At 61.4% G+C, this 113,769-nt stretch carries 104 protein-coding genes and 2 pseudogenes (1 of these 106 running past the window's edge); 57 read left to right on the top strand and 49 right to left on the bottom strand.

Annotated features, from left to right (window positions below):
- The 6 genes from DV532_RS24880 to DV532_RS24855 form a co-directional block, all read left to right on the top strand.
- Positions 1-2,145: the 3' portion of an ABC transporter permease subunit gene (locus DV532_RS24880; protein ID WP_056793941.1), read on the top strand. It extends 144 nt beyond the left edge of the window; 2,145 of the gene's 2,289 nt are visible here — the last part of the coding sequence; its start codon lies off the left edge, out of view; the stop codon is at positions 2,143-2,145.
- A 71-nt stretch (positions 2,146-2,216) separates the two neighbouring features.
- The gene (gene pstA / locus DV532_RS24875) at positions 2,217-3,833 is read left to right on the top strand and encodes a phosphate ABC transporter permease PstA (RefSeq protein ID WP_177339519.1); all 1,617 of its coding nucleotides are present in this window, start codon (positions 2,217-2,219) and stop codon (positions 3,831-3,833) included.
- 102 nt (positions 3,834-3,935) lie between these two features.
- Positions 3,936-4,769, top strand: a complete 834-nt coding sequence (gene pstB, locus DV532_RS24870; protein WP_056793944.1) for a phosphate ABC transporter ATP-binding protein PstB — start codon at positions 3,936-3,938, stop codon at positions 4,767-4,769.
- A gap of 130 nt (positions 4,770-4,899) precedes the next feature.
- Positions 4,900-5,670: a phosphate signaling complex protein PhoU gene (gene phoU, locus DV532_RS24865; RefSeq protein WP_056793946.1), complete on the top strand. Its 771-nt coding sequence runs from the start codon at positions 4,900-4,902 to the stop codon at positions 5,668-5,670.
- 164 nt (positions 5,671-5,834) lie between these two features.
- On the top strand, positions 5,835-6,731 hold the full coding sequence (locus DV532_RS24860) for a response regulator (protein WP_056793948.1): 897 nt from the start codon (positions 5,835-5,837) through the stop codon (positions 6,729-6,731).
- A gap of 195 nt (positions 6,732-6,926) precedes the next feature.
- Positions 6,927-7,823: a peptidoglycan DD-metalloendopeptidase family protein gene (locus DV532_RS24855; RefSeq protein ID WP_056793950.1), complete on the top strand. Its 897-nt coding sequence runs from the start codon at positions 6,927-6,929 to the stop codon at positions 7,821-7,823.
- A 31-nt stretch (positions 7,824-7,854) separates the two neighbouring features.
- On the opposite strand, the gene DV532_RS24850 is transcribed toward DV532_RS24855, so the two are convergent.
- The 3 genes from DV532_RS24850 to phoB all read right to left on the bottom strand — a co-directional run bounded on the left by DV532_RS24850 (position 7,855) and on the right by phoB (position 11,387).
- The gene (locus DV532_RS24850; protein ID WP_056793952.1) at positions 7,855-9,195 is read right to left on the bottom strand and encodes a hemolysin family protein; all 1,341 of its coding nucleotides are present in this window, start codon (positions 9,193-9,195) and stop codon (positions 7,855-7,857) included.
- A gap of 146 nt (positions 9,196-9,341) precedes the next feature.
- Positions 9,342-10,649, bottom strand: a complete 1,308-nt coding sequence (gene phoR, locus DV532_RS24845; RefSeq protein ID WP_056793953.1) for a phosphate regulon sensor histidine kinase PhoR — start codon at positions 10,647-10,649, stop codon at positions 9,342-9,344.
- 48 nt (positions 10,650-10,697) lie between these two features.
- Positions 10,698-11,387, bottom strand: a complete 690-nt coding sequence (phoB, locus tag DV532_RS24840) for a phosphate regulon transcriptional regulator PhoB (protein ID WP_003253341.1) — start codon at positions 11,385-11,387, stop codon at positions 10,698-10,700.
- Between the two features lie 173 nt (positions 11,388-11,560).
- On the opposite strand from phoB, the gene DV532_RS24835 reads away from it, so the two are divergent.
- Positions 11,561-11,932, top strand: coding sequence for a hypothetical protein (locus DV532_RS24835; protein WP_056793955.1), 372 nt, complete (start codon positions 11,561-11,563; stop codon positions 11,930-11,932).
- 97 nt (positions 11,933-12,029) lie between these two features.
- Here the strand turns inward: DV532_RS24835 and ubiA are convergent, their stop codons facing one another.
- Positions 12,030-12,920: a 4-hydroxybenzoate octaprenyltransferase gene (gene ubiA, locus DV532_RS24830; protein WP_056793957.1), complete on the bottom strand. Its 891-nt coding sequence runs from the start codon at positions 12,918-12,920 to the stop codon at positions 12,030-12,032.
- Entirely contained in the window at positions 12,920-13,477 is a 558-nt protein-coding gene (locus DV532_RS24825) for a chorismate lyase (protein ID WP_056793959.1), read from the bottom strand. The genes ubiA and DV532_RS24825 overlap by 1 nt, the downstream gene beginning before the upstream one ends.
- Positions 13,478-13,719: 242 nt before the next feature.
- Between DV532_RS24825 and DV532_RS24820 the strand changes: the two genes are divergently transcribed.
- From DV532_RS24820 to DV532_RS24805, 4 genes are all read left to right on the top strand, one after another.
- Positions 13,720-13,887, top strand: a complete 168-nt coding sequence (locus DV532_RS24820; protein WP_056793960.1) for a rubredoxin — start codon at positions 13,720-13,722, stop codon at positions 13,885-13,887.
- 16 nt (positions 13,888-13,903) lie between these two features.
- A complete protein-coding gene (locus tag DV532_RS24815) occupies positions 13,904-15,052 on the top strand; it encodes an NAD(P)/FAD-dependent oxidoreductase (RefSeq protein WP_056793962.1) in 1,149 nt (382 codons plus the stop codon).
- A gap of 187 nt (positions 15,053-15,239) precedes the next feature.
- Positions 15,240-15,539, top strand: coding sequence for an HU family DNA-binding protein (locus tag DV532_RS24810; protein WP_056793963.1), 300 nt, complete (start codon positions 15,240-15,242; stop codon positions 15,537-15,539).
- A 147-nt stretch (positions 15,540-15,686) separates the two neighbouring features.
- Positions 15,687-16,061, top strand: coding sequence for a hypothetical protein (locus tag DV532_RS24805; protein WP_056793965.1), 375 nt, complete (start codon positions 15,687-15,689; stop codon positions 16,059-16,061).
- A gap of 128 nt (positions 16,062-16,189) precedes the next feature.
- Here DV532_RS24805 and DV532_RS24800 read toward each other — a convergent pair whose 3' ends face one another.
- The 6 genes from DV532_RS24800 to exbB form a co-directional block, all read right to left on the bottom strand.
- Positions 16,190-17,593: an aminoacyl-tRNA deacylase and HDOD domain-containing protein gene (locus DV532_RS24800; protein ID WP_056793966.1), complete on the bottom strand. Its 1,404-nt coding sequence runs from the start codon at positions 17,591-17,593 to the stop codon at positions 16,190-16,192.
- A gap of 78 nt (positions 17,594-17,671) precedes the next feature.
- Positions 17,672-19,750 (bottom strand): ATP-dependent DNA helicase RecG, encoded by a 2,079-nt coding sequence (gene recG, locus DV532_RS24795; protein ID WP_056793968.1) that lies wholly within the window; start codon positions 19,748-19,750, stop codon positions 17,672-17,674.
- Positions 19,751-19,753: 3 nt separating this feature from the next.
- Positions 19,754-20,680: a hydrogen peroxide-inducible genes activator gene (locus DV532_RS24790; RefSeq protein WP_056793970.1), complete on the bottom strand. Its 927-nt coding sequence runs from the start codon at positions 20,678-20,680 to the stop codon at positions 19,754-19,756.
- 94 nt (positions 20,681-20,774) lie between these two features.
- Positions 20,775-21,506 (bottom strand): energy transducer TonB, encoded by a 732-nt coding sequence (locus DV532_RS24785; RefSeq protein ID WP_056793972.1) that lies wholly within the window; start codon positions 21,504-21,506, stop codon positions 20,775-20,777.
- Positions 21,503-21,931, bottom strand: coding sequence for a TonB system transport protein ExbD (gene exbD / locus DV532_RS24780; protein ID WP_027592145.1), 429 nt, complete (start codon positions 21,929-21,931; stop codon positions 21,503-21,505). Before exbD ends, DV532_RS24785 begins: the two co-directional genes overlap by 4 nt.
- A 3-nt stretch (positions 21,932-21,934) precedes the next feature.
- Positions 21,935-22,870: a tonB-system energizer ExbB gene (gene exbB, locus DV532_RS24775; RefSeq protein ID WP_056793974.1), complete on the bottom strand. Its 936-nt coding sequence runs from the start codon at positions 22,868-22,870 to the stop codon at positions 21,935-21,937.
- A 188-nt stretch (positions 22,871-23,058) separates the two neighbouring features.
- Here exbB and DV532_RS24770 point away from each other — a divergent pair, with 188 nt between their 5' ends.
- A complete protein-coding gene (locus tag DV532_RS24770; protein WP_056793976.1) occupies positions 23,059-23,916 on the top strand; it encodes an SDR family oxidoreductase in 858 nt (285 codons plus the stop codon).
- Positions 23,917-24,036: 120 nt separating this feature from the next.
- Here DV532_RS24770 and DV532_RS24765 read toward each other — a convergent pair whose 3' ends face one another.
- The 5 genes from DV532_RS24765 to DV532_RS24745 all read right to left on the bottom strand — a co-directional run bounded on the left by DV532_RS24765 (position 24,037) and on the right by DV532_RS24745 (position 28,738).
- Positions 24,037-24,768, bottom strand: a complete 732-nt coding sequence (locus DV532_RS24765; protein ID WP_056793978.1) for a hypothetical protein — start codon at positions 24,766-24,768, stop codon at positions 24,037-24,039.
- A 58-nt stretch (positions 24,769-24,826) separates the two neighbouring features.
- Positions 24,827-25,207, bottom strand: a complete 381-nt coding sequence (locus DV532_RS24760; RefSeq protein ID WP_003253379.1) for a RidA family protein — start codon at positions 25,205-25,207, stop codon at positions 24,827-24,829.
- 23 nt (positions 25,208-25,230) lie between these two features.
- Positions 25,231-27,339: a bifunctional GTP diphosphokinase/guanosine-3',5'-bis pyrophosphate 3'-pyrophosphohydrolase gene (gene spoT, locus DV532_RS24755; RefSeq protein ID WP_056793980.1), complete on the bottom strand. Its 2,109-nt coding sequence runs from the start codon at positions 27,337-27,339 to the stop codon at positions 25,231-25,233.
- Between the two features lie 59 nt (positions 27,340-27,398).
- On the bottom strand, positions 27,399-27,662 hold the full coding sequence (gene rpoZ / locus DV532_RS24750) for a DNA-directed RNA polymerase subunit omega (protein WP_003253383.1): 264 nt from the start codon (positions 27,660-27,662) through the stop codon (positions 27,399-27,401).
- Positions 27,663-27,865: 203 nt separating this feature from the next.
- A complete protein-coding gene (locus DV532_RS24745) occupies positions 27,866-28,738 on the bottom strand; it encodes a LysR family transcriptional regulator (protein ID WP_056793981.1) in 873 nt (290 codons plus the stop codon).
- 206 nt (positions 28,739-28,944) lie between these two features.
- Here DV532_RS24745 and DV532_RS24740 point away from each other — a divergent pair, with 206 nt between their 5' ends.
- The 3 genes from DV532_RS24740 to DV532_RS24730 all read left to right on the top strand — a co-directional run bounded on the left by DV532_RS24740 (position 28,945) and on the right by DV532_RS24730 (position 32,759).
- Positions 28,945-30,327 carry a glutamine synthetase family protein gene (locus tag DV532_RS24740; protein ID WP_056793983.1) on the top strand — a complete coding sequence of 461 codons (1,383 nt, stop codon included), beginning with the start codon at positions 28,945-28,947 and terminating at the stop codon, positions 30,325-30,327.
- 4 nt (positions 30,328-30,331) lie between these two features.
- Entirely contained in the window at positions 30,332-31,105 is a 774-nt protein-coding gene (locus DV532_RS24735) for a gamma-glutamyl-gamma-aminobutyrate hydrolase family protein (RefSeq protein ID WP_056793985.1), read from the top strand.
- A gap of 112 nt (positions 31,106-31,217) precedes the next feature.
- Positions 31,218-32,759: an APC family permease gene (locus DV532_RS24730; RefSeq protein WP_056793989.1), complete on the top strand. Its 1,542-nt coding sequence runs from the start codon at positions 31,218-31,220 to the stop codon at positions 32,757-32,759.
- Between the two features lie 133 nt (positions 32,760-32,892).
- Here DV532_RS24730 and gmk read toward each other — a convergent pair whose 3' ends face one another.
- Entirely contained in the window at positions 32,893-33,513 is a 621-nt protein-coding gene (gene gmk / locus DV532_RS24725; protein WP_056793990.1) for a guanylate kinase, read from the bottom strand.
- Between the two features lie 13 nt (positions 33,514-33,526).
- Positions 33,527-34,390 (bottom strand): YicC/YloC family endoribonuclease, encoded by an 864-nt coding sequence (locus DV532_RS24720; RefSeq protein WP_056793992.1) that lies wholly within the window; start codon positions 34,388-34,390, stop codon positions 33,527-33,529.
- Between the two features lie 228 nt (positions 34,391-34,618).
- Here DV532_RS24720 and rph point away from each other — a divergent pair, with 228 nt between their 5' ends.
- A complete protein-coding gene (gene rph / locus DV532_RS24715; RefSeq protein WP_056793995.1) occupies positions 34,619-35,341 on the top strand; it encodes a ribonuclease PH in 723 nt (240 codons plus the stop codon).
- Between the two features lie 23 nt (positions 35,342-35,364).
- Positions 35,365-35,733 carry a DUF4870 domain-containing protein gene (locus DV532_RS24710; protein WP_056793997.1) on the top strand — a complete coding sequence of 123 codons (369 nt, stop codon included), beginning with the start codon at positions 35,365-35,367 and terminating at the stop codon, positions 35,731-35,733.
- A 30-nt stretch (positions 35,734-35,763) separates the two neighbouring features.
- Here DV532_RS24710 and DV532_RS24705 read toward each other — a convergent pair whose 3' ends face one another.
- Positions 35,764-36,543: an exodeoxyribonuclease III gene (locus DV532_RS24705; RefSeq protein WP_056793999.1), complete on the bottom strand. Its 780-nt coding sequence runs from the start codon at positions 36,541-36,543 to the stop codon at positions 35,764-35,766.
- Positions 36,544-36,623: 80 nt separating this feature from the next.
- Between DV532_RS24705 and pyrE the strand changes: the two genes are divergently transcribed.
- Entirely contained in the window at positions 36,624-37,265 is a 642-nt protein-coding gene (gene pyrE / locus DV532_RS24700; RefSeq protein WP_003253405.1) for an orotate phosphoribosyltransferase, read from the top strand.
- Between the two features lie 178 nt (positions 37,266-37,443).
- On the opposite strand, the gene argB is transcribed toward pyrE, so the two are convergent.
- The 4 genes and pseudogenes from argB to coaBC all read right to left on the bottom strand — a co-directional run bounded on the left by argB (position 37,444) and on the right by coaBC (position 41,564).
- Positions 37,444-38,349 (bottom strand): acetylglutamate kinase, encoded by a 906-nt coding sequence (gene argB / locus DV532_RS24695; protein WP_056794002.1) that lies wholly within the window; start codon positions 38,347-38,349, stop codon positions 37,444-37,446.
- A 30-nt stretch (positions 38,350-38,379) separates the two neighbouring features.
- Positions 38,380-39,747, bottom strand: a pseudogene (locus tag DV532_RS24690) (phosphomannomutase/phosphoglucomutase); the annotation flags it as partial.
- A 144-nt stretch (positions 39,748-39,891) separates the two neighbouring features.
- Complete coding sequence (gene dut, locus DV532_RS24685; RefSeq protein WP_043199816.1) at positions 39,892-40,347, bottom strand: dUTP diphosphatase; 456 nt, start codon at positions 40,345-40,347, stop codon at positions 39,892-39,894.
- A gap of 5 nt (positions 40,348-40,352) precedes the next feature.
- Positions 40,353-41,564 carry a bifunctional phosphopantothenoylcysteine decarboxylase/phosphopantothenate--cysteine ligase CoaBC gene (gene coaBC, locus DV532_RS24680; RefSeq protein WP_003253409.1) on the bottom strand — a complete coding sequence of 404 codons (1,212 nt, stop codon included), beginning with the start codon at positions 41,562-41,564 and terminating at the stop codon, positions 40,353-40,355.
- Positions 41,565-41,692: 128 nt separating this feature from the next.
- Here coaBC and radC point away from each other — a divergent pair, with 128 nt between their 5' ends.
- Positions 41,693-42,373, top strand: a complete 681-nt coding sequence (gene radC, locus DV532_RS24675; protein WP_056794006.1) for a DNA repair protein RadC — start codon at positions 41,693-41,695, stop codon at positions 42,371-42,373.
- A 60-nt stretch (positions 42,374-42,433) separates the two neighbouring features.
- Here the strand turns inward: radC and DV532_RS24670 are convergent, their stop codons facing one another.
- Positions 42,434-44,023 (bottom strand): ABC transporter substrate-binding protein, encoded by a 1,590-nt coding sequence (locus DV532_RS24670; RefSeq protein WP_056794008.1) that lies wholly within the window; start codon positions 44,021-44,023, stop codon positions 42,434-42,436.
- Between the two features lie 361 nt (positions 44,024-44,384).
- Between DV532_RS24670 and rpmB the strand changes: the two genes are divergently transcribed.
- Entirely contained in the window at positions 44,385-44,621 is a 237-nt protein-coding gene (rpmB, locus tag DV532_RS24665) for a 50S ribosomal protein L28 (protein ID WP_003253504.1), read from the top strand.
- A 10-nt stretch (positions 44,622-44,631) separates the two neighbouring features.
- Positions 44,632-44,787, top strand: a complete 156-nt coding sequence (gene rpmG / locus DV532_RS24660) for a 50S ribosomal protein L33 (RefSeq protein WP_003253507.1) — start codon at positions 44,632-44,634, stop codon at positions 44,785-44,787.
- A 103-nt stretch (positions 44,788-44,890) separates the two neighbouring features.
- On the opposite strand, the gene DV532_RS24655 is transcribed toward rpmG, so the two are convergent.
- Positions 44,891-45,250, bottom strand: coding sequence for a cupin domain-containing protein (locus DV532_RS24655; RefSeq protein WP_051096395.1), 360 nt, complete (start codon positions 45,248-45,250; stop codon positions 44,891-44,893).
- Between the two features lie 195 nt (positions 45,251-45,445).
- Between DV532_RS24655 and DV532_RS24650 the strand changes: the two genes are divergently transcribed.
- On the top strand, positions 45,446-46,939 hold the full coding sequence (locus tag DV532_RS24650) for an aldehyde dehydrogenase (protein WP_056794012.1): 1,494 nt from the start codon (positions 45,446-45,448) through the stop codon (positions 46,937-46,939).
- A gap of 163 nt (positions 46,940-47,102) precedes the next feature.
- The gene (locus tag DV532_RS24645; protein WP_056794013.1) at positions 47,103-48,242 is read left to right on the top strand and encodes an MFS transporter; all 1,140 of its coding nucleotides are present in this window, start codon (positions 47,103-47,105) and stop codon (positions 48,240-48,242) included.
- 31 nt (positions 48,243-48,273) lie between these two features.
- On the opposite strand, the gene DV532_RS24640 is transcribed toward DV532_RS24645, so the two are convergent.
- Both DV532_RS24640 and DV532_RS24635 read right to left on the bottom strand, forming a co-directional pair.
- Positions 48,274-49,827: a phospholipase D family protein gene (locus DV532_RS24640; protein WP_056794015.1), complete on the bottom strand. Its 1,554-nt coding sequence runs from the start codon at positions 49,825-49,827 to the stop codon at positions 48,274-48,276.
- 60 nt (positions 49,828-49,887) lie between these two features.
- A complete protein-coding gene (locus DV532_RS24635; RefSeq protein ID WP_162241103.1) occupies positions 49,888-51,318 on the bottom strand; it encodes a PLP-dependent aminotransferase family protein in 1,431 nt (476 codons plus the stop codon).
- 178 nt (positions 51,319-51,496) lie between these two features.
- On the opposite strand from DV532_RS24635, the gene DV532_RS24630 reads away from it, so the two are divergent.
- Positions 51,497-51,727, top strand: coding sequence for a DUF1127 domain-containing protein (locus tag DV532_RS24630; RefSeq protein WP_056794019.1), 231 nt, complete (start codon positions 51,497-51,499; stop codon positions 51,725-51,727).
- Between the two features lie 16 nt (positions 51,728-51,743).
- Here the strand turns inward: DV532_RS24630 and DV532_RS24625 are convergent, their stop codons facing one another.
- Positions 51,744-53,036 (bottom strand): FAD-binding oxidoreductase, encoded by a 1,293-nt coding sequence (locus DV532_RS24625; RefSeq protein WP_056794021.1) that lies wholly within the window; start codon positions 53,034-53,036, stop codon positions 51,744-51,746.
- Positions 53,037-53,181: 145 nt separating this feature from the next.
- Here DV532_RS24625 and DV532_RS24620 point away from each other — a divergent pair, with 145 nt between their 5' ends.
- On the top strand, positions 53,182-53,535 hold the full coding sequence (locus DV532_RS24620; protein ID WP_056794023.1) for a YkgJ family cysteine cluster protein: 354 nt from the start codon (positions 53,182-53,184) through the stop codon (positions 53,533-53,535).
- Between the two features lie 2 nt (positions 53,536-53,537).
- Here DV532_RS24620 and dadR read toward each other — a convergent pair whose 3' ends face one another.
- Entirely contained in the window at positions 53,538-54,026 is a 489-nt protein-coding gene (dadR, locus tag DV532_RS24615) for a transcriptional regulator DadR (RefSeq protein ID WP_003258963.1), read from the bottom strand.
- A 156-nt stretch (positions 54,027-54,182) separates the two neighbouring features.
- Here dadR and dadA point away from each other — a divergent pair, with 156 nt between their 5' ends.
- The 5 genes from dadA to DV532_RS24590 all read left to right on the top strand — a co-directional run bounded on the left by dadA (position 54,183) and on the right by DV532_RS24590 (position 59,971).
- Positions 54,183-55,487: a D-amino acid dehydrogenase gene (gene dadA, locus DV532_RS24610; protein ID WP_056794025.1), complete on the top strand. Its 1,305-nt coding sequence runs from the start codon at positions 54,183-54,185 to the stop codon at positions 55,485-55,487.
- A gap of 148 nt (positions 55,488-55,635) precedes the next feature.
- Positions 55,636-56,709, top strand: coding sequence for an alanine racemase (gene alr, locus DV532_RS24605; RefSeq protein WP_056794026.1), 1,074 nt, complete (start codon positions 55,636-55,638; stop codon positions 56,707-56,709).
- 109 nt (positions 56,710-56,818) lie between these two features.
- Positions 56,819-57,367, top strand: coding sequence for a cupin domain-containing protein (locus DV532_RS24600; RefSeq protein ID WP_056794028.1), 549 nt, complete (start codon positions 56,819-56,821; stop codon positions 57,365-57,367).
- A 154-nt stretch (positions 57,368-57,521) separates the two neighbouring features.
- The gene (locus DV532_RS24595) at positions 57,522-57,926 is read left to right on the top strand and encodes a cytochrome c5 family protein (RefSeq protein ID WP_056796590.1); all 405 of its coding nucleotides are present in this window, start codon (positions 57,522-57,524) and stop codon (positions 57,924-57,926) included.
- A gap of 185 nt (positions 57,927-58,111) precedes the next feature.
- On the top strand, positions 58,112-59,971 hold the full coding sequence (locus DV532_RS24590; RefSeq protein WP_056794031.1) for an acetyl-CoA hydrolase/transferase C-terminal domain-containing protein: 1,860 nt from the start codon (positions 58,112-58,114) through the stop codon (positions 59,969-59,971).
- A 111-nt stretch (positions 59,972-60,082) separates the two neighbouring features.
- On the opposite strand, the gene DV532_RS24585 is transcribed toward DV532_RS24590, so the two are convergent.
- Together DV532_RS24585 and rep are read right to left on the bottom strand one after the other, a co-directional pair.
- Positions 60,083-60,655, bottom strand: coding sequence for a xanthine phosphoribosyltransferase (locus DV532_RS24585; RefSeq protein ID WP_056794032.1), 573 nt, complete (start codon positions 60,653-60,655; stop codon positions 60,083-60,085).
- Between the two features lie 65 nt (positions 60,656-60,720).
- Positions 60,721-62,730, bottom strand: a complete 2,010-nt coding sequence (gene rep, locus DV532_RS24580; RefSeq protein WP_056794034.1) for a DNA helicase Rep — start codon at positions 62,728-62,730, stop codon at positions 60,721-60,723.
- 295 nt (positions 62,731-63,025) lie between these two features.
- Here rep and DV532_RS24575 point away from each other — a divergent pair, with 295 nt between their 5' ends.
- The gene (locus DV532_RS24575; protein WP_056794036.1) at positions 63,026-64,693 is read left to right on the top strand and encodes a bifunctional diguanylate cyclase/phosphodiesterase; all 1,668 of its coding nucleotides are present in this window, start codon (positions 63,026-63,028) and stop codon (positions 64,691-64,693) included.
- A gap of 84 nt (positions 64,694-64,777) precedes the next feature.
- Here DV532_RS24575 and DV532_RS24570 read toward each other — a convergent pair whose 3' ends face one another.
- On the bottom strand, positions 64,778-66,166 hold the full coding sequence (locus DV532_RS24570; protein ID WP_056794037.1) for a NorM family multidrug efflux MATE transporter: 1,389 nt from the start codon (positions 66,164-66,166) through the stop codon (positions 64,778-64,780).
- Positions 66,167-66,319: 153 nt separating this feature from the next.
- Between DV532_RS24570 and DV532_RS24565 the strand changes: the two genes are divergently transcribed.
- Entirely contained in the window at positions 66,320-67,246 is a 927-nt protein-coding gene (locus DV532_RS24565) for a LysR substrate-binding domain-containing protein (protein WP_056794039.1), read from the top strand.
- A 63-nt stretch (positions 67,247-67,309) separates the two neighbouring features.
- Here DV532_RS24565 and DV532_RS24560 read toward each other — a convergent pair whose 3' ends face one another.
- Both DV532_RS24560 and DV532_RS24555 read right to left on the bottom strand, forming a co-directional pair.
- Positions 67,310-68,704, bottom strand: a complete 1,395-nt coding sequence (locus tag DV532_RS24560; protein WP_056794041.1) for a VOC family protein — start codon at positions 68,702-68,704, stop codon at positions 67,310-67,312.
- A 196-nt stretch (positions 68,705-68,900) separates the two neighbouring features.
- Complete coding sequence (locus tag DV532_RS24555; RefSeq protein WP_056794042.1) at positions 68,901-69,791, bottom strand: LysR family transcriptional regulator; 891 nt, start codon at positions 69,789-69,791, stop codon at positions 68,901-68,903.
- A 135-nt stretch (positions 69,792-69,926) separates the two neighbouring features.
- Between DV532_RS24555 and DV532_RS24550 the strand changes: the two genes are divergently transcribed.
- Together DV532_RS24550 and DV532_RS24545 are read left to right on the top strand one after the other, a co-directional pair.
- Positions 69,927-71,417 carry an aldehyde dehydrogenase family protein gene (locus DV532_RS24550; RefSeq protein ID WP_056794044.1) on the top strand — a complete coding sequence of 497 codons (1,491 nt, stop codon included), beginning with the start codon at positions 69,927-69,929 and terminating at the stop codon, positions 71,415-71,417.
- A gap of 166 nt (positions 71,418-71,583) precedes the next feature.
- On the top strand, positions 71,584-72,870 hold the full coding sequence (locus tag DV532_RS24545) for an FAD-binding oxidoreductase (RefSeq protein ID WP_056794046.1): 1,287 nt from the start codon (positions 71,584-71,586) through the stop codon (positions 72,868-72,870).
- An 89-nt stretch (positions 72,871-72,959) separates the two neighbouring features.
- Here DV532_RS24545 and DV532_RS24540 read toward each other — a convergent pair whose 3' ends face one another.
- The gene (locus tag DV532_RS24540) at positions 72,960-74,387 is read right to left on the bottom strand and encodes a mechanosensitive ion channel family protein (RefSeq protein ID WP_056794047.1); all 1,428 of its coding nucleotides are present in this window, start codon (positions 74,385-74,387) and stop codon (positions 72,960-72,962) included.
- Between the two features lie 260 nt (positions 74,388-74,647).
- On the opposite strand from DV532_RS24540, the gene ycaC (DV532_RS24535) reads away from it, so the two are divergent.
- The 4 genes from ycaC (DV532_RS24535) to DV532_RS24520 all read left to right on the top strand — a co-directional run bounded on the left by ycaC (DV532_RS24535) (position 74,648) and on the right by DV532_RS24520 (position 79,027).
- Positions 74,648-75,277, top strand: a complete 630-nt coding sequence (gene ycaC, locus DV532_RS24535) for an isochorismate family cysteine hydrolase YcaC (protein WP_056794049.1) — start codon at positions 74,648-74,650, stop codon at positions 75,275-75,277.
- A gap of 115 nt (positions 75,278-75,392) precedes the next feature.
- Entirely contained in the window at positions 75,393-75,959 is a 567-nt protein-coding gene (locus DV532_RS24530; RefSeq protein WP_120715379.1) for an antibiotic biosynthesis monooxygenase, read from the top strand.
- 39 nt (positions 75,960-75,998) lie between these two features.
- Complete coding sequence (locus DV532_RS24525) at positions 75,999-76,817, top strand: alpha/beta fold hydrolase (protein ID WP_056794053.1); 819 nt, start codon at positions 75,999-76,001, stop codon at positions 76,815-76,817.
- Between the two features lie 236 nt (positions 76,818-77,053).
- Entirely contained in the window at positions 77,054-79,027 is a 1,974-nt protein-coding gene (locus DV532_RS24520; RefSeq protein WP_056794056.1) for an amidohydrolase, read from the top strand.
- A gap of 103 nt (positions 79,028-79,130) precedes the next feature.
- On the opposite strand, the gene DV532_RS24515 is transcribed toward DV532_RS24520, so the two are convergent.
- From DV532_RS24515 to DV532_RS24500, 4 genes are all read right to left on the bottom strand, one after another.
- Positions 79,131-80,393: an OprD family porin gene (locus DV532_RS24515; RefSeq protein WP_056794057.1), complete on the bottom strand. Its 1,263-nt coding sequence runs from the start codon at positions 80,391-80,393 to the stop codon at positions 79,131-79,133.
- Between the two features lie 92 nt (positions 80,394-80,485).
- Positions 80,486-81,397 (bottom strand): LysR substrate-binding domain-containing protein, encoded by a 912-nt coding sequence (locus DV532_RS24510; RefSeq protein WP_056794058.1) that lies wholly within the window; start codon positions 81,395-81,397, stop codon positions 80,486-80,488.
- A gap of 140 nt (positions 81,398-81,537) precedes the next feature.
- A complete protein-coding gene (locus tag DV532_RS24505) occupies positions 81,538-83,325 on the bottom strand; it encodes a monovalent cation:proton antiporter-2 (CPA2) family protein (protein WP_056794059.1) in 1,788 nt (595 codons plus the stop codon).
- A 175-nt stretch (positions 83,326-83,500) separates the two neighbouring features.
- Complete coding sequence (locus DV532_RS24500; protein ID WP_056794060.1) at positions 83,501-84,478, bottom strand: GlxA family transcriptional regulator; 978 nt, start codon at positions 84,476-84,478, stop codon at positions 83,501-83,503.
- 180 nt (positions 84,479-84,658) lie between these two features.
- Here DV532_RS24500 and DV532_RS24495 point away from each other — a divergent pair, with 180 nt between their 5' ends.
- A complete protein-coding gene (locus DV532_RS24495) occupies positions 84,659-85,021 on the top strand; it encodes a helix-turn-helix domain-containing protein (RefSeq protein ID WP_056794061.1) in 363 nt (120 codons plus the stop codon).
- A 71-nt stretch (positions 85,022-85,092) separates the two neighbouring features.
- The gene (gene ycaC, locus DV532_RS24490; RefSeq protein ID WP_004375560.1) at positions 85,093-85,719 is read left to right on the top strand and encodes an isochorismate family cysteine hydrolase YcaC; all 627 of its coding nucleotides are present in this window, start codon (positions 85,093-85,095) and stop codon (positions 85,717-85,719) included.
- A gap of 81 nt (positions 85,720-85,800) precedes the next feature.
- Here ycaC (DV532_RS24490) and DV532_RS24485 read toward each other — a convergent pair whose 3' ends face one another.
- Positions 85,801-90,846, bottom strand: coding sequence for an ATP-binding sensor histidine kinase (locus DV532_RS24485; protein WP_056794062.1), 5,046 nt, complete (start codon positions 90,844-90,846; stop codon positions 85,801-85,803).
- Between the two features lie 239 nt (positions 90,847-91,085).
- On the opposite strand from DV532_RS24485, the gene DV532_RS24480 reads away from it, so the two are divergent.
- Positions 91,086-92,078, top strand: coding sequence for a response regulator (locus DV532_RS24480; RefSeq protein WP_056794064.1), 993 nt, complete (start codon positions 91,086-91,088; stop codon positions 92,076-92,078).
- Complete coding sequence (locus DV532_RS24475) at positions 92,075-92,443, top strand: response regulator transcription factor (protein ID WP_177339515.1); 369 nt, start codon at positions 92,075-92,077, stop codon at positions 92,441-92,443. The genes DV532_RS24480 and DV532_RS24475 overlap by 4 nt, the downstream gene beginning before the upstream one ends.
- Before the next feature lie 25 nt (positions 92,444-92,468).
- Here the strand turns inward: DV532_RS24475 and DV532_RS24470 are convergent.
- Positions 92,469-93,113: pseudogene (locus tag DV532_RS24470) on the bottom strand (ATP-binding protein); the annotation flags it as partial.
- A gap of 257 nt (positions 93,114-93,370) precedes the next feature.
- Here DV532_RS24470 and DV532_RS24465 point away from each other — a divergent pair.
- From DV532_RS24465 to DV532_RS24445, 5 genes are all read left to right on the top strand, one after another.
- On the top strand, positions 93,371-93,919 hold the full coding sequence (locus DV532_RS24465) for a heteromeric transposase endonuclease subunit TnsA (RefSeq protein ID WP_056796593.1): 549 nt from the start codon (positions 93,371-93,373) through the stop codon (positions 93,917-93,919).
- Positions 93,916-95,838: a Mu transposase C-terminal domain-containing protein gene (locus DV532_RS24460; protein WP_056794069.1), complete on the top strand. Its 1,923-nt coding sequence runs from the start codon at positions 93,916-93,918 to the stop codon at positions 95,836-95,838. Before DV532_RS24465 ends, DV532_RS24460 begins: the two co-directional genes overlap by 4 nt.
- Complete coding sequence (locus DV532_RS24455) at positions 95,835-96,725, top strand: TniB family NTP-binding protein (RefSeq protein ID WP_056794071.1); 891 nt, start codon at positions 95,835-95,837, stop codon at positions 96,723-96,725. The genes DV532_RS24460 and DV532_RS24455 overlap by 4 nt, the downstream gene beginning before the upstream one ends.
- Positions 96,683-97,810, top strand: a complete 1,128-nt coding sequence (locus DV532_RS31300) for a TniQ family protein (protein WP_082476723.1) — start codon at positions 96,683-96,685, stop codon at positions 97,808-97,810. Before DV532_RS24455 ends, DV532_RS31300 begins: the two co-directional genes overlap by 43 nt.
- Before the next feature lie 517 nt (positions 97,811-98,327).
- On the top strand, positions 98,328-99,257 hold the full coding sequence (locus DV532_RS24445) for a hypothetical protein (protein ID WP_056794075.1): 930 nt from the start codon (positions 98,328-98,330) through the stop codon (positions 99,255-99,257).
- On the opposite strand, the gene DV532_RS24440 is transcribed toward DV532_RS24445, so the two are convergent.
- The gene (locus tag DV532_RS24440) at positions 99,254-101,014 is read right to left on the bottom strand and encodes a hypothetical protein (RefSeq protein ID WP_236707468.1); all 1,761 of its coding nucleotides are present in this window, start codon (positions 101,012-101,014) and stop codon (positions 99,254-99,256) included. The two genes, DV532_RS24445 and DV532_RS24440, sit on opposite strands and share 4 nt — an antisense overlap.
- A 314-nt stretch (positions 101,015-101,328) precedes the next feature.
- Here DV532_RS24440 and DV532_RS24435 point away from each other — a divergent pair, with 314 nt between their 5' ends.
- The 5 genes from DV532_RS24435 to DV532_RS24415 all read left to right on the top strand — a co-directional run bounded on the left by DV532_RS24435 (position 101,329) and on the right by DV532_RS24415 (position 104,398).
- Entirely contained in the window at positions 101,329-101,610 is a 282-nt protein-coding gene (locus DV532_RS24435; protein WP_056794077.1) for a hypothetical protein, read from the top strand.
- Positions 101,603-101,959, top strand: a complete 357-nt coding sequence (locus tag DV532_RS24430) for a helix-turn-helix domain-containing protein (RefSeq protein WP_056794079.1) — start codon at positions 101,603-101,605, stop codon at positions 101,957-101,959. Before DV532_RS24435 ends, DV532_RS24430 begins: the two co-directional genes overlap by 8 nt.
- Before the next feature lie 3 nt (positions 101,960-101,962).
- Positions 101,963-102,979 carry an ImmA/IrrE family metallo-endopeptidase gene (locus DV532_RS24425; protein ID WP_056794081.1) on the top strand — a complete coding sequence of 339 codons (1,017 nt, stop codon included), beginning with the start codon at positions 101,963-101,965 and terminating at the stop codon, positions 102,977-102,979.
- A 182-nt stretch (positions 102,980-103,161) separates the two neighbouring features.
- On the top strand, positions 103,162-103,626 hold the full coding sequence (locus tag DV532_RS24420; RefSeq protein ID WP_156675855.1) for a C1 family peptidase: 465 nt from the start codon (positions 103,162-103,164) through the stop codon (positions 103,624-103,626).
- On the top strand, positions 103,604-104,398 hold the full coding sequence (locus DV532_RS24415; RefSeq protein ID WP_056794083.1) for a hypothetical protein: 795 nt from the start codon (positions 103,604-103,606) through the stop codon (positions 104,396-104,398). Before DV532_RS24420 ends, DV532_RS24415 begins: the two co-directional genes overlap by 23 nt.
- Before the next feature lie 4 nt (positions 104,399-104,402).
- Here the strand turns inward: DV532_RS24415 and DV532_RS24410 are convergent, their stop codons facing one another.
- The 3 genes from DV532_RS24410 to DV532_RS24400 are packed head-to-tail and all read right to left on the bottom strand — an operon-like array spanning position 104,403 to position 106,610.
- Positions 104,403-105,083: a uracil-DNA glycosylase gene (locus tag DV532_RS24410; RefSeq protein ID WP_056794086.1), complete on the bottom strand. Its 681-nt coding sequence runs from the start codon at positions 105,081-105,083 to the stop codon at positions 104,403-104,405.
- On the bottom strand, positions 105,080-106,294 hold the full coding sequence (locus tag DV532_RS24405) for a nucleoside triphosphate pyrophosphohydrolase family protein (RefSeq protein ID WP_056794087.1): 1,215 nt from the start codon (positions 106,292-106,294) through the stop codon (positions 105,080-105,082). Before DV532_RS24405 ends, DV532_RS24410 begins: the two co-directional genes overlap by 4 nt.
- 25 nt (positions 106,295-106,319) lie before the next feature.
- Positions 106,320-106,610 carry a DUF4031 domain-containing protein gene (locus DV532_RS24400; RefSeq protein WP_056794089.1) on the bottom strand — a complete coding sequence of 97 codons (291 nt, stop codon included), beginning with the start codon at positions 106,608-106,610 and terminating at the stop codon, positions 106,320-106,322.
- A gap of 69 nt (positions 106,611-106,679) precedes the next feature.
- Here DV532_RS24400 and DV532_RS24395 point away from each other — a divergent pair, with 69 nt between their 5' ends.
- From DV532_RS24395 to DV532_RS24375, 5 genes are all read left to right on the top strand, one after another.
- Positions 106,680-107,021, top strand: a complete 342-nt coding sequence (locus tag DV532_RS24395) for a helix-turn-helix domain-containing protein (protein ID WP_056794091.1) — start codon at positions 106,680-106,682, stop codon at positions 107,019-107,021.
- A gap of 325 nt (positions 107,022-107,346) precedes the next feature.
- A complete protein-coding gene (locus tag DV532_RS24390) occupies positions 107,347-108,201 on the top strand; it encodes a hypothetical protein (protein ID WP_056794094.1) in 855 nt (284 codons plus the stop codon).
- Entirely contained in the window at positions 108,198-108,950 is a 753-nt protein-coding gene (locus tag DV532_RS24385; protein WP_056794096.1) for a hypothetical protein, read from the top strand. Before DV532_RS24390 ends, DV532_RS24385 begins: the two co-directional genes overlap by 4 nt.
- A gap of 196 nt (positions 108,951-109,146) precedes the next feature.
- On the top strand, positions 109,147-109,536 hold the full coding sequence (locus DV532_RS24380; protein ID WP_056794097.1) for a hypothetical protein: 390 nt from the start codon (positions 109,147-109,149) through the stop codon (positions 109,534-109,536).
- 216 nt (positions 109,537-109,752) lie between these two features.
- A complete protein-coding gene (locus DV532_RS24375; RefSeq protein WP_056794099.1) occupies positions 109,753-110,154 on the top strand; it encodes an antitoxin Xre-like helix-turn-helix domain-containing protein in 402 nt (133 codons plus the stop codon).
- Between the two features lie 220 nt (positions 110,155-110,374).
- On the opposite strand, the gene DV532_RS24370 is transcribed toward DV532_RS24375, so the two are convergent.
- The 4 genes from DV532_RS24370 to DV532_RS24355 form a co-directional block, all read right to left on the bottom strand.
- A complete protein-coding gene (locus DV532_RS24370; RefSeq protein ID WP_082476724.1) occupies positions 110,375-111,253 on the bottom strand; it encodes a DUF6602 domain-containing protein in 879 nt (292 codons plus the stop codon).
- Positions 111,254-111,385: 132 nt separating this feature from the next.
- Positions 111,386-112,246, bottom strand: a complete 861-nt coding sequence (locus tag DV532_RS24365) for a hypothetical protein (protein WP_056794102.1) — start codon at positions 112,244-112,246, stop codon at positions 111,386-111,388.
- 89 nt (positions 112,247-112,335) lie between these two features.
- Entirely contained in the window at positions 112,336-112,962 is a 627-nt protein-coding gene (locus DV532_RS24360) for a hypothetical protein (RefSeq protein WP_056796598.1), read from the bottom strand.
- 204 nt (positions 112,963-113,166) lie between these two features.
- The gene (locus DV532_RS24355) at positions 113,167-113,457 is read right to left on the bottom strand and encodes a hypothetical protein (protein ID WP_056794105.1); all 291 of its coding nucleotides are present in this window, start codon (positions 113,455-113,457) and stop codon (positions 113,167-113,169) included.
- Between the last annotated feature and the right edge of the window lie 312 nt (positions 113,458-113,769).

The following is a 113,769-nucleotide window of genomic DNA, read 5'->3' as shown; positions in this document are numbered from 1 at the left end:
GCCGTATTGGCGGCAATTACCCTGATCTTCTTCTACCTGGCCTACGTGGTGCTGCCACTGTTCCAAGGCGCCGAGCTGACCAGCAAGAAAGCCCTGGAACCTACCTGGCTGCAGCAGGATGCCGGCAAGCCGCTGATGATCGCGCTTGAAGAGCAGAACCTGGTGGGGATGCGTGTTTCGGACAAAGGCCAGGCACTGTTCTTCGATACCAAGACCGGTAACGAGCTCAGTCGTGTCGACCTGCCGGTGCCGCCAGACACCCAGGTCACTTCGATCAGTGCCGACCAGCCGGGTAGCTCGCTGGTGGTGCTGGGCTTGTCCAATGGTCAGGCACTGGCGTTCCACCACACCTACAAGGTCACCTACCCGGACAACAACAAGACCATTACCGCGGGTATCGACTACCCCTACGGCGAGCAGCCGTTCGTCCTCGACGAACAGGGCCGTGCGCTGGAGCATGTCAGCATCAACGTCAATGGTGACACTTTGGTGCTGGCGGGTTCCACCGGCGCGCACCTGCAGGTGGTCGAGCTGACGCGTACCGAAAACATGATGACTGAAGAGGTCACTACCGAGCAGAAGCGCATCGAACTGCCGCAGATGACCGAGACGGTGAAAAACATCTTCATCGACCCGCGCCAGCAGTGGCTGTATGTGATCAACGGGCGCGCCACCGCCGACGTGTTCAGCCTGCGCGACAAGAGCCTCAACGGTCGCTACAAGCTGTCGGAAAGCGCCGACACCGAAATTACTGCCACCGCCCAGTTGGTCGGCGGTATCTCGCTGATCATCGGTAACTCCAAGGGTGGCCTGGCCCAGTGGTTCATGGCCCGTGACCCGGATGGCGAATCGCGCTTCAAGCAGATTCGCACCTTCCAGATGGGTACGGCGCCAATCGTGCAAATCGATGCCGAAGAGCGCCGCAAGGGCTTCGTCGCCCTGGACGCCGAGGGCAAGCTGGGGGTGTTCCACAGCACCGCCCACCGCACCTTGCTGGTCGAGCCGGCTGCCGAAGGCCCGGGCATCTTGGCCCTGTCGCCACGCGCCAACCGAATCATGATCGAAGCGGGCGGCAAGCTGCTGCCGCTGAGCCTGCGCAACCCGCACCCGGAAGTGTCCTTCAGCGCGCTGTGGGGCAAGGTGTGGTACGAGAACTACGACGAGCCGAAATACGTTTGGCAATCGACCGCTTCGAACACTGACTTCGAGCCCAAGCTGAGCCTGTCGCCGCTGACCTTCGGTACCCTGAAGGCGGCGTTCTACGCGATGATCCTTGCGGCCCCGCTGGCCATTGCCGCAGCCATCTACACCGCCTACTTCATGGCCCCCGGCATGCGTCGCAAGGTCAAGCCGGTGATCGAACTGATGGAAGCGATGCCTACAGTGATCCTCGGTTTCTTCGCTGGCCTGTTCCTGGCCCCTTACCTGGAAGGCCACCTGCCAGGTGTGTTCAGCCTGTTCCTGCTGATGCCGATCGGCATTTTGCTGGCCGGCTTTACCTGGAGCCGCCTGCCAGAGTCGATCCGCCTGCGCGTGCCGGATGGCTGGGAGGCGGCGATCCTGATCCCGGTCATCCTGTTCACCGGCTGGTTCGCCCTGACCATGAGCCCGCATTTGGAAAGCTGGTTCTTCGGTGGCGATATGCGCTTGTGGATCACCAACGACCTAGGCATCACCTACGACCAGCGCAACGCCCTGGTAGTGGGCATCGCCATGGGCTTCGCAGTCATCCCGAACATCTACTCCATCGCCGAAGACGCCGTGTTCAGCGTGCCGCGCAGCCTGACCCTGGGCTCGCTGGCCCTGGGTGCAACGCCGTGGCAAACCCTGACCCGCGTGGTCATCCTCACCGCCAGCCCGGGTATCTTCTCGGCGCTGATGATCGGTATGGGCCGGGCGGTGGGTGAGACCATGATCGTGCTGATGGCCACCGGCAACACCCCGGTGATGGAGCTGAACCTGTTCGAAGGCATGCGCACCCTGGCCGCCAACGTGGCCGTGGAAATGCCTGAATCGGAAGTCGGCGGCAGCCACTACCGCGTGCTGTTCCTGGCCGCGCTGGTGTTGCTGATGTTCACCTTCATCATGAACACCTTGGCCGAGCTGATTCGCCAGCGTCTGCGCAAGAAATACTCGTCGCTTTGATAGAAAGGTAGCGATCCGTGAAAAAGGATTCCCTCAAAGGCTGGTTCAAGAGCGGCGCCCCAGGCGTCTGGATGAGCGGCGGCGCAGTGGCCATGGCAGTGATCATGACTGTCGGCCTGCTGGCGGTAATCGCCGTGCGCGGCCTGGGCCACTTCTGGCCGGCCGATCTAGTCCAGGCCACCTACAAGGTGCCAGGCCAGGCTGATCTTGTCGTCATCGGCGAAGTGGTGCAAAAAGAAGAGGTACCTCGTGCCCGCCTGAAGGGCGCCGGCCTGCCGGTGCCTGACCAAGGCCCGGAGTTCATGACCCGCGAGCTGGTCAAGGTGGGTAACCGTGACCTCAATGGCAGCGACTTCACCTGGGTGGTTGGCGACTGGCTGGTCGACGAACAGCGCCCGGCCGACCTGATTGCCCTGGAGCGCCGCGAGTGGGGCAACTTCTATGGCTACCTGGTCAGCGTCAAGGAGCAAGGCCGCGTGGTCGCCGAGGGCCCTGCTGCCTGGAACGAGTTGCAGGCCCGCCTCAAGCGTGCCAACCAACTCAACAACGAACTGCAAAGCCTCGAAAAGACAGACATCGGTGCCATCAACCATGGCCTCGAGCGCCTGCGCCTGCATGCCCGCAAGCTGGAGCTGGACGGCAAACTGGACGCCGCCGCGCAAGCCGACATGGACGCCGACCGCGCGGAGCTGAACAACCGCTACAAGGCCATCGAAGCGCGCCTGAGCGGGTTGCACCAGGCCTTCGCCCGCGACAGCCTGGTGGCCCGAGATGGCAATGGCCGTGAAGTGGAAATCAACCTGAGCAAGGTGGTGCACGCCATCCAGCCGAACGCCATGTCGGGTTTCACCAAGCTGGGCACCTACTTCACCAAGGTTTGGGAATTCCTCAGCGACGACCCACGTGAAGCGAACACCGAAGGCGGTATCTTCCCGGCCATCTTCGGTACCGTGATGATGACCCTGATCATGGCCGTGATCGTCACCCCATTCGGGGTGCTGGCTGCCGTCTACCTGCGCGAGTACGCCAAGCAGGGCCCCGTGACCCGGTTGATCCGCATCGCCGTGAACAACCTTGCCGGTGTACCGGCTATCGTCTACGGCGTGTTCGGCCTGGGCTTCTTCGTCTACGTGCTGGGTGGCTCGATCGACCGCTTGTTCTTCCCCGAAGCCCTGCCGGCGCCAACCTTGGGCACTCCGGGCCTGTTGTGGGCATCGTTGACCCTGGCGTTGCTGGCAGTACCGGTGGTGATCGTGGCCACCGAAGAGGGGCTGGCGCGTATACCGCGTACCGTGCGCGAAGGCTCGCTGGCCCTGGGCGCGACCAAGGCCGAGACGTTGTGGAAGATCGTCTTGCCCATGGCCAGCCCAGCCATGATGACCGGCATGATCCTCGCCGTGGCCCGCGCTGCCGGTGAAGTGGCGCCGTTGATGCTGGTGGGTGTGGTGAAGCTGGCGCCGTCGCTGCCGGTGGACGGCAACTACCCGTACCTGCACCTGGACCAGAAGATCATGCACCTGGGCTTCCACATCTATGACGTCGGTTTCCAAAGCCCGAACGTCGAAGCCGCGCGGCCGCTGGTATATGCCACGGCGCTGCTGCTGGTATTGGTGATCGCGTCCCTCAACCTCTCGGCGGTGTGGATCCGTAACCACCTACGCGAGAAGTACAAGGCCCTCGACAGCTGATTGAAGCTTTATGTCACAAGCGGCAAGCGCCAAGCAGATTGCCGCTTTGCCCTAACTTGCAGCTTGCAGCTTGCAGCTCGCAGCTACAAACGGAGTGAGACCATGCAGCAAGACTCCCATACCCACGGCATCGACATGTCTGCCCTGGGCCGCAACAAGCAAAGCCTGCGCCTGGCCGAAGAAACGGTGGCCATCGAAGTACCTGGCCTGAGCCTGTTCTACGGCGACAAGCAAGCTTTGTTCGACGTCAATATGAACATCCCCAAGCAGCGCGTGACCGCCTTCATCGGCCCGTCCGGCTGCGGCAAGTCGACCCTGCTGCGCACCTTCAACCGCATGAACGACCTGGTTGACGGCTGCCGCGTGGAAGGCGCCATCAACCTGTACGGCAACAACATCTACCGTAAGGGTGAGGACGTGGCCGAGCTGCGCCGCCGGGTAGGCATGGTGTTCCAGAAGCCCAACCCGTTTCCCAAGACCATCTACGAGAACGTGGTCTACGGCCTGCGAATCCAGGGCATCAACAAAAAGCGCGTGCTCGACGAAGCGGTCGAGTGGGCCCTTAAGGGCGCAGCCCTATGGGACGAGGTCAAGGACCGCCTGCACGAATCGGCCTTGGGCCTGTCCGGTGGCCAGCAGCAGCGCCTGGTCATTGCCCGCACCATCGCCGTGGAACCTGAGGTGCTGCTGCTCGATGAACCGTGCTCGGCACTGGACCCGATCTCGACCCTGAAGGTCGAAGAGCTGATCTACGAATTGAAATCCAAGTACACCATCGTCATCGTGACCCACAACATGCAGCAGGCGGCCCGTGTTTCGGACTACACCGCCTTCATGTACATGGGCAAACTGATCGAATACGGTGACACCGACACCCTGTTTACCAACCCGGCGAAGAAGCAGACCGAAGACTACATCACCGGTCGTTATGGCTAAGAGCGCCTTTGGCGCAGCTGCAAGCCTCGAGCTGCAAGCTGCAAGACAAAGCGGTTAGCGCGGAGCCAGGGAACGACACGAACCACTTGAAGCTTGCAGCTAGCAGCTAGCAACTTCGCGGAGCGACAGCATGATCAACAAAGAAAGCCTTACGCACCACATTTCCCAGCAGTTCAACGCCGAGCTGGAAGAAGTGCGCAGCCACCTGCTGGCCATGGGTGGGCTGGTAGAAAAGCAGGTCAACGACGCCGTTACCGCACTGATCGAGGCCGACTCGGGCCTGGCCCAGCAGGTGCGTGAAGTCGACGAGCAGATCAACCAGATGGAGCGCAACATCGACGAGGAGTGCCTGCGCATCCTCGCCCGTCGCCAGCCGGCGGCGTCCGACCTGCGCCTGATCATCAGCATCTCCAAATCGGTGATCGACCTGGAGCGCATCGGTGACGAGTCGACCAAAATCGCCCGGCGCGCCATCCAGCTGTGCGAAGAAGGTGAGTCGCCACGTGGCTACGTCGAGGTGCGCCACATCGGCGACCAGGTGCGCAACATGGTCCGTGACGCGCTGGACGCCTTTGCCCGCTTCGACGCCGACCTGGCATTGTCGGTGGCCCAGTACGACAAAACTATCGACCGCGAATACAAAACCGCGCTGCGTGAGCTGGTGACCTACATGATGGAAGACCCGCGCTCAATCTCGCGGGTACTGAGTGTAATTTGGGTCCTGCGTTCGCTGGAGCGTATCGGCGACCATGCGCGCAACATCTCCGAACTGGTGATCTACCTGGTGCGCGGTACCGACGTGCGCCACATGGGCCTCAAGCGCATGACGGCAGAAGTGCAGGGCACTGCGCTCGCCGACGGCGAAAAGGCTAATGTTCCGGGCGAATCTGACGATAAGTAAGGTTGCTCCCGAGCATCGACGCCCGGCCTTGGCCGGGCGTTTTCGTTTGCGGTCGAGGAGCCGGCAGGCACCCGCGAACGATGTGAAGAGGTCCCGGCGTGACCAGGTTGTAGCAAATAGCCATTATTTGGCAGTAGGCGAGTCGGGATTCAGAAGGAGTATCGATGAGTAAAGTGAATGTGCTGGTCGTGGATGACGCCCCGTTTATCCGTGACCTGGTCCGTAAGTGCCTGCGCAATGCCTTCCCGGGCATGGCCATCGACGACGCGGTCAACGGGCGCAAGGCCATGGCCATGTTGGGCAAGGAAGCGTTCGACCTGGTCCTGTGCGACTGGGAAATGCCGGAAATGTCCGGCCTGGAACTGCTCACCTGGTGCCGGCAGCAGCCTGCGCTGAAGAACCTGCAGTTCATCATGGTGACTAGCCGTGGTGACAAGGAAAACGTTATCCAGGCGATCCAGGCGGGCGTTTCCGACTTTGTTGGCAAGCCGTTCACCAATGAGCAGTTGCTCACCAAAGTGAAAAAGGCCCTGACCAAAATCGGCAAGCTCGACAGCCTGATGGCCGGCGGCCCGGCCCGGATCAATTCGGCGTTCGCCAATGACTCGCTGAATGCCCTGACTGCCGGCAAGCCCGAAGTGGCCAAGGTGACGCCCCCCGCAGCGGCACCGGCGCCGTCCAAGCCAGTGGTTACTGCACCCGCGTCAGCCGCCCCCGCGCCGGCTGGCCGTGGCCAAGGCCAGTTGCGCCTTGCCAGCGGCATGCAGCCGTGCGTGATCAAGGCGCTGAGCCTGAAAGAGGCGTTGCTGGTGGTACGCCGCGGCGAAGCGCTGCCACAGGTGCTGGAAGGCGCCGTGCTGGACCTGGAGCAGGGCGAGAGCGCCGAAGTCGCGCGCCTGAACGGCTACCTGCATGCTGTTGCGGCACTGGAGCCTAAGCCCGACAGTGATTGGCTGCAGCTAACGTTCAAGTTCGTCGACCAGGATGCCCAGAAGCTCGACTATCTGTCGCGGCTGATTGCCCGTGGGACCGCGCAAAAGCACTTTACCCCTGGCGGCTGAGTAACGGCCACTGGACTTATCGCCGCCAAGCCACCCACAGGTACAGCGACAACCGCTGGCCTTGTGCACTTCCTGTGGGAGCTGGCTTGCCGGCGATAGGGCCGGCCCTGCTGATGCCATCCGACCAACTGCAATACCCGCCGCAAAACCCGCTGCTAGGCTTCGACAGATCTCAACTGTCAAAAAGCCACTATCATGCCCGCCCGCCTGCTGCTGTTCTGCGCATTGCTCATGGCCTCGGCGTCGAGCCTGGGTGTGACCCTCTACAAGATCACCGACGATTCCGGTGTTATCTCCTATTCTGACCGGCCTGGCCCCGGCGCCAAACCTTTGGTGCTGCGTGAACCCATGGTCGAAATGCTCGAAGGCCAGGTGCTGTTGAACGCGAAAACCTTCGATGGCGGGGTCAGCTTCTCAGCACGTAATGAACTGCATGTGCCGGTGGAGGTGGAATTGCGCCTGGACAACCTGGTGAACGCGCAAGGCGGCGATTCGCCGCGCATGGTGCGCCGGGTACTGCCGCCGCGCACCACGCAAATGCTCAGCGTGCTCAGGGGGCGCCCCGGGCTGCTGTTGAACTACCGCTCGACCCTGCTGCAGGCCATGGGTGACCCCAGCAAGCGGCCACTGGGCTTTCGCTATGCGTTCCCTTGGCTCGGCGGGCCGTTCCGTGTCACCCAGGGCCCCAATGGCCGTATCAGCCATTTTGGGCCCAAAGGCCGTTATGCCATGGATATCGCCATGCCTGAAGGCACCACCATCATTGCCGCGCGAGAAGGCGTGGTGGTGAAGACGGAAAACAGCCAAAGCGGCCGCGCGCCCAACCCGTCCGGCAACTTTGTGAGGGTTCTGCACGCGGACGGCACCATGGGCGTGTACCTGCACCTGATGCGCGGTTCGGTGGTGGTGGCGGAAGGGCAACGAGTACGTCAGGGGCAGGTGCTGGCCAAGTCGGGTAATACCGGCAACAGCACCGGGCCGCACCTGCATTTTGTGGTGCAGCGCAATGTGGGGTTGGCGCTGGAATCGATACCTTACCGGTTCGATCGGCCGATCAGCGGGATGCCTGACTTCACGGCGGGTAACCCTTGAAATTACCGGGCCGCAAAGCGGCCCCAGAATCTCAATCCAGCTTCAGCACCTTGGCCAGCACGATCTTCGGCCCTTTCATCTTCTTGATGATGATGCGCAGCCCTTCGACCTCCAGCACTTCCTCTTCTTCAGGCACGCGCTTGAGCGTCTCGTAGATCAGCCCGGCCAGGGTTTCCGCCTCGATGTGGTCGAGGTCGATGCCCAGCAGGCGCTCGACCTTGAACAGCGGCGTGTCGCCCCGTACCAGCAGCTTGCCCGGTTGGTAGGCGAGGATGCCGCGCTCGGTCTTGCGGTGCTCGTCCTGAATGTCGCCCACCAGCACTTCCAGCACGTCTTCCATGGTCAGGTAGCCGATTACCTTGCCATCGGCTTCCTCCACCAGCACGAAGTGCGCGCCGCCCTTGCGGAACTGCTCCAGCAGTTGCGACAGCGGCATGTGCCGCGATACGCGCTCCAGCGGCCGGGCGAGATCGTCCAGGTCGATGGTTTCTGGCAAGTGCTCGAGTTCGGCCAGCTCCAGCAACAGGTCCTTGATATGCAACAGGCCGGTGAACTCCTCACGTTCGGCGTCGTATACCGGGTAGCGGCTGAACTTGTGCCGGCGCACCAGGGCCAGGATCTGCTTCAACGGCGCATGCGCATCGATGCTGACCATGTCCTCGCGGGAGTTGGCCCAGTCGACCACCTCTAGCTCGCCCATTTCCACGGCCGAGGCCAGCACGCGCATGCCTTGGTCGCTTGGGTCCTGGCCACGGCTGGAGTGCAGGATCAGCTTGAGCTCTTCTCGGCTGTAATGGTGTTCGTGGTGCGGGCCGGGCTCGCCTTGGCCGGCAATGCGCAGGATGGTGTTGGCGCTGGCATTGAGCAGGTAGATGGCCGGGTACATCGCCCAGTAGAACAGGTACAGCGGCACCGCGGTCCACAGCGACAACAGCTCGGGCTTGCGGATGGCCCAGGACTTGGGGGCCAGCTCACCAACCACAATGTGCAGGTAGGAAATGACAAAGAAGGCGACGAAGAACGAAATCGCTTTGATCAGCTCGGGTGTGTTGACACCGAAGTACGCCAGCAGCGGCTCGAGCAGGTGGGCGAAGGCCGGTTCACCAACCCACCCCAGGCCCAGGGAGGCGAGGGTGATACCCAACTGGCAGGCCGACAGGTAGGCGTCGAGCTGGTTGTGTACCTTGCGCAGAATGTTGCCGCGCCAGCCATGTTGTTCGGCGATGGACTCTACGCGGGTGGAGCGCAGCTTGACCATGGCGAATTCGGCCGCAACGAAGAAGCCGTTGAGCAGCACCAGCAGCAGGGCAAAGATGATCATGCCGAAATCGGCGAATAACGAGGTGAGGCTGATACCAGGGGAAGGGTCCATGATGGAGTTTTTACGGGGTCCGTCTTTGAGATAGAGAGAAAAAAAGTGCCAGCTCTTGCTGGCACAGGGGATCCAATGTAGCGGCTAGGACGGTAAAAGCAAAGGGCAGCGGATTCATTGGGGCTGCAAAGCAGCCCCCGAAGCACTCAACCCTTGCCGTTAGCCAATTGTGCAGGCGCAAAGTGACAGGTAAAGGTACTGCCATGCCCCGGCACGCTGCTGATCTCCAGCTTGCCACGGTGGCGCATCAGCACATGCTTGACGATTGCCAGTCCCAGCCCGGTGCCGCCGGTATTCGAAGCACGGCTGGAGTCCACCCGGTAGAAGCGTTCGGTCAGGCGTGGCAAATGCTTGGCATCGATACCCACCCCCGAGTCCTGTACCGACAGGTGCGCGCCCTGGGCATCGGCCCACCAGCGGATGCGGATACTGCCTTCGTCCTGGGTATATTTGACTGCGTTGAATACCAAGTTGGAAAAGGCACTGCGTAACTCCGACTCGCTGCCCTTCAGGCATACACCGGGCGCGGCTTCGAGGGTAATGCGCTGGTTGCGCGGCCCGGATAGGGCCTGGGCGTCGTTCTTGATCGCCGCGAGCAAGGCATCGACCGCCACCGGCTGGTTGTCCGAGGGGTAGTCGGTGGCTTCCAACTTGGCCAACAGCAGCAGGTCATTAAGCAAGGTCTGCATGCGCGAACCTTGCTGGCTCATCTGCTGCAGGGCGCGGCCCCAGCGGGGGTTCACGTCTTCGACGTTGTCCAGCAGGGTTTCCAGATAGCCGGTGATCACCGTCAGCGGCGTGCGCAGCTCGTGGGACACGTTGGCGATGAAGTCCTTGCGCATCTGTTCCAGCTGGTGGATGCGGGTGACATCGCGCACCAGCATCAGGTGCTCGTTGTTGCCGTAGCGGGTGATGTGCAGCTGCACGCGCATGCGGTCGTTGATCGGCGAGGGGATTTCTAGTGGTTCGAGGTAGTTTTCCGCCTCGAAATATTCCTTGAAACGCGGGTGGCGCACCAGGTTGGTCACTTGCTGGCCGCCGTCCTGTGGGGTCTTGAAGCCCAGCAAGGTCTCGGCGGCGCGGTTCCACCATTCCAGGTTGCCGTCGCTGTCGAGCATGATGACCGCGTCACGCAGTGCGGCGGTGGACTCCTGCACCCGGTCGATCACTGCCTGCAGGCGGCCGCGCACGCGCTGGTCGCGGCGTTGCAGGTGGTAGATGCTGTCGAACACCTCGCCCCATAGGCCGTAGCCATCGGGCGGTGCTTCATCGGGTTGGTGGTTGCGCAACCAGTCATGCAGGCGTAGCAGTTGCTTGAGGGTCCAGCTTAGGTAAAGTGCCAGGCCGATGGCCAGGCTCCAGCCATAGTAGCCGCTGACCAGCCCACCGATCAGGCAGACGGTAATCAGCAGCAGCAGGTGGCGAATCAGGGTCGCGTGCCAGTTCTGGTTCAATTGACGGTCCTTGTACAACGACGTGCAGCTTGGCGCTTTTGAGCTTGATCAGCTCTTGGTCGAGAAGCGGTAGCCAGTGCCCCGGACGGTTTGTACCAGATTTTCATAGGCTTCACCCAACGCCTTGCGCAGGCGACGGATGTGCACGTCAACGGTGCGTTCTTCGACATAGACATTGCCACCCCACACCTGGTCGAGCAGCTGGCCACGGGTGTAGGCGCGTTCCTGGTGGGTCATGAAGAACTGCAGCAAGCGGTATTCGGTGGGGCCCATCTCGGCGGGTTTGCCGTCGATGGTCACGCGGTGGCTGATCGGGTCGAGCAGCAGGCCCCCGACTTCGATCGGGGCCTCGCTGTCGCTTGGGCCGGTGCGGCGCAGCACGGCTTTCAGGCGGGCGACCAGTTCACGCGGCGAGAACGGCTTGGTGATGTAGTCGTCCGCACCTACTTCCAGGCCTTGGATTTTGTTGTCCTCTTCACCCTTGGCGGTCAGCATGATGATCGGGATATCGCCGGTCAACTCGTCGCGCTTGAGGCGGCGGGCCAACTCGATACCGGATGTGCCTGGCAGCATCCAGTCGAGCAAGATCAGGTCCGGTTTGCGGTCGACGATGATCGCATGGGCCTGTTGGGAGTTTTCCGCTTCCAGGCAGTCATAGCCGGCCATTTCCAGAGCAACGGCGATCATCTCGCGAATAGGCGCTTCGTCGTCGACGATCAGAATGTTTCTGCCAACCATGCTCAAAACCTCTCCTGGATTCGGTGTCTTGGCCCGCATTAGATAACGGAATTATTGCAGCTGTGTGACAGGGTGTTGGCCGTTCTGGCGACATTCCGTGACTGGACTAGGCTTGAATGGGCCGCAATCGCGGCAATCCGAACTCATCTCCCCCCGAAACAATGGTGAATCCAATGACACGACAAACGCTGAGCTGGATGGCCCTTTTCACTGCGCTGGCGCTCCCGGGGGTGGCCTCGGCCGACCATGCGATGAAGAAGGGTGACATGTTGGTCGACCATGCCGGCATGACCTTGTACACCTTTGACAAGGATGCCGGCGGCAAGTCGATGTGTAATGGCGAATGCGCTACCAACTGGCCGCCGTTGATGGTCAAGGCCAATGACGAACCGGCCAAGGACAAATGGACAGTGGTGATGCGCGATGACGGCACCAAGCAGTGGGCCTATGACGGCAAGCCGTTGTACACCTTCATCAAGGACAAGAAAGCCGGGGACAAGACCGGTGATGGCGTGAAGGACGTCTGGCACGTTGCCAAACCCTGAACAGCGCCACCGAACGATGGAGCGGGTTCAGCCGCGAATGCTGTGGTGCAGCAGGCATCGCATTCGCGGGTAAACCCGCTCCAAGGTTGGTGGAGCTTCAGCGCAGTGCGTAATCCAGCACCACACCCATGAACACCAGCAACCCCGCCCAGTGGTTGTGCAGAAACGCCTTGAAGCACGATTCCCGGTCCAGCTTGCGCGTCGACCAGTACTCCCAGGCAAAGCACGCCGCCGCACCGAGCAGCCCCAGGTGGAACCAGCCCCCCAGGTCGAAGCGGCTACCCGCTAGCAACAGGCAGCCCAAAGACAACAACTGCAAGGTCAGAATGATGCTGCGGTCGGCGTCACCGAACAGGATTGCCGTCGATTTCACGCCAATCTTCAGGTCATCATCCCGGTCAACCATGGCGTAGTAGGTGTCGTAACCTACCGTCCACAGCAGGTTGGCGATATACAACAGCCAGGCGCTAGCCGGCAGTTCCCCACCGGCGGCAGTGAAGGCCATCGGAATGCCCCAGGAATACGCCGCCCCCAGCACCACCTGAGGGTAATAGGTGTAACGCTTCATGAATGGGTAGCAGAACGCCAGGGCTACCGCGCCAAACGAGAGCCACACGGTCTGGCTGTTGGTGCACAGTACCAGCAGGAAACTCACCCCGACCAAGACCGCGAACAGTGTCAGCGCCTCGCGTGGTCGCACGCGGCCGCTGGCCAACGGGCGGTCGGCAGTGCGTTTGACGTGGCCGTCCACCTTGCGGTCGGCAAAGTCGTTGATGCAGCAGCCGGCGGCACGCATCAGCACCACGCCAAGGGCGAAGATCAGCACGTTGGCCAGGGTAGGCGAACCGTTGCCGGCAATCCACACTGCCGACAAGGTTGGCCACAGCAGCAGGTAGATCCCGATCGGCCGGTCCATGCGGCTGAGCTGGACGAAGTCCCAGGCCCGCGGGTGCACGCGGTTGAGCGACTTGAGCAGTTGCAGGTACATCAGCGGTTTTCCTCCTTGGCCGCTTGCCACAATGCTGGCAGAAACACTTCTGCCACCAACAGCTCCAGGCCGCCACGCTCGAAGCGCGAACGGCGCCCCCACAGAGCTGTGTGGGCAGCTTCGCTAGGCAGCCACGGCTGTGGATAACTGCACACCTCGATGGGGTGGCGGATGAACGCCTGGTCGCAGAACAGCAACTCGCCCAGCGAACGGCTACCGAGGGTTTCCAGGTCCAGCCCGCCGCGCTCCAAGGCGCTGCGGCTAGCGACGCTGCGGGCGAACACCCAAGGCTGACCATGGCCACGTAGGTACACCTCGCGGACCCAGCCTTCGGCACCGGCAGCGATGCCCAGTGCTTGGCTTTCGTCATCGCGCAGCGGCTGCCAGCCCTCGAACAGCGGGGTGACGGAAAAGTGATCAAGGGACAGGCGGGTCAGGCGGCGAGTCAGCGAGCCCTCGTCGAACAGCCAGTCTAGGGTTGGCTGGTCGATGTCGGTCGCCAGCTGCGAATACGGCAGCCACGCGACAGCGGCTGCTTGCGGGGATTCGTACGACACGTCGGTCTGCTTGTTACCACCAGAGAGGCGGCGAGCTTAGCATGATTGCCCCGACTGCTTGCATACTGCCGGTAGGGCCGCTACAAAGCCCACCACGAATTGCGCGCTGGCTTCTTCGCGGCTAAAGCCGCTCCCACACGGACCGCACAACCGCTGACGCTGCACGGTCCCTGTAGGAGCGGCTTTAGCCGCGAAAGGGCCATCAGCAGCCACACGAAATCCAGCCTGAACCGAGGAACCCTATGAAAAAGTGGCAATGTATTGTCTGCGGCCTGATCTACGACGAAGCTGAAGGTTGGCCCGACGACGGCATCGCCCCCGGCACCCGTTGGGAAGACGTGCCGCAAGACTGGTTGTGCCCCGACTGCGGTGTCGGCAAGAGCGACTTTGAAATGATCTCCATCGGCTAATCGAGGCAAGCACGACATGACGTCCCCTGTGGTAATCGTCGGTACCGGCCTGGCGGGCTACAACTTGGCCCGTGAATTTCGCAAGCTCGATGCGCAGACGCCGCTGCTGCTGATCACTGCCGATGACGGTCGCTCGTACTCCAAACCCATGTTGTCCATGGGCTTTGCCAAGCAGAAAGACGCCGATGGCCTGTGCATGGCCGAGGCGGGCGCCATGGCCGAGCAACTGAACGCCGAGATTCGCACCCATACCCGCATCAGTGGCATCGACCCCGGCCACCAGCGCTTGTGGATCGGTGAAGAAGCGGTGGAGTACCGTGACCTGGTACTAGCCTGGGGCGCGCAGACCGTGCAGGTGCAAATTGAAGGCGATGGCGGCGACGGGTTGTTCCCAATCAACGACCTGGAAGACTACGCCCGCTTCCGCGCCGCCGCTGACGGCAAGCAACGTGTGCTGATCCTCGGTGCTGGGCTGATCGGCTGTGAATTCGCTAACGACATGAGCCAGGGTGGCTTCCAGGTAGACGTGGTCGCGCCGTGCGAGCAAATCATGCCGACACTGTTGCACCCGGCTGCCGCCGCCGCCGTGCAAGCGGGCCTGGAAGGTTTGGGCGTGCGCTTTCACCTGGGCCCGGTTCTGACCCGCCTGCAGCAGGTGACCCAGGGCTTGGAGGCGCACCTGTCCGATGGCCGCGTAATCGCCTGCGACCTGGTGGTTTCGGCCATTGGCCTGCGCCCGCGCATCGACTTGGCTGCTGCCGCCGGCCTGCAGACCAACCGCGGCGTCTGCGTAGACCGCGAGTTGCGTACGTGCCACGCCAATATCTTTGCCCTTGGCGACTGTGCCGAGGTCGAGGGCATCAACCTGCTCTATGTCATGCCACTGATGAGCTGTGCCCGGGCGCTGGCGCAAACCTTGGCCGGCAAGCCCACGGCAGTGGCCTATGGGCCGATGCCGATTACGGTGAAAACCCCAGCTTGCCCGCTGGTAGTTTCACCACCGCCCAGGGGCCAGGAAGGCACCTGGCAGGTGGAGGGGCAGGGCAATGACCTCAAAGTGCTCTGCGTCGATACCGATGGCAAGCTGTTGGGCTACGCCCTCACGGGGGCGGCGGTCATGGACAAGCTGGCGCTTAATCGCCAGTTACCCCCGGTAATGGCATAAATAGCGGGCGTTCTGTCGGATTTATCCTGTTGTTGCCTGCACAATGGCCGCGCAGATACTGGCGCGGCCCCGATGCTCGTGCCATCCTCACTCCCGTCTGCCGCAGATTAGAGCCTGCGGTGCCTTGAGCGCTGCTCCCAAAGGCAGCACGGCATAACAACAAGAATTCCGTCAAAGAGGCTTCACTATGCGCAAACCAGAACTCGCCGCCGTCATTGCCGAAAAGGCCGATCTGACTAAGGAAAAGGCCAATCAGGTTTTGAACGCGATTCTCGACAGCATCACCGGTGCCTTGGACAAGGACACAGTGACCCTGGTCGGTTTCGGCACCTTTGAAAAACGTCATCGCGGCGCGCGTACCGGGAAAAACCCGCAAACCGGTGAGCCGGTCAAGATCAAGGCCAGCAATACCGTGGCCTTCAAGCCAGGCAAGAACCTGCGCGACAGTGTCAACGCCCCCGCCAAGCCGGCCAAGAAAGGCAAGTGATCGCTCCCTGACAACCCCGTGTCAGCCAAGCGGGCGCCCCAGGGCGCCCGCTGTGCTTTCTGCAGGCAAAATGTTGCGAACTTGCAAAAATAGTTCTGGAAAAGGATAGACTGCGCGCCTTAGTCACTTTTTATTCGAGGCGCGCTGATGAAGTTCCGCTTTCTTCTCTGGGCCATGGGGCTATTGATGGCCAGGGCCAGCCGTAACAATCCGGCTTTCCAGCAGCAGCTAAAGGGCAAGGACCTGGTGTTCCAGATGCAGACCCTGGACGGCAAGGTCGCCCGGCACTTCATCGTCAACAACGAGCGCATCAACAGCAAAGGCGGTGCCCACCCGCAGCCGGCCTTTGCTATTGCCTTCAAGGACGCGGCCTATGGCTTTGCCACGATGCAGGCAGGCAACAAGCAGTTGGCGTTCATGCAGGGGGTTCAGGACAAGAACATCCAGATCAAGGGCAATCCGGCGTTGGTGATGTGGTTTCAGGGGTTGATGAAGTACCTGAAGCCGAAGAAGAAGGGCTGAAACCCAATAGACCCTGCTGACTCATACTGTGGGAGCGGGCGTGCCCGCGAACACCGGCGCAGCCGGTGCCATGCACTGCGTCGCTTGATTCGCGGGCCCGCCCGCTCCCACAGGTTATCCGCTAATGCTTAATGCGGTGCGTGGAACTGCGAAGCCAACTCGCGCAACAGGCTCTCGGCCTCCAGCACCTTATTCACCGCATCATCGGCCTTGTCCCGGGTAATCCCCAAGCGCTCCAGCAATTGGTCAGGAATCTCCTCCTGCGGCCCCGAGCCAATCCCCCGCGCGCGCAGCAGGCGAGTCGCCAGGCACACCAGGTTGGGGAATGCCGAATACTCGCCGTCATAGGCGGGGTCGTGCTGGAAGCGCAGCGCAGTCGACAGTTCTTCCGGCATGTCCCACAGCTTCATCAGCCAAGCGCCGATCTGTTCGCGGCTGATGCCCAGCAGGTGCTGTTCCACATAGGTGTGGTTCAGGTGCGGGTTGACCTCCAAGTGGCGGCAGATCAGCGAGAAGTGCGGCGGGAACACGTGCGCCAGCAGCAGGTAGCCAAAGTTGTGTAGCAGCCCAGCCAGGTAGGTAAGGCCGGCTTCGGGGCGTTCCGCCCGGGGCATGGCGCGGGTCAGGCCTTCGATGATTGCGGCGGTGTAGATCGACTGCTGCCAGTACGGCGTGGCCTGCTGCGGCTGATCTTTCGGCAGGCTCAGGGTTTTGCCCAGTGCCAGGCCCAGGGCCAGGTTGATCACCAGGTCGAAGCCCAGCACGCGGACGATGGCGTCCTCCACCGAGCGGATCTTGCCCGGCGAGGCATAGTAAGGCGATGCCGCCCAACTCACCACCTGCGCCGCCAACGCCGGGTCGGTTTCGACCACGCCGGTGATGTCATCGATGCTGGCATTAGGGTCTACCCGCAGCTTGATGATTTTTTGCGCGGTGTCGGCCAGCGGTGGAATCTCGATGGTTTCTTCCAGGCGCTTCTGGATGCGCCGGGCAGTGAACGCCTGGACGGCCTGGCTGATTTCCCGAGTGTCGTCATCGGGGCGGTCGAGGTTGGGGTTGATGGCCTCGACGTCCTGGCCGAAGCTGCTGGCGCTAGCCTTGGCCAGCATGCGCTTGAAGTGGGCGTGCTCGATTTCCAGCAGCAGGCCGGCTTCACCGGATTGGATGTACACAGTGTCGACGCCAAGCAGGCTTTTCTCGTACTGGCACGGCGAACTGGTCAGCCCGGGGATGCCTGGCAGGGCCTTGAGCTGGTGTTTGTCGAGCATCTGCTTCAGGCGCGGTACCGACACTGCAGTGAGCTTGCGCCCGGTCAGTTCCGCCAGGCGGTCCAGGTCCAGTAGCTGGCTCTGCGGGAACAGCACCATCATGGCGCCGACCTCGTCATCGACCAGCACGGCCTGTACCCGTGAGGCCGCTGGCAGTTGCGGATGTTCGACCACCTCACGGTAGGCTACGCCGAGTTTGTCGAGCAGCAGCCTGATGACAGAGGGTGCGTGTGGGGTTGCGGTGTCCAGGGCAACTTCAGTCATGGTCCGTATCCACTAATTCTTTTAAACGCGAAGTATAACCAGCCTCGGGACAAATCTGGATCCATTGTGGGACTAGCGTCACACTTGGCCGTATTGCTGGCCATGGCGCAGCCAGCGATCAAGCAGTGGGCTGACGTGGTCTGGCCAACGTGCGATCAAGGCCTGGGCGGCGTCGCGCACTGCCGGCAGCAGGTCGGCATCACGCATCAGGTCGGCGACCTTGAACTGCAGCAGCCCGGTCTGGCGGGTGCCGAGCATCTCGCCTGGGCCACGCAATTCCAGGTCCTTCTCGGCGATGATGAAGCCGTCGTTGGTTTCTCGCATGATCCCCAAGCGCTCGCGGCCGACTTGTGACAGCGGTGGGTGGTAGAGCAACACGCAATGGCTGACGGCGCTGCCGCGGCCAACCCGACCGCGCAGCTGGTGCAATTGGGCCAGGCCCAGGCGTTCGGGGTTCTCGATGATCATCAGGCTGGCGTTAGGCACGTCCACGCCCACCTCAATGACCGTGGTGGCTACCAGCAACTGAAGGTTGCCGGCCTTGAACTCGGCCATGATCTCGGCTTTTTCCGCCGGCTTCATACGCCCGTGGATCAGCCCTACACGAAGCTCGCCCAACGCGCTGCCAAGCTCCTCGTAGGTGCTTTCGGCCGCCTGGCAGGTCAGCTCTTCGGATTCTTCAATCAGGGTGCACACCCAATAGGCCTGACGGCCTTCGGCGCAGGCGGCGCGTACCCGCTCGACCACTTCGAAGCGGCGGCTATCGGCCACTAGCACCGTATTCACCGGGGTGCGCCCGGGTGGCAGTTCGTCGAGTACCGAAGTGTCCAGGTCGGCGTAGGCGCTCATGGCCAGGGTGCGCGGAATTGGCGTGGCGGTCATGATCAACTGGTGTGGGCACAGTTCGCCGGCCACGCCCTTCTTGCGCAGGGCCAGGCGTTGCTGCACGCCAAAACGGTGCTGTTCGTCGATGATTGCCAGCGCCAGGTGCTTGAACTTCACCTCCTCCTGGAACAGTGCGTGGGTGCCGACCACCATCGGCGCACCGCTGGCGATTTGCTCCATGGCAGCGACTCGGGCTTTGCCTTTGAGCTTGCCGGCCAGCCAGGCCACTTCGATGCCCAGCGGTTCCAGCCAGCGTTTGAAGGTGATGTAGTGCTGCTCGGCGAGGATCTCGGTGGGCGCCATCAGTGCAACCTGATAACCGGCCTCCAGGCCCTGCAGGGCGGCCAGGGCAGCAACCACGGTCTTGCCGGCACCAACGTCGCCTTGCACCAGGCGCATCATCGGTTCGTGCTGGCTGAGGTCATAGGCAATTTCGTTGGCTACCCGTTGCTGCGCGCCGGTCGGCTGGAAGCCCAGGTTGGCTAAATATTGTGCCTGCAGGCGGGTGGCCTTGGGCAGTACCGGCGCACGCAAGCTGCGCAGGCTTTCGCGCAGGCGTTGCTGCGACAGCTGATGGGTCAGCAGTTCTTCGAAGGCCAGGCGGTGCTGAGCCCAGTGATGGCCCAAAGCTAATTCTTCGAGGTCGGCGTCGGCCGGTGGGTTGTGCAGGTAGCGGATGGCGTCGTCCAGCGGCGCCAGCTGGTAGTCCCGGGCTAGCTCGTCCGGCAGCCAGTCGGGTAGGCTGCGCGGGCCGAGCATGCCCAGGCTTTGCTGGCACAACTGCCGCAGCCGTTGTTGGGTGAGGCCTTCGGTGGACGGGTAGATCGGCGTCAGGGTCTGTTCGACCGGTGGTGCTGGCTCGTCACCATTCAGCGCGCGGTACTCAGGGTGGTAGATTTCCAACCCCGATGCACCGGGACGGGCTTCACCGTAGCAGCGCAGGTGGGTGCCACGCTTGAGGCCTTCTTTTTGCGCGTTGCTGAAGTGATAGAAGCGCAACGTCAGCACGCCGCTGCCGTCGCCCAGGCGTACCACCAGGCTGCGGCGCTTGCCCATGGTCACGTCGGTACCACTGACCACCCCCTCGATTACCGCATCCTGGCCCGGGCGCAGTTGGCCGATCGGCACCACACGGGTGCGGTCCTGGTAGCGCAGCGGCAGGTGGAACAGCACGTCTTGCAGGTTCTCCAGGCCGACCTTGGCGAGTTTTTCCGCCATGGCATCGCCCACCCCTTTGAGGACCGTGACCGGGACCTTCGACAGCTCACTCATGGCTCAGGCCGGTTGTTCCGCAGGGGTTTTGGCGACCGAGCACAGGCGGACCGAGTCGGCGAGAATCTCGATGGCCTTCGGCCGCGGGAAGCTGGCGCGCCAGGCGATGGCCACGGTGCGGAACGGCGCCGGTGCGGTCAGCGGGCGTACTTCGATGACGCCGGGGGCGTAGTGGTGGCTGTGGACTGCCGACAGCGGCAGGATCGACACGCCAAGGCCCGAGGCTACCATGTGGCGGATGGTTTCCAATGAGCTGGACTCGACCGTGGTGTGCCTGGAACCTTCACCGCCCTTGTTCAGGGTCGGGCAGGCTTCCAGTACCTGGTCGCGGAAGCAGTGGCCCTCACCGAGCAGCAGCAGGCTCTTGTCGTTGAGCATGGCGGTGTCGATAGTCTTTTTCGCCGTCCAAGGGTGGTCGGCTGGCATCAGGGCGCAGAACGGTTCGTCGTACAGCGGCAGGGTCAGCACGTCGGCTTCGTTGAACGGCAGGGCGATGATCACCGCGTCCAGTTCGCCGTTGCGCAACTTCTCGCGCAGCACGTGGGTGAAGTTTTCTTCGATGTACAGCGGCATCTGCGGCGCTACGCGGTGCAGTTGCGGGATCAGGTGGGGGAACAGGTAGGGGCCGACGGTGTAGATGGCACCGACCTTGAGCGGGGCGGTCAGCTGGTTTTTACCGGCCTGGGCCAGCTCGCGAATGCCCTGGGCCTGCTCCAGAACCTTTTGTGCCTGGGCGACGATGCTTTCGCCGACTGGGGTCAGGCGTACTGCGCTCTTGCTGCGCTCGAAGATCAACACGCCAAGCTCATCCTCGAGCTTCTTCACACCGACCGACAGGGTCGGCTGGCTCACGTGGCAGCGTTCGGCGGCATGGCCGAAGTGCTGTTCCTGGGCGAGTGTGACGATGTAGCGTAATTCTGTGAGGGTCATAACGTGCGTCCATGAAGTTGCGGGCCCAGCATAGCGGCTGCAATCGATAGACGCACGTTATCAGACTTGCCGATTTGTGACAGAAACAAAAGTCTCAGCGGCGGTCCAGCGAGTAGACGAACGGTGCCACCACTTCGATGGTGCCGTTGTTCAGCAACTCGGGTGGCGGCTTGGGTACCGTGCCGGCCCGACGGATCATTTCCAGGGTCGCTCGGTCCAGGGCTGCACTGCCCGAACCCCCAGCCATGGCGTAAGACACCACCTTGCCTTCGGCGTCGACCACGAAGCGCAGGCGGTTGATGCCTTGCAGGCCGCGACGGCGCGCGTCTTCCGGGTAACGCTTGTACTTGGCCAGGTGGCGCAGCAGGTCGCTCTGCCAGGTTGGCAGGGCGTTGCTGTTGGACGCAATGCTCGGTGCCGGTGCCGCAGACTTCTGCGGTGGCGTATTGCTGGGCGGTGCGTCTACCGTTTGCTCGGTGGGTGGTGCTTCCTTGGGCGGCTCAGGCTTTTTCTCGGGCTTCGGCGGCTGGGGCTTGGCCTTTGGCTTGGGCGGCTTGGCGATGGCGATTTTCGGTTTGGGCGCCTCCGCCAGCTTTGGCAAGGGCGGTTCTTCGACCGGTGCCGGTGGCTGCGGCGCTGCTTTTGGAGGGGGTGGTGGCGCAGGTTCTGGCAACGGTGCCAGCTCGACCATCATGGCTGCCGGGGGCAGCTCGATGGCCTGGGGCACCGACCAGTTGAGCGTCAGCAGCACGGCGACCACGTGCACGCCCAGCACGATCGCCAGGCTGCCACCGTAGCGCGCCACGTTTGAGCGCGGTTTTGTCATTTCTTGGCTGCCGTCTCGAGACCTACCAGACCGACTTTCAGGTAGCCGGCCGCGCGCATGTTGTTCATCACTTCCATCAGGTCACCGTAATCCACACCTTTGTCGGCCTGGAAGAAGATGGTGGTTTCCTTGTCACCCTTGGTCTTGGCGTCGAGCATCGGGCCAAGCTGGTCGGGGGCAGAGACCTGATCGTCGCCGACATACAGCTTCTGGTCGGCCTTGACGCTGACAAACACCGGTTTCTCGGGCCTCGGTGCCGGTTTGGCAGTTGAGGCCGGCAGGTCGACCTTGATGTCGACCGTGGCCAAGGGCGCTGCCACCATGAAGATGATCAGCAACACCAGCATCACGTCGATGAACGGCGTAACGTTGATTTCGTGGTTTTCGGCGAGGTCGTCGCCACCTTCGTTGAGATGCAGGCCCATGGCTTACCCCACTTTCACCATGTGCGGGACGGCGCGCTCGCTGCCCTGGTGGTCCAGGTCACGGCTGACCAGCAGCAGCACTTGGGCGGAGGCGTCGGACACTTGGGCCTTGTAGCCGGCGATGGAGCGTGCGAAGACGTTGTAGATGACTACGGCCGGGATTGCAGCGACCAGGCCCAAGGCGGTGGCCAGCAGGGCTTCGGCGATACCAGGGGCGACCACGGCCAGGTTGGTGGTTTGGGTCTTGGCGATGCCGATGAAGCTGTTCATGATGCCCCAAACGGTACCGAACAGGCCGACGAATGGCGCGGTGGAACCGATGGTGGCGAGTACCCCGGTGCCGCTGCTCATGGTCCGGCCGCTGGCGTGCACCAGGCGCTCCAGGCGGAAGCTTACGCGTTCTTTGATACCTTCTTTTTCGCGGGCGTTGGCCGACAGGCGCATTTCTTCGAGGGCGTCGTGAACCAAGGTGTGGGCCAGGGTGCCTTCCTTGTTGGAGACATCTCTGGCCTCTTTCAGGCTGGCCGATTTCTTCAGTTGGGCAATTTCACCCCGCAGGCGTCGCTTGGCGCCCATCAGTTCGAAGCCTTTGGCAATCCAGATGGTCCAGGTGATGATGGAAGCGATGGCCAGGCCGATCATGACGATCTTCACCACGATGTCGGCGTTCTTGTACATGCCCCATGGGGACAAGTCGTGGGCCATGCCCAGGGAAGTGTCTTCAACCAGCGCTTCAACGCTTGGGTCTACCGCAACCGGGGCGGCAGCCGGGGCAGCGGCTGGAGCCGCAGGTGCAGTAGCGGCAGCAGGCGTGGCGGTAGTGGCGGTTGGCTCATCGGCCATGGCCACCGGGGCCAGCACCAAGCTGAGCGTCAGCGCGGCGATGGCGCGCCAGGCGCGCGACGGGGTTGGCGAAGCGGAAGGTTGATTACGTGTCATGCTGGCCGGACCTGATGAAGAAAAAGTGAGCGTTCTCCAAGGCCTCGAGGTAGGCCGAGAACAAATTGGCGGCCATTATTGCAAGTAATTCTTGTTAACAAAAGCAATCTTGTTGCTTTTTTCGCCTATGGTCTAACCGCCCATCCTGTAGCGTGGCCGGGCTGATCAATGGTCTAGGGAGTTTAGAGATGTCAGACCTTTCCGTAATGGTGGTGGGTTGTGGTGATGTAGGTGGGCGCCTGGCGCGGCAGATGGTGGCGCGCGGCTGGCAGGTTAGCGGCCTGCGCCGTTCGGTTGGGCAGCTGCCTGCTGGCGTGCAACCGGTTGCCGCGGACCTGGCCGATTCATCGATACCGCAAGCCTGGCCACAGGGTGCGTTGGACTACCTGGTGTACTGCGTGGCGGCCAGCCAACACGACGAGGCGGGTTACCAGGCGGCGTATGTCGAAGGCTTGCGCCATGTGCTGGCCTGGTTGGCCGAGCGCAACCAGCGGCCGCGTCGCTTGCTGTTCGTCTCCAGCAGCAGCGTATATGCGCAGAAGGGGGGCGAGTGGATCGAGGAAGGCGCGGCCACCGAGCCAGAGGGTTATTCCGGGCGGGTGATGCTGGAGGCTGAGCGGCTGGCACTGGCCAGCGGCATCCCGGCGAGTGTGGTGCGCTTGACTGGCATCTATGGCCCCGGCCGTGAGTGGCTGCTCAGCCAGGTGCGCCAAGGCTACTGCGTGGCCGAAGACCCGCCGCTGTATGGCAACCGCATTCATGCCGAAGATGCTGCCAGCCTGTTAGCGTTCTTGTTGCAAGCCGATGCCGCTGGCAAGGTGCTGGACACCTGCTACATCGGCGTGGACGACGACCCGGCACCGCTGGCCGATGTGGTGGCCTGGCTGCGTGGGTACATGGGTGTTACCGAATGGTCCGATGAGCAGCGGGTGCGGCGCACCGGCAGCAAGCGCTGCAGCAATGCCCGGGTGCGGGCGTTGGGTTGGGCGCCGGCGTATCCGAGTTACAAGGAAGGCTATGCGGCGATCCTTGAGGGGAAAAACTAGCGCCAAACCTAATGCGGTCCCCTGTGGGAGCGGGCGTGCCGCTGCCACAAGGATTACCCAGGCTTTCAGCGTTCCAGCGAGACCGTTGCTCCCCAAAAGAGGCGGGGCTCGAAGCAGGGGTCAGTCCTGCTCCAGCACCCACTGGCGCTTGCCGGCCGCCAGCACTGGCATTTCATCCGGCTGCGCACGGTTCACTGCCTGGAAGATCTCCAGCGTGTCGCCATCGCGCTTGAGGATGAACGGCGCACCACGCTGGTTACGCTCCAGCCACAGGCTGTCATTGCTGCCGCCCATGGTCGCGCAGTCGCCTGCCAGGCACAGGGCGAAACGGTCTGGCCCTGGCAGGCCGGTGACGCTGCCCGTATCGCTGAAGCTGACGCTGGCCCCTTTGCCTTGGCCTTCGATGATCTTCCAGCTGCCGCCCAAGTAGGCCTGGTACAGCGCCTTCTCGAAGCTGCTGCCCAGTGGCGCATTGGCCGCTGCTGGCGCCTTGGTGCGCACGAAGGTCTGTTTGGCGCCGCGTTGATCGACGGCTTGCAGTTTATTGCCATCGAGCGACAGTTGCTCGGTTTGGCCGCCCTGGAAGCTGGCCTGCCACTGCTTGTCATTGGCGCTCAGCTGGCCGTCGGCCGCCTCGAAACCATTACTGAAGCTGGCCTGCTGGTTGGTGACGTCGAGCTTCCACTCGAACACCGGACCGTGCTCATTGAGCGCCTGGCGCAGGCTGCCGCCCTTGACGGCCGCAGTGATGGCGTCCTGGTTGATCCAGGTACCGTTGAAATCTTCGGGTTTGTGGCTGGCGCAGCCGCCCAGTAGCAGGGCTGCCAGCGCGAGGGGCAATGCTTGACGCATGACGGGGTAACCTTGCAGAGAAGGGAAGGTGACGGGCAGGGCGCCCGTCACCGCGGCATCATTCGATGACCAGGATGGCGTCCATTTCGACCTGGGAGCCTTTTGGCAGCGCGGCAACGCCAATGGCGGCGCGGGCCGGGTACGGCTGCTCGAAGTAGCGGCCCATCACCTCGTTGACCTTGGCGAAGTGGCTCAGGTCGGTGAGGAAGATGTTCAGCTTGACGATGTCCTTGAACGAACCGCCAGCGGCTTCAGCCACGGCTTTGAGGTTCTCGAACACCTGCACGGTCTGCGCTTCGAAGCCTTCGACCAGTTCCATGGTCTTTGGGTCCAGCGGGATCTGGCCCGACATGTACACGGTGTTGCCGGCCTTGATCGCCTGCGAGTAGGTGCCGATGGCGGCAGGGGCCTTGTCGCTGTTGATGACGGTCTTGCTCATGATGACTCCTTGCGGTTGGCGGACTACGTACGCATGCGGGTGATGCGGACCACACCGGTCAGGGTACGCAGCTTCTTGATCACACGCGCCAGGTGCACACGGTCGTGCACGCTGACCACCAGTTGGACCACGCTGATACGGCCGTCGCGTTCGTCCATGCTGATCTTCTCGATGTTGCCGTCGGCGGCGTTGACGCTGCTGGCCAGCAGCGCGATCAGGCCGCGCTGGTGCTCCAGTTCGACCCGCAGCTCGACATTGAACTCGCCGGTGATGTCCTTGGCCCAGGAGAGTTGTACGCACTTCTCTGGGTTGTGGCGGATTTCACTGATGTTGCGGCAGTTTTCCAAGTGCACCACCATGCCCTTGCCGGCCGAGAGGTGGCCGACGATCGGGTCACCCGGGATCGGCGTACAGCACTTGGCGTAGCTCAGCACCAGGCCTTCAGTACCGCGGATCGCCAGCGGGCCTTCTGGCGCCGGCAGCTGCTCGCCGTCGGCCGACAGCAGGCGGCGCGCCACCACGTAGGCCATGCGGTTGCCCAGGCCAATGTCCTCGAGCAGGTCTTCGATCACTTCCAGGCGGTACTCGGCGAGGATTGCCTGGATACGCTCCTCGGGGATCTTCTCCAGGCTACTGTCGAAGCCGGTGAGCACTTTGTTCAGCAGGCGCTCGCCCAGGCTGATGGACTCGGAGCGACGCTGCTGCTTGAGCGCGTGGCGGATATGCGTGCGCGCCTTGCCGGTAACCACGAAGTTGAGCCAGGCCGGGTTCGGCCGTGCCCCCGGGGCGCTGACGATTTCCACCGTCGAGCCGCTTTGCAGCGGTTCGGACAGCGGTGCCAGGCGGCGGTTGATGCGGCAGGCGATGCAACTGTTGCCAACGTCGGTGTGCACCGCGTAGGCGAAGTCGACGGCCGTGGAGCCTTTGGGCAGCTCCATGATGCGGCCTTTTGGCGTGAACACGTAGACCTCGTCCGGGAACAGGTCGATCTTCACGCTCTCGATGAATTCCAGCGAGTTGCCCGCACGTTGCTGCAGCTCGAGGATGCCCTTGACCCACTGGCGGGCGCGGGCGTGGCTACCCTTTTGCTGCTCTTCGTCATTGGACTTGTACAGCCAGTGTGCGGCAATGCCGTTGTTGGCCATCTCTTCCATTTCGCGGGTGCGGATCTGGATTTCGATGGGGACGCCGTGCATGCCGAACAGCGTGGTGTGCAACGACTGGTAGCCGTTGGCCTTGGGGATCGCGATGTAATCCTTGAAGCGACCGGGCAGCGGCTTGTACAGGTTGTGCACGGCGCCGAGCACGCGGTAGCAAGTGTCGACTTTGTCGACGATGATGCGGAAGGCGTACACGTCCATGATTTCGTTGAAGGCGCGGCGCTTGCCACGCATCTTCTTGTAGATGCCATAGAGGTGTTTCTGCCGGCCGCTGACCTCGCCCTGAATGCCGTCGGCAGCCAGGCAGTTGGCCAGCGAGTGTTCGATCTTGGCGACGATCTCTTTACGGTTGCCGCGTGCGCTTTTCACCGCCCGGTGAATCAGCGACGAGCGCATCGGGTGCATGGCCTTGAAGCCGAGGTCCTCGAACTCCACGCGCACGGTGTGCATCCCCAGGCGGTTGGCGATGGGGGCATAGATTTCGAGGGTTTCCTTGGCGATGCGCCGGCGTTTTTCGCCGGACAGCACTTCCAGGGTGCGCATGTTGTGCAGGCGGTCGGCCAGCTTGACCAGGATCACGCGGATATCGCGGGCCATGGCCATGGCCATTTTCTGGAAGTTTTCAGCTTGCGCCTCGGCCTTGGTCTCGAAGTTCATCTGGGTCAGCTTGCTGACCCCATCGACCAGTTCAGCCACCGTCTCGCCAAATTGCTGGCTGAGGGCTTCCTTGGCGATGCCGGTGTCTTCGATCACGTCGTGCAGCATGGCCGCCATCAGGCTCTGATGGTCCATGTGCATGTCGGCGAGGATACTGGCCACGGCCAGCGGGTGGGTCACGTAGGGTTCGCCACTGCGGCGGCGCTGCCCATCGTGGGCCTGTTCGGCGTAGAAATAGGCGCGCCGAACCAGGTTGACCTGTTCGGGGCCAAGATAGGTCGACAGCCGTTCGGCCAAAGCTTCTATACCCGGCATGGGTTCACCTCCTGCCGAGGAAGAGGGCCTTGCGCCGTACGACGTCGACCTGGCATCAATCAGACAGCCTCGTTGTTCTCGTCCTCGAACGCGGCGAAGACCGGATCCTCGGTGACGATCTCTTCAGCGGCGATGAACTCGTTGGTGACGATGCCTTCGGCGATTTCACGCAGGGCTACAACGGTTGGCTTGTCGTTTTCCCACGCTACGCGTGGCTCTTTGCCGCCGGTCGCCAGCTGGCGAGCGCGCTTGGTCGAGAGCATGACCAGCTCAAAGCGGTTATCCACGTGTTCCAGGCAGTCTTCAACAGTTACGCGGGCCATGGTCTTCCTCAGTAGCAAATGCGGTGGGCGTGCAGCCCAATAATGGGCAGGCGGACTCGATAGTTTAAAAAATCACCAGCCAATAGGGAAGCGCTGTTTTGTCGGGGTGGACCGCTGTTCGCTTGTTCGCGGGCGCCCTTGGCGCGGGTGTGCCCGCGAAAGGGGCGGAACAGACACCCTACCGCATGAGCCTGACGATAACCTCAGAGCATCGCGCCGCGCAACCGCGGGGTCAGCTCTTCGAACAAAGTCTGTACCGAGCGCAATGCCCGGCAATCTGGCCTGGTCAGCAACCACAATTGGGTATCGCAACCCGGCAGCGGCCCGGTCAGGGCATCCACGCCGGGCAGTGCGTGCACCATGTAGTCCGGCAGCGCCGCCACGCCCAGCCCGGCGGTGACCAGCTGGGCGATGGTCGACATGCCGCTGCACTGGTAGCGCGGGCTCAACCCCGGGTGCTGCTGGTTGCGCCAGACCACGGTGGGGTGATCCTGCATCGAGTCGTCGGGGGCAATCCACGGCACGCTGGCGGGCGCCTCGGCCAGGCGCTCACGCCACTGCGGCTGGCCGCAGACCACGTAGGAGGTGGACCCCAGGTTGCGGCCCACCAGGTGCTCCGGCGGCGTGTTGGTCAGGCGCAGGGCAATGTCGGCGTCGCGCCGGCTGAGGTTGGCGAAGGTGTTGGAAGTGCCCATCTCCAGCGACAGGGCCGGGTAGTTGGGCATGAATTCGGCCAGTGCCGGCAGCAGCAGGCTGTGCATCACCGCCTCGGTACAGGTCAGGCGCACCGTGCCGCTGACCACTTGTTCGCCACTGGTCATGGCAATACGCGCCGCCTCCAGCGCCTGTTCGGCACGTTCGGCCTGTTCGGCCAAGGCCTGGGCAGTGTCGGTTGGCAGGTAGCCTTTGCGGCTTTTTACAAACAGCGCAGTACCGAGTGCCGATTCTAGCCGGCGGATCGAGCGGAAAACGGTCGAAACGTCGACTTTGAGCAGCTCGGCGGCCTTCGCCAGCGAGCGACCACGTTCCAGTGCCAGGACCAGGGAGAGGTCGGCGTGGGTAATCTGATATTGCATTGGTGCACGCTCTGCTTGCCGAATTGCCAATGTCTGTTGCGTCAGGGCCATTTTATAGTGAAACGGCCCCCCGGAATCAATGCGTCCGGTCGGGCAACCAATCCCCACGATGGGAAAGTGAAAACAACAACAGCTGCAACCATCGTCGCCCGTGAGGCGCCAGCCGTATCCCCACATCGCCGCAGCAAATCATAGGATGTACAGCCATGACGTCGGTAACCCCGTGCGCCAGTTCTTCCAGCGAGATGAATGACTTCCTCCAGGCCCATCCGGACACGCAGTACGTTGACCTACTGATCTCCGACATGAACGGCGTGGTACGTGGCAAGCGCATCGAGCGGGCCAGCCTGCACAAGGTGTACGAAAGGGGCATCAACCTGCCGGCATCGCTGTTCGCCCTGGACATCAACGGTTCCACCGTCGAAAGCACCGGCCTTGGCCTGGATATCGGTGATGCCGACCGCATCTGCTTCCCGATCCCCGGCACGCTGTCGGACGAGCCGTGGCAGAAGCGCCCCACCGCCCAGCTGCTGATGACCATGCACGAGATCGAAGGCAAACCGTTCTTCGCCGACCCGCGTGAAGTGCTGCGCCAGATAGTGAGCAAGTTCGACGACCTGGGCCTGACCATTTGTGCGGCGTTCGAGCTGGAGTTCTACCTGATCGACCAGGACAACCTCAACGGCCGCCCACAGCCGCCGCGTTCGCCGATTTCCGGCAAGCGCCCGCAGTCGACCCAGGTGTACTTGATCGACGACCTCGATGAATACGCCGACTGCTTGCAGGACATGCTGGAAGCGGCCAAGGAGCAGGGCCTGCCTGCCGACGCGATCGTCAAGGAAAGCGCCCCGGCGCAGTTCGAGGTCAACCTGCACCACGTGGCCGACCCACTGAAGGCCTGCGACTACGCGATCCTGCTCAAGCGCCTGATCAAAAACGTTGCCTACGACCATGAAATGGACACGACGTTCATGGCCAAGCCCTACCCGGGCCAGGCTGGCAACGGCCTGCACGTGCACATTTCTTTGCTGGACAAGAAAACCGGCAAGAACATTTTCGCCTGCGACGACCCGCTGCAAAGCGATGCGCTGCGCCACGCCATCGGTGGTGTGCTGGAAACCATGCCGGCGTCGATGGCTTTCCTTTGCCCGAACATCAATTCCTACCGCCGCTTCGGCGCGCAGTTCTACGTGCCCAACGCGCCAAGTTGGGGCCTGGACAACCGCACCGTGGCGGTCCGTGTGCCGACTGATAACAGCGACAACGTGCGCCTCGAGCACCGCGTAGCGGGTGCCGACGCCAACCCGTACCTGATGCTTGCGGCGATCCTCGCCGGTGTTCATCACGGCCTGACCAACAAGGTCGAGCCAGAGGCGCCGATCGAGGGTAACTCCTACGAACAGCTGGAGCAGAGCCTGCCCAACAACCTGCGCGATGCCCTGCGCGCGCTGGACGACAGCGAAGTTCTCAACCAATACATCAGCCCGGACTACATCGATATCTTCGTGGCCTGCAAGGAAAGCGAACTGGCCGAATTCGAAGTGTCGATTTCCGACCTTGAGTACAACTGGTACCTGCACACGGTGTAAGCCCATGAGCGCAAATGCGGTCCCCTTGATCGGTGTCAGCGCCTGCCGCCAGCAGGTGGGGAAGAACTCGTCGCACACGGTAGGCGACAAGTATGTCGAGGCGGCCGGCTTTGCCGGCTTGCCACTGATCTTGCCGGCTCGTGACGGGGGCAGCGACACGCAGGCGCTGCTGGCCCGTCTGCACGGCATTGTTTTTACCGGCTCGCCTTCAAATATCGAACCGCATCATTACAATGGCGCCCCCAGCGCGGCAGGTACCCGGCACGATCTGGCACGCGATCGGCTGACCCTGCCGCTGCTGCAGGCGGCCATTGCTGCTGGTGTACCGGTGTTTTGCATCTGCCGTGGCTTTCAGGAATTGAATGTGGCGCTGGGTGGCAGCTTGCACCAGCGGGTGCAGGAACTGCCTGGCTACCTGGATCACCGTGAACCTGAGGAAGCACCGCTGGAGGTGCAATACGGCCCTCGTCACCCGGTCGGCATTGAGCCTGGCGGGTTGTTCGAGCGCCTGGGCCTGGCGCCGCAGTTCGAGGTCAACTCGCTGCACAGCCAGGGCATCGACCGCCTGGCTCCCGGCCTGCGCGTCGAGGCACGGGCCCCGGATGGCCTGATTGAAGCGGTGTCGATGCCGGATGCGCCAGGCTTTGTGCTTGGCGTGCAGTGGCACCCTGAGTGGCGATTTAGCGAAAACCCGGTCTCCCTACGCCTGTTTCAGGCTTTTCGTGAGGCCTGCATTGCCTATGCGGCACGGGAGGGTGAGCGCCAGAGCGTACGCTGACGTCACCCGAAGGTCTCGGATGACTCGTCCCCTGCAGCAAGCTTTCAATGAGTGAAAGCGGGCCTTGGCACAAGGCCTGTGAAAACAATTCCAAAATTTACGGCAAATACTCATGAGCAATTACACAGAAGCTGGCCGCCCACCCGATGTGGCAGCCGAAGCGGGCAACACCCAGCGCAGCAAAGGCTTGGCCAAAGGCCGCCTTGGCCTGCTGGCCAGCGTGGTGCTGGGCATTTCTACCATCGCCCCGGTCTATACCTTGACCGGCGCCCTTGGCCCGACCGTGCGTGAAGTGGGTGCGCACCTGCCAGCCGTGTTCATCGTTGGCTTCCTGCCGATGTTGCTGGTGGCGCTGGGCTACCGCGAACTGAACTCGGCGGAGCCAGATAGCGGTACTTCGTTTACCTGGTCGGCGCGTGCCTTCGGCCCAATGATCGGCTGGATTGGTGGCTGGGGGCTGGTGGTTGCTACCACGATCGTGCTGTCGAACCTGGCAGGGGTGGCGGTCGACTTCTTCTACCTGTTCCTTGGCCAGATCACCGGCAAGCATGAGCTGGCGGCGTTGGCCGACAACCTGTTGATCAACATCAGCACGTGCTGCGTGTTCATCGCCTTGGCGGTGTGGATCTGCTGTCGCGGCATAGCCACCACCATGACCGTGCAGTACGGCTTGGTGGCCTTGCAGTTGCTGGTGCTGATTGGCTTTGCCTTCGCCGCCTTCGGCAGCACCGCCGCGCAGCCACCGCTGGAATTCGATTTCGCCTGGTTCAACCCGTTCGGCGTCGAGTCGTTCTCGGCTTTTGCCGCCGGTCTGTCGCTGTCGATCTTCATTTTCTGGGGCTGGGATACATGCCTGACCGTCAGCGAAGAGTCGGTGGGCAGTGAAGAGGTGCCGGGCAAAGCCGCCACCTGGACCGTGATGTTGATCCTCGGCCTGTACCTGTTCACCGCCATCGCCACCCTGCAATTTGCCGGTATCAGTGAAACGGGCCTGGGCCTGAACAACCCGCGCATCCAGGAAAACGTGTTTGCCCATCTGGCTGGCCCGGTCATGGGGCCGCTGGCGATCCTGATGTCCATCGCTGTGTTGGCCAGCACGGCGGCGTCGCTGCAGTCGACCTTCGTGGCGCCGGCGCGTACCCTGTTGGCCATGGGTTACTACGGTGCGGTGCCGCCGAAGTTCGCCAGCGTCTGCCCGCGCTCGCAAACCCCGCGTTACGCCACCATTTGCGCCGGCTTGGCAGCGGGCCTGTTCTACGTGACCATGCGTACCCTGAGCGAAAACGTGCTGGCAGATACCATCACCGCGCTGGGCATGATGATCTGCTTCTACTATTCGCTGACCGCGTTCGCTTGCGTTTGGTATTTCCGCGCCAGCCTGTTCGACAGCCTGCGCCACTTCATCATGCGCGGCCTGTGCCCGCTGGTGGGGGGGGTGATTTTGTCGGTGATCTTCGCGCGTACTGCCATCGACAGCGCCTCGCCGGACTTCGGCAGCGGCTCGCATGTAGGCGGGCTGGGGTTGGTGTTCGTGATTGCCGCGATCATCTCGGTGCTCGGTATCGCCCTGATGATGCTGTCGCGCATGCGCGCGCCGGCATATTTCCTGGGGGCAACCCTGCGTCAGCAGGCTACCTTGCCATTGCAGGAATAAAGCTGGGGGCGCTTTGCGCCCCTTTCGCGACACAAGGCCGCTCCTACAACAGATCGCGTTCGTCAGGCTTGCGCGAACTCCTGTAGGAGCGGCCTTGTGTCGCGATAGGGCCTCGAAGAGGCCCCATAGATCTTCAGCCGATCATTTGCTTCAGCAACGCCGCATGACGCTGTTGCTGTTTCTTCAGCAACAGGCGATTCGAGCGGAACACCGCCTTCAAGTCTTCCAGCGCGGTGTCGAAATCATCGTTGATGATCACGTAGTCGTACTCGTCGTAGTGCACCATTTCGCTGACCGCTTCTTTCATGCGCCCGGCAATGATCTCTTCGCTGTCTTGCCCGCGACCGTCCAGGCGCTGGCGCAGCGCTTCCTGGCTCGGCGGCAGGATGAACACCGACAGCGCCTGCGGCATCAGCTTGCGTACCTGCTGGGCGCCTTGCCAGTCGATTTCCAGGATCAGGTCGTAACCCTGGTCCAGGGTTTGCTGCAACGCGCTGCGCGAGGTGCCGTAGAAGTTGCCGAACACCTCGGCGTGTTCCAAAAAATCACCTTGCGCGATCAGTGCCCTGAATTCCTCGTGGACGACGAAGTGGTAGTTCACCCCGTGCTGCTCGCCTGGGCGCATGGCGCGGGTGGTATGCGAGACCGAGACGCGGATTTGCTGGTCGTCCTTGGTCAAGGCGGTGACCAGGCTGGTCTTGCCGGCGCCGGAAGGGGCCGAAACGATGTAGAGGGTGCCGCTGCTGTGGTTCATGGTCGGGGTGGCCTTACTCGATGTTCTGTACTTGTTCACGCATCTGTTCGATCAATACCTTCAGGTTGACCGCCGCTTGCGTGCTGCGTGGGTCAAAGGCCTTGGAACCGAGGGTGTTGGCCTCACGGTTGAGTTCCTGCATCAGGAAGTCCAGGCGTCGGCCGGCGGCACCGCCACCCTTGAGCACACGGCGCACTTCGGTGACGTGGGTGCTGAGGCGGTCGAGTTCCTCAGCCACGTCGCTTTTCTGGGCCAGCAATACCATCTCCTGCTCCAGGCGCTGCGGGTCGAGTTCGGCCTGCATGTCGCCGAAGCGGTCGAGGATCTTTTGCCGCTGTGCCGCCAGCATCTGCGGCACCAGGGCGCGCAGGGTGGTCACTTCGCTGGCCATGTTGTCCAGGCGTTCGTTGATCAGCCGGGCCAGTTCCTGGCCTTCACGCTGGCGCCCGGCCTTGAGCTCGGCCAGTGCTTCGTCGAACAGTGCCATGGCTTCGGCGTTCAGCGCCTGCGGGTCGCTGGCGTCGGCCACCAGCACGCCTGGCCACGACAGCACTTCCAGCGGGTTCAGCGGTGCCGGCTGCTTGATCAGGCCGGCCACTTCCTCGGCGGCGGCAACCAGTTGCGCGGCGCGCTCGCGGTCCACCTTCAGCGGCTTGCCATTGCTCTCTTCGTTGAGGCGCAAGGTGCATTCCACCTTGCCCCGCGACAACCCTTGGCGCAGGCCTTCACGCACGGCGCCTTCGAGGTCGCGCAGGGCCTCGGGCAAGCGCAGGTGTGGCTCCAGGTAACGGTGGTTGACCGAGCGCAGCTCCCAGACCAGGGTGCCTTGGCTGCCGGCGCGCTCGACACGAGCAAAAGCGGTCATGCTATGCACCATGGGGAGTACCTCGCGTAGATGTAATGAACGGTGGCAGCCTCTCGGCTGCAAGGCGCAGGATTGTAGCGCAGTGGGGCCTTGGCGCCCAATCCACCTATGTTACAGAGGGGTGGTCACGGCAGCAGGAAAAGGCGACGGGCTGTGTGGGGTGCGACAATAGGCATGTCTTCCCCGGGCCGCGGGCTCTATAATGCTCGGCAGATTCAAGTCCCAGTACAGGTATCCCAGATGAAACGTCCAAGTGGTCGCGCCGCCGATCAGCTCCGCTCGATCCGCATCACCCGCAACTACACCAAGCACGCCGAAGGGTCGGTACTGGTCGAGTTCGGTGACACCAAGGTTATTTGCACGGTCAGCGTGGAAAACGGTGTGCCGCGCTTCCTCAAAGGCCAGGGCCAAGGCTGGCTGACTGCCGAATATGGCATGCTGCCGCGCTCCACCGGCGAGCGTAACCAGCGCGAAGCCAGCCGTGGCAAGCAGGGTGGTCGTACCCTGGAAATCCAACGTCTTATCGGTCGCTCGCTGCGCGCTGCGCTGGACATGAGCAAGCTGGGTGACATCACCCTGTACGTCGACTGCGACGTGATCCAGGCCGACGGTGGCACCCGTACCGCGTCCATCACCGGTGCCATGGTTGCGCTGTGTGACGCCTTGGCGGTGATCAAGAAGCGCGGCGGCCTGAAGGGCGGCAACCCGCTCAAGCACATGATTGGCGCTGTGTCGGTGGGTATGTATCAGGGCGAAGCCGTGCTCGACCTGGACTACCTGGAAGACTCCGCTGCCGAGACCGACCTGAACGTGGTCGTGACCAGCGCCGGTGGTTTCATCGAAGTGCAGGGTACTGCCGAAGGCGCGCCGTTCCAGCCTGAAGAACTCAACGCCATGCTCGCCCTGGCGCAGAAAGGCATGGCTGAAATCTTCGAACTGCAGCAGGCCGCACTGGCCGACTGAACCCAGCCACGGAGGAGCGGGGCATGAGCGATTCGAACCTGTCGATCACCCCGCCCAATGCCGATGTCCGGCAGTGGGCGATGTTCTGCCACCTCTCCGCGCTGCTGGGCCTGGTGGTGCCGCTCGGGCACTTGCTGGGCCCGCTGGTGCTGTGGCACCTCAAGCGCGAGCAAGACCCTTTTATCGACGCCCAGGGCAAAGAGGCGCTGAATTTTCAGATCAGCGTAACCATTGCCGGCTTCATCTGCTTCTTGCTGATGTTCGTGTTTATCGGGCTGGTGCTGTTCGCCATGCTGATGGTCGCGGTGATGATCTTGATCATCATTGCCGCGGTGCGGGCGAATGAGGGCAAGCCGTATCGCTACCCGCTGATCTGGCGGCCGATCAAATAAAGCTGGGGCCGCAAAGCGGCCCCATGCCTTTTAGATGGTCAACGTCCAGTCATAGTCCACGATCAGCGGCGCATGCTGGGAGAAGCGCGGCTGGCGCGGCAGGCGAGCGTTGCGCACGAAGCGGCGCAGGCCTGGGGTGAGGATCTGGTAGTCGAACCGATAGCCCAGGTTGAGCATCTCGGCCTGCTCGTTGTTCGGCCACCAGCTGTACTGGTCACCTTCACGGCTGACTTCGCGCAGGGCATCGACATAACCCATCTCGCCGGTAATCGCATCCATCCAGGCGCGCTCCGGCGCCAGGAAGCCTGGCGACTGCTGGCTGTCACGCCAGTTTTTGATGTCGAGCTTCTGCTGCGCCACGTAGAACGAGCCGCAGTAGATGTATTCGCGACGCTTGCGACGCTGCTTGTCCAGGTACTTGGCGAAGTCGTCCATCAACTTGAACTTTTGGTTCAAGTCGTCGTCGCCGTTCATGCCCGAAGGCAACAGCAGGCTGGCAATACTGACTTTGTCGAAATCTGCTTGCAGGTAACGCCCGTAGCGGTCGGCTGTCTCGAAGCCCAGGCCGGTGATGACTGCCTTGGGCTGCATGCGCGAATACAGGGCCACACCCCCTTGGGCAGGCACCTCCGCGTCGCAGGCATAAAGGAAATAGCCATCGAGCTGGAAAGCTGGGTCGTCGAGTTCAAAGGCCGAGGCGCGGGTATCCTGAAGGCAGATGACGTCGGCATTCTGGGCTTGTAGCCAGCTGAGCAAACCACGCTCGGCCGCAGCCTGAATGCCATTTACGTTCACACTGATGATCCGCATAAATGGCCCCAAAAATCTCGTGCGTGTATGATACCCGAGCTCAACCCATTTAGCTAAATCCGTGGTGTCCGGGACTATTCATGCAGCCGTATCAGCGCGACTTTATCCGTTTTGCCATCGATCGCGGGGTACTGCGTTTCGGTGAATTCACCCTGAAATCGGGCCGTACCAGCCCGTATTTCTTCAACGCCGGCCTGTTCAACACGGGCTCCGCACTGGCCGAGCTGGGGCGTTGCTACGCCGCCGCCATCGTCGACAGCAAGATCCCGTTCGATGTGCTGTTCGGCCCGGCCTACAAGGGTATCCCCCTGGCGGCAACTACTGCGGTGGCGCTGGCTGACCAACATCAGCTCGACGTGCCATGGTGCTTCAACCGCAAAGAAGCCAAGGACCATGGTGAAGGTGGCAGCCTGGTCGGCGCACCGCTGGCCGGTGACGTGCTGATCATCGACGACGTGATCACTGCCGGTACCGCCATCCGCGAGGTCATGCAAATCATCAACGCCCAGCAGGCCAAGGCCGCGGGCGTGCTGATCGCGCTGAACCGCGAAGAGCGTGGCAATGGCGAGCTGTCGGCGATCCAGGAAGTGGAGCGTGACTTCGGTATCCCGGTGGTCAGCATCGTCTCGCTGACTCAGGTGCTGGAGTTCCTGGCCGATGACCCACAGCTGAAGCAGCATCTGCCAGCTGTCGAGGCGTATCGGGCGCAGTACGGGATCTGATCCTGGCCTGGAAATGAAAAAGGCGACCTTTATGTGAAGGTCGCCTTTTTTGTATCGCCTGTTCCGGCCCTATTGCGGGTAAACCCGCTCCCACCGGTCCAACACTGCCCTTGAGGGCTGTGAAATCCTGTGGGAGCGGGTTTACCCGCGAAGAGGCCAGTGCAGGCTAACCGATCGATCAGCGTGGCTTGCGGTTGGTAATCAGGGTACCTACGCCGCTGTCGGTGAAGATCTCCAGCAGCACCGCGTTCGGCACGCGGCCGTCGATGATGTGCGAGCTGTTCACGCCGCCCTGCACCGCATCCAGCGCGCACTTGATCTTCGGCAGCATGCCGCCATAGATGGTGCCGTCAGCGATCAGCTCGTTGACCTGCTCGGTGGTCAGGCCGGTCAGTACCTGGCCCTGCTTGTCCATCAGGCCGGCGATATTGGTCAGCAGCATCAGCTTCTCGGCCTTGAGCGCCTCTGCCACCTTGCCTGCCACCAGGTCGGCGTTGATGTTGTACGACTCACCGTTGGCACCTACGCCAATCGGCGCGATCACCGGGATGAAGTCGCCCTTCACCAGCATGTTGAGCAGGTCGGTGTTCACGCTCACCACTTCGCCGACATGGCCGATGTCGATGATCTCCGGGGTGGTCATCTCTGGCGTCTTGCGGCTAACGGTCAGCTTGCGAGCGCGAATCAGCTCCGCGTCCTTGCCGGTCAGGCCGATGGCGCTGCCGCCATGACGGTTGATAAGGTTGACGATGTCCTTGTTGACCTGGCCACCCAGCACCATCTCCACCACGTCCATGGTCGCCGAGTCGGTGACGCGCATGCCGTCGATGAAGTGGCTTTCGATCGACAGGCGCTTGAGCAGGTCGCCGATCTGCGGGCCACCACCGTGGACCACCACTGGGTTGATGCCCACAGCTTTCATCAGCACGATGTCACGGGCGAAACCGGTTTTGAGCTCCTCGCTCTCCATCGCGTTGCCGCCGTACTTGATCACCAAGGTCTTGCCGACAAAGCGGCGGATGTAAGGCAGTGCTTCGGACAAAACCTCGGCTACATGGGAAGCGGCATCGCGATCGAGGGTCATGCAGGGCTCCTGTAAGGAACAGATAGTCGGTCAGAACGGCAGTTGCAGCTCAGGCTCAACCCGTAGCAACTGGGTGCGGAAAACATCCTTGATACGTTGCAACTCGGTGTCGCTGTCGGCCTCGAAGCGCAGCACCAGCACCGGTGTGGTGTTGGAGGCACGTACCAGGCCCCAGCCGTGGGCGTAATCAACCCGTACCCCGTCGATGGTGGTCAGGTTGGCTTCGCCCCAGGCGGCATCGCGTTGCAGTGCATCAATGATGCTGAATTTACCCTCGTCGGTCACATCAATATTGATTTCCGGCGTGGAAATATCGTTTGGGAAGGCGGCGAACAGGTTTTCGGCGCTCTGTCCGGCCTTGCTGAGGATCTCCAGCAGGCGCGCGGCGCTGTAAATGCCGTCGTCGAAACCGTACCAGCGTTCCTTGATGAAGATGTGACCGCTCATCTCGCCAGCCAGCAGCGAGCCGGTTTGCTTCATCTTCTTCTTGATCAGTGAGTGGCCGGTTTTCCACATCAGTGCACGGCCACCGAGCTGTTCGATCAGCGGGGTGAGGCGGCGAGTGCATTTGACGTCGAAGATGATCTCGGCGCCCGGGTTGCGCAACAGCACGTCCTGGGCAAACAACATCAACAGGCGGTCGGGGTAGACGATGCTGCCGGTGTTGGTCACCACACCGACGCGGTCGCCGTCACCGTCGAAGGCCAGGCCGATATCGGCACCGGTTTCCTTGACCTTGGCGATCAGGTCTTCGAGGTTTTCCGGTTTACCCGGGTCTGGGTGGTGGTTGGGGAAGTTGCCGTCGACCTCGCAGAACAGCGGGATCACTTCGCAGCCCAGGGCTTCGATCAGCTGCGGTGCAATCACGCCTGCGGCACCGTTGCCGCAGTCCACCACCACCTTGAGCTTCTTGGCCAGCTTCACGTCGTCGACAATTTGCTGGTAGTAGCGGTCAAGGATCTCGACCCTTTCCACGCGGCCTGTGGCGCGGGTCAGGTCATTGGTTTTCAGGCGGGTCAGCAGGGCCTGGATCTGTTCGTTGGCCAGGGTGTCACCGGCAATGACGATTTTGAACCCGTTGTAGTCCGATGGGTTGTGGCTACCGGTCAGCATCACCCCCGACTTGCCGGCCAGCACGTTGGCGGCGTAGTACAGGGCCGGGGTGGGTACCAGGCCGACGTCGCTGACCTGGCAGCCGGCGTCGACCAGGCCCTGGATCAGTTGTTCGACCAGCATCGGGCCGGACAGGCGGCCATCGCGGCCAACCGAAACCTGGGGCTCGCCCTGGGCAAGGCTCTGCGCGCCGATGGCGCGGCCGATCCAGTAGGCGGTTTCGGCATGAAGGGTCTTGCCGACCACGCCGCGGATGTCATACGCGCGGAAGATGCTGTCTGGCAATGCGGCGGGGACCAGGTGGGCCATGTCGTTCATCTCTGGAAACTCCATTAGTCAAAGGCTTTCTGGGCAGGCGCAAACTGAACGCTTGGACGGTGGTTTCGCCAGAGAGTTCGCCATCCTTGGCCTGAACGGTCATCTGTCGGCTCAGTGGCTGCCGGAGTGCCCAAAGCCGCCAGCGCCCCGCTGGCTTTCATCGAATGCCTCGACGATGTCGAAGTGGGCCTGTACCACCGGTACCAGCACCAGCTGGGCGATACGCTCGCCAACCGCGATGGTGAAGGGGGTGTTGCCGCGGTTCCAGCACGACACCATCAGTTCGCCTTGGTAGTCCGAGTCGATCAGCCCGACCAAGTTGCCCAGCACGATGCCGTGCTTATGGCCCAGGCCGGAGCGCGGCAGGATCATCGCGGCCAGGCCTGGGTCGCCGATATAGATCGACAGGCCGGTAGGGATCAGCAGGGTCTGGCCTGGCTCGAGGACAGTGTCTTCCTTGAGCAGGGCGCGCAGGTCCAGGCCGGCAGAGCCGGGGGTGGCGTACGTCGGCAGAGGGAATTCGGTACCCAGGCGTGGGTCGAGGATCTTGGCTTGAAGAGCGTGCATGGAACTTATTGAACCTGGTTGAGCCGTTCGGCGATGAAGGCGACCAGTTGTCGGGCGATCTTGCCCTTGCTGGTCTGCGCGAAGAGGGTCTGGTGCTGCTGGCGGTCGATCACGGTCAAGGCGTTTTCTTCGCTGTTGAAGCCGATGCTGGGGTTAGCCACATCATTGGCGACGATCAGGTCGAGGTTCTTGTCCTTGAGCTTGCGCGTGGCGTAATCGAGCAAGTGTTCGGTTTCGGCGGCGAAGCCGACGCTGAACGGGCGGTCGGCGCGGCCAGCGATGGTGGCAAGGATATCGGGATTGCGCACCATCTGCAGCAGCATGCCGTCGCCGGTCGTAGGATCTTTCTTGAGTTTTTGCGTGGCAACGACTTCTGGGCGGTAGTCCGCGACCGCCGCCGAGGCGATGAACAGGTCGCACGGCATGGCCGCTTCACACGCCGCGAGCATGTCCCGCGCGCTGACCACGTCGATGCGGCTGACCCGATCGGGGGTCGGCAGGTGCACCGGGCCGGTGACGAGGGTAACCCGAGCCCCGGCTTCGGCAGCCGCTTCGGCCAGGGCGAAGCCCATCTTGCCAGAGCTATGATTGGTGATGTAGCGCACCGGGTCGATGTTTTCCTGGGTCGGGCCGGCGGTGATCAGCACGTGCTTGCCGGTCAGTGCCTGGCGCTTGAAGCTTTCCGCTGCGCACCAGGCCAGGTCGGTGGCTTCAAGCATGCGGCCCAGGCCTACGTCGCCACAGGCCTGGCTGCCGGACGCTGGGCCAAACACCTGGATGCCGCGGCTCTTGAGCAGCTCGAGGTTGGCCTGGGTGGCCGGGTCGCGCCACATGGCCTGGTTCATGGCCGGGGCCACGGCAACGGTGGCGTCGGTGGCCAGCACCAGGGTGGTCAACAGGTCATCGGCCATGCCTTGGGCCATGCGCGCCATGAGGTCGGCGGTGGCCGGGGCGATCAGCACCAGGTCGGCCCACTTGGCCAGTTCGATGTGGCCCATGGCCGCTTCGGCGGCAGGGTCGAGCAGGTCCATGTGCACCGGGTGGCCCGACAGCGCCTGCAGGGTCAGCGGGGTGATGAACTCCGCACCACCGCGGGTCATGACGACGCGCACCTGCGCGCCGTGCTCCAGGAGTCGGCGAATCAGCTCGGCGCTTTTGTAGGCGGCAATGCCGCCACCTACGCCGAGAACGATGCGCTTGCGATACAGCCGCTGCATAGGCTTGCCTTTTTCCAGTGAGAGCGGGCGGCGACGTTTGAAAATGCCTGCGGCAGTACGTCGCATGTACGAGGCGAAATAGATTAACACAGGGCCGAAATGGGCCGCAGCAAAGGCAGAGGGGCGGGATGAATATCAGGGAGTGGCCGGCTGAAGAACGGCCAAGAGAGAAGTTGTTGCAGCGTGGGGCGGCGGTGCTGTCGGATGCCGAGTTGCTTGCCGTGTTGCTGGGCTCGGGGGTAGCCGGGCGTAATGTGCTGGATCTTGCACGGGGGTTGCTGGTGCGCTTTGGTGGGCTGAGGCAGTTTCTTGAGGCTGATCGCGAAGCTGTGTTGCGTGAGCCGGGTATAGGGGCTGTGAAATACGCACAGTTGCAGGCGCTACTGGAAATTGGCCGGCGCTACCTGGATGAGAACATCGAGCGCGCAGCGCCCCTTGAGGGGCCTGTGGCGGTGCGGCGTTATCTCAAGGCCATGTTACGTCATGAGTCTAGTGAAGTGTTCGGCTGCCTGTTTCTCGACACCAAGCACCGGCCGTTGGCGTTCGAGATTTTGTTCAGGGGGACCATAGACCGGGCAAATGTCTACCCGCGGGAGGTGGTGCGGCGGGCATTGCTGCACAACGCGGCGGCTTTGATCCTCTGTCACAACCACCCTTCAGGCAACAATGAGCCGAGCCAGGATGATGTGCATCTTACGCTGTCGCTGAAGCGGGGCCTGGCGTTGATTGATGTTCGGGTGCTGGATCACATCATCATCGGTGACGGGGAGCCGTTGTCCATGGTCGAAGATGGGTGGCTTGTGGCTTAGCCTTTGTGTTGTCTGCACCGGCCTCTTCGCGGGCTTGCCCGCGAAGAGGCCGGTGCAGACTTACTTGGTTACCGAAACCTTGCTGAAATCCAGCCGCCCGAACGGGCTCACCTGATACCCCTCGACCCCTTGGCGCAGCAACGTCGCCGCCGTCGGGTGTGCCAGCGGCACCCACAGCGCCTGCTGCTGGATCAGCGTTTGCGCCTGCTGGTACAACCGGCTGCGCACGCTCTGGTCATTGGTAGTACGTCCAGCGCTGATCAGCTGGTCCAGACGGTTGTCGCAGAAGCGCGCAAAGTTGGTCCCCGACTCCACCGCCGCACACGAAAACTGCGGGCTGAGGAAGTTGTCCGGATCGCCGTTATCACCTGCCCAGCCCATGAACAGCAGGTCATGCTCGCCCGCCTTGGCGCGGCGGATCAGTTCGCCCCACTCGATCACGCGGATTTCCGCCTTGATGCCGATCTTGGCCAGGTCTGCCTGCAGCATCTGTGCACCAAGGCTGGGGTTGGGGTTGAGCAGGCTGCCCGAAGGGCGGGTCCAGATCGTGGTGCTGAAGCCCTCGGCGAGGTCAGCCTTGGCCAGTAGGGCCTTGGCTTTCTTCAGGTCCAGCGGGTAGCCGGGCAAGTCCTTGGCGTAGCTCCAGGTATTGGGCGGGTAGGGGCCATTGGCGGCCACCGCGGAGTCTTCGAACACGGCTTTCAGGTAGGCCTGCTTGTCGAAGGCCAGGTTGATTGCCTGACGCACTTCCGGCTTGTCCAGCGGCGGGTGCTGGCTGTTGATGGCGACGAAGGCGGTCATGAAGGCCGGGGTGGTGGCCACCTTGAGGTCGCCATCCTTGCCCGCTTCGGCAATGTCCAGGGGCTTGGGCGACAAGGCAACCTGGCATTCGCCGCGCTTGAGCTTTTGCAGGCGCACGTTGGCATCGGTGGTGATGGCGAAGATCAGCGGGTCGACCGCTGGCTTGCCGGCAAAGTAGTCGGGGTTGGCGCGGTAGCGCACCACGGCGTCTTTCTGGAAACGCTGGAAGACGAACGGCCCGGTACCGATCGGCTGGCTGTTGAGTTTCTCCGGCGTGCCAGCCTTGAGCAGCTTGTCGGCATATTCGGCGGAGTAGATCGAGGCGAAGCCCATGCTCAGGGTGGCCAGGAACGTGGCGTCCGGATGGCTGAGGGTGAAGCGTACGGTGTTCGGCGTCGGCGCCTCGATCGCCTTGATCAGGCTGCCCAGTTGCAGCGATTGGGCATGCGGGTAGCCTCCCGGTGCGGTCTTGTGCCAGGCATGGGCGGGGTAGAGCATGCGCTGGAAGCTGAACAGCACATCGTCGCCGTTCAGCGCGCGGGTCGGCTTGAAGTAGGCGGTGGTGTGGAATTTAACCTCATCGCGCAGGGTGAAGTCATAGACCAGGCCGTCGGCCGATACTGTCCAGCTAGCTGCCAGGCTCGGCACCACCTTGCCTTGCGCCGCGTCGAACTCTACCAGGCGGTTCATCAACATGTCGGCCGTGGCATTGGTGGTGGTCAGCGAGTTGTACTGGACCACATCGAAGCCTTCAGGGCTGGCCTCGCTGCAGACGCTCAGCGGCGCGGCCTGGGCAACGCCCGCGGCGAGCAGGGAGGTGAACAATAAGGAAAGGGCGGCGGCACGCATGGTGGCTCCTTGGCTGTCAGTGGCCCATCTGCCAGTGCAGTCTGGAAAAGGCCTACCCTAGTGCGCCTGCCAGTAAATGACCACACCCTTTTTTACAAATCTGGCGACGAGCGGTCGACGGCTGGCGGGCCCTGCCGCTATGCTGGCCCGGCGCGTCGGGGCTCGTGTCAATATTCATCTAATGTTGTTGCGGACGAGTCTTTCTGGTATAAAGCAGCGCTCTTTTCTAGGGGCTCGGCCTGTCGCATCAGCGGATCCGGTCGGTAAGACCTCCAGAATCACGGCGCCCAGGCGCCAAAGACTGAGAGATTAAGCGGCCAACCCATGCCGGGTTGGGCATGTGGTTTTAGAGGGCTGAGTCATGTCGAGAGTCTGTCAAGTTACTGGTAAGGGTCCAGTAACCGGGAACAACATTTCCCACGCAAACAACAAAACCCGTCGTCGTTTCCTGCCGAACCTGCAGCACCACCGTTTCTGGGTTGAATCCGAGAAGCGTTTCGTGCGTCTGCGCGTTTCCGCCAAAGGCATGCGTATCATCGACAAGCGCGGCATCGACGCCGTTCTGGTTGACATCCGTAAAGCTGGCGCCAAGGTTTAAGGAGAGCATCATGCGTGAATTGATCCGTCTGGTTTCGAGTGCCGGTACCGGCCACTTCTACACCACCGACAAGAACAAGCGCACCACCCCGGACAAAATCGAGATCAAGAAATATGATCCGGTTGTTCGCAAGCACGTGGTGTACAAGGAAGCCAAGATCAAGTAATTGATCGGCAACCTGAAAAAAACCCGCATCCGGAAGGACGCGGGTTTTTTTTTGCCTGGGCCTTTCGCGGCTAAACCCGCGAAGAGGCTGGCACAGCCACAGCTTATTTCTGCTCGAACATCACATAGATCTTGCGGCAAGGCTCCAGCACTTCCCAAGTGCCCTTGAAGCCGGCCGGGATCACAAACCTATCACCGGCACGCAAGGTTTTGGCCCCGCCATCCTGATCGCGCAAAACCGAAACGCCCTGCACGATCTCGCAATACTCATGCTCGGTGTAGTTCACCGTCCATTGGCCCACTTCGCCTTCCCACACCCCAGCGGCAAACTGCCCGCACGGGCTGGAATAGTGGTTATAGACCGCCTGGTCCGGCTCGCCCTTGAGGATTTTTTCCGCCGCTGGGCGGTAGCGTTCGGCTTCGGTGATGGCCTGTGCGAAGTCGATGATGCTGTCGATACTCATGCTGCGGCTCCTGTTTTGTTTAATAAAATGAACATCAGTAGGCTTTTGAGCCTTCTGTGTCAAATATATTGATAGTTTACCCGGGCTGGTTTAGGGTATCGCTTGCCCGTGTGCGCTTGTCGCCCGGCCAGAATTTTGACAACGCCTGTGAGTCCTCAGTGCGGCGTTGCACCTAAACAAGAGGAGGAGTTTCGTATGACCACCCTGACTCGTGCGGACTGGGAACAACGTGCCCAGCAACTGAAGATCGAAGGCCGTGCCTTCATCAACGGCGAATACACCGATGCCGCATCCGGTGAAACCTTCGAGTGCCTGAGCCCGGTCGACGGACGCTTCCTGGCCAAGGTTGCCAGCTGCGACCTGGCCGATGCCAACCGCGCTGTGGAAAACGCCCGTGCCACCTTCAACTCGGGCGTGTGGTCGCAGCTGGCCCCGGCCAAGCGCAAGGCCAAGCTGATCCGCTTCGCTGACTTGCTGCGCAAGAACGTCGAAGAGCTGGCGCTGCTGGAAACCCTCGACATGGGCAAGCCAATCGGTGACTCCTCCAGCATCGACATCCCTGGCGCCGCCCAAGCCATCCACTGGACTGCCGAAGCCATCGACAAGGTCTACGACGAAGTCGCCCCGACCCCGCATGACCAGCTCGGCCTGGTCACCCGCGAGGCGGTGGGTGTGGTCGCTGCCATCGTACCGTGGAACTTCCCGCTGCTGATGGCCTGCTGGAAGCTCGGCCCGGCCCTGGCCACGGGTAACTCGGTGGTGCTCAAGCCGTCCGAAAAATCGCCACTGACCGCCATCCGCATCGCCCAACTGGCCGTTGAGGCCGGTATTCCGGCTGGCGTGCTGAACGTGCTGCCAGGCTACGGCCACACTGTGGGCAAGGCCCTGGCCCTGCACATGGACGTCGACACCCTGGTGTTCACCGGTTCCACCAAGATCGCCAAGCAGCTGATGGTTTACGCCGGCGAATCGAACATGAAGCGTATCTGGCTGGAAGCCGGTGGCAAGAGCCCGAACATCGTCTTCGCCGACGCCCCGGACCTGCAAGCCGCCGCCGAGGCCGCTGCCAGCGCCATCGCCTTCAACCAGGGCGAAGTGTGCACCGCAGGCTCGCGCCTGCTGGTCGAGCGCTCGATCAAGGACAAGTTCCTGCCCATGGTAGTCGAGGCCCTGAAAGGCTGGAAGCCAGGCAACCCACTGGACCCACAGACTACTGTCGGTGCTCTGGTGGACACCCAGCAGATGAACACCGTGCTGTCGTACATCGAGGCTGGCCACCAGGACGGCGCCAAGCTGGTGGCCGGTGGCAAGCGCACGCTGGAAGAGACTGGCGGCACTTACGTCGAGCCGACCATCTTTGACGGCGTGACCAATGCCATGAAGATTGCTCAGGAAGAAATCTTCGGCCCCGTGCTGTCGGTAATCGCCTTCGACACCGCCGAAGAGGCCGTAGCCATTGCCAACGACACGCCGTATGGCCTGGCCGCGGGTATCTGGACTTCGGACATCTCCAAGGCGCACAAGACCGCCCGTGCCGTGCGCGCTGGCAGCGTCTGGGTCAACCAGTACGACGGCGGCGACATGACCGCGCCGTTCGGTGGCTTCAAGCAGTCGGGCAACGGCCGTGACAAGTCGCTGCATGCACTGGAGAAGTACACTGAGCTGAAGGCGACCTGGATCAAGCTGTAAACCCAAGGGGCCGCTTTGCGGCCCATTCGCCGGCAAGCCACAGGGATAGCGCATGGCTTGAGGGCGATGGGCTGCAAAGCAGCTCCAACCTTAGCCGGGGTCGGCTCACGCTGCCCCGGCTTCGTCGTTTTTACTGTTCAAGAATTCTGGCTGGGAGGCTGCAATGCGTTGGGGTAGCTACTTCGCCGTACTGGCATCTGTGCTCAGCGTCGGCCTGGCACTTGGCGTGAGCATGCCGCTGGTATCCCTGCGCCTGGAGGCTTGGGGCTATGGCAGCTTCGCCATCGGCGTAATGGCGGCGATGCCGGCGCTGGGTGTACTGGTAGGTGCTAGCCTGGCCAGCCGCCTTGCCGGCTGGGTCGGCGTGCCCTCGGCCATGCGCCTGTGCCTGTGGGGTGGGGCGCTGTCGATCGGTTTGGTCGCACTGCTGCCCAGCTACCCGCTATGGCTGCTGCTGCGCTTGCTGATCGGCATGTCCCTGACCGTGGTGTTCATCCTCGGCGAAAGCTGGATCAATCAACTGGTGGTCGAACAGTGGCGTGGCCGCCTGGTGGCGCTGTATGGCAGCAGTTATGCCTTGAGCCAATTGGCCGGGCCGCTGGTGCTGGGCTTTCTCGGCTCCGACGATGACTTCGGCTTCTGGGCCGCGACCGGCTTGCTGTTGGTGGCGCCGCTCATTCTCATGGGGCGTGGCGGTGCACCGAGCACGGAAGCCTGCAGCGTCACCTTCGGCGACCTGTTCGCGTTTTGCCGGCGTTTGCCGGTAATCGCCTGGGCGATTGCCTTGTTCGCCTCGTTCGAGGCGATGATCCTGACCTTGTTGCCGGTGTACTGCCTGCAGCAGGGCTTCAGCACCGAAATTGCCCTGTTCATGGTCAGTACCGTGGTGGTGGGTGATGCGGTGTTGCAGCTGCCCATTGGCGCCCTGGCTGACCACATGTCGCGACGTACCCTGTTCACTGGCTGCGCGGTAACGCTGCTGGTGTCCAGCCTGGCAATTCCACTGCTGCTGCATACCCCGGCAATCTGGCCGCTGTGGGTGTTGTTCGGGGCCAGTGCCGGGGGCTTGTTCACCTTGTCGCTGGTGCTGATCGGCGAGCGTTATCGTGATGATGCGTTGGTGCGGGCCAATGCTCATGTGGCGCAGCTGTGGGGTATTGGCTGCCTGCTTGGGCCGTTGTTGGCCGGGGCAGGGAGCCAGTGGGTCAGCGGGCATGCGTTGCTGTTGCTGATGGCGGTTGGGGCTGCCGGGTTGGTGGTGTTGACCCAGCGGCGCGGGGCTTTCGAACCGGCATCTGCCTGATGGATGTTGGGGCCGCTTTGCGGCTCATCAGCTACAACATCTTCTCCAGGCCAACCGCCTTGCTGATCCAGGCATTGAACCGCCGCCACACCCCGCCGGGCTCAGAGGTCAGCATATGCCGCTGGCCATTGTCCTCGGTCGTCCACACCAGCCTGTCCCCCACCAGTTTCACCTGATAGCTCAACGCCGGCGCCATACCTTGCTGGGCCAGCTCGCGGGTGTATTCCGCCAGTTCCGGGCTGTCCACCAGTACCCCAACTTCGGTATTCCACAGCACCGAGCGCGGGTCGAAGTTGAACGAGCCGATGAAGGTCTTGCGCCGGTCGAACACGATCGCCTTGGTGTGCAGGCTCGAATCTGAGCTGCCACGGTAATTCAACCGCCCCGCACTGGGGTCGCCCGGCTGGCGGCGAAGCTCGTACAGCTGCACGCCGTGCTCGAGCAAGGCGCGGCGATAGGGCGCATAGCCGCCATGCACCGCCGGCACGTCGGTGGCTTCGAGTGCGTTGGTCAGCAGCTTTACCGAAACCCCGGCATCGGCACGGCCGGTCAGGTATAGCAGGCCCGGCTCGCGCGGCACGAAATAGGCCGACATCAGGATCAGTTCGCGGCGCACATTGGCCAGGTCGGGTGCCAGTTGCTGGCTCAGCAGTAGTTGCGGGTCTGGTTCATCGTCGGCCAATACCTTGCTCGGCGCGTCCCACAGCGCCTGGGCATGGGCCCAAATCAGCTCGTTGCGCCATACATCCAGGCGCGGTTGCGTTTGGTAGGCCATCAAACGGTCGTATAGGGCTTTGCGCTGGGTTCTGGCTTCGGCCAGCGATACTTCCAGGCGGTGGCGGCTGGCGCGCAGGTCGTTGGCATCTGGGTCGCGCCAGAGAAAATCGGTAATCGGCCGGCTAAGGGCGCTGTTCCAGTACTGGTCGAAGCTGTGCCCCAACTGCTCGGCCACCGGCCCCACCCCCAACAGGTCGATGTCGGTGAAGTTGAGGTTGGGTTCGGCATCGAAATACTCGTCGCCTAGGTTGCGCCCGCCAACGATGGCCATGCTGTTGTCCACCAGGAACAACTTGTTGTGCATGCGCCGGTGCTGGCGCGACAGATTGAACAGGCGGCCCACGGCGCGCGTCACGCCGGTGCTACGGCCCAGGTGCAACGGGTTGAACACACGGATGTAAATGTTCGGGTGGGCATCGAGGGTGCCCATAATGGTGTCCAGGCCGTCGCTGGTGGTGTCGTCGAGCAGAATGCGCACGCGCACGCCACGGTCGGCGGCGCGCAGCAGTTCATGCACCAGGGCGCGGGTGCTGAGGCCGTCGTGGACGATGTAGTACTGCAGGTCGATGCTCGCCTGGGCGTTGCGGATCAGTTCGGCGCGGGCGCGGAACGCCTCGTTGCTGTTGGGCAATAGGCGAAAGCCCGAGCGGCCGCCGTAGGGCGCGGCCTGGCGCAGTACCGAGCGGCCGAACGCCGAGTCGTTGGCGGGCAGCGCCTGGCTGGTTTCGCGGGGCGTGCCGACGCTGGCACAGCCGGCAAGGCCGAGCAACAGCACCAGCAGCAGAGGCAGGGCTCGCTGGAGTCTCAAGGGTGGATCGTCCTGTGCGGCGAAGGCTTAAAGGGTTGGACCGTAGCGGGCGGCGCAAAGTTACGCGCTGGCGCTTTCTTCATCCAGTAGACGAAGGGCGGTTTCACCTACCTTGCGTACGGCGGCTTCGATCTGCGGCGTCGGCCGCGCGGCGAAGTTCATACGCAGGCAGTGGCGGAACTTACCCGACGCCGAGAAGATGCTACCCACGGCAACTTGCACGCCTTGCTCCAGTAAAGCGCGGTTCAGCCGCAGCGTATCGAAATGTTCTGGCAATTCCACCCACAGCATGAAGCCACCTTGGGGGCGGCTGATCCGCGTGCCTACCGGGAAGTAGCGGGTCACCCAGTCACTCATCAGGTCGCGACTACGCTGGTACTGGCTGCGCATGCGCCGCACATGGGGCTGGTAATGCCCGCCAGCGATGAAGTCGGCGATGGCCAATTGGGGTTGGCTGGCGGTGCTGCCGGTGCTGATGTACTTCATGTGCAGCACCCGCTCCAGGTAACGCCCAGGTGCCACCCAACCTATCCGTAGGCCGGGGGCGAGGGTTTTGGAAAACGAGCTGCAGAGCAGCACGCGACCGTCGTCGTCGAACGACTTGAGGGTGCGGGGGCGCGGATAGGTATAGGCCAGGTCGCCATACACATCATCTTCCAGGATGGCCACGTCATAGCGTTGGGCCAAGCCCAGCAGGGCCTTCTTGCGCGCCTCGGGCATGATGTAGCCGAGCGGGTTGTTGCAGCTTGGGGTGATCTGGATGAGCTTGATCGGCCACTGCTCCAGGGCCAGCTCCAACGCCTCCAGGCTGATACCGGTGATTGGGTCGGTGGGGATTTCCAGGGCTTTCATGCCCAGGCCCTTCAGCGTCTGCATGGCGCCGTGGAAGCTTGGTGAGTCGACCGCGACGATGTCGCCAGGCTCGCACACCGCGCGAATGCTGCACGACAGCGCCTCATGGCAGCCAGTGGTGATTACCAAGTCGGCCGGGCTCAGGCGACAGCCGGAGTCGAGCATCAGCCGGGCTACCTGCTCGCGCAGTGCCAGGTTGCCGTGGATGTTGTCGTAGTACAGGCCGGGCATGTCCTGCCGCCGGCTCAGCTGGGCGAGGCTGCGCAGCAGGGGTTTTAGGGTGGGGCTGTCGATGTCGGGCATGCCACGGCCGAGCTGGATCACGTCCTGGCGTGGGGTGCTGCGCACCAGGTCCAACACCTGCTCCCACTGCGAAATGTCCACCGGGCGCTGGGCCGGGCGGCTGACGGCGGGCAGGGCCGGCAGGTGGCGATGGTCGCTGACGAAGTAGCCCGACTTGGGCCGGGGCGAGACCATGCCGCTGTCTTCCAGTATGCGGTAGGCCTGCTGCACGGTGCTCAGGCTGACCCCGTGCTCCACGCTCAGGGCGCGCACTGAGGGCAGGCGCTGGCCAGGGCGGTAGAGGCCTTGCTCAATGCGGGCACCGAGCAGTTCGGCGAGGTTCAAGTAGAGGGTCACGGCATACTCCTGCGCTGCAATGGCATAGCGACCGGTACAGTTGCGCTGAAAATACAGCATTCAGTCAGCCAACGGCCAATTCTGTATGGGAATAATAAGGCGGTATTGGATCTGTATTGCCGGTGCTGCCGACGCGCATGCTTTCCCCACAGTATCAACTGAACGGGAGGATGCGGTGATGGGTGGCATGAGCGATGTGCGCTTGCAACTGTTGGCCAAGGAACTGCAAGCCGGGCAGCAGGCCAAGGTGCTCAGCGCGCCGGAGGGTCTGGGGCGTTGGGAGCTGATGCTGCATCGCTGGCGTACCCGCAGGGCGTTGCTGCAGTTGACCGATGACGAGTTGCGCGATGTCGGGCTGAGCTGGGAGCAGGCGCGTACGGAAGGGCGCAAACCCTTCTGGAAGGACTGACGCGATTGCAGGTTTACTAGGCCAGCTCTTTCAATCTGTGCCACAGCATCCCTAATGCCAGCAGCGGCGAGCGCAGGTGCTGGCCGCCGGGGAAGGTGATGTGCGGCACCTTGGCGAACAGGTCGAAACGCCCGCTCTGCTGGCCACTGATGGCCTCGCCCAGCAGGCGCGCGGCTAGGTGGGTGGCGTTGAGCCCATGGCCGGAATAAGCCTGCGCGTAATACACATTCGGCTGGCTGGCCAGGCGGCCAACCTGCGGCAGGCGGTTGGCACCGATGCCAATCATGCCGCCCCACTGGTAGTCGATGCGCACATCGGCCAACTGCGGGAATACCTTGAGCATCTTTGGCCGCATGTAGGCGGCGATATCTTTGGGGTCACGCCCCGAGTAATGGCAGGCACCGCCGAACAGCAGGCGATGGTCGGCGGACAGGCGGTAATAATCCAGTGCCACACGCTGGTCGCAGACGGCCATGTTCTGCGGCAGCAACTCATGGGCGCGCTCCTCGCCCAGCGGCTCGGTGGCGATGATGTAACTCCCGGCGGGTAGTACCTTGCCGCCCAGTTCGCGGTTGAGGTTGTTGTGGTAGGCATTGCAGCACAGCACCAGGGTCTTGGCCCGCACCCGCCCTTGAGCGGTATGCACCTGCACTTCAGGGCCGTAGTCGATGCGGGTGACCTCGGACTGCTCGAACAGCTTCACGCCCAGGCGGGCGGCGACGGCGGCTTCACCCAAGGCCAGGTTGAGCGGGTGCAGGTGCCCAGAGCCCATGTCGACCAGCCCGCCCACATAGCAGTCGGCGCCGACCACGCTGTGGATATCGTCTTTGCCGACCAGGCGCAGCGCGTGCTTGTAACCGAGGCTGCGCAGCTCTTCGGCGTCCTCGGCAAAGCCCAGCAGCTCGGCGGGCTTGTTGGCTAGGTCGCAGTAGCCCCAGGTCAGGTCGCAGGCAATGCCGTGCTTTTCGACCCGCTCGCGGACGATCTGCACGGCCTCCAGGCCCATCAGCTTCATGCTGCGCACGCCGTCCTCGCCGATGACCGGCAGGAACTGCTCCAGGCCATGGCCGACGCCGCGGATCAGTTGCCCGCCATTGCGCCCGCTGGCGCCCCAGCCAAGCTTGCGGGCTTCCAGCAGGATGACCGAAAAGCCCCGCTCGGCCAGTTCGATGGCGGTGTTCAAGCCCGAATAGCCACCACCGACGATGCACACATCGGCGCTGTCTTCGCCTTGCAGAAAGGAGTGGTCGGGGTGTGGCGCGCTGCTGGCGGCGTAGTAGGAGGCGGCGTGCTGCGCGCTGTGGATCATGGGCTCGGTCCTGAGGCTGGTGGGCTAGGGGAGGAGGATAAGCCGGGGTAGGGTAGTGGGCAACAAGGCAGGGCTGCGCCCCCGTTCGCGGGCAAGCCCGCGATTGGGCTTATAATCAGCCAAATTCTCAGCTTTGTATCCCGCCATGTCCTGCAACCGCCACAAGATTCACTTCCTGCGCGAACTCATCCCCTCATTCGAGTGCGAACCCGGTTGCCACGACTGCTGCGGCCCGGTCACTACTTCGGCGGAAGAGATGGCCCGCCTGCCACGCAAGTCCCAGGCCGAGCAGGACGCCGCCCTGCAGCGCCTGGACTGCGTGCACCTGGGCCCCGATGGCTGCACCGTGTACGAAGAGCGGCCAATGATCTGCCGCCTGTTCGGCACTACCCCGCGCATGGCCTGCCCGCGTGGCCGTGGCCCTGAACCCATGATCGAGCCCGCCGCCGAGCAGTTGGTCCACCAGTTCATTGCCACCACCCGCCAGGTGCTGGTCTAGCTTCAGTCCGGGATCGGCAGGCAGAGGCTCTCCTTTACCTCCTCCATCACGATGTAGCTCTTCGACTCGCGTACGTGCGGCAGCTTCAGCAGGATGTCGCCGAGCAGCTTGCGGTACGAGGCCATCTCCGAAATACGCGCTTTCACCAGGTAGTCGAAGTCACCGGACACCAGGTGGCACTCCAGCACGTGCGGCAGCTTCAATACTGCGCGGCGGAACTCCTCGAAGGTGTCGCCCGACTTGTAGTCCAGGCTGATTTCGACGAACACCAGCAGGCTGCCCTTGAGGTGCTGCGGGTTCAGGCGGGCGTTGTAGCCCATGATGATGCCTTCGCGCTCCAGGCGGCGAACCCGCTCGGTGCAAGGGGTAGTGGACAGCCCAACTTTCTCGCCCAGTTCGGTGAAGGAAATACGCCCGTCATTCTGCAGGATGCGCAGAATGTTACGGTCGATCTTGTCCAGCTCACGCTTGCTCTGGTGCTGGGTTCTCATAGGGGATGCCCCTCCGTGAAAGGCGATTTTGCCGAGAATTCTCGCCAATAATAGGCTTTTATATAGTGAATTGCACTGGTCTCAAATTCCTATACTGCGCGCATTCATGCCATTTCAATAAAAGTCTGCGGCGCGCCGCGTGCGAGGGATAAAACGATGCGAGTTCTGGTACTTGGTAGCGGTGTAATCGGAACCGCCAGTGCCTATTACCTGGCCCGGCAAGGTTACGAAGTGACGGTGGTCGACCGCCAGCCGGCGGTGGCCATGGAAACCAGCTTTGCCAACGCCGGCCAGATCTCGCCCGGCTATGCCTCGCCTTGGGCCGCCCCGGGTGTGCCGCTGAAGGCCATCAAGTGGCTGCTCGAGCGCCACGCCCCGCTGGCAATCAAACTCACGGGTGACGTTGACCAGTACCTGTGGATGGCTCAGATGCTGCGCAACTGCACCGCCAGCCGGTATGCGGTGAACAAAGAACGCATGGTGCGCCTGTCCGAGTACAGCCGTGACTGCCTCGACGAGCTGCGCGCGGAAACCGGCATTGCCTACGAAAACCGTAGCCTGGGTACCACCCAGCTGTTCCGTACCCAAGCCCAGCTAGATGCCGCGGCCAAGGACATTGCCGTGTTGGAACAGTCCGGCGTGCCTTACGAGCTGCTCGACCGCGACGGCATTGCCCGCGTCGAACCGGCCCTGGCTGGCGTGAAAGACATCCTGGCCGGCGCCCTGCGCCTGCCTAACGACCAGACTGGCGACTGCCAGCTGTTCACCACCAAGCTTGCCGACATGGCGCTGAAACTCGGTGTTGAGTTCCGCTTCGGCCAGGATATCCAGCGCCTGGACTTCGCGGGCGACCGCATCAATGGCGTGTGGATCGACGGCAAGCTGGAAACCGCCGACCGTTACGTGCTGGCACTGGGCAGCTACTCGCCGCAAATGCTCAAGCCGCTGGGCATCAAGGCCCCGGTGTACCCGTTGAAAGGCTACTCGCTGACCGTGCCGATCACCAATGGCGACATGGCCCCGACCTCGACCATTCTCGACGAAACCTACAAGGTTGCGATCACCCGTTTCGACAACCGCATCCGCGTCGGTGGCATGGCTGAAATCGCCGGTTTTGACCTGTCGCTGAACCCGCGTCGACGCGAAACGCTGGAGATGATCGTCAACGACCTTTATCCTCGCGGCGGTGACCTGAGCCAGGCCAGCTTCTGGACCGGCCTGCGCCCGGCAACCCCGGACGGTACGCCGATCGTCGGTGCCACGGCGTTCCGCAACCTGTTCCTGAACACCGGCCACGGCACCTTGGGCTGGACCATGGCGTGCGGCTCCGGTCGCCTGCTGGCTGACCTGATTGCGCGCAAGAAGCCGCAAATCAGTGCCGAAGGCCTGGACATTTCCCGTTATGGCAACAGCCCGGAAGTGGCCAAGCACGGGCAGGCTGCGCCGGCTCACCAGCAGTAAGGGGCCTGTACCGGCCTCTTCGCGGGCAAGCCCGCTCCTACAAGGGCAACGCAGGTTTGGAAAACTGTGCCGTACCTGTGGGAGCGGGCGAGCCCGCGAAGAATCCAACACCGTTTTCAACCTGAAGAACCACCATAAGGCAGCCGCCATGCGTCCCGCCCGCGCCCTGATCGACCTCCAGGCCCTGCGCCACAACTACCGTCTGGCCCGTGAACTGACCGGTGCCAAAGCCCTCGCGGTGATCAAGGCCGACGCCTACGGCCATGGCGCCGTGCGCTGTGCCCTGGCCTTGGAGGCCGAAGCCGATGGCTTTGCCGTGGCCTGCATCGAAGAGGCGCTGGAATTGCGCGCGGCCGGTATCAAAGGTCCGCTGCTGCTGCTGGAAGGCTTCTTTGAAGCCAGTGAACTGGCGCTGATCGCTGAACACGACCTGTGGTGTGTGGTGCACTCGCTGTGGCAGTTGGAAGCCATCGAGAAAACCCAGCTGCACAAGCCGCTTACCGTTTGGCTCAAGCTCGATAGCGGCATGCACCGCGTTGGCCTGCACCCCAAGGATTACCACGACGCCTATCAGCGCCTGCTGGCCACTGGCAAGGTCGCGCGCATCGTGCTGATGAGCCACTTCGCCCGTGCCGACGAACTGGAGGCCGACGCCACCGCCCAGCAGATCGCCGTGTTCGAGGCTGCCCGCCAGGGCCTGGCCGCCGAATGCAGCCTGCGTAACTCGCCCGGCGTGCTGGGTTGGCCGCAAGCGCCCAGCGACTGGGTACGCCCAGGCCTGATGCTGTACGGCGCTACGCCGTTCGAAGTGGCTCAGGCTGAGGCCGAACGCCTGCAACCCGTCATGACTCTGCAATCACGGGTGATCAGCGTGCGCGAGCTGCCTGCCGGCGAGCCGGTGGGTTATGGCGCCAAGTTCGTCAGCCCAAGGCCCACCCGCGTCGGGGTGGTCGCCATGGGCTATGCCGATGGCTACCCACGCCAGGCGCCTAACGGCACCCCGGTGCTGGTCGCCGGCCAGCGTACCCAGCTGATCGGCCGGGTGTCGATGGACATGCTCAGTATCGACCTCACCGACGTACCGCAAGCCACCGTCGGCAGCCCGGTAGAACTGTGGGGCAAACATGTGCTGGCCAGTGAAGTAGCCGCCCATGCGGGTACCATTCCGTACCAGATCTTCTGCAACCTGAAGCGGGTACCGCGGGACTACGTCGGCGAATGACACGCTGAAGCGGACAGGATGAGGGGCGGTGTGTTGTAAATACTGAACGGCATTGCCATGATATCGTTCACATCCACCCCCTTTTTCACCGTTTCAGGAGGCTCCAGCTTTGGACGTCGGCGAACGACTGCAAGCCATCCGCAAGCTCAAGGGCCTGTCCCAGCGCGAACTCGCCAAGCGTGCCGGGGTGACAAACAGCACCATCTCGATGATCGAGAAGAACAGCGTCAGCCCCTCTATCAGCTCGCTGCGCAAGGTGCTGAGTGGCATTCCCATGTCCATGGTCGAGTTTTTTTCGGTCGAGCTGGAAACGCAAAGCCCCGCGCAGATCGTCTACAAGGCCCACGAGCTGATCGACATCTCTGACGGTGCGGTGACCATGAAGCTGGTTGGCAAATCGCACCCCAACCGCGCCATCGCCTTCCTCACCGAGGTGTACCCACCGGGTGCCGACACCGGTGCCGAAATGCTCACTCACGACGGTGAAGAAACCGGCATCCTGCTGGAAGGCCGCTTGGAGCTGGTGGTTGGCAACGAGATCTTCATCCTCGAAGAAGGTGACAGCTACTATTTTGAAAGCACCCGCCCGCACCGCTTTCGCAACCCGTTCGACCGCCCGGCGCGGCTGATCAGTGCGGCGACGCCTTCAAACTTTTGATCCAGCGCAGTGCATTGATTCAGCAATACCCCTTTCCTGTGTGGGGTCGTTTCACGGCCTCTGGGTTCCCGCTATACTTTTCAACGCTCGCCGATCCGTGGCCGCGAGCGTGATTAGCCACCATGAGGGTGTTCGCGTGAACCAAATCAAGAAGATGCTGGCCGTACCAGCAGCCGTATTCGCCCTCTGGGCAATGAGCGCAACCGCTGCGACCAATGACGACATCGCCAAACGCCTGGAGCCGGTAGGCCAGGTGTGCGTCCAGGGCCAGGAATGCAAAGGCATGGAAGTGGCCGCTGCAGCGGGTGGCGGAGGCACCAAAACGCCGGATGACATCATCGCCAAGCACTGCAATGCCTGCCATGGCAGCGGCTTGCTGGGCGCGCCGAAAATTGGCGATACCGCGGCGTGGAAGGAACGCGCCGATCACCAGGGCGGCCTGGATGGCATTCTGGCCAAGGCCATTACCGGCATCAACGCCATGCCGCCGAAGGGTACTTGCGCAGACTGCTCGGATGACGACCTGAAAGGGGCGATCAAGAAAATGTCCGGGCTGTGAGCAACAGCTGAATTGCATGAGGCCCGCCATTATTGGCGGGCTTTGTTTTTGTGTTGCTTGTGGCGGCCCTTTCGCGGGCAAGCCCGCCCCTACAAAACACCTGTGGGCTTGGCCGGGAAGCGGGCAACCAATCACTGTAGGCCCGTGTCCAACCCCTGAACCCATGGATGTCTCAGGAGGCCCCGATGCACCTCTGCTCCATCGACCAGGCTGTCGAACAAGTCCTGGCGCGCCTGCCAGCCCACATCCACATGGGCCTGCCGCTGGGCCTTGGCAAACCTAATGCCTTCGTCAACGCCCTCTATGCCCGCATACGCGAGCTGCCTGAGCGGCAGCTGACCCTCTACACCGCTTTGTCCCTCGGCCGCCCGCCATTAGGCGATGGTTTGCAGCGGCGCTTTCTTGAACCCTTCGTCGAACGCGTTTTCGCCGATTACGAAGAGCTCACTTACCTCGCTGATCTGCGCAACGACAGCCTGCCGCCGAATATCCGTGTCGAGCAGTTCTTCATGCAGCCGGGCAGCCTGCTGCACAGCGCATCGGCCCAGCAGGACTACATCAGCAGCAACTACAGCCACGCCGCGCGCGATATCAACGCCAAGGGCCTGAACCTGATCGCCCAGCTGGTGGCGGCTACGCCCGAGAAGCCCGTGCACCTGAGCCTGGCCTGCAACCCCGACATCACCCTCGACCTGTTGCCGATGATCGCCAAGCGCCGCGCCGCTGGGGAAACCATCCTCCTGCTCGGCCAGGTGCATAGCCAGCTGCCGTACATGCCGGGCGATGCCGAACTGCCCATTGATGCTTTCGACTTGCTGCTCGATGAAGCCGAGCAACGCCGGCTGTTCTCCACGCCAAACATGCCGGTCAATACCCAGGACCACTGCATCGGCCTGCACGCTAGCAGCCTGGTGCGTGACGGTGGCACCCTGCAGGTCGGCATTGGTGCCATCGGTGATGCGGTAGCCGCCGCATTGCTGGCGCGCCAGGGCGACAATGCCGGCTATCGTGCCGTACTCGATGCGCTGGATATCGGCCCCTGGCAGGCGCTGATCGAACGGGAAGGGGGGCTGGGTGCCCTTACCCAGGGTTTGTATGGCTGCAGCGAGATGTTCGTCAACGGCCTATTGGCGCTGGCCGAAGCAGGGCTGTTGCGACGCCCTGTGGATGAGCAGGATGCGGTGTTGCATGGCGGCTTCTTCCTCGGCCCCCAGGCGTTCTACCAGCGTTTGCGCGACATGCCGTTGGCGCAGCGGGCACGGTTCGCCATGACCCGTATCAGCTTCATCAACGAGCTGTATGGGCAAGAGGCACTCAAGCGTCGTCAGCGCCGCGATGCGCGTTTCATCAACACGGTGTTTGCCATGACCCTGCTCGGTGCCGGGGTGGCCGACCAGTTGGAGGATGGCCGAGTACTTAGTGGCGTGGGAGGGCAGTACAACTTCGTTGCCCAAGGGCACGCGCTGGAAGGCGGGCGCTCGATCCTGCTGTTGCGCAGCTGGCGCGAGGCAGGCGGGGAGGTCACCTCGAACCTGCTCTGGAACTATGGCCACTGCACCATTCCCCGGCACCTGCGCGATATCGTGGTGACCGAGTACGGTATTGCCGACCTGCGCGGGCAGACTGACAGCGAGGTGATCGTACGGTTGCTGGCGGTGTGTGATTCGCGGTTCCAGCAGGGGCTGATCAAGCAGGCGAAAGATGCGGGCAAGCTGGCCAGGGATTTTCAGCTGGAGGCACGCTTTACCGACAACACGCCGCAGCGCTTGGAGGCGATCCGGGCGCAGCATGCGCAGTTGTTCCCGGAGTACCCGTTGGGGACGGACTTTACCGCTGAAGAACAGGACTTACTGCGGGCGCTGAACTGGTTGAAGAGTAAGTTCAAGCTGAGTGAGGTGCTGGAACTGGGCAAGGCAACGCTGGATGCGCCCGGGCCGGAGGGGTATGAGCGGCATCTGGCGCGGATGCAGCTGGACCAGCCGCAGGGGCTGAAGGAAGAGCTGTACCAGCGGTTGTTGCTGGCGGGGTTGGCGGCGACCGAGTAAACCCCAGGGTGCGTTGGCCCGATGTAGGCGCGGGTTTACCCGCGAATGCGATATTGAATCTGCCATCGCATTCGCGGGTAAACCCGCCCCTACACGGGGTGCGGTACTGGCTTACTCGATGAAGCTGACCACACCACCTTCCAGCGACTTCACCCGGGCCAGCGCCTCAACGCGGTAGCCTTGGCTGTCCAGCTCGGCACGGCCGCCCTGGAACGACTTCTCGATGACGATGCCCAGGCCGGCCACGGTGGCACCGGCCTGCTTGATGATCGAGATCAGCGCCTGCGACGCCTTGCCGTTGGCCAGGAAGTCGTCGATCACCAACACACGGTCGCTGCTGTTGAGGTGGCGCGGCGAGACGGCCACGGTGTTCTCGGTTTGCTTGGTGAAGGAATACACCGAGGCCGTCAGCAGGTTCTCGGTCAGGGTCAGCGACTGGTGCTTGCGGGCAAAAATAACCGGCACACCCAGCTTCAGGCCAGTCATCACCGCCGGGGCAATGCCCGAGGCTTCAATGGTGACGATCTTGGTCACGCCCGCGTCGGCGAACAGGCGGGCGAACTCGTCACCGATCAACTGCATCAGCGCCGGATCGATCTGGTGGTTGAGAAACGCGTCGACTTTGAGAACCTGATCGGAAAGCACGATGCCTTCTTCGCGAATCTTCTGATGCAGTGCTTCCACTGTGGTATTCCTCGATGTAACAACGGTGGCCGCTAAAAGCGGCAGAGTTTAAGAGTAATGGTTGATCAGCGTTTGAGCATTGCCCGGATATCGGCCAGGGCGTTGTTGCCACGTGCGGCCTTTACTTCAACCGGCGCATCGTCCAAGCCTTCCCAGGCCAGGTCGTCCGGTGGCAGCTCGTCGAGGAACCGGCTGGGCGTGCAGTCGATGATTTCACCGTATTGCTTGCGCTTGGCGGCAAAGGTGAAGGCCAGGGTCTGGCGCGCGCGGGTAATGCCCACGTAGGCCAGGCGGCGTTCTTCTTCGATGGTGTCGGCCTCGATGCTGGAGCGGTGCGGGAGGATTTCCTCTTCCATGCCCATGATGAACACGTAGGGGAATTCCAGGCCTTTGGAGGCGTGCAGGGTCATCATCTGCACACCTTCGGCGTTCTCTTCCTCTTCCTGCTGGCGCTCGAGCATGTCGCGCAGCACCAGCTTGCCGATGGCGTCCTCGATGGTCATGTCACCCTCTTCATCTTTCTCGAGGGTGTTCTTCAGCGCTTCGATCAGGAACCACACGTTGCTGATGCGAAACTCCGCAGCCTTGTCGCTGGCAGTCTGCTGGCGGATCCAGTTTTCGTAGTCGATATCGCGGATCATCTCGTGCAGCGCGGCTATTGGGTCTTCCAGGGCGACCTTGTGGCGCACCCCATCCAGCCAGTGCTTGAAGCGCTGCAAACGCTCGGTATAGCGGGCGTCCAGGTGCTCGCCCAGGCCCAGCTCCTCGCTGGCGGCGTACATCGAAATGCCGCGCTCGGTGGAATAGTTGCCGAGCTTTTCCAGGGTGGTGGAGCCGATCTCGCGGCGCGGTACGTTGATTACCCGCAGGTAGGCGTTGTCATCGTCCGGGTTCACCAGCAGGCGCAGGTAGGCCATCAGGTCCTTGACCTCCTGGCGGCCGAAGAAGCTGTTGCCGCCCGAAAGGCGATACGGCACCTGGTGGTGCTGCAGCTTCAGTTCGATCAGCTTGGCCTGGTAGTTGCCGCGGTAAAGGATGGCGAAATCGCTGTACGGGCGGTTGGTGCGCAGGTGCAAGGTGAGGATTTCCATGGCCACGCGCTCGGCCTCGGCTTCCTCGTTCTTGCAGCGGATAACGCGGATCTCGTCGCCCACGCCCATTTCGCTCCACAGCTGCTTCTCGAACGCGTGCGGGTTGTTGGCGATCAACACGTTGGCGCAACGCAGAATGCGGCTGGTAGAGCGGTAGTTCTGTTCGAGCATGACGATTTTCAGGGAGGGGTAGTCCTCCTTGAGCAGCATCAGGTTTTCGGGGCGGGCGCCCCGCCATGCGTAGATCGACTGGTCGTCGTCGCCGACCACGGTGAACTGGTTGCGCATGCCGATAAGCATCTTCACCAGCAAGTATTGGCTGGCGTTGGTGTCTTGGTATTCGTCCACCAGCAGGTAGCGCACACGGTTTTGCCAGCGCTCCAGCACCTCAGGGTGTTCTTGGAACAACTTGACCGGCTGCAGGATCAGGTCGTCGAAGTCCACTGCGTTGAACGCCTTGAGCGTGCGCTGGTAGTGGGTGTAGACGATCGCGGCGGTCTGCTCGCGCGGGTTGCGCGCCTTTTCCAGCGCCTCGGGGGGCAGGATCAGGTCGTTCTTCCAGGCACCGATCATGTTCTTGATCTCGTCGATGCCGTCGTCGCCGGAGTATTCCTTTTGCATGATGTCCGACAGTAACGCCTTGATGTCGGACTCATCGAAGATCGAGAAGCCTGGCTTGTAGCCCAGGCGCTCGTGCTCCTTGCGGATGATGTTCAGGCCCAGGTTGTGGAACGTACACACCGTCAGGCCACGGCCTTCCCCCGGGCGCAGCAGGGTGGCGACCCGTTCCTTCATCTCGCGTGCGGCCTTGTTGGTAAAGGTCATCGCCACGATGTACTGGGCACGGATGCCGCAATTCTGGATGAGGTGGGCAATCTTGCGCGTGATCACGCTGGTCTTGCCCGAGCCTGCACCGGCGAGCACCAAAAGAGGGCCGCCGACGTAGTCACGGGCTTCCTGTTGCCGGGGATTGAGTCGGGACATGCTAGAAACCGGGGGTCGCCAGAAAATAGCCGCGCATTCTAACAGGCATGGGGCTGTTGTGGCGCGACCGTCTGACGTCTGAGTCAGACTTTTGTGCACATGAATCATTAGTCAGGCTAATGCTACGTCCTGAAAAAATCGTATTTGCTGCTGGGACCGCTTTCGCGCACGATGCACGACAAAATGCGTCGGGGCGCTACACCCTTTGCTGCGTTTATAAAGTGAAAATCATTTTCATTAATGCAGTAGCATACCTGACCTCTCCCGTTGCACCGTGAAGCCTTAAGGAGCCCGCTTGTCCACGCCTGTCGAACCTTTGCGTTTGCTGCTGTTGGCTGATGAGCCGGAATGGACCGTGTTGCTGCGCGACTGTGTGCGCGCACTGGATGGCAGCGCCGTGCTGGTGACCGCACCGAACTGGGAGGCAGTCGACAGCTTGTTCAACCAGGACCGCCAAGCCGTGGTGCTGGCGACCCCGGCCTTGCAGCCGGCGCCTGGGCGCTGCGAGTTGCCGACCATCCTGCTGCTCGACCACGAGCCCCAGGTAGCGCCCAGCGCCGTCAGTGACTGGTTGGTGCATGATCGGCTCGATGCCGACACGCTGCGCCGCTCGCTGCGCCATGTGCGTGAGCGCGGCGTGCTGGTGGCTACCTTGCAGCGCCTGGCCGAGCAGGACCCGCTGACCGGTATCGCCAACCGCCAGGGCTTCCAGGCCTTGCTCACCGCACGCCTGGCCGAGCACGAAGGCCGCGGCGTTGCCCTCGGCCACTTGGACCTGGACAACTTCCGCCATGTCAACGATGCCCTGGGCCATCAGAGCGGCGACCGCCTGATCCTGCAGGTGGTGGCGCGCCTGAAGCAACAACTGGAGGCCGGCGACCAGCTGGCGCGGTTGGGCAGCGACGAGTTCGCCCTGCTGATCGACACCCGCCGCGATGCCAACCGTGCTGAATGGATTGCCGAGCGCATTGTCGAGGCACTGGGTGAGCCCTACTGGATCGACGGCGAAAGCCTGCTACTGGGCTGCAGCCTGGGCCTGGCGCATGCCCGCGCCCATGCGGGTGCCGACCCGCTGATGTGGCACGCGCACATCGCCATGCGCCAGGCCAAGGGCAGCCAAGGTTGCACTTTTCACGTGTTCAACGAACGCATCAACCGCAACGCCCGCAGCCTGGCCGACCTGGAAAGCGAACTGCGCCGCGCCCTACGCCGTGACGAGCTGGAACTGCACTATCAGCCCCGGCTGAACCTGGCTGACGGGCGCATTGTCGGCCTGGAGGCGCTGGTGCGCTGGCGGCATGCCGAGCGTGGCCTGTTGCCGCCCAGCGAGTTCGTGCCGCTGGCCGAGCAGAGCGGTTTGATCGTGCCGTTGGGTTACTGGGTGATTTCCCGTGCGCTGCGCGACATGCAGGCGTTGTGCGAATACGGGCTGGAGCCGCTGCACATGGCGGTCAACCTGAGCTTCCGGCAGTTTCAGGACAGCCAACTGCTGGCGACCTTGAGCCGGCTGATTCTCGAGCATGGTGTGGATGCCCGCTGGCTGGAGTTCGAACTGACCGAAACGGCGGTGATGCGCCGCAACGAACTGGTGCGCCAGACCATGGACGCCTTGGGGCGCCTGGGCGTGCGCTTTTCGCTCGATGACTTTGGCACTGGGTTCTCTTCGTTCGTGCACCTCAACAGCCTACCGATCACCTTGCTCAAGGTAGACCGCAGCTTTGTGGCAGAGATGGAAATGCGCGAGGAAAACCGCAAGCTGGTGCACGCCATGATCAACCTGGCGCACAACCTCAACCTCGAGGTGGTGGCCGAGGGGGTGGAGAGTGAAGAGCAGTTGGCGTTGTTGCGCGGGTTTGGCTGTGACCAGGTGCAGGGCTTTTTGGTCAGCAAGCCGCTGCCGGTGGACGAGTTGATGGCGTACTTACTGCAAGCGCCCGCCTGCCAGTTAGGCGCTGCCCTTTAGGGCCCTTTCGCGGGTAAACCCGCTCCTACACAGGTACGGCGCAGGCTTTGTAGGAGCGGGTTTACCCGCGAAAGGGCCCTCCTGTCAGGCAGAAGCCGTTGCCGCCCCGCCAACCCCAGCCTTGCCCAGCAACCGCTTCATCCGCCACTCAAAGCCAATGGTCAGCGCCACCGCCGCACACGCCAGCCCCAACGCCAGCCCCCACCAGATCCCGACTGCGCCACCCCCCAGGTTGAACGCGAACAGCCAGGCGCTCGGCGCCCCGACCAGCCAATAGCAGCACAGCCCGATCAGGAACGTCGTTTTGGCATCCTTCAGGCCACGGATCGAACCCATCGCGATGGTCTGCATGCCGTCGAACAGCTCGAACCAGGCCGCCACCATCACCAGTTGCACCGCCAGTTGGTAGATGGCTGCAAAGCCTGGGTCATTACGGTCGATGAACAGCCCCACCAGCGCCTCGGGCAACAGCCAGAACAGCGCAGCGAAGGCAAACATGATCATCCCGCCGAAGCTGATGCCCACCCGCCCGGCGCTGCGCGCCGCCAGCAGGTTGCCACCGCCGTAGTACAGCCCCACACGCATGGTCACCGCATAGGACAACCCCGTGGGCACCATGAACGCGGTGGAAACAATCTGCAGGGCTATCTGGTGCGCCGCCAGCTCGGTGCTGCCCAGCACGCCCATGCACAGTGCGGCGAAGGCGAACAGGCCGACTTCGACCATGTAGGTGCCACCAATCGGCAGGCCCAGCCGCCACAGTTCACGCAGGGCGGGCAACGACGGGCGTGACAGGCCTTTGCGCAGCGGGTAGGCGGCATAGGCCGAATGCCAGCGGATGTACAGCGCCAGGGCGATGGCCATGCCCAGCGAGACCACCGCGGTGACCAGGCCGATCCCCATCAGGCCGAGCTTGGGCAGGCCGAACATGCCTTCGATCAAGGCAACGTTGAGCAGGTAGTTGAGCACCGTGCCGATTACGCTAATCACCATCACCGGGGTCGAGCGGCCCAGGGCGCTGGTAAAACCACGCAAGGCCATGAAGGTCAGGTAGCTGGGCAGGGCCAGCGGCAGCAGGGTGAGGAATTGCGCAGCCGACGCCACGTTCTCGGGCTTTTGGCCAAACAGCAGCAATACCGGCTCCAGGTTCCACAGCGCCAGCGCCGCCACCAGCGCCAGGCCCCAGGCCAGCCACAGGCCGTTTTGCGCCAGGCGGGTAACGCCCTCGATATCGTTGGCGCCCTTGCGAATCGCCACCAGCGTTCCGACCGCAGCGATAACACCCAGGCAAAAGATCGACACGAACGAATAGCTTGCGGCACCCAGGCCACCACCGGCCAGGGCTTGCGGGCTGATGCGGGCCATCATCAGGGTGTCGGTCAGCACCATCAGCATGTGCGCCAACTGCGAGGCAATCAGCGGCCCGGCCAGGCGCAGCAAAGCCTTGAGTTCAGTGGTGGGCGCGACGTGCATCGGGCAGTCCTTTTCCTGAGTTGAACAGCGAAGGCGCGATTCTGAGGCTTTGGTCAACATTGCACAAAAGGATAAAAGCGATCGTTGGCATGAGTCTGACTCATGTATGTATGCTTCCCGGTGATTCGCTCAGCCCCGTATGACAGGTGCCTCATGTCTCGTCAGCTACCTCCGCTGTATGCCTTGCGCGCATTTGAAGCCGCCGCGCGGCTAAGCTCCTTCACCCGCGCCGGTGAAGAGCTGTCGATTACCCAAAGTGCGATCAGCCGGCATATCCGCACACTGGAGGACCACTTTGCCTGCCGCCTGTTCGTGCGCAGTGGCCGCAGCCTGCAACTGACCGAAGCGGCGCGGCTGCTGCTGCCGGGGGTGCGCGAAGGGTTTGCGGCGCTGGAGCGGGCGTGCGATACCCTGCGCGGTGAAGATGACATCCTGCGTATGAAGGCCCCTTCGACCCTGACCATGCGCTGGTTGTTGGCGCGCCTCAGCCACTTTCGCCACTTGCAGCCGGGCAACGAGGTGCAGTTGACCAGCGCCTGGATGGATGTCGACCATGTGGACTTCAACCAGGAACCGTTCGATTGCGCGGTATTGCTCAGTGACGGCGTGTTCCCGGCGGAGTGGGAGGTGCGCAGGCTATTTCCGGAGTTGCTGATCCCGGTCGGTGCGCCAGACCTGCTGGATAAAGGGCCATGGGACGAACGCCGGTTGGCCTGCATCGAACTGTTGCACCCCACGGTGGACAAGCGTGACTGGCGCGCGTGGCTGGAGCGCATGGGCCTGAGCGACAAGGTTTCGCTCAAGGGTGGGCAGGTGTTCGACACCCTGGAACTGGGCATGATAGCTGCGGCACGCGGCTACGGGATTTCCATGGGCGATTTGCTGATGGTGGCCGAGGACGTCGCGCAGGGGCGCTTGAGCTTGCCCTGGCCGACGGCGGTGCCCAGCGGCATGGATTACTACTTAGTGTGGCCGCGTACCCGGTTGGGCGGCGAGCGGTTGCGGCGGTTGAGTGCGTTTCTGGAAGAGGAAGTGGCGGCGATGGATTTGCCGGAGGTGCAAATCTTGCCGCCCCTCTGAACGCCTGCACCGGCCTCTTCGCGGGCAAGCCCGCGAAGAGGCCGGTGCAGGCGACCCAGGGATTTACATCGAGCCCAGATTCAGAGCCTGGGCACACGCCTGCAGCGAGCGGCGTTCACTCTGCGCATACAGCGCCAGCTCATCCTGCACCTGCAGCCCCAGCGCTGCCTCGAACGCTTCGCGGTTGGCATTGCTGCCGTACTCAGCTTGCGCATCGTCACCCAGGTTGGACTGGAAGATCCCCGCCGCGCTCACCGGCAGGAAGTCCTCGTACACCAGCGCCTCGAAATGCACATGGCCAGCGTCGATCAGCCCTTGCAGGGTGGTCGGGCGGCCATCCTGGTCGCGAGCGGCCAGGCCTTTCTCGGTGGCGAAGTAGCGGAAGTACGCCAAGCCCTGTTCACGCATCTGCGCCAGGTCATCCGGGAACTCGGCAAAAGTTGCCTTTAGCAACGCCATGTAGCGTTCGGCGTTGGCCTCGGCCGGTGCGCCACCCAAGGCGGCGCGGGTGGCGTCGAGCAGCTTGTCGTACAGCTGGCGACCTTTGGGGGTCAGTGCCGCACCGCGTTGCTCGATTTCGCCAAAGCGCGCGGTGTGGCTGCCTTCGCTGCCCTGCTGGTCGCTGAATGCGACCTTTTCCTGCAGGGCCTTGAAGCTGGTCTGGCGCAGCAGGATCGGGTGGCGACGGGTGGGCGGGCCTTCGACCACGGCCTTCGGCGGAATGCCCTTGGCCGGCATGCCGAGCTGGATGGCATCGATGTCCAGGGTACGTGGGGTCAGGTGGTTGATGTGCGGGCCTTTGAAGGCCACCACGTCGGCAATCAGGCGGTGCTGGTCGTGTAGTTGTTGGTACTGCTCGGCAGTGACGGTGGCGTCATGGTGCCAGCGGAAGGTGTGCAGCGCTTCTTGCACGAACGCCTGGGCATCTGCGGCGTTCAGGCCACCATCACGCTCGCTTTGGGCGATCAGTTCGAGGGCGCGGGTGGTGAAGATTTGGCGCTTGGCCAGGATGCCCTGTGCCAGTTCACGCAGCTGCGGATTGTCGATCAATTCCAGGCGTAGCAGCGAGGTGAACACGCGGAACGGGCTGACGTGCAGCGACTGCTCGTGTACCGCGCGGAAGGCGGTGGAGTGCACCGGCACGCCGGCAGAGCTGAGGTCGTAGTAGCCGACCGGCTGCATGCCCATGACCGCGAATAGCCGGGCGATGGTGGCCAGCTCTTCGGCGGTGCCGACGCGGATAGCGCCGTGGCGCTCCTGGTCCAGGCGCTCGATTTCGCCGGTCCAGCGCAGCGCTTGGGCAACCTCGGGCTGCTGGGCCATCACCTGCTGGTTGATTTCGCTCACCAGCTCCAGCAGCGTGCCGTACAGAGGCACTTCCTGTTTGTACATGAGCGACATGGCGGCAGAGAACTGCGCGCGGATGCTGTCGGGGCTGACGAAATCGTGGGCGGGCATCGCTAGCTTCCTGGTTGGGTTCGGATGCTTACATGAAAGCTGGGAATGCACTTGGCTCACAAGCGAAAAAAAGTGAGCGTGTCATTCCTTTTTTGATCGACCTCAAGGCCCATTGCCAGCAACAGTTCTCCGCGCCTGTGGGGACCCTGTGGGAGCTGGCTTGCCGGCGATGGGCCGCAAAGCGGCCCTGGCAATCTCAAGCCTGCAGCTGCTCGTGAATCCACTCCACCAACGCCCGCACCTTGGGCACCTCCGCCGCATGTTCGGCATACGCCAGGTAATGTGCCCCGGCACTGCGCATCGCATGGTTCCAAGGCATTACCAGGCTACCCTCGGCCAATTCCTTCGCAGCCAGATAACGCGGCACCAGTGCCACCCCACACCCAGTCTGCGCTGCGCTCAACGCCATATAAAACGTATCGAAGCGCGGCCCGTGATAGGCGCTGACGCTTTGCAGGTCCTGTTCCAGGAACCACTCATGCCAAGCCTCCGGCCGCGACGTGCTCTGCAGCAGCACCAGCTCGGCCAGTTCCGCGGCACTGCCCAGCTCCCGCCCGGCCAGCAGCTCCGGCGCGCACACCGGCACCACCTCTTCGCGGAACAACTCCACGCAGGTAGCCCCCGGCCAGGTGCCCTGGCCATAGAAGAACACCACGTCCGCCGAGCCCTGCAACAGGGCGAAAGGCTCCATTTCGTTGCGAATGTCCAGGTGGATGTTGCTGTGGCGTTTGCCAAAGCCCTTGAGGTGCGGGATCAGCCAGCGCACGCCAAAACTTGGTTGAGTGGCTACCTTCAGTATCTCGGTCTGCTCGCCATAGGTGAGCACGTAGCGGCTGGACATGTCGACTTGGGTCAGGATTTTGTTGACCTCGGCCAGGTACAGGCTGCCGGCCGGCGTCAGTTGCAGGCGGCGGCGGATGCGCAGGAACAGGTGGTGGCGCAGCATGTCTTCCAGCTGCGCGACTTGCTTGCTGACCGCACTCTGGGTCAGGTGCAGTTCTTCGGCGGCACGGGTAAAGCTTAAATGACGGGCTGCAGCCTCAAAGCACTGCAGGGCGGTCATGGAGGGCACCAGGCGTTTGGACATAGCGGTCTCTGCGGCTCAAATCATTACCTGACGGAATGATATGCGGAATAAAGGTCGTTTGTTGCACTGGTGTGATCGGATTAATACTGATCCACATCATTTTTCCACCCCATCACCGATGTAGGAGATGCACAAATGGTTGCTGGACTGCTCGAGCGCCTTGGCGTTGCTGCCGAGACTTACACCCAGGGCGATTACCCTGTTCACACGCCGATCGACGGCAGCCAGATCGCCTCGGTGAAATTGCTCGGCAAGGCCGAGACCATCGCCTGCATCGATCAGGCCCACAGCGCCTTCGACGCCTGGCGCACCGTACCGGCCCCGCGCCGTGGCGAATTGGTACGCCTGTTCGGTGAAGTGCTGCGTGAGCACAAGGCCGACCTCGGCGAGCTGGTCTCGATCGAAGCCGGCAAGATCACCCAGGAAGGCCTGGGTGAAGTGCAGGAAATGATCGATATCTGTGACTTCGCCGTAGGCCTGTCGCGCCAGTTGTACGGCCTGACCATCGCTTCCGAGCGCCCTGGCCACCACATGCGTGAAACCTGGCACCCGCTGGGCGTGGTCGGCGTGATCAGCGCCTTCAACTTCCCGGTCGCGGTATGGGCCTGGAACACTGCTCTGGCCTTGGTGGCCGGTAACTCGGTGGTGTGGAAGCCATCTGAAAAGACCCCGCTGACCGCCCTGGCCTGCCAGGCGCTGTTCGAAAAAGCCCTGAAAGCCTTCGGCGATGCCCCGGCTGGCCTGGCCCAACTGGTGATCGGTGGCCGTGAAGCTGGCGAAGCCATGGTCGACGACCCGCGTGTACCGCTGGTCAGCGCCACCGGCAGCACCCGCATGGGCCGCGAAGTGGGCCCACGTGTGGCCGCTCGCTTCGGCCGCAGCATCCTGGAACTGGGCGGCAACAACGCCATGATCCTCGCCCCGAGCGCAGACCTCGACCTGGCCGTACGCGGCATCTTGTTCTCCGCCGTCGGTACTGCCGGCCAGCGCTGCACCACCCTGCGTCGCCTGATCGTACACCGCTCGATCAAGGACGAAGTGGTTGCTCGCGTCAAAGCCGCCTACGGCAAAGTGCGCATCGGCGACCCACGCAAAGACAACCTGGTTGGCCCGCTGATCGACAAACTGTCGTTCGACGCCATGCAGGGTGCGCTGGCCAAGGCTCGCGACGAAGGTGGCCAGGTGTTTGGCGGCGAGCGTCAGCTGGCCGACCAGTACCCGAACGCCTACTACGTGTCGCCTGCCATTGCCGAAATGCCGGCGCAGAGCGACGTGGTGCGCCACGAAACCTTCGCCCCAATCCTGTACGTGCTGGCCTACGACGACTTCGAAGAGGCCCTGCGCCTGAACAACGAAGTGCCACAAGGCCTGTCGTCGTGCATCTTCACCACTGACATCCGTGAGGCCGAACGCTTCCAGAGCGCTTCGGGCAGCGACTGCGGCATCGCCAACGTCAACATCGGCACCAGCGGCGCCGAGATCGGTGGTGCCTTCGGTGGCGAGAAAGAGACCGGCGGTGGTCGTGAGTCCGGCTCGGATGCCTGGAAAGGCTACATGCGCCGCCAGACCAACACTGTGAACTACTCGCGCGAGCTGCCGCTGGCGCAGGGTATTGTGTTCGACTGATAGCTTGATGCTGCATGGCCGGGGGCCTGGCCCCCGGTTCGCGGGTAAACCCGCTCCCACAGGTTCTCCACTGCCCTTGAGGCCTGTGTGGTCCCTGTGGGAGCGGTTTTACCCGCGAATGGGCCGCCTCGGCGGCCCCAACAAGAACAATCGCTGGAGCCGGGCCATGTCCGAACTGCGTCAACAATGCTTGTGGGAATTCGTCAGCAAACCGACCGTCGCCACCCAGGCCCTGGCCGGTGAGCACAAGGCCGATGTCTGCGTGATCGGCGGCGGCATTACCGGCCTGTCGGCGGCCATCCACCTGCTCGAACAGGGCAAGTCGGTGATCCTGCTGGAGGCCTGGAAGATCGGCCACGGTGGCTCCGGGCGCAACGTCGGCTTGGTCAACGCGGGCACTTGGATTCGCCCCGACGACGTCGAGGCCACCCTCGGCCTGCAGCAGGGCAGCCGCCTGAACAAGGTTCTTGGCGAAGCCCCCGCCGAAGTGTTCGCGATGATCGAGCGCCATGGCATCGACTGCCAGGCCCAGCACAAAGGCACGTTGCACATGGCGCACAACGCCACTGGCATCGCCGACCTCGAGGCACGCCACGAACAATGGCGCCGCCGCGGTGCCGACGTGGAGCTGCTGACTGGCGCCAAGTGCCAGGAATACTGCGGAACCAACAAAATTTCCGCCGCGCTGCTCGACCGCCGCGCCGGCACCATCAACCCCATGGGTTACACCCAGGGCCTGGCCGCTGCTGCAGCGCGCCTGGGCGGCAAGTTGTTCCAGCAATCTGCGGTCGAAGGCCTTGAGCGTGACGGCGATGCCTGGCGGGTGAAGACCGCACGCGGCTCGGTGCGCGCCGACAAGGTGGTGATTTCCACCGGCGCCTATACCGAAGGCGACTGGAGCAACCTGCAGAAGCAGTTCTTCCGTGGGTATTACTACCAAGTGGCGTCCAAGCCGCTGCAAGGCGTTGCGGCCGACAAGGTGCTGCCACATGGCCAGGGTTCGTGGGATACCCGCACAGTGCTCAGCAGCATCCGCCGTGACGATCAGGGCCGCTTGCTGCTTGGCAGCCTGGGGCGGGTAGACAACAAGCCATCCTGGTTCGTGCGCAGCTGGGCCGACCGCATCCAGAGCCATTACTACCCTGAACTGGGCAAGGTCGAGTGGGAAATGCACTGGACCGGCTGCATCGACTTCACCCCCGATCACTTGATGCGCCTGTTCGAGCCGGCGCCGGGGCTGGTGGCGGTGACCGGGTATAACGGGCGCGGTAATACCACCGGTACCGTGATTGGCCGCGCATTTGCCGAGTTTCTGCTCAAGGGCGAGGCGGATAGCTTGCCGATTCCATTCTCGCCAATGAGCGGCGTGAGTGCGCCATCGCTGCGCACTGCATTCTACGAGTCCGGCTTCTCGCTGTACCACGCGGGGCAATGCCTGAGGGTGGTGTTGTAGTCACTGGCCGTTTCGCGGGTAAACCCGCTCTTCACCGCCTGTGAGGGCAATGTAGGAGCGGGCTTGCCCGCGAACAGGCCGGTACCGGCTTACTTGTGTAACCAGCTAAGGAAGCCGCCTTTCTTGATCGAAACCGGCTTCTGCAGCAGCAACGACTCCCGGCTCTGCCGCCGAAACCGCTGCAACTTGCTCAATGCCGTCTGCACCTCGCCGCGCTGCACCAGGCAGCTCTTCACCTGTTCCTTGTCAATCCGGTACAGCACGCAACTGGTCAACGTGCGGAACTCGGCAAACGAATCATCTTCATCGATGATCCCTTCGATCCCCAGCACCTCGCCCGGCCCCATGCGCCCGGCCTCCAGCAGTTTGTCACCATCGCGCACCGACGCCGACACCACTCCACTGGCAATCACCAGCAAGTGGTCCGAGTTGTCACCCACGCCCAGAATTATCTGGTCTGCCAGGTATTCGACCGCCGTCATGCGCTGGCTCAGGGCATCGCGCTCTTCATCACTCAGCGAACGGAACACGCGTACCTCATCCAATACCTCACGCTGGCGGCTGCGCGGGGGCATGGCCAGGTCGATGTTCCACATCACGCCACTGGCCTCCAGGTGCCGATGGGCCAGGTCGAACAGCTGATTGCGCGCGTCGGTCTTGGCGCCCATGTCGGCGACGAAACCACTGGCTTCGTACTCTACCGACTCCAGCGTCGAAACCTTCACCGACACCTTTGGCTTGGGTGAGGCAAGGATTGCGCTGGTGCCCTGCAAGGCCTTTTCCAGCGCATCGAACACCCGCTTGGGCCGCACCTTGGCCGGCACCACCACGCTGATCGACACGCCATGCACATCGGCCGGGCGGCTGTGGTTGAGCAGCCTGGCCTTGGCGGCTACCGAGTTGGGAATCACCGCCAGGCTACCGCTGCCGGTCAGCAAGCGGGTGGCGCGCCAGTCGATGTCCAGCACCTTGCCTTCGGTGCCATCGATAGAGATCGAATCACCAATCTGATAGGGCCGCGTGGTGTTCAGCACGATGCCGCTGAATACGTCGGCCAGCGTGCTCTGCAGCGCCAGGCCGATGACGATGGCCATCACGCCGGAGGTGGCCAGCAGGCCCTTGACCGGCAGTTGCATCACATAGCCCGCGGCGGCGACCACGGCAGCCAAGAAGATCAGCGCCCCCAACACATCCTGCAGCAGGCGCCCGCCATGGCTGCCACGCGCTACCAACAACAGGCCGAACACCACCGTTACCGTGCGTGCACCGAACAGCCACCAGCCAATCGCCAGCACCGTGGCCATCAGGTTGCGGGACACCTCGTCGGGCCAGGGGGGCGGTTGCAGTGGGCTCATGCCGGCGGCCACCAACACCGAGCTGAACAGCAGGAAGATCACCAGCCGCGTGCCGATGCGCCAGGCCCTTTGCTGGAGGGGGATCAGTTGCCAAAGTACGAGGTCAAGCAGGATCAGGGTGGTACCGAGCAACAACGGGGACGACTGGATAAACGCCAGCATGGTGGTCTCGGGGTGAGGGGAGGGCTGTGGGTAGTAATAGAGCAGGTTGGCCGGGCAAGCAATGGGGCCTGTGCATTACCGGTTGGAGCGGGTTCACCCGCAAGGAGGCCAGCAAATACAACGCCAAACCATCGTTCATAAAACAGAACGCTACAGCCAAAAAGCGCTATCTACCGCTCCAAAGGTGTTGGTTTTAATCTTCTCCCATCAACGCGAAACACCCCAATTACTGCAGATCAAAACCCTTAGGAGCAACCGCCATGACCCACTTCAAATACAACCGCCTGAACAAAGACGACGCCGCCGTACTGCTGGTTGACCACCAGGCTGGCCTGCTGTCGCTGGTTCGCGATATCGAGCCGGATGCGTTCAAGAACAACGTGCTGGCCCTGGCCGACCTGGCCAAGTTCTTCAACCTGCCGACCATCCTCACCACCAGCTTCGAGCAAGGCCCTAACGGCCCACTGGTGCCAGAGCTCAAAGCCCTGTTCCCAGAGGCCCCCTACATCGCCCGCCCAGGCCAGATCAACGCCTGGGACAACGAAGACTTCGTCAAAGCGGTGAAGGCCACCGGCAAGAAGCAACTGATCATCGCCGGCGTGGTGACCGAAGTGTGCGTAGCCTTCCCGGCCCTTGCGGCCTTGGAAGAAGAGTTTGACGTGTTCGTGGTCACCGATGCCTCCGGCACCTTCAACGCCATGACCCGCGACGCCGCCCACGACCGCATGAGCCGTGCCGGTGCGCAACTGATGACCTGGTTTGGCGTGGCCTGCGAGCTGCACCGCGACTGGCGCAACGACATTGAAGGCCTGGCCGCGCTGTGCTCCAACCACATCCCGGACTACCGCAACCTGATGACCAGCTACAACGCCTTCAACGCCAGCAAGTAAGCCAACTGCCCGGGCACCGCCAGTCGGTGCCCCCGCACAGCAGCACACCTGTCCAATCCAGCGCCCGTTCACCGTTGCACAGTGGATGCGGGCAAGCTCATCCCAAGGAACGCCGATGAACACCGCACTCCAAGACAACCGCAACGTGGTGACCCTGGTCATTCAGCACAAGGTACGTGCTGCGTCGCTGGCGGCTTACGAAGCGTGGCTCAAGCGCACCGTCAGCACCGCGCGCCGCCAGCCGGGGCACCTGGACGTCAACGTCATTCGCCCTGACGACGGCGGGCTGCACTTCACCACCGTGGTGCGCTTCGCCGATGCCAGCCTGCTGCAGGCCTGGGTCAACTCGGCCGAGCGCCAGGCGCTGGTCAACGAAGTACTGCCGCTGCTCGAAGGCGGTGACCAGACCCAGGTGCACGACGACCCGGAGTTCTGGTTCACCCCGCCGAGCACCCGCGCAGCGCAACCGCCGCGCTGGAAGCAGGCGCTGCTGACCTACCTGGTGATTTGCCCCATGACCATGGTCATTCCACCGCTGCTGGCGCCGCTGTTCGCACGCTTCCCGCAATTGGGCGGCCCGATCATCGGCAACCTGGTCGGCAACCTGTTCGTCATCCTGCCCGTGGTGTTCTTCATCATGCCTTGGGTAACCCGCCGCTGCGCCAACTGGCTGCGCGGCTGAGCCAGGCCTTTACCTCGACATTTTCAAGGAGATACCGACATGAGCACGTTCGTTACCCGCGATGGCACTTCGATCTATTACAAGGACTGGGGCACCGGCAAGCCCGTACTGTTCAGCCACGGCTGGCCGCTGGATGCTGACATGTGGGATTCGCAGATGGAGTTCCTGGCCAGCCGCGGCTACCGCGCTATCGCCTTCGACCGGCGGGGCTTCGGCCGTTCGAGCCAGCCGTGGAGCGGCTACGACTACGACACCTTCGCCGATGACATCGCCCAGCTGATCGAGCATCTCGACCTGCGTGAAGTGACCTTGGTGGGCTTCTCGATGGGCGGCGGCGACGTCAGCCGTTACATCACCCGTCACGGCAGCGAGCGGGTAGCCGGGCTGGTGCTGCTGGGGGCGGTAACGCCGGTGTTCGGTAAGCGTGAAGATAACCCTGAAGGCGTCGACCTGTCGGTGTTCGAAGGTATCAAGGCCGGCTTGCGTGCCGACCGGGCGCAGTTCATCGCCGATTTCGCCACGCCGTTCTATGGCCTGAACCATGGGCAGCAGGTGTCCCAGGGCGTGCAGACGCAGACCTTGAACATTGCGCTGATGGCGTCGATCAAGGGCACCCTGGATTGCGTGACGGCGTTTGCCGAGACCGACTTCCGCCCGGACATGGCCAAGGTCGATGTGCCGACCCTGGTGATCCATGGCGACGACGACCAGATCGTGCCATTCGAGACCACCGGCAAGCAGGCCGCGGAGCTGATTCGCGGGGCGCAACTGAAGGTGTATGCCGGGGCGCCGCACGGGTTTGCGGTGACGCATGCGCAGCAACTGAATGAAGACCTGCTGGCGTTCTTGCAGAAGTAATTGTGCTGGGGCATTCGCGGGTAAACCCGCTCCGACAGGGTACGGTACAAGCGTCAGACCTTGTGTTGACCCTTTAGACGCGGGCTTGCCCGCGAAGAGGCCGGCCCAGGCAGCACAAAGCCTGAACAAGGCTAACCTTCTACAACCCACCGCACATCCATCCAAGCCTTGGCCCTGCACCAACCGGCATGCTCCGCAGTTGCGCCTGCCGCCGCCGCACCCAGACGGAGAACACCATGTCCCAGGACCGCAACGATAAGACCCGGCGCCAGTTCCTCGCCACCAGCACCGTGATCGGTGCCGCCGGCGCGCTCTGGTCCGCATTGCCCTTTACCGGTTCCGCTTACGCATCCACCCAAGGAGGCTCCATGACCGCCGATCTGATTCTGTTCAACGGCAAACTGCACACCGTTGATCGTGAAAAGCCCACCGCGACCGCCGTCGCCATCAAGGATGGCCGCTTCATCGCCGTGGGCAACGACGCCGAGGCCATGGCCCACAAGGGCGCCACCACGCAGATCATCGACCTTAAGCAACGCACCGTCATCCCCGGCCTGAACGACTCGCACCTGCACCTGATCCGTGGTGGCCTGAACTACAACCTGGAGCTGCGCTGGGAAGGCGTGCCGTCGGTGGCCGATGCCCTGCGCATGCTCAAAGACCAAGCCGCCCGCACGCCGACCCCACAGTGGGTGCGCGTGGTTGGTGGCTGGAACGAATTCCAGTTCGCCGAAAAACGCATGCCGACGCTGGAAGAGATCAACCAGGCCGCACCCGAGACCCCGGTGTTCCTGCTGCACCTGTACGACCGCGCGCTGCTCAACCGCGCCGCGCTCAAGGCCGTCGGTTACGACAAGAGCACTCCGAACCCGCCGGGTGGCGAGATTCAGCGTGACAAGTTCGGCAACCCGACTGGCATGCTGATCGCCCGCCCCAACGCGATGATCCTCTACGCCACGCTGGCCAAGGGGCCGAAGCTGCCGCTGGAGTATCAAGTCAATTCCACCCGCCAGTTCATGCGCGAGCTCAACCGCTTGGGGTTGACCAGCGCCATCGATGCTGGCGGTGGCTACCAGAACTTCCCCGACGACTACTCGGTGATCCAGGAACTGGCTGACAACAACCAGCTGACCGTGCGCATCGCCTACAACCTGTTCACCCAGAAGCCTAAGGAAGAGCTCGACGACTTCCGCAAGTGGACCTCCAGCGTCAAGCTGCACAGCGGCACCGACTTCCTGCGCCATAACGGCGCCGGCGAAATGCTGGTGTTCTCTGCCGCCGACTTCGAGGACTTCCTCGAGCCACGCCCAGACCTGCCGCAAACCATGGAGCAAGAGCTGGAGCCGGTGGTGCGCCACCTGGTCGAGCAGCGTTGGCCGTTCCGCCTGCATGCCACCTACAACGAATCGATCACGCGCATGCTCGACGTATTCGAGAAAGTTAACCGCGACATCCCATTCAACGGCCTGCCGTGGTTCTTCGACCACGCCGAAACCATCACCCCGCAGAACATCGAGCGTGTGCGTGCGCTGGGCGGGGGTATCGCCATCCAGGACCGCATGGCCTTCCAGGGCGAGTACTTCGTCGACCGCTACGGCGCCAAGGCTGCCGAGCAAACCCCGCCAATCAAGCGCATGCTCGATATGGGCGTGCCGGTGGGGGCCGGTACCGACGCCACCCGCGTGTCCAGCTACAACCCGTGGACCTCGTTGTACTGGCTGGTCAGCGGCAAGACCGTCGGTGGCATGGAGCTGTACCCGGAAGGCCTCAGCCGCGATACCGCGCTGCAGCTGTTTACCCAGGGCAGTGCCTGGTTCTCCAGCGAGCAGGGCAAGAAAGGGCAAATCAAGGTGGGCCAGTTGGCTGACCTGGCGGCATTGTCGCTGGACTTCTTCAGCGTTGATGAGGAAGCGATCAAGGGCATCGAATCGGTGCTGACCGTGGTCGATGGCAAGGTGGTGTATGGCGCGGCGGAATTCGACAAGCTTGGCCCACCGCAGGTACCGGTGCTGCCGGAGTGGTCACCGGTTGCCAAGGTGCCAGGGCACTGGCGCGTCGGTACCCCGTCGCTGGCTGCAGCCGTGCACCAGTGCTCGGGGCCTTGCGGGGTGCATGCCCACAGCCATGACAAGGCACGCAAGTCGAGCGTGCCGGTCAATGACTTCCAGGGCTTCTGGGGGGCGCTGGGGTGCTCGTGCTTTGCGTTCTAAGCTGAGCTGATACGAAGAAGGGGCCATTTTTTGGCCCCTTTTTTGTTTCTTCAGTGCCGGCCTTTTCGCGGCTAAACCCGCGCCTACAGGGGCTGCACAGCCTTCAGAAGCTGCCTTTGAGTGGGTATTCGATGATCAGGTAAATGCGGTCGATGTCATCGCCGGCTTGGGCCTGGTTAGCCCGGTGGCTGACATGCGAAAACGACAGGCTCAGGTCCTTGGCGGCGCCCGACTGCACCACGTACCTCAGGTCGATGTCGCGCTCCCAGTGCTTGCCACCCTGGCCTTGCTGGCCTGCGTAGGCGCCATCGGCCGGGGCGTGGCTACCGTCTATGCCACGGCCGCTGACGTAGCGGCCCATCAAGCTCAGGCCGGGGGCGCCGAGGGTGGCGAAGTCGAGGTCGTAACGCAGCTGCCACGAGCGCTCGCCGGGGCCGTTGAAGTCGGCGTACTTGATCGAGTTGGCCAGGTAGATGGAGTCGCCGCCAACGAAATCGAATGGCGTGTCACCTTCGACCTTCTGGTAGGCCACGCTCAGCGCCTGGGCGCCGAAGCGGTACTTGGCCAGCAGGCTGTAGGCGAGGGTGTCGATTGCTCCGGCGCTGGCGTTGCCGGTGTCGCTGGTCTGGTAGATATTGCCGTCCAGGCGCCAGTTGCCCTCGGCCAGGTTGAGGTTGAGGTAAGCCTGGCGCCAGGTGTCCTCCAGTTGCCCGGCGTACAGCGCGCCGCCGAAGGGGCCCGCGGGCGTGAACGTGGCGCCGGCCAGGCTGATAGCACGGTGGTTGGTGGTGGCGCCGTAGCCGCTGAAGTCGTCGTGGCTGGAGCTGTTGTCCTGATTGTTGAAGGCAGTGAAACGCCCGGCCTGCAGGTGCCAGTCGGGCAGGTCGCTGTTCTCCAGCAACCAGCCGGCGGCGTATTCCGGGTGCAGGCGTTTGTCGCCAGTGTCGAACACCGGCGTTTCCACGGTCATTTCGCCGTAGCGCAGTTGGGTGTTGCCTAGGCGCAGCTTGAGCGCGGCACCGGCGCTGGAGTAGTCGGACGCGGCGCGGTCATCGCTGTCGCGCGGCAGCAGGCCGGTGCCGGCATGGCCGCGGCCACCGTCGAGCTTGAGGCCGAGAAAGCCATGGGCATCGATGCCAACGCCGAGGGTGCCGTCGGTGAAGCCGGAGCGGACTTCCCCGATGAAGCCCTGGGCCCATTCCTGGCGGTAGTTCTGGCCGCTGCCGGAGGGCGAGCGGAAGTCGCTGTGCAGGAAATAGTTACGGCTGAGCAGCGACCAGCCGGGTTCTTCGGCCTGGCTGAGGGCCGGGCACAGGGCGAGGGTGGCGAGCAGGGCGCGGCCTGGTCCGTGAGTGGCGCGGATCATGGGGGCTCCGAGGGGGATGATCCGGGACTGTGGATGAAGGATAGGCCAGGGGTCTTGTAAGGGTGTGCTGGGGGGCTTTTTGGCCCCAAGATTCAAGCCATGTCGCAGTCCGCAAACTCCTCGGCCAGATGATCGATCAGCGCTCGCACCGACGGTAGCAGCCCCCGCCGCGACGGGAAAATCGCATGCACGATGCCACAACGCGGGTGCCAGCCCGGCATCAGTTCTACCAGCCGCCCGGCTGCCAGGTCTTCGCGCACCGCCACCCGCGGCAGGTGGGCAATACCCACCCCAGCCACCACGAAATGGCGCAAGGCGAACAGGTCGTCCGTCACCATGCGCGGCGTGTGCGGGATGAGGATGCTGCGGCTAGTGTCCTCGCCCTGGAACAGTTCCCACTGGTACTCACGCTGGGCGCTGCCCCAGTGCAGGCTGGGCAACGTGCCGAGCAGTTGGGGGGTGAAGCCGTCGGGCAGTTGCGCCAGGTACTGCGGCTGGCCGACCAGGCATTGGGTGCTGTTGCTCAGCACCTTCATCACCATGTCGGTGTTCTCCAGCGGCGGAAAGCGCACCCGCAGGGCGATGTCGAAGCCCTCGTGTAGCAGGTCGACGCGGCGGTTGGTGCTCTCGATGAACAGTTCCACCTGCGGGTACTTGAGCATGTAGCGGGTCAGCATCGGCCCGACCCAGGAATTGAGCAGGGTAGTCGGGCAACTGATACGCACCAGGCCACGTGGCTCGCTGCGGTTGCGCTCGATGATCTCTGCCGCGCCCTCGGCCTCCACGCGCATCGCCAGGCAGCGGTTGTAGTAGGCCTGGCCAATTTCGGTGAGTGAGCAGTGGCGGCTGGTGCGGTGCAGCAGGCGCACGCCCAGGCGGTCTTCAAGGTCGGCGATGCGCCGGCTGAGCTTCGACTTGGGCATGTCCAGCGCCCGGCCAGCCGGGGCGAAGCCACCGTGCTCGACTACCTGGGTGAAGTAGTAGAGGGAGTTGAGGTCTTCCAATTATCGGTCTCCGAGTGGTGGGTTGCCTGCGCTGGCCTCTTCGCGGGTAAATCCGCTCCTACAGGGCTATGAGGTCCTTGTAGGAGCGGGTTTACCGATATCAAGGGAGCTGCAACTCTACAGGCATGCACTCGAAGCCCTCAATCCGCATCCGAATCAAACAACCGCTCCAACTCCACCCGCGCCTCCTTGGCCGTCTGCATCACCTTGGCCCGGTCATCGCGTACCTGCCCTTGGGCCACCAGCACCTCTTCGTCATGCTGGGTAAACCGCTTGATCCGGTCCGCCGCCTGCTCATCACTCAAGCCCAACCCGACCAGCGCCCGGCGGGTCATCTCCAAGCTGGAGTAGAAGGTCTCGCGAATCGGCTCGGCACCCACATCCACCAGCTTGTGCACATGCTGGCGGTTACGCGCGCGGGCCAGCACTTTCAAGTGTGGGTACAGGCGTTTAACCCGCGCTGCCGTATGAATGGCAGCTTCCGGGTCATCGATGGTGATGATGAAGTACTCCGCCTCACCCACCTTGGCTGCATGCAGCACTTCGGGGCGCAGCGGGTCGCCGTAGAACACTGGTACCTGCTCGAACATGCGCGTCATCTCGATGGCATCCACCGACGTTTCCAAGGCAATGAACGGGATCTTCTGGGCGCGCAGGATGCGCGCGACAATCTGGCCCATGCGGCCCATGCCGACGATCACCACCCGGGGTGCATCAGTGTGGATCTGCTTGTACTGCTCGGGCACTTCACGCGCTGGTTGCGGGCGCTTGAGAGCGCGGGCACAGCCAATCATCAGCAGGGGGGTGATGGCCATCGACAGGGTAATGGTCATCAGCAACAGGTCGTAGGTTTGGGTATCGAACAGGCCCTGGTCCTTGCCCAACTTGAACACCACGAAGGCAAACTCGCCACCGGCGGCCAACACCATGCCCAGGCGCAACGCGCTGGCGCTGTTCAGGCCGCCAGCCAGGCGGCCGACGCCGATCAGCAACACCAGCTTCACCGCCACCAGCAGCAGGGTCAGGCCCAGCACCACCAGCGGCATTTCCAGGAGCAGGCGTAGGTTGGCGCCCATACCGACGCTGATGAAGAACAAGCCCAGCAGCAGGCCTTTGAACGGTTCGATCTGCGATTCCAGCTCGTGACGGTATTCCGAGTCGGCCAGCAACAGGCCGGCGAGGAAGGCGCCCAGGGCCATGGAAATGCCGGCTTCCTCCATCAGCCAGGCAGTGCCGATCACCACCAGCAGCGCAGTGGCGGTGGACACCTCCGGCAGGCCGGTGCGGGCCACGGTGCGGAACACCGGGCGCAACAGATAGCGGCCCCCGACGATGACCACGGCGATGCTGGCGAACACCTTCAGGCCATGCTCCAGGCTGTCGCCATGGCTGGTGTCAGGGCCACTGGCGGCCAGCAGCGGGACCAGGGCGATCAGCGGGATGGCGGCGATGTCCTGGAATAACAGGATGGCAAATGCCAGGCGGCCGTGCGGGGCGTTGAGCTGTTTGCTCTCGGCCAGGCTCTGCAGGCCAAGGGCAGTGGACGACAGCGCCAGGCCCAGGCCGAGCACGATGGCCGCTGGGAGTGTCTGGTTGAAGCCAAACAGGGCAATGGCGCCGATCAGCGCGCCGGTCAACAGCACTTGGGCGGTGCCGACGCCGAACACCGACTTGCGCATTAGCCACAGGCGCTTGGGCGACAGCTCCAGGCCGATGATGAACAGCAGCAGCACCACACCCAGTTCGGAAATGTGCGCCACGCTTTCGGTGTCGCGGATCAAACCTAGCGCCTGTGGGCCAATGGCAACGCCCGCGAGCAGGTAACCAAGCACCGCCCCCAGTTGCAGGCGCTTGGCCAGGGGGACGGCGAGGACAGCGGCAAGCAAGAAGATCACCGCGGTTTGCAGAAGGCTGCCTTCGTGTGGCATCGGCTCGTACTCCATGAGCTGCCGGGGCAGCGTTAGATCAGTTTGGCGGACAATTCTGGGGGTTAAGCCAGCGGCAGACAATCTGCTGCCGGGAAGACACATTGTCCCTATGACGGTGACAGTCTGTGCCGGCCGCTTCGCGGGCAGGCTCGCGAAACGGCCGGCGCAGGTCGCACTATTCACTGCCACCAAACTGCGCCCGATACTGCGCCGGTGTCATGCCGATCCGTTCGCAGAACACCTTGCGCAAATGCCGGTCACTGCCAAACCCGCACTGCGCCGCCACCACCTTCAACGGCAGGTCGCTGCCTTCCAGCAGCTTGCGCGCCCGGTCGATGCGCGCGTTCTGTAAGTACTGCAACGGCGTGATGCCCACCTCGCGCTGAAACGTGCGGGCGAAGTTGCGGCTGCTCATGGCCACCAGGTCGGCCATCTTCTGCACGGTGAACGCCTGCTCGATATGGTCAACGATGTACGCCTGCACCCGGGCAATCGGCGAATCATCCCGCGGTACCGCAGCCAGCAGCGGCCCGTAGGGTGTTTGCCCGCCCGGGCGATGACGGGCAACCAGCAGTACCTTGGCCACTTCCAGAGCCAGCGCCTTGCCGTGGTCCTCGGCCACCACCGCCAGTGCCAGGTCGATGCCAGCGGTGATACCGCCCGAGGTGATCAGGCAGCGGTCGATCACGTAGATCTGCTCGGTCTCGACTTTGGCTTCAGGGAACACCTGTGCCAGGCGCTCCACGTAGTTCCAGTGGGTGGTGCAGCGGTAGCCGTCCAGCAGCCCGGCGCGGCCCAGCAGGAACACCCCGGTGCAGATGGCACCGAAGCGCTTGGCCCGACGCACGGCCTGGGGCAGCCAGCGCTCGATCCCGGGCAGGGCGATGTCATAGGCCCCCGGGCCACCGGGTACCAGCAACAGGTCGACGGCCTCTGGCAAGTCTTCGAGGCGCAGGTCGGCCACCACTTTCAGCCCGCATGAGCCGCGTACCGCTGCTTGCCCCTCGGCCAGGGTAAGCAGCCGGTATTGCCGTTCTGCAGGCAAAAACCGGTTAGCGATGGCGAATGCATCCATGGGGCCGGTGACATCCAGCAACAACACATCGTTGAACAGCACCATGGCCACGGTGCGGTGGGCGGGTTTTACCTGCATACCTCTTTCGCCTTGAATACCGGCCGCCTGCAGCGGCCTGAAGAAGAATACGAAACGCATCTTAAGGTATCGGCAAAACAGCCAGGGCCAGCAGTGCAGATTTAACAACAATTCAGGTTTGGCTCAGGACTTTGTCATGGGCCGGGGGCGAGACTTTCTGCATTGAACAGGAGAGTCGCCATGCACCTCGGGACGCCCCAAGAGCCACTGCAAACCCCCGGCGCACTGACACCCGCACGGTTGCGCCGAGCCAAGGAATTGATGTTGCACAGCCCGTTGTCGATCATCGAGATCGCCGGCTTATGCAGCCTTACCCGCAGCCATTTCTCCCGCGCGTTCAAGGTTAACACCGGCCTTTCCCCACAGGCCTGGCGCCTGCAGGCGCGCATGGAAAAGGCCAAACGCCTGCTTACTACCCAGGTGCCGATCACCCACGTGAGCCTGGAATGCGGTTTTTGCGACCAGGCCCATTTCACCCGCGCTTTCAGCCGCCTGGTCGGGCAGCCGCCCAAGGCCTGGCGCCAGGCGCAGGTGCTTTCTTAAACCCAAGCTATCCGCCGGTATAACCCCTGCGGACAGTGCCGGGCCATTTTCCCAACCCAAGGAGTCACCCCATGAGCCAACCCGATTACAAGCGCCTGAACAAAGACGACGCCGTGGTACTGTTGGTCGACCATCAGACTGGCCTGATCTCGCTGGTGCAGGACTTCTCGCCCAACGAGTTCAAGAACAACGTGCTGGCCTTGGGCGACCTGGCCAAGTTCTTCGGCCTGCCGACCATTCTTACCACCAGCTTCGAGCAAGGCCCGAATGGCCCGCTGGTGCCCGAGCTGAAAGAAATGTTCCCGGACGCGCCGTACATTGCCCGCCCGGGTCAGATCAACGCCTGGGACAACGAAGACTTCGTCAAGGCGATCAAGGCCACGGGCCGCAAGCAACTGATCATCGCTGGCGTGGTGACCGATGTGTGCGTGGCGTTCCCGACGCTGTCGGCGCTGGCGGAAGGTTTTGAAGTGTTCGTGGTGACCGATGCGTCGGGCACCTTCAACGAAACCGTGCAGCAGGCGGCGTGGGTGCGTATGACCCAGGCCGGCGCACAGATGATGAACTGGTTCTCGGTGGCCTGTGAGCTGCATCGCGACTGGCGCAATGACATTGAAGGGCTGGGTAACCTGCTGTCGCAGCGGATTCCCAACTACCGCAACCTGATGAACAGTTATGCGGCCCTGAGCGCCCGTTGAGATAAACACTTCGCGGGTGAGCCTGCTCCAACAGGAAAGTGCCTGTAGGAGCGGGCTTGCCCGCGAATTGGCCGCTACAGGCTACGAGTGCTGCACGGGTAGAGTAAAGCGAACCCGGCACCCACCCAGTTTCGACACCAGCGCCTGCAGCTGCCCGCCATGGGCCTGCACCACCGAATTACAGATCGCCAAACCCATCCCCATACCGCCCGGTTTGGTGGTATGAAACGCATCGAACACACGCTCGCGCTCATCTGCTGCGATTCCTGGCCCATTGTCATCGACGCAGACTTCTACGCCGTCGCCGACGACCGCCGAGGCAATCCGCAGCACACCATCACTACGGTACCCCGCCAACGCCTCCAAGCCATTGGTAATCAGGTTGAACACCAACTGCTGCAACTGCACTGGATCGGCCATCACGCTTACCCCTGCCTGCAACTGGGTTTGCACGTCCACCGTGCCCTTGGCAGCATCGGCCGAGGTCAGGCGCACCACCTCGCGGATCAGTTGGTCCAGTGGTACCGCCTTGTGTTGCAGTGGCGATTGCTTGGCCAGTGAACGCAGCGCGCGCACGATGTTGGCGGCCCGTTCGCTGTCGTTGCGGATGTCTTCCAGGCCGGCAATCGCCTCGTCAAGGTCAGGCTTGGCGCGCTTCAGCCAGCGCAGGCTGGCAGCGGCATTGGCGGCAATGCCCAGCAGCGGCTGGCTGATCTCGTGGGCGATGGACGCCGACAGCTCATTCATCACCTGCAAGTGCGCACTGCGCGCCAGGTCGGCGCGAGAGCGGCGCAGTTCGGCCTCCATCTGGGCGCGGGCTTGGTTGTCTTCGGCCAGGCGTGTGTAGAACTTGGCGGTTTGCAGCGACACCGCCGCCTGCGCGGCAAGGATTTCCAGCATGGCCAGGCGCTGGCTGCCGAACAGGTTCGGCACCAGGCGGTTTTCCAGGTACACCAGGCCAATCAGCACGCCCTGGATCACCAGCGGCAGGCATAGCACCGAGCGGGCGTTGCGCGCTTGCAGCTCGGGGCGGAAAGCCTCGGGGCAATCGCTAAGGGCATCGTTGAGCACCAGTGGCTTGCGCGTGCGCATGGTGGCGTTGATGATCGACAGCGGCGCCTGGGTCATGAACTTCTGGCAATTGTCCATGCTCACGTGAAGCCCGGTGTTGTCGATGTAGGCGAGGGCCGCCATCTGGAACTCGGCACCGCTGACGATCAGCAGCGCGCCATGGTCGGCGCCGGAGTGCTGGGTGAGGTGGCCCATCAGGGTTTCGATCAGGCCTTCGAGCAATACTTCTTCGGACAGCGCCCGTGCCGCCTCAATGCCGGCTTCCAGGTCCAGCTTGGCCTGGGTGGCGCGGTAGGTCTCCTGGATCGGCTGGGTGCGCAGGAATGGGTGCAACGCCTCCAACTGGTGCACCTTGCCGGTCGCACCCCAGATATGAAAGCAATCGCGGGCAATCCGCAGGTGCAGGTTGGCGCCCGAGATCAGCCCGTTGGGGATGCACACCTCGGCCAGTTGTTCGTGGGCCAGGGCCTGCTCGTGGATGAAGCCAGCGGCGGTGGCGGCGATCTGCGCCTGGTCGAAGCAGCGGATGGCGGCCAGGCCGTCGCCTTCGAGCTTGGCGATCACGCCCTCGATCAGCAACAGCTTGTTGCGGAAGGTGGCCGGGTTGAAGCCGGCCCAGCGGGCGAAGCGTTCGCGCAGCGCTTGCAGTTCGCTGAGCTTGTCGGTAAGGCCGCCCGGCGCTTCGGGGCTGCCCAGCGACAGGCCGCGGAACAGGTGATAGTCGGCCAGGTTGATGTGCGCCGGTGCCGCCCAGGTGTTGTCCCCGGCCAGTGCCAGGTTGCGCATGGCCTGCGGGATATTGCCCAGGTAGAAGGCGCCCATGCCGGCGAACAGGTAGTGGAAGAACCGCGTGGTGGGCGATTTCGAGGCTGCAGCCGCGGCCGGGCAGGGCGTGCCGCTCAAGTTGGCGACGAAGGCTTGCTGCGCCTGCAGGATCTGCTCGACATCGCGGTAGCCGTAGCGCCGCACGGTAGCCAGGCCTTGCGCCACTTCCTCGACCACCTCCGGCAGGTAGCGGCCCATGAACAGCGAGTCGGAAACCAAGTGGTTGCAGGCATAGCAGTTCATCGCCAGGTCGCCGCTCAGGCGCGCTGAGTCGAGCGCATCCAGCGCGGTGCGACGGGCGAATTCCATGGGCGAGGTCCAGGCGCTGACCTGGTCCAGGGCCAGCAGCGCACTGGTCAGATCAGCCTCGAAACCGTGCCGCTCGCTCAGCTTGATCGCGGCCAGGCAACAGGCATGGCCGTCATGGTAGGCGCCGAAGCGCTCGGCGATCATCACCCCGTACCAGGCCATGCCGTAGGTGCTGCCCGGTGCAACGCCGTGCAGCAACGACAGCTCCATGAGCTTTGCCAGGTGCAGGAAGCAGATGTCGTCCTTTACGAAGAACGATGACGACAGGGTGGCCAGCAGGCTGATGGCAACCGTCACCTCCTCCGAATCGGTGCGCGGCAGCGACGCTAGGCAGTGCCGGCCTTGCTGCTCGACCAAAGCCTGTACCTGGGCATGGCTGGCCTCGACTTGCTGCCAATCGAGGCCCCGCACCGGGCTTGAACCTAACAAGTCCAGGCCGGATATAGCACTGTCGACGGCCGCCTGATAGTCGCCGCGCAGGGTATACAGCCGCGCCTGCAGCCGGCATACCCGCGCCTGGTCCAACGCTGAGCGTGCGCGCTGACGGCATTCAGTGAGGCGGGCCTCGGCCGCGATCATTCGCGACAGCTGCATGTCGCACTCCACGGCCATGCAGGCGATGGCAAAACCATGCGCGGCGTGGCTTTCACGCGTGCAGTGCTGGTTTAGCAGCTGCTCGGCCGTGTGCAGGTAGCCAGCGGTCTGCTCGAAGGCGCCGCTATCGCGCGCGCGCAATGCTGCCTCGCGTAGCAGCTGTAGCAGCCGTTCGCAGTCATCCGCGGCAAACCCGCATGGGCTGGCGCGTTGCAATTGGTTGGCGAGCTCGAACAACACTTCGTGCACGTGGCCCGGCCAGGCCCGCAGCATGGCCAGGGCGATGCGTGCATGCAGCGCGCCGCGCTCGCCCACGGGCGTGAGTGCATAAGCAGCCTCCATTACTCGCTCGTGAGCGAAGCCCAGGCCATTCTGGCCCTGTTGCAGGAAGCCCGCGCCCAGCAGGGCTTGCAATGGTTCGCTCGGCGCTTGGGCAAGTAGCTGGCGCAGCAGGCGCTCATCGCAGTGGCTACCCGCCGCGCTGGCAACCCGCAGTAGGTTGCGCTGGGGCGCTGGCAGGCGCGCCAGGCGGTGGATCATCAAGTCGGCGACATTGTCGGAATAGCGGTGCCGGGCCACGGCCTGCAGGCACCAGGTCCAGCGCATGGCCTGGATGTCGAAAGTGAATAGCTGGTCCTCGACCATGGCCCGGAGGATCTGGTTGATGAAGAACGGGTTGCCCGCCGTCTTATCATGCACCAGCTCGGCCACTGGCTGTGCGTCTGCGGTGCTGACATGGTAACGCTCGCTGATCAGCTCGGTCACTGCGTCCACGGCCAGGGGCCGCAGGTTCAGCGTGGTGCTGCGTAGCGTTGCGGGTATGGCGAGCGGTGCATTGGTGGCTTGCGCCTCACTACACCGCGCAAGCACCAGCAACAAATTGTCGGGCGCTTGAGCGAGCAGGTGCGCCAGCAGCTGCTGGGTGGCGTCATCCGCCCACTGCAGGTCATCGAGAAACAGTACCAGTGGGTGGCCAGGCTGGCTGAACACCTGCAAAAACTCGACGATGGCCTGGAGTTCCTTCTGCGTCGCCAGGCGTGTGGGCTTGGCCGGCGGCTCGGGCAGGGGGCCGAGGATCAGTTGCAGGTCCGGCGCCAGCGTGCCCAGCAGGTGGCCGTTGCCCTTGATACGGCGCAGGATCTCGTGGCGCAGGATGTCGAGGTCCTGGCTGTTCTTGGCCAACAACTGGGTGGTCAACGTTCCGAGGATTTTGACCCAGGGCGCGTAAGGCACGCCTTGGACCCCGCGGGTGCACGTGCCGACGGCCCAGTAACCATTGGCGTTGGCTTTGAGCGCTGCTGCAACCAGGCTCGACTTGCCCATGCCGGCGGCACCGTTGATGAGCAGGGCTTGTGGTTGGCTGTCGCGGGATACGGCCTTGAGCAGCAGGGCGATAGCCCTCAGTTCGGCACAGCGGCCATATAGGCGCGCGTGGCTGGGCGCGACCGGGTCAGCGCAGCCTGGCGCGAAGTCGGCCATGGTCTTGCTGGCGGCCCACTGCCGCTGGCAGTGGCCCAGGTCCACCGCCAGGGCGCGGGCACTCTGGTAGCGGGCGTCCGGCTCTTTGGCCAAGGCCTTGGCCAAAATCCGGCTAAGCGGTTGCGGCACGTCGTTGTTCACCTCGCAGGCTGCCCGCGGCTGCACGCCAGCATGCAGCTGGCGCCAGTGCTGGGTATCGCGCCCGGCCAGTGGCAGTTCGCCCAGCAATAACTGGTAGAGGATCGCGCCCAGGGCATAGATGTCACTGCGTCGGTCGCTGTTGCTGCCGTGCGGGCATACCTGCTCCGGCGCCAGGTATGCCCAGTTGCCGCGCGGCGTGCCCTGTTGGCGGATCAGCTCGGTGGGGTCGGCGCGAAAGCAACCTAACCGCACCCGCTGGTTAGCGTGCAGGCACACATGCTCTGGCCGTAGCGCGCCGTGCAGAACATTGCCTTCGTGGGCCTGCGCCAGGGCATTGGCCGCGTTCACCGCGATGTCCAGAAACGAGGCCAGGGTTACCGGGCCTTCAGCGATCAGGTCGGCAATGGAACGGCCGGCTGGGTATACCAGCAGCGGGCCTTCGGCTGAGCGCACGAACGCCGAGGGCAGCACCGCCCATTGCGGGTCCAGTTGCAGGCGGTAATCACGCTCCAGGCGCTGACAGGCGGCGGGGGCCTCGACGGGGGCGCGCACGGCGACCCAGGCCTGGTGGGTGGCAGGGTCGCGCAGGCGAAAGTAGCTGAGCTCGCCTTCCTGGCCCAGTACGCTGATGTCGCACCGGTTCAGCCAGCCTTCATCGACCGACTGGTCGTAAGCGATAGGCCTGTGGGCAAGGCGTTCATCGAGCATAAAGCACCCCTGCTGGCGGTATCCGGACGTGCGAGTATACGCAGCCGGCCCAGTACGGATGCGGGCTGCAGCCCGCTTGGCAGGAACGAGCACGCTGTTGTCCGTTATCGTACCCAGTGGGCAGGCGGGCTTTTGTATAGTCCTAGGTCCAACCTATCCCTCGGGATAATTGTTTGAACGCGTACGCTGGCCTAGGCTGCCCGGGTCTGCAAAAACGCCCGTGCCCGTGCGAGGAAGCCATGATCCGAATAGGCAATGCCCAGGTGTCGCTGGAGCGGCGTGAAGCCTTTGTAGAGGGCAAGCCGATACCGTTAGGCGGGCGTGCGTTCGAGGTGCTGGCCACGCTGATCAAGGCCAAGGGCCGGGTGGTGGGCAAGGATGAGCTGTTCAGCCAGGTGTGGGCTGGCACGGTGGTCGAGGACAACAACCTACAAGTGCAGGTGTCCTTGCTGCGCAAGGCCTTTGGCGACCGCGGCCTGATTCAGACCGTGCCACGCCGGGGCTACCGCCTGGCTGCCGAAATCAGCCTCGAAGTCCCTGGCAAGGCGCTGGGCAAGTCAATCCTGGGCGCGGTGGCCGATACTGCCGAGCCGCTCGACGGGCACTTGAGCGTGCCGGTACTGGTGGTAGACGACGACCTGTCGGTGCGCACGGCGTTGGGCCGTCTGCTACGTTCGCAGGGCATCCCGCACTATTTGTTTGCCAGTGCCGAGGCCCTGTTCGAGGCCCGCCTGGAAACCCCCTATGCCTGCCTGCTGCTGGACATGCACTTGCCCGACACCAGCGGCCTGGAGGTACAAGACGCGCTGCGTCGGCTGGCGCTGCCATGGCCGATCGTGTTCATGACCGGCTTCGGCACCATCCCAATGACTGTCCAGGCCATGCGCGCCGGGGCTGTGGAGTTCCTGACCAAGCCGTTCGACGAAGACCAGTTGCTGGCGCTGCTGCAGGTGGTGCGCGTGCGAGCCGTGGCCGAAGGGCGCAAATGGCGCCATGCGCGGCAGGTCGAGGAAAAGTACCAGCGCCTGACCCAGCGTGAGCGCCAGGTGTTCTCGCTGGTGGTCGGCGGCCTGTCGCACAAGCAGATCGCCAAGGAAATCGGCACCAGCGAGGTGACGACCAAGGTGCACAAGAAGAACATCATGAGCAAAATGCAGTCCCGCTCGCTGCTGGAGCTGGTGGCGATGCACAACGTCATCGACGCACGGCCTGAGGGCTTGGGCGGCGCATGAACAGAGGGGTGTGCATCGTCGATGACGATGCGTCGGTGCGCAAAAGCCTGGCCAACCTGCTGCGTTCGGCAGGGTTCGAGACCTTGGCGTTCTCTACGGGGGAGGTGTTCCTGGCCTCGCAGTTGGCGCGCGAGGCAGGCTGTGTGTTGCTCGACCTGAGGATGCCGGGGATGAGCGGGCAGGAGGTGCAGCGTGAGCTGGCGCGGTTGGGGTGGCGCTTGCCGGTGATTTGCATGTCGGCGCATTGGGATGATGGCGCGGTGCAAGCAGTGATGGGCCGTGGGGCGCTGGCTTGCCTGGGCAAGCCATTTTCTGAGGAGGTGCTGCTGAAGGCGGTTGAAAAGGCCTTGGCTGGCAGGCAGTGATGTGCTGCGAAGCAGCCCAAACACTCTAACTGCTCCCCGGGCGATACTGCAGGGCCTCAGCTAGATGTGCCCGGCCAATCACCTCGCAACCCCCCAGGTCCGCCAGCGTTCGCGCCACCTTCAGCAACCGGTGCGCCGCGCGCAACGACAAGGTCAGGCGCTCACAGGCCGCCTCCAGCCAGGCCTGGTCCGCCGCCGCCAAGCCACAATGGCGGCGCAACCCGTTAAGGTCGAGAAACGCATTCGCACACCCTTGCCGCCTATGCTGCACCTCACGCGCAGTGGCCACCTTGGCCGCGACATCGGCGCTGCTCTCGCCGCACGGCTGGTTGTTCAGCGTGGTGCTCTCGCGTGCCACGGTCAGGTGCAAGTCGATTCGGTCCAATAGCGGCCCGGACAATTTGTTGCGATAGCGCGCGATCTGCTCGGTGCTGCAGCGGCAGCGGCCAGTGGGGTCGCCCAGGTAGCCACAAGGGCAAGGGTTCATTGCCGCTACCAGCTGGAAGCGCGCGGGAAACCGCACCTTGTCGCGGGCCCGGGCAATCACGATTTCACCCGATTCCAACGGCTCGCGCAGCACCTCGAGAACACGCCGTTCGAATTCCGGCAGTTCATCCAGAAATAGAACACCATGGTGGGCCAAGGTGATTTCGCCCGGTTGCGGCCGGCTGCTACTGTAGGCTTTCGAATTAGCTGCGAAAGCATTAGGCTAGAGGCCGCAATGCACCGTTTCCCGCTGCTGAAATAGATGCGAAAATTTTCGAATTGGATGCGACAGGATTGAAAATGACTCGAAATAGCTGCGACCAAATCAAGCAGGTTCGTCCTATCAAGCCGACACGTCGTAGCGTCTCAGGTTTTTTGCCATTTCGCGGTGCGGGTGGCGTTCCGTTCGAGTCATTGCTCGAACGCGACTTCCTCAAGCGGATGAGGTTTTCTCATCGGGTTGAGTCGGTGATTGCCCAGCCTGTACGGGTGGACTTTGTGGATTCCCTGGGTCGAGACCAGACGTACACTCCCGATTTTTTGGTGCACTACCGCCAACCGTCAGACGTCGACTACATGTACTACACGAAGCCGATGCTGGTTGAGGTTAAGCCAGCCTATGAATGGCGCAAAAACTGGCGTGCCTGGCTCGGCAAATGGAAGGCTGCGCGACGCTACGCTCGCCAGGAAGGGTGGACCTTCAGCATCTACGATGAATCGCGCATACGTGGACTACCCCTAGAAAACATCACGTTTCTTGAGCGGTTCGAGCGCTTGGACTTCGATCGCGAAGACATCGATATGGTCCTCAAAACGCTCCAGGAGATGGATTTTGCTCCGGTGCACTACCTGCTGGCGCGCCATTTCAAAGGCATCTACCGAGATCGGGGCGTAGCGCTGCTGTGGCACCTGATCGCTACAGGCCGGGTGGAATGTGACATCACTGAGCCTTTAAACGAATACCTTGAGCTTTGGGTGGCCACGCCATGAATCTCTATGAGATCGACACCGACGAACACCTCGTTCCCTTTGAGCCGTCACGGGAGCGTGTACGGGTCGAAGTCGGCGAAATGGTCCGCTGCGATAAGCACATCTATCGCCTGGTCCAGTTGCTCGACTTTCAGAATGTTGTAGGCATCGAGGTTGAGACCGGCCGAAGCGCATCCCTTCGAATTTCTGAGCTGAAGCCAGTCGAGCAAGAGCGCGTTGAAGGTCTGTATGTCAATTATGATATTTCGACGATTAGCTCGGATGAGTGGACTGTCGCCCAGCAGCGATTTTCCGCTATCAAGCCTTTGCTACATGATTCGATAGTTCCGAGAAGCAGCGTTGAGAGTCGGGCAAAGGAAGTCGGTGTAGACCCGGCAACGCTTTACCGTTGGCTGGATCGATACCAGAGTTGGCAGGAGGTGCTGGCGTTGGTGCCTCGCAAACGAGGGTGGCAATCAGGTAATAGTCGCTTGAGCGCTCAAGCAGAACAGCTCATCGAAGAGGTGATCGATCAGCACTACCTGACCCTTCAGCGGGTGACGGTCCAGTCGACAATCAACGAGATTGAATCGCGGGCTAAAGCCATGGGCATCGCTCCGCCTGGTGCATCGGCAATCCGGGCCCGTATCAAACGCATCCCAGAGAAAATCGTGTTACGCAGGCGTGGCTACGCTGATCAGGCTCGTAATCGTCACACGCCTTCTGTAGGGAAATTTCCAGGCGCGGATTATCCACTGGCGGTCATCCAAATGGACCACACGCCAATTGACCTTATCATCGTGGATGACCGGTACCGTAAGCCGATTGGTCGTCTGTGGTTGACCTTGGCGATCGATGTCCATTCTCGCATGATCACTGGCTACTACCTGGCTCTCGAAGACCCCTCCGAGATTTCCGTTGGCATGTGCTTGGCGCACTCGATAATGCCGAAGGAAGCCTGGTTAAACCTTCATAACGTTAGGGGTGAATGGCCGGTTTGGGGCTTCCCTCGCGTGGTCCACACTGACAACGGGCCAGACTTCCAAGCCGAAAACTTCCGTCGCTCGTGTGCGAATTACAATATTGAAAACCAGTTCAGGCCGGTAAAACGACCGAAATATGGGGGCCATATCGAGCGTCTTCTGGGGACATTCATGGCGCAACTGCATGAACTGCCCGGCACGACCCACAGCAACGTTCCCGATAGGAAGGGGTATGACTCCGATAAACATGCCGCGCTGACAATGAGCGAGTTTGAGGAATGGTTGGTCAAGACGATCATCCTTTATCACAGCCAGCCCCACTCAGCGATCTACATGTCACCAGCGCGTAAATGGCACCTCGGTTTCTTTGGCAGTCGCGATGCAGACGCGTTGGTGAGCATTCCACCGCGTCCAGCGGATCAGCTTACTGTTCAGTTGGACTTCATGCCATCGTACCGGCGAACCGTCCAGCATTATGGGGTTCAGCTAGACGTTTTCTACTACTCGGAAGCCCTACGTCACTGGATCGGGACCACAGACCCTGAAACTGGCAGGCCTCGGAAATTCGTATTCAGGCGAGACCCTCGCGATATCAGCGTGATCTGGTTCTACGACCCTGTACTCAAGCAATACTTCCGCGTACCGGTGGCAAACCAAGCCTTTCCGTCAGCGACCCTTTGGGAGTTTCGAGCCGCTAAGAAGCAGGCGGTCGATGAAGGGCGTCAGCACGTCGATGAGGCCCTGATAGCCAGATTGATTCAGGAGCGTCGCCAGCTGGTCGATGCTGCTGCAGCTAACACCAAGAAGGCGCGCCGTGATGCGCAGAAGCATAAAGTGCACAGCAAGAATGTCACGCCAGCACTGCCAGCCAAAGCGCCTGAAGTGTTGAAGCCCACTACTTCTGATGTCGAAGGGCTCTTGCTTGACGACGTAGACCTGCTCGGTGATATCCAATGACTGATTACGCCCACCTGCACGCAGATTTCAGGCCTGTGATGCAAATGTCTGACCGCGATCGCATCCGCTTCATGGGTGAGCCTCGCTGGATTGGCTACCCGGCTGCGCATCACATTCTAGACAGCTTGGAATGCCTGCTGGATGCGCCCAAGCGTGCTCGGATGCCCAATTTGCTGATCGTGGGAGAGTCAAATAACGGCAAGACGACGATTATTCAGCAATTCGACAAGATTCATGGGCAGGGTTATACAAACGATAACGGTGAGCCGGTTAGGCCGCTCATCTTGGCCGAGGCTCCACCCTCGGCTGAGGAAAAAGATCTCTACGTTGCGATCTTGGATCAGCTCTGGATGCCGTACAGAACCACGGACTCCAAGGTCACCCTTCGGTATCAGGTCATTCACGCCTTGCGGCAGCTCAGTGTTCGGATGCTGATCATCGACGAGATCCACTCGATGCTGATAGGGCCTGCGACGAAGCAACGCGAGGTGATGAATGCGATCAAGCTGTTGTGCAACACACTGGTGATCCCGATCGTTGGTGTCGGAACAACTGACGCCGTGCAGATTCTTCATCTCGATGCCCAGCACGCAAGTCGGTTCGATGTCATCAAGCTGGATACCTGGAAGCTCAACGCAGATTTCCAGCGTCTCTTGAAGGCGTTTGAAGCGGTGCTGCCGCTCAAGAAGCCATCCTCTTTGTTCAAGCCTGAATTGGCTCAACTCATTCACTCCATCTCGGGGGGAAATACCGGCGACCTGCATGGCTTGTTGCTGGAATGCGCCAAGGAAGCCATTACGTCCGGTAGGGAATGCATTGATCGGCAACTCATCGAGAGTAAGTCGTGGAAGCGTCCTTCACGTGGCATCCGGGAGCGTGTTGTTTAAGCTCGAAGTGGCCACTCACCCCAGCTCTGTTACCTGACGAGCTTTTCTCGTCCTGGTTGGTGAGAACTGCGCATGCCCATCGCTGCAAGCTGGATGTTTTGACATGTGCGATCGGTGTTGGACCCAAAGTCTGGCATCATGATTTTGACCGGGGCATCAATGCGCTGCAGCTTGCGGCCCTCTCCAGTCTTGCGGGTATACCGTCTCAAGCATTATCAGCGAGCACCCTCTTTCCCATAGCCCAGAGCTTGCATCCAGTGGCCTGGTTGAATCGAAGCAGTGTCTGGCCTTGGTTACTGGTAGCTGGCTGTCGCAAATCAGCCCACGCGGGCGATCTGCAGTCCTGCCCTGTATGTATGACCACGTGCCCATCGCACTATCAGATCCAACATCGTTTGGCCTGGCACACGTGCTGCGTTGTTCACCACGCCCAGTTGATCGACCGTTGCCCGAACTGTCATGCGGCGCTTCAACCCGTTCTGCTACAGCCCACCACCAACCTGTCACACTGCCACCGCTGTCTAGTGGTGTTGGACAGGGCACCTCTGGAGGAAGTGGACCCAAATGCACTGGCGTTCCAGGCATACGCTGATCGGGCTTTCGGTCGAACTGCCTTTTTTGGAGAGGTTGAACTGGCCTTCTGCGACTGGATGTTCATTGCGCGCGTTATGGTCTCCATGATCCAGTTTTTCATACGTCATCCTTCTGCCAGCACGAAGCGCTTTTGCTTTCTGATGGGCCTGGAGGGTGTCGATAAACTACAGCGCTCGACCCTGGGGCTGCCGTTCGAGTACTTGAGTTGCGTCGAGCGCTCTGGGCTGCTCGGGGTGGTTTGGGGGATAATGCAAGCGGGGCCAGAGCGTTTTGTTCTCGCTGCAGCCGAAGCATCCCTTCCGCTTTCGTCCCTGCCGTTACCAAGAAGGTCGAAACCTTTGATTTTGACGGTGTTGTCCACAGCGCTAACCAGGCACAGCTCTCATCAGTGGCCCCATCACGTAGATAAACCAAGCCTGCTTGATGCGGGTACCGTGTTGCGGTCTTGGGAGCGTTTGCAAAGAAGGATTCGTAGAGATGGTATCCCCTGAAACGACCCACGAAGCGGGATGCCATAGCTGTGGTCGCGACATGCGAACAGCCAAGAAAATCTATAAGGGACAGCGCTATTGCGGTACCTGCTACTCGCGGCTATTCAAGCGACGGATGTGCCTCGGTTGTGGTAACCATGCTCGACTTCCCATCAAAAGCCTGAATCCAGCCCTGGATGCTCTCTGCAGTGCTTGTGAGCGGGCGGGCCCCTGCTTTCGCTGTGGCAAGACGGACTTCGAGATCGGCCTGCGCTCAGTGTACGGGCCGGTATGCAAGGTCTGCGTTCCGTATTTCAGGCATCCGGAACGGTGTGAGGGCTGTGGACAGCTTTCCCAGCGTCTTGCGGTCAGTTCAGTCACAGGGCTTCGCAGCTGCCAGAAATGCCGAGGGCCCGTTAAGGCCACATGCCCGAGTTGCCGTCGGCACCGAGTACTAATCGAAGATTCTCACGGCGGAATGCGATGCAAGCTTTGTCATGAGGAAGGAGAGAGATCGTGCCCATCGTGTGGAAAGCAGATGCCAGCCGGACGCATCGGCGAATGCGAGCCATGCTATTGGACTGCGCTCCTGTCCAAGCGTGTTGCGATCAACTTGAATGGGCTGAATACGGCACTGGGTGAAGCCTTCAAGGCATTCTCGATATGGTTGCTTGAACGGAGCGGTCCCCATAAGGCGGCTCTGAACATCAACGACCACTACCTCTTCTTCAGGGAGCTGGAAGTGGCCTGGGGGAATGTGCCTTCCTACGAGCAACTTCTCGAACATTTCGGGGCAGCCAAGCTGCGTCGAGCCGAGAATCCAATGCGTTGGCTTTCGGAGTCCGGTCATGTGCGCGTCAACGCTGAGCGCCGCGAGAGCCATACGGAACAACTTCGAATCGAGGGTGTTCTGGCGGAGTTGGAGGATGGCTGGTCGCGTCAGCTGTTGTCTGGTTACTACGCGATGTTGTCGTCACGCGTCAGTCGGCAGGAGGCGGATCTTCGTTCTGTGCGGCTTGCATTGAGGGCTGCTGCGAACTTCCTCAAGACTGCGCGACTGGCTCATGAGGCTAAGCCTGGAATGAAAGCGCTGGAAGCCTTCTGGCGGAGTTCTCCAGGTCAAGTAGCGGCCGTTACCGGATTTGTTGGCTACCTCAACAAAACCTACGGTCTGCAGCTAGGAGCCAAACCGGACAAGCGCTGGTTGCAGAAAGTGAAGAAGGAAAAGGCTGAGCGGGAGCTGGTGGCCCTGTTGCGTGATCAGGATCAGGGGGATTTCGAGGCTCGCTGGATTGCCAAGGCGCTAGCCTACTTCCACGAGCTACCTCGCGTTAATCGAAAGACGCTGGCGTACACGGCCGAACGATTCGAAAACACTGATGGCTTTAGTGTTCAGCACGGATCCACCCTGCTGTGGGTGCCTTCAGCCGCCAGTTTCCGCAACTCGCAAGTGCTGCGGAAACCCTAGACAAGTTTGATCTTCATCTGCCCGAAGGCATTGATGAATCTGCGACGATGAACGAGTGCCTTCCCGTAGGGGCGGTGGCGGAAAATGAGCGTTTGTTTGGGAAATAGCCCGAGGACCTCCCAGAAATTGCCCAAGGCTCGGCGCGTTGCATTGCATACCTTGGTAACGAATTGCTCCAGCTCGGCTGGATCAGTGATATCGCAGGGCATCAACACTCCAGAGTAACCGATAGGTTTTGGGTTCTTCTCGTCCGGTTCAGCCCGCTGGATCTCAAAACAGAGGTATGCCTGGCCTTCCACGGTGATGCGTAGCACCATCATCCCTCGACGCTCCGTGAATTCGGCATCGAGGTAAATCCACCGTAGGGCTTTACCTTGGTCAGGTGTCAGCCCTTCGGCATTGAACAGGATGATTCTCGGTGTAGTGTCCGAACAGAATTTCGGCGGTGTGTACCAGCTAACGTCGGTTACACGACCGGGATTGTCTTTTTTGATCGACAGAAAGGCATGCCAGACGTCGTTCAAGAAGCCAAACGTCTCTACTTCAGCGTCAGGGGTGTTATCAGCCACATGCTCTGATTTGCCCACGCCTTTTCCTCGACCGAAACCTGTACCACTAGCGTGTGTGTCTGATTTAGGAGGGCGCGGTCCCAGTCGCCCTCGATCCGTCGGCGTTATTCTTTTGATCGTTTTGACTTCACGGGCAGGGCCCAAACGAACAAACGGTGGGGTTTTGACAATGGTGATATCGGTATGACCGTCAGGCTCGACGTAGGATTCTTCGGCAAGGAATTCCTCCACTTCAGCGGTGCGGACTGTCACAGGCATGACAATGCGTCCTCCCTCCTTGCCATCGGTGTTGTCGAACTGATCTGTGATCCACTCCACCGGCTTACCATTGGGGTCGCTAGCACCACCCAGATTCAGTGACAGAAAGGTTTTGCCGTTGTTTATCCACTTGCCATGGCAGCGCAGTTTAGCGGGCCCGGAAAACCAGGGTGTCACACGCGGAAAGACCGGGCTTCCAGGTCTGGACGTTGTGAATTGGTTGTTCAGCTGGCGAACCTGGGCCTGGGTGTAGTCGTCGTAGAGCAGGTGGCCCAGAAAGACCGAATCGTACTTTCGAGCCTTGGCCGTGGGTCTAACGATCCAGGCGTGTTCGTCCCGTTGGGGAGGGTCAAAGAACGCGGAAAAAATGTTGGGGTAGAGCAGCGTTGCAATGGCGCGGCAGATGTCCATGTTGCGGGCATAGGCTCGGACGAAGAAATCGATACAGGGGACCAGCAGATTTTTTTCGTTTTCCCCGTCGTCTTCGAGCTTGAAGTTGAGTAGAAGGCTCCGGTCGTACCTGTACCTCAGTGGGTATTCGTTATCAGAGAAGACGTGCTCCAGGTCGTCACGGACAAGCTGATCTCGGGAAGTGATGGACCATCCACCTGGAGAGAAATCAACGAAGCGTTCAATCTGCGTTTGCTTAGTGCCCGAGATGCAGCGGCCTTCGCGCCAAATCGTGCCAATACCGTAATGGGGCAGATTGCTGAGGGGGACCAGGGCGCGTGTATCAGGTCCAGGGACATTGTCGTAGAGCCGTTTGAGGTGAAGCTCGACCAGCGGCATCGACTTCGCACGAGGGTTGTGCCGGATATGGTTGTGCCACCATACAACGTGATCACCTTGTAGCGCTTCCATCGCGCTATCAGGGTTGCGCAGATCAGATCTAGGGTACGAAAAATCGATTCGCTCAACCGGCTTGACCAAAACACCGCTCCCATAGTGGTAATGTGCCAGCTTGGAGTGTACCCAGCCGAGAAGCGATGCGCGACGCAAAAATGGCGCCTATTTATCGGCGCAGCAACATGTCTGATCGGGCGATCCATGAAGCTTTACGCCTATCAGCCGTTGCCAGCCGGACGACCGGCGCAACAAGGTCGCTTCGCCGTAATGCCATATTAATATCGCGCGCAGGTGAGTATGCTTCGCTCAGTCTCGTATGATGGCGACTTGCAACCCCGCAGTTGCTGATGTAGGTTTTCTATACTTTACCTGTACGATTTTCTTACGGAGATACGCCTGTGGATGTCAAGGTCAAGGGTGCGATAGAAAAGCTGCTCGGCGATTTCTGGGATAAGCGTTTTCTGGAGATTCAAGACGATCCCCTCGCCGTTGAAGACATGGGCGCGCCCATGGACTCGCTGGCCGCATGTGATGCATTCGTTGGAATCGACAAGCTGGTTGGTCAGAAAATTCCGGTAGAGCTGATCGTTCGCCACGGAGGCTATCAATCCAAGACCCAGTTTGTGACCGAAATTACCAACGGGGTGATCAATCACCTTGAAGGGGGCTCCGGTGGCTGATGATCGGCAAGACGAGCGTAACCAGGTAGGCGACCGCTTACGCAGGGCGCGCGAATATGTAGGGCTCTCCCAGGACGAGGTGGCGTCGGTACTGGGATTGCCCAGGCCGTCGATCACAAACATCGAGTTGGGCGCTCGCAAGGTTGAAGCGCTTGAACTCAGCAAACTTGCGAAGTTGTATCGTCGTACCCTGGATTACCTCTTGACCGGGGTGGAGCCTGAGCCGCAGGGGCCGCAACAGCTGGCCTTCTTGGCGAGGGCGGTGAAAGGGCTGTCGGATCAAGACGTGGAAGAAGTCGCACGCTTTGCTGAATTTCTGAAGCAATCGCCGCGCAGGGAAAGGGAGTAACGCATGGCTCGCCGCAACATAGCGCTAACGACAGCGAAGATGGCTGCCGAAGTTATCGAAAGCTCCGGCGCTATGGAGCGTATCGAGCAGGACGGTTACACCCGCGTGGATCCGTTCCGAGTCGCAGACTCAGCGGGTTTGTCGGTCGCTTTGCGCCCGATGGACAAATTGCTTGGCGCGTTCATCCGTGATGAGCAGTCGGGCATTTTGTTGAACTCCGCCCGATCGGCTGGCCTGATACATATGACCTGTGCCCATGAGCTGGGGCATTTCTTCATGGGGCATGAGACCACCGTCGATGAGACCATCGAGTATGGCTCCAAGGCGGTTGAAATGGAGCAGGAAGCCGATGCATTCGGCCATCACCTACTCGTGCCGCGAGCACTGTTGTCAGTTGTTTGTCGACGCAAGCGTTGGAACAACCGGTCGATCAGGGATCCCTTCATCCTCTATCAGCTCGCCCTCCGGCTGGGTGTGAGTTACGCCGCGACAGCCTGGTCGTTGTTGCGGCATGAGTATGTTGACTATGACGCTGTCCAGCGACTGCTCAAGATCACACCGGCTTCAATCAAGCAGTCGCTGTTCAACGGGGCTCTTCCTGACGCGACAAGAGAAGTTTGGGTGTTTGATGAACACGACCAGACCTCGGTGCTAGAGCCTCGCCCGGAAGATCATCTGATAATCCGGCTGAAGAGCCATGCCAGCGCTGGCTACCTGTGGCTCGCTGATTCGCCTGAGCAAGTGAAAGCTGAAGGATTTACCCTGCAGCCGGCGCCCAGCGCGCCCGTTGATCCCAGGACGTTGACGTTCGGTGCAGAGACATCCATGGATTATTTCCTGACAGGAGAGCCGGATAGCTTCGCTGACCCACAGGTGGTTGCGCTCTCGGAAATCCGACCATGGGAAGGCAAGCAGCCTGGTGACGCTTCCTACGTCTCCAGAGCTCATTTCGAGCCGATCGCTGAAGGTCTGACCCGCGAATCCAAAATGGCACTCATTGAAGAGGTCCGAAATTCGTGATCACGGTGGAGTGCCTTGTCGATAAGGCGTCAGTCAAAGCGAAGAATCAGGGAAACCGTCCAACTTGCTTGGCTTTTGCGGTAACCGACCTAAACAGGTCATCAGCGGATGAGGACTTGGGGCCGGAGTACTTCTATCGCGCCACATTATCTAGGATCCCCGGATGGCAGCCAGGGGATGGGTTGCAGATTCCTGCAGCAATCGAAGCCTCCGCGCTGGGGCATCCCACTGAGCGCGAATTTCCCTATCGCGATGACGAGCCCGAGATTCCGCTTGAAGATCTTCCCGAAGATCTCGCGATGCATGGTCGTCCAATCGAGTTTTTTGCTGCCGACATTGGTGAGCTGATCGGCAGCATGCAGGCGCTTATCCCTGTTGGCTTGGCGCTGCGGCTTACCGTTGAATTCTATCGACCGGTCGATGGGATAGTTCCTTTCAGTCCTACCGTGCTACCCGGCGCAATGATGCACGCGGTCGTCGCGGTAGGGCTGGGCTACGACGCTCATGGGGAGCCCTGGTTCTTGCTCAGGAACACCTGGGGCGAAGGATGGGGGCGGGATGGTCATGCTTGGATTTCCGCCTCTTACATCGCATCGCACGCAGCGTGCGCTTTTGGAGTAGAACATGGCAGTTCTGATTCACGGTGATCGTATCGTTCCGGCCTGGCTGGAAGCTGCCCGCCATCTCGCGGGCTGCAAGGCAAATACTGAAAGAAACCTCGTGCTGGAAATTGCGACTCCAGGCGTACTGAACGAACAGGACCGCGACGTCATTGGGGCGGTTGATACAGCGCTTCAAGCGAATTGCCCTGGGCTAAGCGTGCAGACGGTCGCGAGTACAATCTTCCCAAGCAGTCTCTACAAGCTTGATAAGCGTCCGGCGTTCTATGAGTCGTACGTCAACGCCATGGCGAAAGGCCAAAAAAAAGGTGGTTGGGGCACCTACGCACTGCGGATGATTCGGCGTGTGGCCCGTAACGGAAAAACCACCTACAACCCGCTTGAAACCTTGGTGCGTAAGCTGCAGGCATCGAAGGAAGGTCGGTGTTACCAGGCTGTGTATGAACTCGGGGTCATTGATGTCGAGTACGACCTGCAGGACGATGGCTTCGGCTTTGAGCTGCCGCTTTACGACCCCGCTGCTGATCAAAAGAAACCCAGAAACATGCCGTGCCTGAGTCATCTCAGCTTCAAGGTCACGGGTGGCAAGCTGGACATAACAGCCATGTACCGATCGCATTGGTACTGCCAACGTGTCTTGGGCAACCTGGTAGGCCTCAACAACCTTCATCACTATGTGGCCACCGAGTCCGGGTTTGAGCGTGGGGTACTGACAGTGTTGTCTACCCACGCACTCCTGGATGTGAAGAGCTTTGGTGGTGCCAAGGCCACCAAGGCGCTACTAAACAGCTTCGGCTAATGGCTCAGAACAGCGACGACTGCAGCGTCTGTCGCTTGGGATCAAGATTTTCCACCGGGATGCCATAGAGCTCGCTCATTCCGTTCCGGAAGTCTTTGATCCCGCCATAGCTGGGGTGCCTGATCGCCACAACCTCAACGCCGAACCGACTGGCGTAGTTATACGCATCCTGTCCAATTGCAACGACGCGTCGCACCTTGAGCCAGCTAATCAGCGTTTCGTTGAGTAGGTCGACCTGCTTGAGCTCACGTGCGGTGAATTTGCGATTGGTAAATGGGTTGCCAGGTTCGTGAGGGTGAAAAGGGAAAACGTTCCAGAGCAGCGGCGGGAGGTCCACCGACCGTAGCACTGACCAGATCTCCGAGGCCGTACGCTCAGCTAAGGCTGGACCAAGCGTGGCCTGCTTGAAGTCTGAACCAGGGTACCGCTGAGTCATCTCGGGAAGGTGATATTCGTCCGTGAGTGCCAAGCCTGTGCGCCGGCCACCGCGATACCCTAAATCACGGCCCATCCAGATGGTGTCTACGCCGATTTCGGACGCAGCCTTCAGATAGCCGCGCAGGTTGCGGCGACGTGCCGCCACAGCATCAGCTCGATCGTGGACCGGGCAGGTATCGGCATACGGGTTGAAGACGTTGTCCAGTTTCAATTCGGACAGTGCCTTCACGAAGGCTGTTGGATTCATGGCTGCTGATTCTTCGTTAGTGGATCAAAACGCATTGTGTGGTTGAGTACGTCGACGGTCACGATACCGCGCCGGTGTTCCTGCAACTGGCGGAACACCTCGAAGCCTTTGAGGATCGCTGTTTCCCATTGCCAGAGCTGGCATACATCCACTTCGTAGCCATCCACCATGCTTCTGATCTGCTTGAGCACGTTATAGTCGAGGCCCCCCTGTTTCTCCTTGCTGTCGAAGCGGTGCACTTTGGCGTGGTTGAAAATCCACGTCGCAATACCCTCCTCGATGATCATGGCGCGTGCGCCATCCTCGTTTTCATCCTTCTTGGGATCCGACTTGCGCTTGCGTTTGAGTAGGCCACGGAGGACTGGAGACCAGCCAAGGTAGGCCACGTAGGCGAGGTGGAATACGTCGTGAAAGCGGTAGTCATCAGGTTCATTGCTATTGTCCGTTAGACGATCGCCAATGAACACACCGTGCAAGCTCTGGACGACGTGCGCATTTTGCCCTGTTCCGCGCTCGATAAATTCCATGGCGATGAGCGGTGGGAACTGCTCATGCTCGGGAAACCCCTTGTCGAACGGCTCCGGGTACTTTTTCTCGTCGCCAGGCCAGCGGCTGTGAATCTTTTCCAGGTTGGCCCTGGCAACGTCCTCTAGCCTCAGATCGAAGCTTGCACAGGCGACTGCGAGCTCTGCTAGGTGCATGCCGAGGTTCTCGGCGCGTTTATGAGGCGCCAAGGCCTTGTATGCCTGGAAGGTCGTCGCTGCCATTGTTCCTGCGTGGCTGGCGAGCTTGCCCAGTTGTGTAGATCGGTCAATCGAGTCTGGTTTTCTACGGACCTCCATCAAGCTATCAATGTGACGGAAGGTAACCGGTTCAACCAACTCCTGCTCTGCTTCACCATACTGCCTGCGCAAGGCTATCAGGCAGTGATCGCCGATCTGGTTGTGGTCGACATCGACAAGGGCTGCGACGTTTATCAAATACCAGAGTGCGTCTCCGAGCTCTTCAGCGGCGAGCTCCGTCACCGTTGCAGCCAGGTTGTCGCGTCCAGATTTCTTGACTGCAGAGAGCAAACCTCCGACCTCACCGAAATAGCCAAACTTCAGCTGCTGGAATCCCTCGGGGGTCTGCGGAAACTGATTTGTCTGGCAGGCCTTGAGGCGGTATTCGGGGATCGATAGGGGCATGGGCTGCGGCACAGGCTTGGGCATTTGAAATCCTTTTCAATGAGCGGACCTATGCGCTTTGCGCCGCAGCCCTGTAGAGCTGAATCATCTCGGATCGCATTCGCTTAGCGCAACTGACGATTTGTTCACGATCAGCGCCTTTAGCGCCCATTGCCAGAGCACGGCTCCTGACTGACTTCGTAACGTCGTAATGCGGGTAGAGCGTCTTGGACTGGAACCAGCTCCGCTTCAAGCCGAGGCGATCGGCGAAGCTGTGCAATTCATCCAGGGAGTCTGCCACCAAGTGGCACCACTCCCGGCCCCGCCAGCGAATCCCTTCTGCATCCACATAGACAGTCATTTCGTTCTCGCATGGTTCGCAAAATTATGCAAAAATTTAGCATATTATTAGCAAATAAGCCAGGCCAGAATGGACATTAAGCTGCTCGGTGCCGAGATGAAGTCGGCGCGTAAAAGACAGGGTCTATCCCTTGAATCGTTGGGCGAAATGGCAGGCGTGCACTACACGCAGATCTCGCGAATGGAGCGCGGAGCGGGTGTGCTTATCAGTAAAAATATGCGAAAAGTGTGCGAAATGCTGCAGGTCGACATTGTGCCTGCCAGCGCCGCTGCATTGAGCGCAGAGGATCTGCCGCAAAGGGTTCAGAGCCTCATCCAGACCTGGCCTGGGAGTGAAGAGCTGATCCGGAATTTCGTTAATGCCTTGGAGGCTGCATTGGCCAATGGCACGGCGAGCAAATCCCACCACTGAGCGTGCGCAAGCCTTCACTGCTATAACTCATGCATCGAGGTAGTGGTGATGGCCATCTGGACAGTAGGCCACCGCAAATCGTAAGCTACCGGCAATTTGATTGTGCGTATGGCCAATTGCCACTACGAGCACACTTTTGGTGCACGTAACTGCGGAAGCCCAAACCCAGGCTGGTTTTGCGCTTGGAGGGGGCGAATCGGATCAGGCGAACTAACGCCGGGTGCGTGCCGTCTTAGGGGAACCGCAACCGAGTCGGTCATGTGCTCCCCTTTCTGACCGTAGGGGCTATGTGAATGGACTCACTAACCATGGATCAAACATTCTAATGTTCCAAAATAAGCCAAACGCCGAAGTTCGCAGTCTCCCGCATGGGTTGATCCATGCAGTGGAGCGTTTGAGTCTCGGATTGGATTGGGATACAGAACTCGGTGCCGCTGCCATGGCCCACCTGTCGTCTTTGGGCGATAGAGTCTCGAAGCTCCTTCCGCGAAAAATCGAAATAAGTACATCAGGCGTACGTTCCACTATCTCAGGTATTACAAAAGACTCCGCTGAAGAAGGCAGTTCGGAGCTTTTTGCATTGCTATTTGATGATAATGATGACCACGAAGGTGCTTTCGACGACAAGCTAATCGAGATGGTAATTAACAGGACCGGCATTAGGTTTGTTGTTAATTTCCGTTACTCGGGATGGGAAGTGACTCGAAACTTGGCGCTTGATGTGTACAAGGTTTTTTATGAGGCAATCTCCTCTCAGGTTTCGATTTCCTCAATGAATTTTAGGGTCTCAAACGTTTTTGGCCTTAAAAACTTTGTAGGTCCTCTAGGTAACTTGTTAGATGTCGAGTGCACTTCCTTGCCGAGGCGTGTATTTGCTTCCGAAGGTCTATGGCACCTCGATGAAGGTTATTTCGAAGATCATGTCTCTCCAGGTGTAAAGCAGTTGCTGGTTAATTTGCATGTGTCTAAAGCGTTAGAAGATGAAGATACTAACCTTTATATTCATACTATGCATCAATTAGAATTCCATGAGGATTCATCCAGCGCTTTGAGTCTCGAAGAGCTTTTTGATAAGTTTGATGAGCTGCATCGCATAAATAAGCTCCTGTTGTCTTCTGTGCTTGCTGACAATATTGTGCACTCCCTTGAGCTATTTCCTGACCAGGAGGCAATCGCATGAGTGCGAATGTGTCTACGGTAATGAAACCTGGGATAGAGTTGTTTCCTTGCATCAGGGAAATGCCCTCGCACACGTCAAAGCAGCGGGTAGAGCTTCCTAACTACCTTTCGGCAGTTGCAGTCGCCAGCATGGCTGCTTTTACGGAGCTTGAGCGATCGCGCATTACCCGCTCAGAATATTTGCTCTTCCAAGAGGCGGTTTGTCGGATGCTGCAGACGTGCGACAACACGGCTGAATTTCTACGGCAAGCGTATCATTTCAATTTGTACGTCAAGCATCTCACGCCTGAGCGATTTGAGTCGCGCTCCTTAACGGCCGCATTCAATGCTCATGGTTATACCAAGCTAATTGCACCTCAGCCTGAGACGTATAAGTATCCCGATTATACCTATGCCTCCAAACGGCTTAAGGTGTTCGCCGAAGAAGACGAAAATTGGGATGGCTATGGTGGGCTTCCTGCTTCTCCGGAAGCGGTAAAGGAAGTTGAGATATTCTTGCATGTGGTACAGCGGAAATTCGTTCGTGTGCCCAGTGTGACAATGGGAGGAGACGGGTCTGTAGCTGTTGTTTGGACCGGTAACGATTTTTATATCTCTGCTGATTTTGATGGTAGCGATGGATACTCATACTTCGTATCACGAGGTGATGACTATATTTGCGACGGCGTCAGCCCTTCCGAGCGGTTGGACGACTCCCTGACATTGTATCTGAGTAAGTACTTCACGGATGACCAGTACCAGAATCTGTAGCGCCTGCCAGCAGGCAATCAACAGTAAAGGCAGTGCCGAAAAATTTGCCGAGCGAGTTAGTGTGCTCTTGGTGTGTGAACACAATTGCTCCTGCCCGACAACATCGGTAAGCCGTCACTCTCCGAAACCGGTCCAGCAAACGGAGCAGGTCGCAGCCTGCGCGAGCCATCCTCACCACACGGCCCAGGACGGTACGGTGACTCACAAGGTATTCGACAGGGCATTCACCCAAGGACTGTCGGTAACACGGCTGGAGTATGCGAAGGCTGGAATCAGCGGTGTGCTCAGTTTCTGCAATCTGATTGATGTGCGGAAAAAGCCGAAGCAGCCAGCGATTGAGTCCGTTGGAGCCATGACGATGTTTGCCCAGGACGTGCGGTCCATCCTGTTTCAGAAATGCAATACGCCGGCATTTCGCGTCTACGATACGGCTGGGCCGGAAGCGATGGTGGCCCATGCAGACATCGTCGGCTCCAAATATTTTGGATTGCTCGAAAATCTGCCTAAGCGAGATCAGCCGGTTCGCAACTTCGCTCAGCTACAGCTGACGCGGAAGACAGAGTTCGTACCTCAAAAGCCTGCCTGATTGGTGGTCCATCCAGCTCCAGCAGCTCTGCGGCGGCTACTTGGACCAAGTGCTTGTCGATAATTGCATCTGTGCCCAATCTGCTCGAAGCGATCACCATTGAGTGGCCGTTCGATAGCTGGTGACGGGCCTCTGCGACAAGCTGTACAGGTTGCAGGCGCAAGCAGTGCATTCCTTTAGGTGTATTATCGGTTGAGCTCTTGGCAGGGGATCCCCATGAATACGCCACAACCGTTAGTGCTATCACGTGACCAGGCTGCCGTGGCCCTGAAGGTGGCTGTGCGGATACTTCAGGGATGGCGGGCGACGTCATCCCAGGCATGTTCCATTCTCAGGATATCGGCTACCACCTATCGTCGTGTGACGAAGGCGCCTGGATCTGGACGAAGGCTTGATGCCGATCAGCGGCAGAGAGTCAGCTTGGTGCTGAACATGCATGCTGCACTGCGCAACATTTTCACGAATCAGGAAAACGTTCGCGACTTTGCTCGCCTCGCCAATGAGAATGCGTTTTTTGCGGGTCGATCCCCATTGGATGTAATGGCTCAGGGTGACCTGATTTCGCTCTACGAGACCTGCAGGCGCATTCAGCAGCTGGATCAGAGTATCGAGTCATAGCGCCTTGGCCATCCTGCACCTGGTGCGCTCAGCCGTGAGCATGCAGGGGCTCGGTCACGGCAGTATTCCTTCAGCGCTGTGGTAGGTACGGCCGTGCATACGGCTGCCGTTTGCTAATAACAGAAAGATTTCTTTGTGTTTGCCGAAAACTTAGGCTGCAACAGAAAAATCTTTCTGGATCAGGCGGATTTGATTTAATCAGAAGTCCGTTGTCAACCAATTAACGCAGGCTAGTACAAGGTACTCCGCCGAGGTGTGTGTCGTGCGGGCGGTGGGAAGGAAACGCCGTATAGCCAGGTCGTCTTAAATTCCTGCGTGTCTCGTCGTAGAAAACGCTGAGTACTCCAGTCAGGAGAAATTGTAATCCTAGATGAGACTCACCATTTTGGTGTCTGAAGCCAACATACTCTGCACTGGTTAAGTTACTGTCCGGGCGTCGCTTGAATATGCTCCACTCATCGAGTGCTCCGATAAAGCCAACAAGTTTATCGAAAGTGACGTCAGACTTGCCGTTGTAAGCATCACCAACCTGGTTGAAGATCCAGCTCAAGGCATCAGTTCTCGACTTTTCAATTTTTGACTTCACTGAAACCAGTGCCAGATATGGCCCTCGGACTTTGTCATTTGGGTTGTTAGATCCAAGCGTCTGGCATAGGGTCGCCGCTTCAAAAAGTGCTGAGCATTCCTTTTTAATGTCCCCGTCATTCAAATGCTTTTTTACGGAAATGATGCCGACAACACCTTCGGGTGGCACGATGACGCTGTTACCAAAACGCTGAAACACAGGGTAATTCGCTGTATCAAATACAATAATGTCGAGTTGCGTTGAGTGCGCATCCGATTCTTTCGACCGCTCTCTCCCGTAATCCCCGGTTTTTACAGCTGGTCGAAGAATGAATCCAGTGAGCACTTCGAGCCCTTGTGGAAGGTGGCGGCTCAGATATTCGCGAAGAAGATCTTCAACAAATCTACCATCCTCACCCTTGTGCTCGGCCCCTGCACCATTAGGGGAAGGTATAAGCGTTTCGAACTGTTGATATGTTCTGACGAGGGCATCAACCTCGCTAGACCAATAATCCTGAATTCTTTTTCCATCCATAGCAAATTTCCTGTATCAAAGCTGGAGCGTATTTTTGTGGTGATGGCTCAACATGCCCCAGCGGGCAGTCACTGTGGGTGCAAAGTACACAGGTGATCAATGAAGAGATAGGCATCACTGAATTTTGCATCATTAGGATGCCTGAATGAGGTTTTCGAGCCTAATCCACAAATCGTGTTTCTCTAAGCCTTCGAAGGCTTTATCCTTTGTGTAGAGCGCCTCTAGCAGTGACCCGCCAAGCATATTGACGAGCTTTAAACTACAAAGGGCAGGCCACAGGGCAAACTCCATTGTCTCGTAAATAGTGGATTTGTAGCGATCCATGATATTTTCATTGAGCACTTCATCCACGGACCCGTTGTGAAGCATAAGGCCGTGTTCGGGATGATCCATCATGAACGGAATAAATGACAGCAACGAGGGATGGGAAACCTGGCACAGCTCCGAATAGAGATCATTCAATGAGCCGCTCTGAATTGAGTTCAGATATTGCCGGACCTGCTTGGCCTTATGGCTATCCTCAAACTTGTCTTTCTCTGCCGCAGACAGCTTTCTGCCGAACATGTAATGAATCAGCTCATCCTCCAATGGGCTCGACAATACAGTCTTATCGGCATCACCGCTTATAGATGTTTTTATGTGAGAAAAGTTTTCCGATACCGGTAGCAGAACCTTGCCGATTGAATGAAAGGAGTCCGAGCATGCCTCCAGCAGCCCCCTTAATGAAGCACAAAATCCATAATAGTTTTTGGCTTTATAGGCGCACTCTAAAGATTCGTACCATTTTTTCAATCTTAGTATTGTAGTTGCGCCACTGATGTGAAGCCTCTGTATCATCTCGCTCCAATACACGAGCTGAAGCTCTGCTATGTTATCTATCTTGGAGAAATCTTCCTCGCTTATAAATTTGTAGCATACCTTCGCTATACAGCCCTCAATTTCAACCATCGAGGAGTACATGTCTTCCAGGCCAAAAAACTCCTGGTCACTCATGGCATTACCTCATCCTTGCTTACTGATTAAGAAGTACTTACTTGTCAAATGTGTTCAAAGATCTCATCTTCTAGAGTCCGCTACCCCAGTTAGCGAAGGACTAGAGCAGAAATTGAGATAATAGCTTGTAAGTCGTCCTGACTGATGCCCGACCAAACCTGATCCTGTAAGTCATCGAGCGCGCGCTGCGTTGGAATTGACTGAATCGCTTGGGTCGTCGGGTTGTAGGTGTAGACGTGCAAGCCTTTTTTAAGCGCCCGAGAAACCTGTCGGGGCCAATAAAAAATTCCTTCATCTGCCATCTTGTTCGCAGCTAGGAGTATGTCGTAGTGATTCACGAGGTAGCTGAAAAGTACTTTCTGGGAGATATCTCGGAGTGCTAGCGAATGACGGCTACTCGCCGATCGCCAGGCCAGGTTACTCGCAAGGTATCGGGTACTGACTTTTGGGGCACGTACGAGCGTGACCTGGTCGTAATAAGCTACTGATAACTCAACATCGTCGACTAGGGCGATTTCGAACTCATTCCTCTCCGCCGTCCCCAGGCGATGGTCAACACGAATCAAGCGGTACCGAGGGTCAGCCTCAAGGCCTGCGATCTCATTGATCTCTCGCACACCCTTAGCTGCTGTAAGAGCTGCGTAAACAGCAGCATTGTCAGCTCTGCGTGCGAGTAACGCTGAAAGAGCACTACGCTCAAGAGCGGTAAGGGACATGTCGGTGTCTCTCAGGGAGCTATCGTCAATGACATTCAAGCTATCCGATGCCTCCCGACTCTACAATCGCTGCTCAGGCATGGAGCCTCCCTTGGCCCAGCTACCCTGCGGGGGTGGCCTTCGCAGGCCCGCCCAGGGTCATATGGAACGTCAGCTCACCCCGTCAGGGATGGGTACAGGCTGCCTGCACCAGGCCGTGTGGCTCTAGCGGAGGCCTTTGACGAGCTCTTCGTAGTCCTTGACCACCGCAGCCCCATAACGGTCGCTCAGCTCTGTCTCGATGTTGTGCGTGGCGCTGATGAACTGGCGGCCGCACGTCTCTTTGCGGCAACGGTAGCGATCCGCTGTCCCTGGGATCGGGATCGCAAGCGCGCCGCATTTGCACGACAAGCATAGCTTTTGGAGATGTGGCAAAGCGTTGGCCATGTTTTCTTCGTGCGTGTTCAGAACGCTCTCAAGGCTTGGCCAGATGGTGGTTAAAACGGATTTGATCATGGAAGTGGTGCCGTTCCGGTTGAGAGTTGAAAGATAGCGGCAATACTATCAATCGGCCAGCACTGTGGTAGTCAGCCGGGTACCGTGTGGGTTGGAGCGGCTCCTGCGGGAGAACAAGCACCTGGCGGGCGGTGAGTGCAGTGATAGCTTTGCGCCGCTTCAACCACAAGGATGGAGTTCACTGTTTGCCTCCACCGCGATTGCCACCATGCTCGGTGGCTGTGCTGCGCCAACCACTGTAGGAGAGGCGACGCCAGCCCCAAGCGAGCGAGTGCTGGCCTACCCGAGCACACATGCTTGCCAGCTTGACCA

Origin of the sequence: Pseudomonas sp. Leaf58 (assembly GCF_003627215.1) — a bacterium.
Taxonomy (GTDB): Bacteria; Pseudomonadota; Gammaproteobacteria; order Pseudomonadales; family Pseudomonadaceae; genus Aquipseudomonas.
Note: the sequence above shows the minus strand (reverse complement) of the source record. Positions and strands in the feature narration are given on the sequence as shown.

Coding starts and splice junctions, on each gene's coding strand:
- DV532_RS24760 (WP_003253379.1), bottom strand. CDS start 25,207: ATGAGCAAGACCGTCATCAACAGCGACAAGGCCCCTGCCGCCATCGGC.
- DV532_RS24405 (WP_056794087.1), bottom strand. CDS start 106,294: ATGCCCAAGCCTGTGCCGCAGCCCATGCCCCTATCGATCCCCGAATAC.
- DV532_RS24790 (WP_056793970.1), bottom strand. CDS start 20,680: ATGACCCTCACAGAATTACGCTACATCGTCACACTCGCCCAGGAACAG.
- phoU (WP_056793946.1), top strand. CDS start 4,900: ATGATCAACAAAGAAAGCCTTACGCACCACATTTCCCAGCAGTTCAAC.
- rpmB (WP_003253504.1), top strand. CDS start 44,385: ATGTCGAGAGTCTGTCAAGTTACTGGTAAGGGTCCAGTAACCGGGAAC.
- rep (WP_056794034.1), bottom strand. CDS start 62,730: ATGTCCCGACTCAATCCCCGGCAACAGGAAGCCCGTGACTACGTCGGC.
- DV532_RS24525 (WP_056794053.1), top strand. CDS start 75,999: ATGAGCACGTTCGTTACCCGCGATGGCACTTCGATCTATTACAAGGAC.
- DV532_RS24410 (WP_056794086.1), bottom strand. CDS start 105,083: ATGAATCCAACAGCCTTCGTGAAGGCACTGTCCGAATTGAAACTGGAC.
- DV532_RS24670 (WP_056794008.1), bottom strand. CDS start 44,023: ATGCGTGCCGCCGCCCTTTCCTTATTGTTCACCTCCCTGCTCGCCGCG.
- DV532_RS24360 (WP_056796598.1), bottom strand. CDS start 112,962: ATGTCCCTTACCGCTCTTGAGCGTAGTGCTCTTTCAGCGTTACTCGCA.
- DV532_RS24705 (WP_056793999.1), bottom strand. CDS start 36,543: ATGCGGATCATCAGTGTGAACGTAAATGGCATTCAGGCTGCGGCCGAG.
- DV532_RS24485 (WP_056794062.1), bottom strand. CDS start 90,846: ATGCTCGATGAACGCCTTGCCCACAGGCCTATCGCTTACGACCAGTCG.
- DV532_RS24815 (WP_056793962.1), top strand. CDS start 13,904: ATGACGTCCCCTGTGGTAATCGTCGGTACCGGCCTGGCGGGCTACAAC.
- DV532_RS24595 (WP_056796590.1), top strand. CDS start 57,522: ATGCTGGCCGTACCAGCAGCCGTATTCGCCCTCTGGGCAATGAGCGCA.
- DV532_RS24810 (WP_056793963.1), top strand. CDS start 15,240: ATGCGCAAACCAGAACTCGCCGCCGTCATTGCCGAAAAGGCCGATCTG.
- spoT (WP_056793980.1), bottom strand. CDS start 27,339: ATGCCGGGTATAGAAGCTTTGGCCGAACGGCTGTCGACCTATCTTGGC.
- DV532_RS24545 (WP_056794046.1), top strand. CDS start 71,584: ATGTCCGAACTGCGTCAACAATGCTTGTGGGAATTCGTCAGCAAACCG.
- DV532_RS24480 (WP_056794064.1), top strand. CDS start 91,086: ATGATCCGAATAGGCAATGCCCAGGTGTCGCTGGAGCGGCGTGAAGCC.
- radC (WP_056794006.1), top strand. CDS start 41,693: ATGAATATCAGGGAGTGGCCGGCTGAAGAACGGCCAAGAGAGAAGTTG.
- DV532_RS24495 (WP_056794061.1), top strand. CDS start 84,659: ATGCACCTCGGGACGCCCCAAGAGCCACTGCAAACCCCCGGCGCACTG.
- DV532_RS24395 (WP_056794091.1), top strand. CDS start 106,680: ATGGACATTAAGCTGCTCGGTGCCGAGATGAAGTCGGCGCGTAAAAGA.
- DV532_RS24475 (WP_177339515.1), top strand. CDS start 92,075: ATGAACAGAGGGGTGTGCATCGTCGATGACGATGCGTCGGTGCGCAAA.
- DV532_RS24855 (WP_056793950.1), top strand. CDS start 6,927: ATGCCCGCCCGCCTGCTGCTGTTCTGCGCATTGCTCATGGCCTCGGCG.
- pyrE (WP_003253405.1), top strand. CDS start 36,624: ATGCAGCCGTATCAGCGCGACTTTATCCGTTTTGCCATCGATCGCGGG.
- DV532_RS24425 (WP_056794081.1), top strand. CDS start 101,963: ATGGCTCGCCGCAACATAGCGCTAACGACAGCGAAGATGGCTGCCGAA.
- argB (WP_056794002.1), bottom strand. CDS start 38,349: ATGACCCTCGATCGCGATGCCGCTTCCCATGTAGCCGAGGTTTTGTCC.
- DV532_RS24415 (WP_056794083.1), top strand. CDS start 103,604: ATGGCAGTTCTGATTCACGGTGATCGTATCGTTCCGGCCTGGCTGGAA.
- phoB (WP_003253341.1), bottom strand. CDS start 11,387: ATGGTTGGCAGAAACATTCTGATCGTCGACGACGAAGCGCCTATTCGC.
- dadR (WP_003258963.1), bottom strand. CDS start 54,026: ATGAGAACCCAGCACCAGAGCAAGCGTGAGCTGGACAAGATCGACCGT.
- DV532_RS24455 (WP_056794071.1), top strand. CDS start 95,835: ATGACTGATTACGCCCACCTGCACGCAGATTTCAGGCCTGTGATGCAA.
- DV532_RS24850 (WP_056793952.1), bottom strand. CDS start 9,195: ATGGACCCTTCCCCTGGTATCAGCCTCACCTCGTTATTCGCCGATTTC.
- dadA (WP_056794025.1), top strand. CDS start 54,183: ATGCGAGTTCTGGTACTTGGTAGCGGTGTAATCGGAACCGCCAGTGCC.
- ycaC (WP_056794049.1), top strand. CDS start 74,648: ATGACCCACTTCAAATACAACCGCCTGAACAAAGACGACGCCGCCGTA.
- DV532_RS24365 (WP_056794102.1), bottom strand. CDS start 112,246: ATGAGTGACCAGGAGTTTTTTGGCCTGGAAGACATGTACTCCTCGATG.
- DV532_RS24500 (WP_056794060.1), bottom strand. CDS start 84,478: ATGCAGGTAAAACCCGCCCACCGCACCGTGGCCATGGTGCTGTTCAAC.
- DV532_RS24620 (WP_056794023.1), top strand. CDS start 53,182: ATGTCCTGCAACCGCCACAAGATTCACTTCCTGCGCGAACTCATCCCC.
- DV532_RS24735 (WP_056793985.1), top strand. CDS start 30,332: ATGAGCGCAAATGCGGTCCCCTTGATCGGTGTCAGCGCCTGCCGCCAG.
- DV532_RS24820 (WP_056793960.1), top strand. CDS start 13,720: ATGAAAAAGTGGCAATGTATTGTCTGCGGCCTGATCTACGACGAAGCT.
- alr (WP_056794026.1), top strand. CDS start 55,636: ATGCGTCCCGCCCGCGCCCTGATCGACCTCCAGGCCCTGCGCCACAAC.
- DV532_RS24805 (WP_056793965.1), top strand. CDS start 15,687: ATGAAGTTCCGCTTTCTTCTCTGGGCCATGGGGCTATTGATGGCCAGG.
- exbB (WP_056793974.1), bottom strand. CDS start 22,870: ATGACACGTAATCAACCTTCCGCTTCGCCAACCCCGTCGCGCGCCTGG.
- DV532_RS24530 (WP_120715379.1), top strand. CDS start 75,393: ATGAACACCGCACTCCAAGACAACCGCAACGTGGTGACCCTGGTCATT.
- gmk (WP_056793990.1), bottom strand. CDS start 33,513: ATGAACCACAGCAGCGGCACCCTCTACATCGTTTCGGCCCCTTCCGGC.
- DV532_RS24650 (WP_056794012.1), top strand. CDS start 45,446: ATGACCACCCTGACTCGTGCGGACTGGGAACAACGTGCCCAGCAACTG.
- DV532_RS24460 (WP_056794069.1), top strand. CDS start 93,916: ATGAATCTCTATGAGATCGACACCGACGAACACCTCGTTCCCTTTGAG.
- DV532_RS24565 (WP_056794039.1), top strand. CDS start 66,320: ATGTCTCGTCAGCTACCTCCGCTGTATGCCTTGCGCGCATTTGAAGCC.
- DV532_RS24745 (WP_056793981.1), bottom strand. CDS start 28,738: ATGCAATATCAGATTACCCACGCCGACCTCTCCCTGGTCCTGGCACTG.
- DV532_RS24385 (WP_056794096.1), top strand. CDS start 108,198: ATGAGTGCGAATGTGTCTACGGTAATGAAACCTGGGATAGAGTTGTTT.
- DV532_RS24555 (WP_056794042.1), bottom strand. CDS start 69,791: ATGTCCAAACGCCTGGTGCCCTCCATGACCGCCCTGCAGTGCTTTGAG.
- DV532_RS24740 (WP_056793983.1), top strand. CDS start 28,945: ATGACGTCGGTAACCCCGTGCGCCAGTTCTTCCAGCGAGATGAATGAC.
- coaBC (WP_003253409.1), bottom strand. CDS start 41,564: ATGCAGCGGCTGTATCGCAAGCGCATCGTTCTCGGCGTAGGTGGCGGC.
- DV532_RS24800 (WP_056793966.1), bottom strand. CDS start 17,593: ATGACTGAAGTTGCCCTGGACACCGCAACCCCACACGCACCCTCTGTC.
- DV532_RS24570 (WP_056794037.1), bottom strand. CDS start 66,166: ATGCACGTCGCGCCCACCACTGAACTCAAGGCTTTGCTGCGCCTGGCC.
- DV532_RS24720 (WP_056793992.1), bottom strand. CDS start 34,390: ATGGTGCATAGCATGACCGCTTTTGCTCGTGTCGAGCGCGCCGGCAGC.
- DV532_RS24465 (WP_056796593.1), top strand. CDS start 93,371: ATGAGGTTTTCTCATCGGGTTGAGTCGGTGATTGCCCAGCCTGTACGG.
- DV532_RS24370 (WP_082476724.1), bottom strand. CDS start 111,253: ATGGATGGAAAAAGAATTCAGGATTATTGGTCTAGCGAGGTTGATGCC.
- DV532_RS24835 (WP_056793955.1), top strand. CDS start 11,561: ATGACACGACAAACGCTGAGCTGGATGGCCCTTTTCACTGCGCTGGCG.
- rpmG (WP_003253507.1), top strand. CDS start 44,632: ATGCGTGAATTGATCCGTCTGGTTTCGAGTGCCGGTACCGGCCACTTC.
- DV532_RS24630 (WP_056794019.1), top strand. CDS start 51,497: ATGGGTGGCATGAGCGATGTGCGCTTGCAACTGTTGGCCAAGGAACTG.
- DV532_RS24645 (WP_056794013.1), top strand. CDS start 47,103: ATGCGTTGGGGTAGCTACTTCGCCGTACTGGCATCTGTGCTCAGCGTC.
- DV532_RS24625 (WP_056794021.1), bottom strand. CDS start 53,036: ATGATCCACAGCGCGCAGCACGCCGCCTCCTACTACGCCGCCAGCAGC.
- DV532_RS24560 (WP_056794041.1), bottom strand. CDS start 68,704: ATGCCCGCCCACGATTTCGTCAGCCCCGACAGCATCCGCGCGCAGTTC.
- DV532_RS24860 (WP_056793948.1), top strand. CDS start 5,835: ATGAGTAAAGTGAATGTGCTGGTCGTGGATGACGCCCCGTTTATCCGT.
- pstA (WP_177339519.1), top strand. CDS start 2,217: ATGAGCGGCGGCGCAGTGGCCATGGCAGTGATCATGACTGTCGGCCTG.
- ubiA (WP_056793957.1), bottom strand. CDS start 12,920: ATGTACCTGCAACTGCTCAAGTCGCTCAACCGCGTGCACCCGCGGGCC.
- DV532_RS24390 (WP_056794094.1), top strand. CDS start 107,347: ATGTTCCAAAATAAGCCAAACGCCGAAGTTCGCAGTCTCCCGCATGGG.
- DV532_RS24730 (WP_056793989.1), top strand. CDS start 31,218: ATGAGCAATTACACAGAAGCTGGCCGCCCACCCGATGTGGCAGCCGAA.
- pstB (WP_056793944.1), top strand. CDS start 3,936: ATGCAGCAAGACTCCCATACCCACGGCATCGACATGTCTGCCCTGGGC.
- dut (WP_043199816.1), bottom strand. CDS start 40,347: ATGCACGCTCTTCAAGCCAAGATCCTCGACCCACGCCTGGGTACCGAA.
- rpoZ (WP_003253383.1), bottom strand. CDS start 27,662: ATGGCCCGCGTAACTGTTGAAGACTGCCTGGAACACGTGGATAACCGC.
- rph (WP_056793995.1), top strand. CDS start 34,619: ATGAAACGTCCAAGTGGTCGCGCCGCCGATCAGCTCCGCTCGATCCGC.
- DV532_RS24520 (WP_056794056.1), top strand. CDS start 77,054: ATGTCCCAGGACCGCAACGATAAGACCCGGCGCCAGTTCCTCGCCACC.
- DV532_RS24400 (WP_056794089.1), bottom strand. CDS start 106,610: ATGACTGTCTATGTGGATGCAGAAGGGATTCGCTGGCGGGGCCGGGAG.
- DV532_RS24785 (WP_056793972.1), bottom strand. CDS start 21,506: ATGACAAAACCGCGCTCAAACGTGGCGCGCTACGGTGGCAGCCTGGCG.
- DV532_RS24375 (WP_056794099.1), top strand. CDS start 109,753: ATGAATACGCCACAACCGTTAGTGCTATCACGTGACCAGGCTGCCGTG.
- recG (WP_056793968.1), bottom strand. CDS start 19,750: ATGAGTGAGCTGTCGAAGGTCCCGGTCACGGTCCTCAAAGGGGTGGGC.
- DV532_RS24710 (WP_056793997.1), top strand. CDS start 35,365: ATGAGCGATTCGAACCTGTCGATCACCCCGCCCAATGCCGATGTCCGG.
- DV532_RS24655 (WP_051096395.1), bottom strand. CDS start 45,250: ATGAGTATCGACAGCATCATCGACTTCGCACAGGCCATCACCGAAGCC.
- DV532_RS24515 (WP_056794057.1), bottom strand. CDS start 80,393: ATGATCCGCGCCACTCACGGACCAGGCCGCGCCCTGCTCGCCACCCTC.
- DV532_RS24445 (WP_056794075.1), top strand. CDS start 98,328: ATGCCAGCCGGACGCATCGGCGAATGCGAGCCATGCTATTGGACTGCG.
- DV532_RS24765 (WP_056793978.1), bottom strand. CDS start 24,768: ATGCGTCAAGCATTGCCCCTCGCGCTGGCAGCCCTGCTACTGGGCGGC.
- exbD (WP_027592145.1), bottom strand. CDS start 21,931: ATGGGCCTGCATCTCAACGAAGGTGGCGACGACCTCGCCGAAAACCAC.
- ycaC (WP_004375560.1), top strand. CDS start 85,093: ATGAGCCAACCCGATTACAAGCGCCTGAACAAAGACGACGCCGTGGTA.
- DV532_RS24505 (WP_056794059.1), bottom strand. CDS start 83,325: ATGCCACACGAAGGCAGCCTTCTGCAAACCGCGGTGATCTTCTTGCTT.
- DV532_RS24770 (WP_056793976.1), top strand. CDS start 23,059: ATGTCAGACCTTTCCGTAATGGTGGTGGGTTGTGGTGATGTAGGTGGG.
- DV532_RS24540 (WP_056794047.1), bottom strand. CDS start 74,387: ATGCTGGCGTTTATCCAGTCGTCCCCGTTGTTGCTCGGTACCACCCTG.
- DV532_RS24590 (WP_056794031.1), top strand. CDS start 58,112: ATGCACCTCTGCTCCATCGACCAGGCTGTCGAACAAGTCCTGGCGCGC.
- DV532_RS24550 (WP_056794044.1), top strand. CDS start 69,927: ATGGTTGCTGGACTGCTCGAGCGCCTTGGCGTTGCTGCCGAGACTTAC.
- DV532_RS24355 (WP_056794105.1), bottom strand. CDS start 113,457: ATGATCAAATCCGTTTTAACCACCATCTGGCCAAGCCTTGAGAGCGTT.